The 113,690-nt window shown below is 72.7% G+C and carries 98 protein-coding genes and 2 pseudogenes (1 of these 100 running past the window's edge); 42 read left to right on the top strand and 58 right to left on the bottom strand.

What is annotated here, in order from left to right:
• Positions 1-282: 282 nt before the first annotated feature.
• The 4 genes from ACFZB9_RS32155 (at position 283) to ACFZB9_RS32170 (ending at position 3,894) form a co-directional block, all read left to right on the top strand.
• Positions 283-759 (top strand): hypothetical protein, encoded by a 477-nt coding sequence (locus tag ACFZB9_RS32155; RefSeq protein ID WP_391453103.1) that lies wholly within the window; start codon positions 283-285, stop codon positions 757-759.
• Between the two features lie 274 nt (positions 760-1,033).
• Positions 1,034-2,380 (top strand): glycoside hydrolase family 18 protein, encoded by a 1,347-nt coding sequence (locus ACFZB9_RS32160; protein ID WP_391453104.1) that lies wholly within the window; start codon positions 1,034-1,036, stop codon positions 2,378-2,380.
• 173 nt (positions 2,381-2,553) lie between these two features.
• A complete protein-coding gene (locus ACFZB9_RS32165; RefSeq protein WP_391453106.1) occupies positions 2,554-2,964 on the top strand; it encodes a nuclear transport factor 2 family protein in 411 nt (136 codons plus the stop codon).
• Between the two features lie 123 nt (positions 2,965-3,087).
• Entirely contained in the window at positions 3,088-3,894 is an 807-nt protein-coding gene (locus ACFZB9_RS32170; protein ID WP_391453108.1) for an alpha/beta fold hydrolase, read from the top strand.
• Between the two features lie 60 nt (positions 3,895-3,954).
• On the opposite strand, the gene ACFZB9_RS32175 is transcribed toward ACFZB9_RS32170, so the two are convergent.
• From ACFZB9_RS32175 to ACFZB9_RS32280, 22 genes are all read right to left on the bottom strand, one after another.
• The gene (locus ACFZB9_RS32175; RefSeq protein ID WP_391453110.1) at positions 3,955-4,803 is read right to left on the bottom strand and encodes a hypothetical protein; all 849 of its coding nucleotides are present in this window, start codon (positions 4,801-4,803) and stop codon (positions 3,955-3,957) included.
• A 99-nt stretch (positions 4,804-4,902) separates the two neighbouring features.
• Entirely contained in the window at positions 4,903-5,631 is a 729-nt protein-coding gene (locus ACFZB9_RS32180) for a hypothetical protein (RefSeq protein ID WP_391453111.1), read from the bottom strand.
• Between the two features lie 1,056 nt (positions 5,632-6,687).
• Positions 6,688-7,758, bottom strand: coding sequence for a hydrogenase expression/formation protein HypE (gene hypE, locus ACFZB9_RS32185; protein ID WP_391453112.1), 1,071 nt, complete (start codon positions 7,756-7,758; stop codon positions 6,688-6,690).
• Positions 7,751-8,899, bottom strand: a complete 1,149-nt coding sequence (gene hypD / locus ACFZB9_RS32190; RefSeq protein WP_391453113.1) for a hydrogenase formation protein HypD — start codon at positions 8,897-8,899, stop codon at positions 7,751-7,753. The genes hypE and hypD overlap by 8 nt, the downstream gene beginning before the upstream one ends.
• Positions 8,896-9,189 carry a HypC/HybG/HupF family hydrogenase formation chaperone gene (locus tag ACFZB9_RS32195; RefSeq protein WP_391453115.1) on the bottom strand — a complete coding sequence of 98 codons (294 nt, stop codon included), beginning with the start codon at positions 9,187-9,189 and terminating at the stop codon, positions 8,896-8,898. Before ACFZB9_RS32195 ends, hypD begins: the two co-directional genes overlap by 4 nt.
• Positions 9,190-9,203: 14 nt before the next feature.
• The gene (hypF, locus tag ACFZB9_RS32200; RefSeq protein WP_391453116.1) at positions 9,204-11,525 is read right to left on the bottom strand and encodes a carbamoyltransferase HypF; all 2,322 of its coding nucleotides are present in this window, start codon (positions 11,523-11,525) and stop codon (positions 9,204-9,206) included.
• A complete protein-coding gene (hypB, locus tag ACFZB9_RS32205; protein ID WP_391453118.1) occupies positions 11,522-12,250 on the bottom strand; it encodes a hydrogenase nickel incorporation protein HypB in 729 nt (242 codons plus the stop codon). The genes hypF and hypB overlap by 4 nt, the downstream gene beginning before the upstream one ends.
• Positions 12,251-12,255: 5 nt before the next feature.
• Entirely contained in the window at positions 12,256-12,636 is a 381-nt protein-coding gene (gene hypA / locus ACFZB9_RS32210) for a hydrogenase maturation nickel metallochaperone HypA (RefSeq protein ID WP_391453119.1), read from the bottom strand.
• A gap of 189 nt (positions 12,637-12,825) precedes the next feature.
• A complete protein-coding gene (locus tag ACFZB9_RS32215; RefSeq protein WP_391453120.1) occupies positions 12,826-12,930 on the bottom strand; it encodes a DUF6893 family small protein in 105 nt (34 codons plus the stop codon).
• 46 nt (positions 12,931-12,976) lie between these two features.
• Entirely contained in the window at positions 12,977-13,510 is a 534-nt protein-coding gene (locus tag ACFZB9_RS32220; protein ID WP_391453121.1) for a hydrogenase maturation protease, read from the bottom strand.
• The gene (locus ACFZB9_RS32225) at positions 13,507-14,877 is read right to left on the bottom strand and encodes a hypothetical protein (protein ID WP_391453123.1); all 1,371 of its coding nucleotides are present in this window, start codon (positions 14,875-14,877) and stop codon (positions 13,507-13,509) included. The genes ACFZB9_RS32220 and ACFZB9_RS32225 overlap by 4 nt, the downstream gene beginning before the upstream one ends.
• The gene (locus tag ACFZB9_RS32230) at positions 14,874-15,536 is read right to left on the bottom strand and encodes a DUF6084 family protein (RefSeq protein WP_391453124.1); all 663 of its coding nucleotides are present in this window, start codon (positions 15,534-15,536) and stop codon (positions 14,874-14,876) included. The genes ACFZB9_RS32225 and ACFZB9_RS32230 overlap by 4 nt, the downstream gene beginning before the upstream one ends.
• Positions 15,533-16,228: a DUF5947 family protein gene (locus ACFZB9_RS32235; RefSeq protein WP_391453261.1), complete on the bottom strand. Its 696-nt coding sequence runs from the start codon at positions 16,226-16,228 to the stop codon at positions 15,533-15,535. Before ACFZB9_RS32235 ends, ACFZB9_RS32230 begins: the two co-directional genes overlap by 4 nt.
• Before the next feature lie 2 nt (positions 16,229-16,230).
• A complete protein-coding gene (locus tag ACFZB9_RS32240; RefSeq protein WP_391453126.1) occupies positions 16,231-16,701 on the bottom strand; it encodes a hypothetical protein in 471 nt (156 codons plus the stop codon).
• Positions 16,698-18,482 carry a nickel-dependent hydrogenase large subunit gene (locus ACFZB9_RS32245; RefSeq protein WP_391453127.1) on the bottom strand — a complete coding sequence of 595 codons (1,785 nt, stop codon included), beginning with the start codon at positions 18,480-18,482 and terminating at the stop codon, positions 16,698-16,700. The genes ACFZB9_RS32240 and ACFZB9_RS32245 overlap by 4 nt, the downstream gene beginning before the upstream one ends.
• 131 nt (positions 18,483-18,613) lie before the next feature.
• Positions 18,614-19,699 (bottom strand): hydrogenase expression protein HypE, encoded by a 1,086-nt coding sequence (locus ACFZB9_RS32250; RefSeq protein WP_391453128.1) that lies wholly within the window; start codon positions 19,697-19,699, stop codon positions 18,614-18,616.
• A gap of 249 nt (positions 19,700-19,948) precedes the next feature.
• Positions 19,949-20,173: a hypothetical protein gene (locus ACFZB9_RS32255; protein WP_327069914.1), complete on the bottom strand. Its 225-nt coding sequence runs from the start codon at positions 20,171-20,173 to the stop codon at positions 19,949-19,951.
• A gap of 141 nt (positions 20,174-20,314) precedes the next feature.
• Positions 20,315-21,583, bottom strand: coding sequence for an MBL fold metallo-hydrolase (locus ACFZB9_RS32260; RefSeq protein ID WP_391453130.1), 1,269 nt, complete (start codon positions 21,581-21,583; stop codon positions 20,315-20,317).
• A 9-nt stretch (positions 21,584-21,592) separates the two neighbouring features.
• Positions 21,593-22,291: an HAD family hydrolase gene (locus tag ACFZB9_RS32265; RefSeq protein WP_391453131.1), complete on the bottom strand. Its 699-nt coding sequence runs from the start codon at positions 22,289-22,291 to the stop codon at positions 21,593-21,595.
• Positions 22,292-22,307: 16 nt separating this feature from the next.
• Entirely contained in the window at positions 22,308-23,168 is an 861-nt protein-coding gene (locus ACFZB9_RS32270) for a carbohydrate ABC transporter permease (RefSeq protein ID WP_391453133.1), read from the bottom strand.
• The gene (locus ACFZB9_RS32275) at positions 23,165-24,475 is read right to left on the bottom strand and encodes an extracellular solute-binding protein (RefSeq protein WP_391453135.1); all 1,311 of its coding nucleotides are present in this window, start codon (positions 24,473-24,475) and stop codon (positions 23,165-23,167) included. Before ACFZB9_RS32275 ends, ACFZB9_RS32270 begins: the two co-directional genes overlap by 4 nt.
• A 61-nt stretch (positions 24,476-24,536) precedes the next feature.
• Entirely contained in the window at positions 24,537-25,451 is a 915-nt protein-coding gene (locus tag ACFZB9_RS32280; protein ID WP_391453137.1) for a carbohydrate ABC transporter permease, read from the bottom strand.
• 356 nt (positions 25,452-25,807) lie between these two features.
• Between ACFZB9_RS32280 and ACFZB9_RS32285 the strand changes: the two genes are divergently transcribed.
• Genes ACFZB9_RS32285 through ACFZB9_RS32295 form a run of 3 tightly spaced genes read left to right on the top strand, consistent with a single transcriptional unit; the run spans position 25,808 to position 31,893 of the window.
• The gene (locus ACFZB9_RS32285) at positions 25,808-27,115 is read left to right on the top strand and encodes an amidohydrolase family protein (RefSeq protein ID WP_391453139.1); all 1,308 of its coding nucleotides are present in this window, start codon (positions 25,808-25,810) and stop codon (positions 27,113-27,115) included.
• Positions 27,115-28,623 carry a DHA2 family efflux MFS transporter permease subunit gene (locus ACFZB9_RS32290; protein ID WP_391453141.1) on the top strand — a complete coding sequence of 503 codons (1,509 nt, stop codon included), beginning with the start codon at positions 27,115-27,117 and terminating at the stop codon, positions 28,621-28,623. The genes ACFZB9_RS32285 and ACFZB9_RS32290 overlap by 1 nt, the downstream gene beginning before the upstream one ends.
• 6 nt (positions 28,624-28,629) lie before the next feature.
• Positions 28,630-31,893, top strand: a complete 3,264-nt coding sequence (locus ACFZB9_RS32295) for a LuxR C-terminal-related transcriptional regulator (RefSeq protein ID WP_391453143.1) — start codon at positions 28,630-28,632, stop codon at positions 31,891-31,893.
• A gap of 10 nt (positions 31,894-31,903) precedes the next feature.
• On the opposite strand, the gene ACFZB9_RS32300 is transcribed toward ACFZB9_RS32295, so the two are convergent.
• From ACFZB9_RS32300 to ACFZB9_RS32315, 4 genes are read right to left on the bottom strand one after another with little or no spacing between them, the layout of a single operon-like run.
• Positions 31,904-33,121: a cytochrome P450 gene (locus ACFZB9_RS32300; protein WP_391453144.1), complete on the bottom strand. Its 1,218-nt coding sequence runs from the start codon at positions 33,119-33,121 to the stop codon at positions 31,904-31,906.
• Entirely contained in the window at positions 33,118-34,788 is a 1,671-nt protein-coding gene (locus ACFZB9_RS32305) for an FAD-dependent monooxygenase (RefSeq protein ID WP_391453146.1), read from the bottom strand. Before ACFZB9_RS32305 ends, ACFZB9_RS32300 begins: the two co-directional genes overlap by 4 nt.
• An 11-nt stretch (positions 34,789-34,799) precedes the next feature.
• Entirely contained in the window at positions 34,800-38,063 is a 3,264-nt protein-coding gene (locus ACFZB9_RS32310) for a ferritin-like domain-containing protein (RefSeq protein WP_391453148.1), read from the bottom strand.
• 22 nt (positions 38,064-38,085) lie between these two features.
• Positions 38,086-39,612 carry a flavin monoamine oxidase family protein gene (locus ACFZB9_RS32315; RefSeq protein WP_391453150.1) on the bottom strand — a complete coding sequence of 509 codons (1,527 nt, stop codon included), beginning with the start codon at positions 39,610-39,612 and terminating at the stop codon, positions 38,086-38,088.
• A 388-nt stretch (positions 39,613-40,000) separates the two neighbouring features.
• Between ACFZB9_RS32315 and ACFZB9_RS32320 the strand changes: the two genes are divergently transcribed.
• The 3 genes from ACFZB9_RS32320 (at position 40,001) to ACFZB9_RS32330 (ending at position 42,771) form a co-directional block, all read left to right on the top strand.
• Positions 40,001-41,035 carry a methyltransferase gene (locus ACFZB9_RS32320; protein WP_391453152.1) on the top strand — a complete coding sequence of 345 codons (1,035 nt, stop codon included), beginning with the start codon at positions 40,001-40,003 and terminating at the stop codon, positions 41,033-41,035.
• 3 nt (positions 41,036-41,038) lie between these two features.
• A complete protein-coding gene (locus ACFZB9_RS32325; RefSeq protein WP_391453154.1) occupies positions 41,039-42,265 on the top strand; it encodes a tryptophan 2,3-dioxygenase family protein in 1,227 nt (408 codons plus the stop codon).
• A 92-nt stretch (positions 42,266-42,357) separates the two neighbouring features.
• On the top strand, positions 42,358-42,771 hold the full coding sequence (locus tag ACFZB9_RS32330) for a heme-binding protein (protein WP_391453156.1): 414 nt from the start codon (positions 42,358-42,360) through the stop codon (positions 42,769-42,771).
• A gap of 176 nt (positions 42,772-42,947) precedes the next feature.
• Here the strand turns inward: ACFZB9_RS32330 and ACFZB9_RS32335 are convergent, their stop codons facing one another.
• Together ACFZB9_RS32335 and ACFZB9_RS32340 are read right to left on the bottom strand one after the other, a co-directional pair.
• Positions 42,948-43,325: a VOC family protein gene (locus ACFZB9_RS32335; RefSeq protein ID WP_391453158.1), complete on the bottom strand. Its 378-nt coding sequence runs from the start codon at positions 43,323-43,325 to the stop codon at positions 42,948-42,950.
• A 13-nt stretch (positions 43,326-43,338) separates the two neighbouring features.
• Positions 43,339-43,611: pseudogene (locus ACFZB9_RS32340) on the bottom strand (hypothetical protein); the annotation flags it as partial.
• Between ACFZB9_RS32340 and ACFZB9_RS32345 the strand changes: the two are divergent.
• From ACFZB9_RS32345 to ACFZB9_RS32355, 3 genes and pseudogenes are all read left to right on the top strand, one after another.
• Positions 43,606-43,830: pseudogene (locus tag ACFZB9_RS32345) on the top strand (UTRA domain-containing protein); the annotation flags it as partial. The pseudogenes ACFZB9_RS32340 and ACFZB9_RS32345 overlap by 6 nt on opposite strands.
• Positions 43,831-44,128: 298 nt before the next feature.
• Positions 44,129-44,647: a terpene synthase family protein gene (locus ACFZB9_RS32350; RefSeq protein ID WP_391453263.1), complete on the top strand. Its 519-nt coding sequence runs from the start codon at positions 44,129-44,131 to the stop codon at positions 44,645-44,647.
• Between the two features lie 145 nt (positions 44,648-44,792).
• The gene (locus ACFZB9_RS32355; protein WP_391453160.1) at positions 44,793-45,542 is read left to right on the top strand and encodes a ricin-type beta-trefoil lectin domain protein; all 750 of its coding nucleotides are present in this window, start codon (positions 44,793-44,795) and stop codon (positions 45,540-45,542) included.
• Between the two features lie 50 nt (positions 45,543-45,592).
• On the opposite strand, the gene ACFZB9_RS32360 is transcribed toward ACFZB9_RS32355, so the two are convergent.
• Complete coding sequence (locus tag ACFZB9_RS32360; RefSeq protein ID WP_391453161.1) at positions 45,593-45,943, bottom strand: alpha/beta fold hydrolase; 351 nt, start codon at positions 45,941-45,943, stop codon at positions 45,593-45,595.
• A gap of 137 nt (positions 45,944-46,080) precedes the next feature.
• A complete protein-coding gene (locus ACFZB9_RS32365) occupies positions 46,081-46,356 on the bottom strand; it encodes a helix-turn-helix domain-containing protein (RefSeq protein ID WP_391453162.1) in 276 nt (91 codons plus the stop codon).
• A 108-nt stretch (positions 46,357-46,464) separates the two neighbouring features.
• On the opposite strand from ACFZB9_RS32365, the gene map reads away from it, so the two are divergent.
• Together map and ACFZB9_RS32375 are read left to right on the top strand one after the other, a co-directional pair.
• A complete protein-coding gene (map, locus tag ACFZB9_RS32370; protein ID WP_391453164.1) occupies positions 46,465-47,232 on the top strand; it encodes a type I methionyl aminopeptidase in 768 nt (255 codons plus the stop codon).
• A gap of 97 nt (positions 47,233-47,329) precedes the next feature.
• Positions 47,330-48,202, top strand: coding sequence for a methyltransferase domain-containing protein (locus ACFZB9_RS32375; protein WP_391453166.1), 873 nt, complete (start codon positions 47,330-47,332; stop codon positions 48,200-48,202).
• 79 nt (positions 48,203-48,281) lie between these two features.
• Here ACFZB9_RS32375 and ACFZB9_RS32380 read toward each other — a convergent pair whose 3' ends face one another.
• Positions 48,282-49,355: a DUF6879 family protein gene (locus ACFZB9_RS32380; RefSeq protein ID WP_391453167.1), complete on the bottom strand. Its 1,074-nt coding sequence runs from the start codon at positions 49,353-49,355 to the stop codon at positions 48,282-48,284.
• 201 nt (positions 49,356-49,556) lie between these two features.
• Here ACFZB9_RS32380 and ACFZB9_RS32385 point away from each other — a divergent pair, with 201 nt between their 5' ends.
• Positions 49,557-49,739: a hypothetical protein gene (locus tag ACFZB9_RS32385; protein ID WP_391453168.1), complete on the top strand. Its 183-nt coding sequence runs from the start codon at positions 49,557-49,559 to the stop codon at positions 49,737-49,739.
• A 337-nt stretch (positions 49,740-50,076) separates the two neighbouring features.
• Here the strand turns inward: ACFZB9_RS32385 and ACFZB9_RS32390 are convergent, their stop codons facing one another.
• Positions 50,077-51,129 carry an NAD(P)-dependent alcohol dehydrogenase gene (locus ACFZB9_RS32390; RefSeq protein WP_391453170.1) on the bottom strand — a complete coding sequence of 351 codons (1,053 nt, stop codon included), beginning with the start codon at positions 51,127-51,129 and terminating at the stop codon, positions 50,077-50,079.
• Positions 51,130-51,228: 99 nt separating this feature from the next.
• On the opposite strand from ACFZB9_RS32390, the gene ACFZB9_RS32395 reads away from it, so the two are divergent.
• Complete coding sequence (locus ACFZB9_RS32395) at positions 51,229-52,071, top strand: helix-turn-helix domain-containing protein (RefSeq protein WP_391453171.1); 843 nt, start codon at positions 51,229-51,231, stop codon at positions 52,069-52,071.
• A 62-nt stretch (positions 52,072-52,133) separates the two neighbouring features.
• On the opposite strand, the gene ACFZB9_RS32400 is transcribed toward ACFZB9_RS32395, so the two are convergent.
• Positions 52,134-53,156, bottom strand: a complete 1,023-nt coding sequence (locus ACFZB9_RS32400; RefSeq protein WP_391453172.1) for an NADPH:quinone reductase — start codon at positions 53,154-53,156, stop codon at positions 52,134-52,136.
• 138 nt (positions 53,157-53,294) lie between these two features.
• Entirely contained in the window at positions 53,295-53,558 is a 264-nt protein-coding gene (locus tag ACFZB9_RS32405; RefSeq protein ID WP_184934674.1) for a dsRBD fold-containing protein, read from the bottom strand.
• A gap of 237 nt (positions 53,559-53,795) precedes the next feature.
• Here ACFZB9_RS32405 and ACFZB9_RS32410 point away from each other — a divergent pair, with 237 nt between their 5' ends.
• From ACFZB9_RS32410 to ACFZB9_RS32420, 3 genes are all read left to right on the top strand, one after another.
• Positions 53,796-54,068 (top strand): hypothetical protein, encoded by a 273-nt coding sequence (locus ACFZB9_RS32410; RefSeq protein ID WP_391453174.1) that lies wholly within the window; start codon positions 53,796-53,798, stop codon positions 54,066-54,068.
• A 157-nt stretch (positions 54,069-54,225) separates the two neighbouring features.
• Positions 54,226-55,521, top strand: a complete 1,296-nt coding sequence (locus ACFZB9_RS32415; RefSeq protein WP_391453175.1) for a serine hydrolase domain-containing protein — start codon at positions 54,226-54,228, stop codon at positions 55,519-55,521.
• Positions 55,522-55,771: 250 nt separating this feature from the next.
• Positions 55,772-56,326 (top strand): GNAT family N-acetyltransferase, encoded by a 555-nt coding sequence (locus tag ACFZB9_RS32420; RefSeq protein WP_391453177.1) that lies wholly within the window; start codon positions 55,772-55,774, stop codon positions 56,324-56,326.
• A gap of 50 nt (positions 56,327-56,376) precedes the next feature.
• Here the strand turns inward: ACFZB9_RS32420 and ACFZB9_RS32425 are convergent, their stop codons facing one another.
• The 3 genes from ACFZB9_RS32425 to ACFZB9_RS32435 all read right to left on the bottom strand — a co-directional run bounded on the left by ACFZB9_RS32425 (position 56,377) and on the right by ACFZB9_RS32435 (position 58,721).
• Positions 56,377-57,657 (bottom strand): MAB_1171c family putative transporter, encoded by a 1,281-nt coding sequence (locus ACFZB9_RS32425; protein WP_391453179.1) that lies wholly within the window; start codon positions 57,655-57,657, stop codon positions 56,377-56,379.
• The gene (locus ACFZB9_RS32430; RefSeq protein WP_391453180.1) at positions 57,650-58,192 is read right to left on the bottom strand and encodes a ParH-like protein; all 543 of its coding nucleotides are present in this window, start codon (positions 58,190-58,192) and stop codon (positions 57,650-57,652) included. The genes ACFZB9_RS32425 and ACFZB9_RS32430 overlap by 8 nt, the downstream gene beginning before the upstream one ends.
• An 85-nt stretch (positions 58,193-58,277) precedes the next feature.
• Positions 58,278-58,721 carry an XRE family transcriptional regulator gene (locus ACFZB9_RS32435; RefSeq protein WP_391453182.1) on the bottom strand — a complete coding sequence of 148 codons (444 nt, stop codon included), beginning with the start codon at positions 58,719-58,721 and terminating at the stop codon, positions 58,278-58,280.
• 293 nt (positions 58,722-59,014) lie between these two features.
• Here ACFZB9_RS32435 and ACFZB9_RS32440 point away from each other — a divergent pair, with 293 nt between their 5' ends.
• Positions 59,015-59,266 (top strand): hypothetical protein, encoded by a 252-nt coding sequence (locus ACFZB9_RS32440; RefSeq protein WP_391453184.1) that lies wholly within the window; start codon positions 59,015-59,017, stop codon positions 59,264-59,266.
• A gap of 105 nt (positions 59,267-59,371) precedes the next feature.
• Here ACFZB9_RS32440 and ACFZB9_RS32445 read toward each other — a convergent pair whose 3' ends face one another.
• Both ACFZB9_RS32445 and ACFZB9_RS32450 read right to left on the bottom strand, forming a co-directional pair.
• A complete protein-coding gene (locus ACFZB9_RS32445; RefSeq protein WP_391453186.1) occupies positions 59,372-60,451 on the bottom strand; it encodes a hypothetical protein in 1,080 nt (359 codons plus the stop codon).
• A 147-nt stretch (positions 60,452-60,598) separates the two neighbouring features.
• The gene (locus ACFZB9_RS32450) at positions 60,599-61,054 is read right to left on the bottom strand and encodes a universal stress protein (protein WP_391453187.1); all 456 of its coding nucleotides are present in this window, start codon (positions 61,052-61,054) and stop codon (positions 60,599-60,601) included.
• Positions 61,055-61,227: 173 nt separating this feature from the next.
• On the opposite strand from ACFZB9_RS32450, the gene ACFZB9_RS32455 reads away from it, so the two are divergent.
• The 5 genes from ACFZB9_RS32455 (at position 61,228) to ACFZB9_RS32475 (ending at position 71,430) form a co-directional block, all read left to right on the top strand.
• Entirely contained in the window at positions 61,228-64,326 is a 3,099-nt protein-coding gene (locus ACFZB9_RS32455; RefSeq protein WP_391453189.1) for a SpoIIE family protein phosphatase, read from the top strand.
• A gap of 461 nt (positions 64,327-64,787) precedes the next feature.
• Positions 64,788-68,285 carry a peptidase gene (locus ACFZB9_RS32460; RefSeq protein ID WP_391453191.1) on the top strand — a complete coding sequence of 1,166 codons (3,498 nt, stop codon included), beginning with the start codon at positions 64,788-64,790 and terminating at the stop codon, positions 68,283-68,285.
• Positions 68,286-68,407: 122 nt separating this feature from the next.
• Positions 68,408-69,394, top strand: a complete 987-nt coding sequence (locus ACFZB9_RS32465) for a deoxyribonuclease IV (RefSeq protein WP_391453193.1) — start codon at positions 68,408-68,410, stop codon at positions 69,392-69,394.
• 225 nt (positions 69,395-69,619) lie between these two features.
• Positions 69,620-70,831: a hypothetical protein gene (locus ACFZB9_RS32470; RefSeq protein ID WP_391453195.1), complete on the top strand. Its 1,212-nt coding sequence runs from the start codon at positions 69,620-69,622 to the stop codon at positions 70,829-70,831.
• Entirely contained in the window at positions 70,831-71,430 is a 600-nt protein-coding gene (locus tag ACFZB9_RS32475) for a hypothetical protein (protein WP_391453196.1), read from the top strand. Before ACFZB9_RS32470 ends, ACFZB9_RS32475 begins: the two co-directional genes overlap by 1 nt.
• Here the strand turns inward: ACFZB9_RS32475 and ACFZB9_RS32480 are convergent.
• Positions 71,322-73,517 (bottom strand): tetratricopeptide repeat protein, encoded by a 2,196-nt coding sequence (locus ACFZB9_RS32480; RefSeq protein ID WP_391453197.1) that lies wholly within the window; start codon positions 73,515-73,517, stop codon positions 71,322-71,324. The two genes, ACFZB9_RS32475 and ACFZB9_RS32480, sit on opposite strands and share 109 nt — an antisense overlap.
• Positions 73,518-73,884: 367 nt before the next feature.
• Between ACFZB9_RS32480 and ACFZB9_RS32485 the strand changes: the two genes are divergently transcribed.
• Positions 73,885-76,764, top strand: coding sequence for a BTAD domain-containing putative transcriptional regulator (locus ACFZB9_RS32485; RefSeq protein WP_391453199.1), 2,880 nt, complete (start codon positions 73,885-73,887; stop codon positions 76,762-76,764).
• A gap of 493 nt (positions 76,765-77,257) precedes the next feature.
• Here ACFZB9_RS32485 and ACFZB9_RS32490 read toward each other — a convergent pair whose 3' ends face one another.
• The gene (locus tag ACFZB9_RS32490; RefSeq protein ID WP_391453200.1) at positions 77,258-77,812 is read right to left on the bottom strand and encodes a hypothetical protein; all 555 of its coding nucleotides are present in this window, start codon (positions 77,810-77,812) and stop codon (positions 77,258-77,260) included.
• Between the two features lie 218 nt (positions 77,813-78,030).
• Here ACFZB9_RS32490 and ACFZB9_RS32495 point away from each other — a divergent pair, with 218 nt between their 5' ends.
• Both ACFZB9_RS32495 and ACFZB9_RS32500 read left to right on the top strand, forming a co-directional pair.
• Positions 78,031-78,621: a class I SAM-dependent methyltransferase gene (locus ACFZB9_RS32495; RefSeq protein WP_391453265.1), complete on the top strand. Its 591-nt coding sequence runs from the start codon at positions 78,031-78,033 to the stop codon at positions 78,619-78,621.
• A 65-nt stretch (positions 78,622-78,686) separates the two neighbouring features.
• Positions 78,687-79,169 carry a VOC family protein gene (locus ACFZB9_RS32500; RefSeq protein WP_391453201.1) on the top strand — a complete coding sequence of 161 codons (483 nt, stop codon included), beginning with the start codon at positions 78,687-78,689 and terminating at the stop codon, positions 79,167-79,169.
• Here the strand turns inward: ACFZB9_RS32500 and ACFZB9_RS32505 are convergent.
• A complete protein-coding gene (locus ACFZB9_RS32505) occupies positions 79,154-80,443 on the bottom strand; it encodes a nucleobase:cation symporter-2 family protein (RefSeq protein ID WP_391453267.1) in 1,290 nt (429 codons plus the stop codon). The genes ACFZB9_RS32500 and ACFZB9_RS32505 overlap by 16 nt on opposite strands.
• A gap of 511 nt (positions 80,444-80,954) precedes the next feature.
• Between ACFZB9_RS32505 and ACFZB9_RS32510 the strand changes: the two genes are divergently transcribed.
• Complete coding sequence (locus tag ACFZB9_RS32510; RefSeq protein WP_391453203.1) at positions 80,955-83,261, top strand: NAD(P)-dependent oxidoreductase; 2,307 nt, start codon at positions 80,955-80,957, stop codon at positions 83,259-83,261.
• Between the two features lie 37 nt (positions 83,262-83,298).
• Here the strand turns inward: ACFZB9_RS32510 and ACFZB9_RS32515 are convergent, their stop codons facing one another.
• Together ACFZB9_RS32515 and trpS are read right to left on the bottom strand one after the other, a co-directional pair.
• Positions 83,299-85,464: a tetratricopeptide repeat protein gene (locus ACFZB9_RS32515; protein ID WP_391453205.1), complete on the bottom strand. Its 2,166-nt coding sequence runs from the start codon at positions 85,462-85,464 to the stop codon at positions 83,299-83,301.
• Positions 85,465-85,525: 61 nt separating this feature from the next.
• A complete protein-coding gene (gene trpS, locus ACFZB9_RS32520) occupies positions 85,526-86,539 on the bottom strand; it encodes a tryptophan--tRNA ligase (RefSeq protein ID WP_391453207.1) in 1,014 nt (337 codons plus the stop codon).
• A 273-nt stretch (positions 86,540-86,812) separates the two neighbouring features.
• Between trpS and ACFZB9_RS32525 the strand changes: the two genes are divergently transcribed.
• From ACFZB9_RS32525 to ACFZB9_RS32545, 5 genes are all read left to right on the top strand, one after another.
• The gene (locus ACFZB9_RS32525; protein ID WP_391453208.1) at positions 86,813-88,495 is read left to right on the top strand and encodes a purple acid phosphatase family protein; all 1,683 of its coding nucleotides are present in this window, start codon (positions 86,813-86,815) and stop codon (positions 88,493-88,495) included.
• Positions 88,496-88,641: 146 nt separating this feature from the next.
• Complete coding sequence (locus ACFZB9_RS32530) at positions 88,642-89,640, top strand: phosphotransferase family protein (RefSeq protein ID WP_391453209.1); 999 nt, start codon at positions 88,642-88,644, stop codon at positions 89,638-89,640.
• Between the two features lie 5 nt (positions 89,641-89,645).
• Positions 89,646-90,824 (top strand): acyl-CoA dehydrogenase family protein, encoded by a 1,179-nt coding sequence (locus ACFZB9_RS32535; protein WP_391453210.1) that lies wholly within the window; start codon positions 89,646-89,648, stop codon positions 90,822-90,824.
• Positions 90,821-92,002 carry an acyl-CoA dehydrogenase family protein gene (locus ACFZB9_RS32540; protein WP_391453211.1) on the top strand — a complete coding sequence of 394 codons (1,182 nt, stop codon included), beginning with the start codon at positions 90,821-90,823 and terminating at the stop codon, positions 92,000-92,002. The genes ACFZB9_RS32535 and ACFZB9_RS32540 overlap by 4 nt, the downstream gene beginning before the upstream one ends.
• Complete coding sequence (locus tag ACFZB9_RS32545; protein WP_391453212.1) at positions 91,999-93,027, top strand: acyl-CoA dehydrogenase family protein; 1,029 nt, start codon at positions 91,999-92,001, stop codon at positions 93,025-93,027. Before ACFZB9_RS32540 ends, ACFZB9_RS32545 begins: the two co-directional genes overlap by 4 nt.
• Before the next feature lie 58 nt (positions 93,028-93,085).
• On the opposite strand, the gene ACFZB9_RS32550 is transcribed toward ACFZB9_RS32545, so the two are convergent.
• The 3 genes from ACFZB9_RS32550 to ACFZB9_RS32560 are packed head-to-tail and all read right to left on the bottom strand — an operon-like array spanning position 93,086 to position 95,585.
• On the bottom strand, positions 93,086-94,042 hold the full coding sequence (locus ACFZB9_RS32550; protein ID WP_391453214.1) for an NADPH:quinone oxidoreductase family protein: 957 nt from the start codon (positions 94,040-94,042) through the stop codon (positions 93,086-93,088).
• Positions 94,039-94,833, bottom strand: coding sequence for an SDR family oxidoreductase (locus ACFZB9_RS32555; protein WP_391453216.1), 795 nt, complete (start codon positions 94,831-94,833; stop codon positions 94,039-94,041). The genes ACFZB9_RS32550 and ACFZB9_RS32555 overlap by 4 nt, the downstream gene beginning before the upstream one ends.
• Positions 94,830-95,585 carry an SDR family oxidoreductase gene (locus ACFZB9_RS32560; RefSeq protein ID WP_391453217.1) on the bottom strand — a complete coding sequence of 252 codons (756 nt, stop codon included), beginning with the start codon at positions 95,583-95,585 and terminating at the stop codon, positions 94,830-94,832. The genes ACFZB9_RS32555 and ACFZB9_RS32560 overlap by 4 nt, the downstream gene beginning before the upstream one ends.
• Before the next feature lie 135 nt (positions 95,586-95,720).
• On the opposite strand from ACFZB9_RS32560, the gene ACFZB9_RS32565 reads away from it, so the two are divergent.
• Positions 95,721-96,338 (top strand): TetR/AcrR family transcriptional regulator, encoded by a 618-nt coding sequence (locus tag ACFZB9_RS32565; RefSeq protein WP_391453219.1) that lies wholly within the window; start codon positions 95,721-95,723, stop codon positions 96,336-96,338.
• A gap of 21 nt (positions 96,339-96,359) precedes the next feature.
• Here the strand turns inward: ACFZB9_RS32565 and ACFZB9_RS32570 are convergent, their stop codons facing one another.
• Positions 96,360-96,986, bottom strand: coding sequence for a LysE family translocator (locus ACFZB9_RS32570; protein ID WP_391453220.1), 627 nt, complete (start codon positions 96,984-96,986; stop codon positions 96,360-96,362).
• Between the two features lie 85 nt (positions 96,987-97,071).
• Between ACFZB9_RS32570 and ACFZB9_RS32575 the strand changes: the two genes are divergently transcribed.
• A complete protein-coding gene (locus ACFZB9_RS32575) occupies positions 97,072-97,530 on the top strand; it encodes an Lrp/AsnC family transcriptional regulator (protein ID WP_391453222.1) in 459 nt (152 codons plus the stop codon).
• An 11-nt stretch (positions 97,531-97,541) separates the two neighbouring features.
• Here the strand turns inward: ACFZB9_RS32575 and ACFZB9_RS32580 are convergent, their stop codons facing one another.
• The 8 genes from ACFZB9_RS32580 to ACFZB9_RS32615 all read right to left on the bottom strand — a co-directional run bounded on the left by ACFZB9_RS32580 (position 97,542) and on the right by ACFZB9_RS32615 (position 106,149).
• Positions 97,542-98,399: a serine protease gene (locus ACFZB9_RS32580; RefSeq protein ID WP_391453268.1), complete on the bottom strand. Its 858-nt coding sequence runs from the start codon at positions 98,397-98,399 to the stop codon at positions 97,542-97,544.
• 135 nt (positions 98,400-98,534) lie between these two features.
• Positions 98,535-100,640, bottom strand: coding sequence for a putative bifunctional diguanylate cyclase/phosphodiesterase (locus tag ACFZB9_RS32585; protein ID WP_391453224.1), 2,106 nt, complete (start codon positions 100,638-100,640; stop codon positions 98,535-98,537).
• Positions 100,637-101,443 (bottom strand): SAM-dependent methyltransferase, encoded by an 807-nt coding sequence (locus tag ACFZB9_RS32590; protein ID WP_391453226.1) that lies wholly within the window; start codon positions 101,441-101,443, stop codon positions 100,637-100,639. The genes ACFZB9_RS32585 and ACFZB9_RS32590 overlap by 4 nt, the downstream gene beginning before the upstream one ends.
• Positions 101,444-101,608: 165 nt before the next feature.
• On the bottom strand, positions 101,609-103,435 hold the full coding sequence (gene glmS, locus ACFZB9_RS32595; protein WP_391453228.1) for a glutamine--fructose-6-phosphate transaminase (isomerizing): 1,827 nt from the start codon (positions 103,433-103,435) through the stop codon (positions 101,609-101,611).
• A 99-nt stretch (positions 103,436-103,534) separates the two neighbouring features.
• On the bottom strand, positions 103,535-103,822 hold the full coding sequence (locus tag ACFZB9_RS32600; RefSeq protein WP_391453229.1) for a hypothetical protein: 288 nt from the start codon (positions 103,820-103,822) through the stop codon (positions 103,535-103,537).
• A gap of 127 nt (positions 103,823-103,949) precedes the next feature.
• The gene (locus ACFZB9_RS32605) at positions 103,950-104,537 is read right to left on the bottom strand and encodes a DUF6114 domain-containing protein (RefSeq protein WP_391453231.1); all 588 of its coding nucleotides are present in this window, start codon (positions 104,535-104,537) and stop codon (positions 103,950-103,952) included.
• Between the two features lies 1 nt (position 104,538).
• A complete protein-coding gene (locus tag ACFZB9_RS32610; RefSeq protein ID WP_391453233.1) occupies positions 104,539-105,192 on the bottom strand; it encodes a DUF6230 family protein in 654 nt (217 codons plus the stop codon).
• A 177-nt stretch (positions 105,193-105,369) separates the two neighbouring features.
• Positions 105,370-106,149 (bottom strand): TetR/AcrR family transcriptional regulator, encoded by a 780-nt coding sequence (locus tag ACFZB9_RS32615; protein ID WP_391453234.1) that lies wholly within the window; start codon positions 106,147-106,149, stop codon positions 105,370-105,372.
• 420 nt (positions 106,150-106,569) lie between these two features.
• Here ACFZB9_RS32615 and ACFZB9_RS32620 point away from each other — a divergent pair, with 420 nt between their 5' ends.
• Both ACFZB9_RS32620 and ACFZB9_RS32625 read left to right on the top strand, forming a co-directional pair.
• Positions 106,570-107,502, top strand: coding sequence for a hypothetical protein (locus tag ACFZB9_RS32620; protein ID WP_391453236.1), 933 nt, complete (start codon positions 106,570-106,572; stop codon positions 107,500-107,502).
• Positions 107,503-107,575: 73 nt separating this feature from the next.
• Positions 107,576-108,244, top strand: coding sequence for a Tat pathway signal sequence domain protein (locus ACFZB9_RS32625; RefSeq protein WP_391453238.1), 669 nt, complete (start codon positions 107,576-107,578; stop codon positions 108,242-108,244).
• A 117-nt stretch (positions 108,245-108,361) separates the two neighbouring features.
• On the opposite strand, the gene ACFZB9_RS32630 is transcribed toward ACFZB9_RS32625, so the two are convergent.
• Positions 108,362-109,783, bottom strand: a complete 1,422-nt coding sequence (locus tag ACFZB9_RS32630; RefSeq protein WP_391453240.1) for an FAD-dependent oxidoreductase — start codon at positions 109,781-109,783, stop codon at positions 108,362-108,364.
• A gap of 130 nt (positions 109,784-109,913) precedes the next feature.
• Here ACFZB9_RS32630 and ACFZB9_RS32635 point away from each other — a divergent pair, with 130 nt between their 5' ends.
• Positions 109,914-110,840, top strand: a complete 927-nt coding sequence (locus ACFZB9_RS32635) for a LysR substrate-binding domain-containing protein (protein ID WP_391453243.1) — start codon at positions 109,914-109,916, stop codon at positions 110,838-110,840.
• Between the two features lie 109 nt (positions 110,841-110,949).
• Positions 110,950-112,203, top strand: coding sequence for a glycosyl hydrolase family 8 (locus tag ACFZB9_RS32640; protein WP_391453245.1), 1,254 nt, complete (start codon positions 110,950-110,952; stop codon positions 112,201-112,203).
• Positions 112,204-112,282: 79 nt separating this feature from the next.
• On the opposite strand, the gene ACFZB9_RS32645 is transcribed toward ACFZB9_RS32640, so the two are convergent.
• Positions 112,283-112,792 carry a GNAT family N-acetyltransferase gene (locus ACFZB9_RS32645; protein WP_391453247.1) on the bottom strand — a complete coding sequence of 170 codons (510 nt, stop codon included), beginning with the start codon at positions 112,790-112,792 and terminating at the stop codon, positions 112,283-112,285.
• Between the two features lie 202 nt (positions 112,793-112,994).
• Between ACFZB9_RS32645 and ACFZB9_RS32650 the strand changes: the two genes are divergently transcribed.
• Positions 112,995-113,690, top strand: the 5' portion of a protein-coding gene (locus tag ACFZB9_RS32650; RefSeq protein WP_391453248.1) for a lactonase family protein. Its footprint extends 444 nt past the window's final position; the window shows 696 of its 1,140 coding nt (coding positions 1-696); the start codon lies at positions 112,995-112,997; its stop codon lies beyond the right edge, outside the window.

Raw genomic sequence — 113,690 nt, forward strand, 5'->3', positions numbered from 1 at the left:
CTCGCCACCCTCCTCCACGCCCTCAGCCGCACCGCCGAAGCCCTCGCCGAACAACACCTCGCCGACCGCACCGCCGAACCGTCCCGCTGACCCCCCCCCCCCCCCCCCCCCCCCCCCCCCCCCCCCCGGGGGGGGCCCCCCCCCCGCCCCCCCCCCCCCCCCCCCCCCCCCCCCCCACCGCTCGTTCCTGGCAACGGTTTTACTATCACCCGATCGAGCGATCGCCAACGGCCCTTCGGATTCAGCAGTATGGAGACGAATCATCACTGAGAGGACGTCACCATGCGGCTTCGTCAGGCCTTCTCCATGCTCGCCGGCACCGTGCTCGCCGTCGCGGCGACCACCGTGCCCGCCTCCGCCACCGTCGCCCCGCACAGCCTCCGGGCCCCGGGCGCGACCCTCTCCGGGGCGAACTTCAGCGTCCACCTCGACCACGACCAGAAGGACCGGGACACCCTGGTCACCGTCACCGTCCGGGACCTCAACGGCAACACCGCGGCCCGGATCTCCTCCACCTTCGGCCTCTGGGACCAGTACAGCGACCAGGGCCCCTTCCAGCTGACGGTGCTCAACCACACGCCCTGGGAGCTGCTGAAGGGCTCCCAGACCACGCTGCGGATCGATCCGCACGGCAACAACCACATCGAGCCGAACCTCTACGTCGACCTCGTCTTCAGCGACGGCACCCATCTCTCCTCCGACTGCCCCGCGCTCGACCTCGACCAGGAGTCCCGCCAGATCGCCTGCGGCATCTCCTGACCTCCCGCGAGACCCGCGGACCCCACCCGCAGACCCCGCCCGCGAGTCCGACCCGCGGGCGGGGTCTGCCCTTGCGGACGGCGGCCGGCGTGAGGTCCAGCGGGAGCGGGCCATTGACCCGGCGGGCGGCGGACTATACCTTCCCTCTCATTGGTCTATGCCAATGCCGATTCCCGCTGCCCGCACCCGGCACCACCGCATGGCCAGCGCACCCTTGGCATCGCCAATTCCCCCACCGTCGCTCCTGCTTGAGGCATCCCGCCGAGGAGAGTCCATGTCAGCGCCCCGCCGCTCCGCCGTCCGCCCGTCCGCGATCCGCCGAGTCACCGTCAGCGCCGCGGCCGCGGCCTGCGCCGTCGCCCTGCTGGGCGCCGCCCCCGCCAGTGCCACCGCGGCCGGCCGGGCGAGCGAGCACCACCGCGGTGGCGACCAGAAGGCACTGACCGGCTACTTCACCCAGTGGGGCATCTACTCGGGCTTCTTCGAGAAGAACCTGATCACCAGCGGTGACGTCAAGCACCTCACCGAGCTGGACTACGCATTCAGTGACATATCGTCAGACGGCCAGTGCGCCAGTGCCGATACCTGGGCCGACTACCAACGCCCCTTCACGGCCGATGAGTCGGTCGACGGCCAGGCCGACCAGCCGGATCAGGCACTGAAGGGCAACCTCAACCAGCTGCGCGAACTCAAGGCCGCCTACCCGAAGCTGAAGATCGTGATGTCGATCGGCGGCTGGTCCTGGTCGGGTCGGTTCTCCGCGCTCGCCGCCACCGCGGCCGGCCGGCAGACGTTCGTCTCCTCCTGCGTGGACCAGTACCTCAAGGGCAACATCCCGGGCCTGCCGGCGGGCGCCGCGGCCGGCATCTTCGACGGCTTCGCGGTCGACTGGGAGTACCCGGGTGAGCCCGGCAACGGCAACCCGTACGGTCCGCAGGACACCCCCGACTACACCGCGCTGATGACGGAGTTCCGCCACCAGCTGTCCGCGCTGAGCCGGCAGACCGGCGCCGGGCACTACCTGCTCACCGCGAACACCTCCGCCAACCCCGCCTTCGCCGCCAAGCTGGAGCTGCGCAAGGTGGCCAAGGTGGTCGACTGGTTCAACGTGATGACCTTCGACTACCACGGCAGCTGGGAGAACACCGGCCCGACCGACTTCTCCTCCGCGCTCCACCAGGACCCGGCGGACCCGAACCCGGCGAACAACCGGTTCACCGTGGACCAGGCGGTCACGTACTACGAGAGCCAGGGCGTGCGGGCCGGCCAGATCGGCCTGGCGATCCCGTACTACGCCCACGAGTGGACCGGCGTCACCCCCGGCCCCAACGGCGACGGCCTGTTCCAGCCCGCCAAGGCGGGGGTGGCCACGACGCCGAACTACAGCCAGGTGCTCACCGCGCCGGGCCGGACCTACTGGGACCCGGCGGCGGCCGAGCCCTACAAGTACGACCCGGCCACCGGCACCTTCGCCAGCTACGACGACCCGGCCTCGGTCCGGATCAAGGGCCAGTACATCCGCCGGCAGGGCCTGCGCGGCACCTTCGTCTGGTCGCTGGACGGCGACACCGCGGACGGCAGCCTGACCGCCGCCCTCGGCGAGAGCCTCAACGGCCACTGACCCTCAACCGGACCGACCTTCAACCGGCGAGCGCGGACCACGGCACCATCGTGGTCCGCGCTCGCCGGTTCGTCCCCCGACAGAAAAAGCGTGCGCAGCGCACGCACTATGCGCTACAGTTCAGGAGAAGCGTGCGCAGCGCACGCAAAATCCCTGATCCCCTGGAGCCCGCCATGACCCGCACCGACATCACGCACACCGACATCACCAGCGCCCTGACCGACCTGCTCCTCAACCCGGAGATCACGCTGGACGAGGCCGCCGACCGCCACTTCGCCCCGGAGTACCGCCAGCGCACCGACGGCAGCTGGGCCGACCGCGCCGAGTTCCTGGAGCACATCGCCCACCTGCGCGCGGTGGTCGACCACGGCTCGGTCGAGGTGCACGAGGAGCTGACCGGCGGCGAGCTGTACGCCGACCGGCACACGGTGACCGTCACCAAGAAGGACGGCTCCACGGTCCGCATGGAGGTCTACCTGTTCGGCGAGTTCGCGCCCGACGGCCGGTTCGTCCGGATCGAGGAGACCACCCTGATGCTGACCGGCAGCGAGGCCGACCGGAACCTCGGCAGCGCCCGGGCCTGAGACCGCGCGCAGCGCCCGGTCGGCGGAGGCCGGTCACCCCGGCCGGGCACTGATTTTCAGACTATTGACACGGATTCTCACAAGTCAGTGACTAGCGGGTAACTTAGGCCTATCCTCACGCCCATGGACCTCGTACACGAGCGCCGGGGCGACGGCCCGCCCCTGCTTCTGCTGCACGGCATCGGACACCGCTGGCAGGGCTGGAAGCCCGTGCTCGACCTGCTCGCCGCCGAACGCGAGGTGATCGCCGTCGACCTGCCCGGCTTCGGCGCCTCGCCCACCCTGCCCGCCGGGATGCCCTACACCATCGACAGCGCGATCACGGTGCTGACCGATTTCCTGGGCAAGATCGGCATCGAACGGCCGCACGTGGCCGGGAACTCGCTGGGCGGCCTGTTCGCCCTGCACGCCGCCCGGCACTCGCTGGCCTCCTCGGTCACCGCGCTCTCCCCCGCCGGCTTCTACCGAAGGCCCGGCTTCCTCTACGCGGCCGGCATGCTCAGCCTGCACCGCTTCGCCGCCCGCACCCCCGAGTCGGTCCGTGCCTCGCTGGCCCAGCGCCCCCAGGCCCGCAAGCTGATGTTCGGGGTGATCTACGGCCGCCCCGAGCAGCTCGACCCCGACGAACTGATGCTGGACACCCGGGCGATGCTGGAGGCCCGCGGCTTCCATCAGACCCTGCGCGCCGGACTCGGCGAGCACGTCGCGCACTTCCCCACCGGCATCCCCGCCGACATCCCGCTGACCATCGCCTGGGGCACCCAGGACCGCCTGCTGCTGAACGCCCAGGGCCGCCGGGCCCGCCAACTCCTGCCCGCCGCGCGGTTCATCCCGCTGCCCGGCTGCGGCCATGTGCCGATGGGCGACAACCCCGCCCTGGTGGCCCGGGTGATCCTGGAGGGCAGCAGCTCCCCCCTGCTCACCCGCTGAAACCACCGGTCCCGGGGCCGGGCGGCCGTGCGACCGGCCGCCCGGCCCGGGACCGCCGGATCAGCCCTTCACCATGGCGATGCCGAGCTTTTCCAGCCACTGTCGGCATTGCTCGCAAGCGCCGCACGGGCCCCACGTGGCGAGAGGTTGCCCCTTGGCGCTGACGGTGGCGATGATCGCCCTGCTGCCCTCGAGGGCCTTCGTCACGGCATCCTTGTCAGCCAACGTCCTGGCCTTCACGAAGGCGTCCAGGGCGTGCACTTCGGCGCAGTTGGGGATGGACCACTTCTCCCCCTTGTCGGCCAGTCGACGGACCAGCTCGGCAGTAACGAGCCCTACCTCGCCGCCCGCGTTCTTCCCCCGGTACACCTTGCCACCGACGACCAGAATGGCCGTGACATGCCGGAACCCGTCCCCCGGCGCGTTGGCGTGGAGCTGCCTCCCGAGCTCGGCGGCGAGAATCTCCTCGTTGGTCGGTGGCTCGGTCTTCGGAGCCGCCGCCCGCCCGGCCTCCTGCTGGTCGAGCGCGAGCAGGCGCTCCTTCAGCTGGGCGCACAGTTTCACGAACGCCGGCCCGGCGGACGCGTCGGCCTGGAACCAGGCCATGAGAGCAGCTCGCCCCGCCGCTCCGGCAGGTGGACCGCCCAGACGGATGATCTCTGTGCTCAGCCGCCTGAGTTCGTTGCCCAGCTCAGCGGGGTCATCGCCCCGGGCCAGCACGACGCGCGTCTGTCCGGCGATCCCCGCGATGTTCGCGATCTCCAGGCCGCTCTGCTGGTCGCCGACCGGAGCGGGGGCACCGGCACGGGCCCCCCGCAGGTACACCTTCTGTTCGGCGGTCAGGGTCCGGAGCACCTGGTCCAGGGGGTCGGCGGCTTGCTTGAACCGCGGGTTCGACTGATCTGACATGGCTGTTCTTCCCTCCGGTACAACGTGGGAGCTTGCCGGCGGGCGGTCCGGCCGGGCGTTGTTCCCCGGCCGCGACCGCGTCCGCGCGTCGCCCTCCACTCACTCGTCCGCCCTCAACTCCTGGATCCGCTCGGCGGCGAACGCGGGCCGGTGGCCGTCGTCGCGCAGCTGGACCATCTCCTCGTGGAACTTGATGTAGATCTGCGCGGCCCGGTCGAGGGCCTTCTCGATGTTGGTGCGATCCATGTGCATCGCGTTCAACTGACCCCGGTACAGGTAGAGGAAGGTGTTGAAGCCGATCTTGCTGAGGTCGACCGCCGACTTCACCATGACGAACGCGCTGACCTTCTCCGCCCTCTTGCGGAGCCCGGTCGCCTCGACACTGCGCTGCCACGCCCGCAGGTCGAGCCGGACGATCGAGTACTCCTCGGTCAGGACCACGTACCGGTGCAGCGACTCCTCACCGCCCTCGGCCCCGCCGAGGAAGTCCTGGAGGACCTCGGTGACCAGTCCGGCGACGCCGTCGATGATCTCGTCCGCGGAGCCCCGGCAGAACGACTTGAGCGCAGCGGCGATCGGCTTGCCGATGTCCTTCACCTGGCTGGACACCATGGCGTGGGTCTGGGAGATGCTCTCCAGCACCGCCTCGATGGGGATCCGTCGGTCCTGGTCGCTGCCGGCCGTGATGAGTGACCTCTCGATCTCCATCTGGAAGTACTCCGCCTTGGTCTGGGCGAGTGCCGCCAGGGCATCGAGCGCCTCCTTCGCCTCCTCCATCTGCTTCGACGACGGATCGAGTCCTTCGAGGACATTGGCAATCGCACCCATGGTCTCCTCCTGGGGTTGCGGGGTGTGCGCGTTCTGCGCGTGAGCGGCTGAGCCGGCTGCGTCCCAGGGCCGGGACGGGACGGGACGGGACGGACCAGCGCTGGGGCGAGCCGGGCCGAGTGGGGCCGACGGCGCGCAGGCTCAGCGGGGGCCGAGGGGCCGCGGGGGCCGAGCGGGGTGACGGGCCAACTGGCCGTGGCGGCAGGGGAACCGGCTCGCAGTGCTGCGCCCCTTTGGACGCCGCGGTCCGGTCGGCCGCACCCTCACCAGTACCCACCCCGGCCGGCCGCTACGCAACCGCGGCAGCGCGGAGCGCGGCACCGCGCCGAGGAACGCCCGTTCGGCCGCCGCCGACTTGCGCCGAGCGGCACGGCGCGCAGACTTGCCACCGCACCAGCTGAGCACCGGGAGTGAAAGCATCTCAGCTGTTGCCGCTACCCGTCCGAACCGCCCCGCGCCGCCACCCGACCCGTCCGGAGCGCCAAACGCGAGCGGATTCACCGGAGTTGTGGCGCCCGAGATGCGAGGTCGCCGGATGCGGCCCAACCTGGAGCCAAGGGCCTTGTGGCCAGCGGGAGTTTCGACCGCATCGAGCCACCGACAGGCCGGGCGAAGCCGTCTCCGGCGAGAAAGGCCCCGGATGGGAGAAGCAGCCATGTGTGCGATGCCGGCAGCAAACCCGTGGAACCCACAGGACTTCCGGACCCCGGCACTCCTGGTCACGACCGGGTTCCGGTGGGACAACCTCGCAGCCCCCGAGCGGTACCGATGCACCTGGGACGGGGACCCCACGACGCGCGTTATTCTGACCGGGGCTCAGATCCAGCAGGCTGGCGTCTACGACCTCTGGGTGCGGGTCGGCGCCCCGCCGGACTGGGAGCGGCAGCTCAGCAGAGTCTCACAAGTGGGCATTGAGCCCATCACCGTGGGAGGTCAGAACTTCTACTACCTTGCTTAGGGTCTTCCGGCCGATCGTGCCAGTAGGGGGACGTCCGGACCGAGAACGGTCGGCGGGACGGTCACCCGCCCCGCCGGCCCGGACCGCAGCCCGGATTCCTAACAGATCCGCGGCAGTTGCTCACCGAGCGGCAGGTCGACCACCCGGGTGCCGCCGAGCGCGGTGCGGGCCACCACCATCCCCGGGTGCTCCGCCACGCACTCGCCGATCACCGCCGCCCGCGCGCCCAGCGGGTGGGCCCGCATCGCGGCCAGCACGGCCTCGGCGTGCTCGCGCGGCACGAAGGCCACCAGCTTGCCCTCGTTGGCCACGTACATCGGGTCCAGCCCGAGGATCGCGCAGGCGTTGGCGACCTCGGCCGGCACCGGGATCGAGCGCTCGGTCAGCACCACGCCCACCGCGGCCGCCGCCGCGATCTCGTTGACTGCGGCGGCCACCCCGCCCCGGGTCGGGTCGCGCAGCACGTGCAGGTCGGGGGTGACGGCGAGCATCGCCGCCACCAGGCCGCCCAGCGCGGCGCAGTCGCTGCTGATCTCGACGCCGAACTCCAGTCCCTCCCGGACGCTCATGATCGCCACGCCGTGCAGCCCGATCTCGCCGCTGACGATCACCACGTCGCCCGGCGCGGCGCGCTGCGGGCGCAGGTCCACGCCGGCCGGGATCAGGCCGATGCCGGCGGTGTTGAGGTAGATGCCGTCACCGTGCCCGGCCTCCACCACCTTGGTGTCGCCGGTGACCACCTCGACCCCGGCCGCCCGGGCGGCGGCGCCCATCGCCTGCGCCACCCGGCCCACCAGGGCCATCTCGACGCCCTCCTCCAGGATCACCCCGCAGGACAGGTAAGCCGCGGCGGCCCCGCTCATGGCCAGGTCGTTGACGGTCCCGTTGACCGCCAGGTCGCCGATGCTGCCGCCGGGGAAGAAGAGCGGCCGCACCACGAACGAGTCGGTGGAGAAGGCGAGTCGGGCCCCGTCCAAGGTGAGCTCGGCCGAATCGCGCAGCGCTGCCTGGGCGCCGCCGAAGGCCGGGGCGAAGATGTTCTCCACCAACTCGGCCGACATCGCCCCGCCGCCGCCGTGCCCCATCACCACCCGCGGGTGGTCGCGCAGCGGCAGCGGGCAGCTCCAGCCGGCGAAGTCCGGCGCGGCCAGGGTCCGGGTCTCAGCCAACGGGGCTCGCCTCCAGGGCGGTCGGGGCGGTGGGCGCGGTCGGGGCGGTGGGCGCGGACAGCCGCCGGTAGAGGTAGTACGCGGCGCAGGCGCCCTCGGTGGAGACCATGGTGGCGCCCAGCGGGTTGCGCGGCGTGCAGGCGGTGCCGAAGGCCTCGCACTGATGCGGCTTGATCAGCCCCTGCAACACCTCGCCGCTGCGGCAGAGTTCGGATTCGCGGGTGGTGATCCCCGCGACGTCGAACCGGTGCTCGGCGTCGAACTCGCGGTAGCGCTCGCTCAGCCGCCAGCCGCTGCGCGGGATCACCCCGATGCCGCGCCAGCCGCGGTCGGCGACCTCGAAGACGTCCTGGAGCATCGCGCGGGCCGCCGGGTTGCCCTCGGGCCGCACCGCACGCTGGTAGGCGTTCTCCACGGTGTGCTCGCCGCGCTCCAACTGCCGTACCGTGCGCCGGATCCCCTCCAGGATGTCGAGCGGTTCGAAGCCGGTCACCACGATCGGCACCCGGTGCCGCTCGGCCAGCTGCGGGTACTCCCCGGTGCCCATCACGCTGCACACGTGGCCCGCCGCCAGGAAGCCCTGCACCCGGCAGTCCGGCGAGGTCATGATCGCCTCGATGGCCGGCGGCACCAGGACGTGCGAGACCAGCATGCTGAAGTTGCCGATGCCCAGCTTGCGCGCCTGGTGCACGGTCATCGCGTTGGGTGGCGCGGTGGTCTCGAAGCCGATGCCGAAGAAGACCACCTCGCGGTGCGGGTTCTCCCGGGCGATCCGCAGCGCGTCCAGCGGCGAGTAGACCACCCGCACGTCACCGCCCTCGCCGCGGACCCGGAACAGGTCGCGGTCGGTGCCCGGCACCCGCAGCATGTCGCCGAAGGAGCAGAAGATCACCTCCGGCCGCCCGGCGATCTCCAGCGCCTTGTCGATCATCTCCAGCGGGGTGACACAGACCGGGCACCCCGGCCCGTGGATCAACTCGATCTCGTCCGGCAGCAGTTGGTCGATGCCGTGGCGGATGATGCTGTGCGTCTGGCCGCCGCAGACCTCCATCACCGCCCAGGGCCTGGTCACCGTCGCCCTGATGTCCTCCAGCAGGACGCGGGCCAGCTCCGGGTCCTGGAACTCCTCCAGATACTTCACCGCTGCACCTCCGCACTCGCCGCGGCGCCTGCCGCCGCCTCCCAGGGGTCACCGAACTCCTCCTGCAGCAAGCCGAGTTCGGCGAACAGTTCCAGGGTGCGGCGGGCCGACTCCTCGTCCAGGCGCTGCAACGCGAACCCGACGTGCACGATGGCGTACTCGCCGACCCGCAGGTCGGGCAGGTACTCCAGGCAGACGTCCTTCACCACACCGCCGAAATCCACCACGGCCATCTTCGCGCCGTCGCGTTCCTCGATCTCCAGCACTCTGCCGGGCACCGCAAGACACATGGGATCCTCTCCTCTCAACCGGCGGCTCGCGCCGCGATGATCAGCTGGCCGAGCGCCAACCCGCCGTCGTTCGGCGGCACCCGGTGGTGCCGCAGCACCGTGAACCCGTCCTCGCGCAGGCCGCGCGCGCACGCCGAGGAGAGCACCGCGTTGGCGAACACCCCGCCGGTCAGCGCCACCCGGTCCACCCCGTGCCGCTCGCGGACCGCCGCGCAGAGCGTCCGCACCAGGGCGGCCACCCCCGCGTGGAAGCGCGCGGCGATCAGCCCGGCCGAGCCGCCGGCGCGCAGGTCGGCCAGCACGGCGGCCAGGACCGGCGCCGGCTCGGCCACCAGCAGCACCTCCGACGCCCCCTCGCCCGAGCGCAGGCCGAAGGCGTAGGGCTGCGCCGGGCCGTGCGCCACCGCCGCGGCCTCCAGCTCCAGGGCCGCCTGGGCCTCGTAGCCGGCCCGCTGGCAGACGCCCGCGAGCGCGGCCACCGCATCGAAGAGCCGCCCCATGCTGGAGGTCGGCACGCAGTTCAGCGAGCGCGCCAACTGCTGCTCCAGTACCCGCCGTTCCTCCGCGGAGCAGGCCTGCACGCAGGGCAGGTCCGGGTCCCAGGGCAGGCCGGCGGCGTGCAGCTGGGCCAGCGCCGAGCGGTACGGGCGGGCCACCGCCGCATCGCCGCCGGGCAGCGGCACGTACCCCAGGTGCGCCAGCCGCCGGAAGCCGTCGTAGTCGGCCAGCAGCACCTCGCCGCCCCAGATCGCACCGTCCTCGCCGTAGCCGGTCCCGTCGAAGGCGACGCCGATCACCGGCTCGCCGCCGTCCAGGCCGTGCTCGGCCATCGCGGCCGCGACATGGGCGTGGTGGTGCTGCACCCGCACCAGCGGCCGCCCGCGCGCGAGGCGCCCCGCCTGCCGCACCGAGCGGTAGCCCGGGTGCCGGTCGGCGGCCAGCAGCTCGGGCACCACCCCGGTGACCGCCGTCAGGTGCGCGACCGCGCGGTCGAAGGCCCGCAGGGTGGCCAGGTCGTCCATGTCGCCGACGTGGGCGGAGAGCCAGGCCGACTCGCCCCGGGCCAGCGCGAAGGTGTTCTTCAGGTCGCCGCCGACCGCGAGCACCGGCCGCACCGCGACCGGCAGCGGCACCGGCAGCGGGGCCCAGCCGCGCGAGCGGCGCACCGGCAGCACCTCACCGTCCACCACCCGCAGCACCGAGTCGTCGCAGGGCACCTGGATCGGCCGGTCGTGCGTCACCCAGCCGTCCACCAGCGGGGCCAGCCGGGTCAGGGCCTCCCGGTCGTCGGTGACGATGGGCTCCCCGGCCAGGTTCGCGCTGGTCAGCACGAGCAGCCCGGGGCCCGGCGGGTCACCGGGCAGGCCGAGCAGCAGCTGGTGCAGCGGGGCGTAGGGCAGCAGCACGCCCAGGTCGGCCGAGCGCGGCGCGACGGCCTCGGCGAGCGCTCCCGCCCCGGGGCGGCGCCGCAGCAGCACGATCGGACGCTGCGGCCCGGTGAGCAACTCCCGCTCCACCGCGTCGAGTCCGACCAGCGGTTCGAGCTCGGCCAGGGAGCGGGCCAGCACCGCGAACGGCTTGTCGCCGCGGTTCTTGCGCCGCCGCAGCCGGGCGACGGCCTCGGCGTCGGCCGCGTCGCAGGCCAGGTGGTAGCCGCCGATGCCCTTGACCGCCAGGATCGCCCCGGCCGCCAGCAGCCCACGGGCCCGCTCGACCACGTCGGCTCCGGTGTGCGGCGCCCGTCCCGGCCGCCGCAGGGTCAGCCGCGGCCCGCAGTCGTGGCAGGAGATCGGCTGGGCGTGGAAGCGCCGGTCGCCGGGGTCGGTGTACTCGGCGGCGCAGCGCGGGCACATCGGGAAGCCGGCCATCGTGGTGGCGGCCCGGTCGTAGGGCAGGCCGGTGATGATGGTGAACCGCGGGCCGCAGTTGGTGCAGGTGATGAACGGATGGCGGTAGCGGCGGTCGGCCGGGTCGGCGAGTTCGGCCAGGCAGTCCGCGCAGGTCGCGGTGTCCGGCGGGATCAGCGTGCGGACCCCGCCGGTGACCTGCGAGGGCACGATGGCGAAGCCGGTGCCACCGGTGACCGCCATGCTCTCCTGCGCCACCGCGGCCACCTGGGCCAGCGGCGGCGCGTCGGCCCCGATCCGGTGGCAGAACGCCTCCAGGGCCGCCGGCAGCCCCTCCACCTCGGCGAGCACGCCCTCGCCGGTGTTGGTCACCTGCCCGCTGAGGCCCAGCTCGGTGGCCAGCCCGTAGACGAACGGCCGGAACCCCACGCCCTGCACGATCCCCCGCACCAGGACCCGCCGCCGCTCCGAGAACTGATCGACCGTCAAGAGTGGTCCAGCAGCGGCACCTGGTGGCTGTGTCCGGCCGGGCGGCCCATCACCGGGCGGTGCACCGGCCCACCGGCCAGCACCGCCAACGCCCGCTCCAGCAGGGTGCCCACCCCCTGCCCGGTCCGCGCGGAGGTGAGCACCACCTCCACGCCGGGGTTGACCCGCCGGACGTTGGCCAGGAAGGCGGCCTCGTCGAATCCGACCGCCTGCGCCAGGTCGGTCTTGGTGACCAGCACCAGGTGGGCGAGCCCGAAGGCCGTCGGGTACTTGAGCGGCTTGTCCTCGCCCTCGGTGACGGAGGCCAGCGCCACCCGCAGCGACTCGCCGAGGTCGTAGGAGGCCGGGCAGACCAGGTTGCCGACGTTCTCCACGAAGAGCAGCCGGGTGGCCTCGGGCAGCCAGCCGTCCAGGTGGCCGCGGAGCATCACCGCCTCCAGGTGGCAGAGCCCGTCGGTCAGCACCTGCTTGACCGGCACGCCCGAACGGCCCAGCCGCAGTGCGTCGTTCTCGGTGGCCAGGTCGGCGGTGAGCGCCGCGACCGGCACGCCCCGCTCCCGGGCCAGTCCCAGCTCGCGCTCCAGCAGCTCGGTCTTGCCGCTGCCGGGACTGGAGAGCAGATTGACCGCGATCGTGCCGCGGGCGGCCAGCGAGGTGCGCAACTCCTGGGCGCTGTCGTCGTTTCGGGCGAGGACCGCCTGCTGGAGGTCAACCGTACGGCACATCGGGTTCAGCCTTCCTGGTCGGCTCGGGCGAGCACCGGGTCCGCGGCCCAGCGCACCCGAAGGATCCGCAGCTCCCGCCCGGCCAACAGCTCGGTGTGGGCGCCCCCGCAGCCGGGGCAGCCCAGGTCGGGCGGCATCCCCACCGCCCACTCGCGCCCGCAGTCGGCGCACCGGGCGCGGGCCGCGACCGGCTCGACGGTCAGCGTCGAGCCCGCCAGGACGGTGTCGGCACAGGCGAGTTCGTAGCAGAAGTCGAGTGCCTGCGGCACCACGCCGGCCAGTTGGCCGACCTGGAGCAGGACCTCCTCGACGGCCCGCGCGCCGTGCTCGGCGGCCGCCCGCTCCACCTGCTCGATGACGGCCAGCGCGATGGACATCTCGTGCATCGACCCTCTCCCCCGTTGCTCGGTAAGGCGGTTGGCAAGGCGGCCCGTGAACTGACCGGCGCGACAGCGGGCGGCGGGCGGCGGGCGGCTCCATTACAGAGCGCGGTGGCGGCAACGGCTCGAAGCCGCGCCGCCACCGCGCCCGGGAGGTACGCCATTCGCAGCAGTACCGGCAGGCGGGACCGCGCCTCACATGCGCAGCATCCGCAGATAACGCTTGAGGTCGGGCAGGTTCTGCCAGACCAGGGCGCCGAGCGCGGCCAGCAGAGCACCGCGGAACAGGACCTTCAGCATGGGTGACGCCTCTCTATCTCGCTCTCGACAACTCTTCACCACCGGCTCACCGGCCCACCGGCGCCTGACCGGTTCCGACCGTCGCCAGCAGGTCCCTGACCACCGCCACCGCCTCGTCCACCGCGGCCGCCACCGGCGCGCTCAGCCCGATGCCCTCCTCCAGCGAGGCGGGCTCGCAGCCGACCACCAGCACCCGCGCGGGCGGCGTGCCGCCGGTGCCGGCGCTGAGGGTGGCCAGCAGGGCGAGCACCGCGTCCGGCCCCATCCGGTGGCCGTCCAGCAGGGCGGGCCCGGCCGGCTCCAGCGGCTCTTCGTCGCCGGCCTCGATCAGATAGACCGTGCCCGGCGCCCCGCCCCGCGCGGTTGCGTCCAGCAGCACCAGCATCCGGTAGCCGTCCAGGAGTTGGTAGGCGAGGTGGACCCCGCGCACCCCGAAGTCGACCAGTTCGACCCCGGCGGGCAGCGGGTGCTCCCCCAGCCGGCGCACGGCCTCGACACCGAACCCGTCGTCGCCGAGGAAGATGTTGCCCACCCCGGCGACCAGCACCCGTTCCGAGGAGTCGACCTGACGCTGCGTCATGACTCCTCCAGCGGGGCGACCTCGTCCGGCTGGAAGTACCGGAACCGCCCCTGGGCCCGCCACAGGTCGGCCCCCGGATCGCCCTCGACGGTCACCGCGAGGTGCACCGAGCCGTCCACGTCGTGCAGCACCGCCTCCACCAGCGCGGTGCGCCCGTGCAGGAACAGGTCCTGGGCGTCGGTGCGCCGCCGCCCCGGCTTGAGCAGCACCCGGCTGCCCGCGCCCACCGAGCGGCCGTCCACCACCACCTGATCCCGGTCCGGGTCGACCTCGCTGTCGTTGCCCGGATCCCACCAGGGCTGCTCCGGCCCGGCGGTGGGCGCCGTGACCTCGCGCAGCGCGCGCACCGCGCCGTGCAGCCGCTCCAGCACCTCGGGAGGCATCGAGTCGGCGAGGTCGATCACCGCGCCGGCCCGCTCGTCGGTGCCCCGCGCCTCGCGCTTCTCCCGGTCGGTGAGGGCGGCCGTGCGCAGGGCGAGGATCTCGTCGATCTCGGTGGCGTCGTAGAGCGCGCCCGGGCTCTCGGGGGCCACCTGCGGGTGGTCCTCCAGGATGATCGGCGAGGAGAGCACCACGTCCTCGCGCCCCGCGCCGCCGACCAGCACCGGCCAGGTGTGCTCGTTGCGGCACTCGGCCACCGCCGCCCGGGCCCACTGCGGCGGGTCGGTGGCGGACAGGAAGGCGCCCCGGTCCAGGCCGAGCAGCAGGTGCGCGGAGACCAGCGAGTAGGGCAGCGCCTCCTCCCGCCGCCCGTCGGCCGGCGGCAGCCAGGGCGAGGTGTTGGCCACCTCCGCGGTCAGCCGCACCGCCCGGTAGGGGCCCGGGATCTCCTCGGTGCGCAACCGCAGGACGCCGTCCAGCTGTTCGCGCCGGCGCAGCAGCCGCCCGACGAGCGCGCCGTCCTCGTGCAGCGGCTCCTGCTCCTCCCCGGCCGCCAGCCGGAACGGGTGCAGCACCCCCTCCTCGGCCAACTGCTCGATGGGCACCAGAAGTTCGATCCGCTCCTCGATCCCCTCGTGCCACGGCTGGAGCACCCGGTCGGCCAGCTCCAGCTCCGGCACGGTTTCGAACCGGCCGTCCGGCAGGGCGCGTTGGACGGTGCGCTGCTGGGCCCGCAGGAACCGCAGCTGCACCGCGAGCGCGGCCCCGCGCTTCGGCTCCATCACGCACTCGGTGCGCTGTCCGCTGTGCTCGGCGCTGTCCTGCCCGTAGCCGGGCGGGACCAGGACGCCGAACTGCCAGCGCAGCCGGTTCTTGGCCGCCGAGGCCCGGTAGGGGTAGAGCACATAGCCCTCGAAGAGCACCGCGTCGGCGATCTGCCGGGCCACCGCGAACCGCGCGTCGACCTCCGCCGGCAGCGTGGTCACAGCACCACCTCCTCGATCAGGTCCGGCGCCACCGCCGGTGCCAGGCTGAGCAGTTCGCGCATCGTGGCCTCCCAGGACGGCAGCGCCCGCCGGGAGCGGTAGGCGAGCAGTGCGTCGATCAGCTCACCGGGCAGCCGCAGCCAGCCGCAGCCCGGGAAGTGCTGCTCGATCGCCTCCTGCCAGACCCGCACCGGCATCCGCACCACCGCCTCCTTGTCCCAGGGCACCGGGGAGACCTGGAACCCGCCGGGTCCGGCGAAGGCGGTGCCGGAGAAGAGCAGCAGCAGCGGCACCTCGCCGCCTTCGAGGGCCCGCAGGTAGCGGCCGGCGGCCACCTCCAGGTCATAGCTGCACGGCACCACCAGATCCGTCTCGGTCTCGCCCTCGAAACCGGGGACCATCAGCGAGACCTGGGCGAACTGGATCGGGTTGAGCGTGGTTCCCCAGCGCGAGCGTTCGCCGAACAGGTCGGCGAGCTTGACGCCCTCGGCCTCGCCGTAGGGTCGGCGGGCCGGTTCGATGCGCAGCTGGCAACGCAGCGCGAGCGCGTGCACCCGCACCCCCGGGGCGGCGGTGATCCGCAGCCGGAAGACCAGCGTCGGCATGGCCGCGTACGCATCGGCCCGCACGCCCGTGCAGGCGAAGCCGAGTTCGGTCATGACAGGGCCTCCGCCGACACCGATGCCGCCGACGATGCCGCCGCCGCCGACACTGATGCCGCCGCCGACACCGACGCCGACGTGCGTTCGGCCAGCCTGGCGAAGAACCCGTCGAGCTCGGCCCGGGCCTGCGAGCCGCCGTCGAAGCCGTGCCAGCACAGCCGCAGCCGCCCGACCAGCTCGTAGCAGACGTCGATCGGGACCAGGTAGCAGTGGATCCCGTCCGCCGTGCGGCGCAGCAGCAGTGCCTCGGTGTCCGGTACCAGCTCGGCGGCCAGGCGGCTGCCGTCCAGCAGCGCCCGGGAGGCGGCCTCGTCGAGTTCGCTCTCGGCGGCCCCGGCCGGGCTCGGGTAGAGGGTGACCAGCCGGTCCAGCGCGGTGTCCTTGAACAGGAAGGCGCAGCTGACCGGGATCCGCAGCGCCTGCCAGTCCTGCTCGGTCAACCGGTGCTCCGGGTCGGCGAGATAGCGCTCGGACAGGCCGCGGTAGCGGCCCTCGGCCGCGCCCGGCTGCCGCAGCAGCAGCGCGCAGGCCGTGCAGACGCAGACCAGCGAGCGCTCGTCGCGATCGGCCAGGTGCCGGTGTTCGCCCGGCAGCCGGACGTCGCAGAACTCGCACCGCTCGGGCTGCGGGGGCGCCGGCTCGCGCAGCCGGCGCAGCAGCGCGGTGCCGGGACCGACGAGCTGACGCATGCTCACCGGGCCTCCACCGTGGGACGCGGGCCGATCTGCAACAGGACCGGCTGCTTGGCCAGTTCGACCGTGCCGACCTCCGGGGCGAAGCAGGCCAGCGCCTGCTCGATCCGCTCCTCGTCCTGGGCGGCGCCGCAGCCGCACCCACCGCCGGCGTCGTCCTCGCTCCGGCGCAGCGTCAGCACGCCGGCGGTGGCGTCGAAGTCGCGCACCGCCCAGCCGGGCGCCGCCGCCAGCGCCCGCCCGATCCGGGTCGGCACGTCCTCCGGGTGCAGGTCGTGCAGCACCAGCAGCCCGGCCGCCAGCTCGTCGCCGAGCGCCTCGGCGGGCAGCAGCGCCGCCATCCGGGCCAGCCCGGCGCCGTAGAACTCCATCAGGGTGCGCACCAGTTCCTCGGCCGCCTCGCCCTGCCCGGCCTCGGCCAGCCTGTCCAGCACCTGCTGGACCCGCAGGCCCACCTGCTCGGCGGTCATCCGCCCAGCCCGCTCAGTCCGGTGGGCACGTGCATGGTCTGCACGGTCTTGCCGCCGCCGACGTACATGTGCACCCCGCAGGGCAGACAGGGGTCGAAGCTGCGCACCGCCCGCATGATGTCGATGCCCTTGAAGTTCTCCGGGGAGTTCTCCTCGAAGATCGGGGTGTTCTGCACCGCGTCCTCGTAGGGCCCGGGCGTGCCGTAGCTGTCCCGGACGCTGGCGTTCCACGGAGTGGGCGGGTACGGGTGGTAGTTGGCGATCTTGCCGTCCCGGATCACCATGTGGTGCGAGAGCACCCCGCGCACCGCCTCGGTGAAGCCGCAGCCGAGGCCCTCGTCGGGCACCTCGAACTTCTCCCAGGTCTGGGTCTTGCCCGCGCGCACCTCGGCGAGGGCCTTCTCCGCGAAGTGCAAGGCGGCGGCGGCCGCGTAGGCCTGGAAGTAGGTGCGGGCGCGGTTGCGCTCGATCGCGTTGCTCCACTGCGGGATCTTCCACTCGAAGGTGGTCTCCGGCTTGGTCATCGAGCGCGGCAGGTTGATCACCACGCTGTGCCCGGTGGCCTTGATGTAGCCGATGTCGACCAGTCCGGAGAGCGCGGTGGACCAGAGCCGGGCGATCGGGCCGCCGCCGGTGTCCAGCGCCAGGTGCTCCTTGCCGTCGAACCAGCGCGGCGACATCACCCAGCTGTACTTGTCGTCGAAGTTGCGCTTCTGCGGCTGCGGGATGGTGTGCTGGTTCCACGGGTGCCGCGGGTCGACCGGGTTGCCGAGCGGGTCGTGGGTGACGAACAGCTCCTGGCCCTGCCAGTCCTCGTAGTACGAGCTGCCGAGCAGGATCCGGATGCCGAGGTTGATCTCGGTCAGGTCGTTGGTGACCAGCTTGCCGTCCACCACCACGCCCGGGGTGACGAACATCCGCCGGCCCCAGTCGGTCATGTTCCGGTAGGTGAAGTCGCAGTGGTCGGGGTCGTTGAGGCTGCCCCAGCAGCCGAGCAGCACCCGGCGGCGGCCGACCTCCTCGTAGCCGGGCAGCGCCTGGTAGAAGAAGTCGAAGAGGTCGTCGTGCAGCGGCACGACCTTCTTCATGAACTCCACGTAGCGCATCAGCCGGGTCAGGTAGTCGGTGAAGAGCTGGACGGTGGCCACCGTGCCGACACCGCCCGGGTAGAGCGTGGAGGGGTGCACATGGCGGCCCTCCATCAGGCAGAACATCTCCCGGGTGTAGCGGCTGACCTGGAGCGCCTCGCGGTAGAACTCGCCCTCGATCGGGTTGAGCGAGCGCATGATGTCGGCGATCGTCTTGTAGCCGTGGTCGCCCGCGTGCGGTGCCTCGGTGCGCTCGGCCAGCTCCAGCACGCCGGGGTTGGTCTCGCGGACCATCTTCTCGCAGTAGTCGACCCCGACCAGGTTCTCCTGGAAGATGTTGTGGTCGAACATGTACTCGGCCGCCTCGCCGAGGTTGATGATCCACTCACCCAGGTGCGGCGGCTTCACCCCGTAGGCCATGTTCTGGGCGTAGACCGAACAGGTGGCGTGGTTGTCGCCGCAGATGCCGCAGATCCGGCTGGTGATGAAGTGCGCGTCACGCGGGTCCTTGCCGCGCATGAAGACGCTGTAGCCGCGGAAGACCGAGGAGGTGCTGTAGCACTCCGCGACCCGCTTCTGCTTGAAGTCGATCTTCGTGTGGATGCCGAGACTGCCCACGATCCGGGTGATCGGATCCCAGGACATCTCCACCAGGCCGCTGCCGTCGCCGGCCGCTTTCGTCGTCGGTGCCATCGTCTTTGTCGCTGCCCTTCTGCGCACTGGGGTCGAGTGGGTCTTCCAAAAAGCAGTGGTGTCAGTTCCAAGGGGGCGGGTGCGCAGGTAGGCCGCACGCGCACGGCGTGCGGCCTACCTGGTACCCCGCATCACCAGGGCGGGCGGTAGCCGGTCGTCAGCTTGCGACCGGTCTGGCGCCACTTGGGCTCCTTGTCCAGCGTCTTCGCGGTGATCGAGCGCAGCCGACGGATCACCTGGCCGTAGGCCGAGCTGGCGTTGCTGGAGACGTGCGAGCCGGGCGGCGGGTCCATGAACGGCATGAACTTGTCCGGGAAGCCCGGCATCGTGCAGGCGATGCAGATGCCGCCGACGTTGGGGCAGCCGCCGACGCCGTTGATCCAGCCGCGCTTGGGGACGTTGCACTTGACCACCGGTCCCCAGCAGCCGAGCCGCACCAGGCACTCGGGGCGGCCGTACTCGGTGGCGAACTGGCCCTGCTCGTAGTAGCCGCCGCGGTCACAGCCCTCGTGCACGGTGGCGCCGAAGAGCCAGCTGGGGCGCAGCTTGTCGTCCAGCGGGATCATCGGTGCCGAGCCGGCCAGCTGGTAGAGCAGGTAGGTCAGCGTCTCGGCGAAGTTGTCCGGCTGGATCGGGCAGCCGGGCACACAGACGATCGGCAGGCCCGCCTTGGACTTCCAGTCCCAGCCGAGGTAGTCCGGCACGCCCATCGCGCCGGTCGGGTTGCCCGCCATCGCGTGGATACCGCCATACGTGGCACAGGTGCCGATGGCGACCACGGCAGTGGCCTTGGGCGCCAGCCGGTCGAGCCACTCACTGGTGGTGATCGGCTGACCGGTGGCCGGATCGTCGCCGAAGCCGCACCAGTAGCCCTCCTGCTTGATCGCCTCGTTGGGGATCGAGCCCTCGATGACCAGCACGAAGGGCTCCAGCTCGCCGCGGTCGGCCTTGAAGAACCACTCGACGAAGTTGTCCGCGCCCTGCACCGGACCGCACTCGAAGTCGATCAGGGGCCAGTGGACCGCGATCTTCGGCAGTCCGGGCAGCGCGCCGGTGACGATCTCCTCGATGCTCGGCTGCATCGCGGCGGTCAGCGCCACCGAGTCGCCGTCACAGCTGAGGCCGGCGTTGATCCAGAGAATGTGCACCGGCGGCTGCTCGGCGCCCTGGGGGTCGCCGCGGCCGCTCTGGGCCGCGGTGGTTGCTGTCGCACCCATGAGGATGCCTCCTCAAAAACGGGACGAGGCCGACAAAACGGTCTCGCTCCCCTTCTTAGCAGCCCCCCGAGCTCTTCGTACGGGTGAACGGCCGCGGCGGTACCCCGAACAGCGGCAGCCACACTGGGCCGACCGGGTGGGTGCCCCGCGCGTCGCCGGACGCACGACGGGCCGGTGGCGACCCGTTCGGTCGCCACCGGCCCGTCGGCCGATCAACGGGGCCTGCGACCCCGTCCCGCAAGATCAGTCCTAGAAGAACGAGTCGCGCTCGATGATCTCCTCGCGCTCGACGATCTCCTCACCGCCGAAGAAGCCGCCCAGGAAACCGGGGCGCTCGACGATGGTCTCGCGCTCGATGATCTCCTCCCGGCCGAAGGCGCCCCGACGCACGATCTCCTCGCGCTCGATGATCTCCTCGCCCCCGAAGAACCCGTCGCGCTCGATGATTTCCTCGCGCTCGTAGTACTCCCGCACGGTGTCTCCCCTGCCCAGTTTCGTGTTGCTGACGTGCCGACAGGCGTGAACGATAACGCATCCGGCTGAGCGTTCCCGGAACAGCTCTGTCACACCCGGGTACTGATGCCGTCACAGCGCCTGACGGGGAGAGTGCGCAGGTCAGATCGGGTCGCCCCCGAAGGAGTAGGAGCTCCCGTAGGCCGCGAGCACCCGGCGCACCCCGCGCGGCGGGTGCAGCCGGGTGGGCGAGGTGGTGTGGATCGGGAACACCGTGCCGGGGCGCAGCCGCTCCAGCATCTGGTGCAGGTCGTCCTGGAGCGCGTGGCCGGAGCAGCCGATCTGGCGCAGCGGGATGCCGAGCGCCGAGAGCCAGTCGGTGAACGGCGCCCAGCGCGGCTCGAAGGGGCCCAGCGGCTCGCCGTTGGCGTGCACCAGGCAGGCCGGCGGGTAGCCGTCGCCGACCGGCAGGTCGAGCAGCGAGGGCAGGTCGTTCGGGTCCGGCATCAGCACGTAGCGGCCCGGCTCGGCGTGCACCTCGGTCAGCGGCACCTCGACCGGCGAGAGCGCCTGCGGGACGCCGACCAGGCGCAGGAAGGCCGCGATCTGCTCGGTCCAGACGATCTGCCGCCCGGCCGCCTCGGCGATCGCCAGGAAGCCCCGCACCCGGTCGATGTCGCGCGGGTAGAGCGAGAGCAGCACCAGGCCCGGGGTGCGCTCCAGCACGGCGGCGAAGTCGCGGGCCACGTCCCGCTCGTCGCGCGGGCGCTCGGGGTTGTCCCAGCCGAGCGTGGTGCCCTCGGTGACCAGCACCGCGCTGCCGGCCGCCCGCTCGACGAAGTCCCAGGAGCGCTGCGGGTGGTGGCCGTGGAAGCGGTAGTCGCCGGTGAAGGCCAGGGTGCCGTCCGGGGTGTGCACCAGGTAGCCGCTGGCGCCGGGGACGTCGTGGTCGACCGGCACGCACTCCACCTCCAGCGGGCCCACGGTGACCTTCTGGCCGCCCGTCAGGCGCTGCCAGTCCGGCTCGGCGTGGGTCAGGCCCTGCCCGGTGGCGGCCAGCGCGGTGAGCACGTCGACCGCCTCGGTGTGCGCGTACACCGGGACCTCGGGGCGCACGAAGCCGGCCAGACCCACGTGGTCGATGTGCGGGTGGCTGACGAAGACCGCGGTCTCGCCGGTCGGGTCGGCCAGCGGGGAGCCCGGGCCCAGTGCCTCGGGCGCGAACAGGCCGGGCAGCGCGGGCGCGGCGCCCAACCGCAGCCGGTCGGCCAGTTCGCGGCCCGGGCGCCGGCGCACCGGGAGCCGGAACAGGTCGCCGCCGGAGGGGATGTCCACGCCGATGTCCAGCAGCACCCGGTGCCCGTCCTGCTGGATCAGTACCTTGCTGCCGCCGATGACGCCGACGCCGCCCCAGAATTCGATGGTGGCCATACGGGGGGATCAGTTCCTTTCGATCGGAGCCCGGGACGCGGCCCAGGTCCGGATGGAGTCGAGCAACCCCTCGACGGTGGGGGCGATCGCGTCGGCGGGGCCGTCGGCCCGGCCGAAGCGGTCGATGTAGGCGCTGTGCGCGCCGATCTCGCGGCCCGGCTCGATGTCGTTGCGCCAGTGGTCGCCGATCACGCACAGGCTCGCGGCCGCGGCGCTGCCCCGCTCCTCGCGCAGCAGCCGGCGCAGGCCCTCGGGCTTGCCGGTTCCGCAGACCACGGCGTCCAGCAGTGGCGGCAGGTCGAGCCGGTTCAGCAGTGCGTCGAGGCCCGCGGCCGGACTGTTGGTGGCGAGCACCACCCGCACCCCGGCGGCGCGCAGTTCGGTGATCAGCTCGGCGTAGCCGGTGGGGACTTCGAGCGGGCAGCGGACGACGTCCAGCATCAGCTCACGGGTCGCGGTGAAGGCCCCATTGAGCTCCTCGCCGGTCAGCCCGGCCCGGCGGCCGAGCGCGGCCACGGCCTCCCAGCCGTCGATGGCCCCGGCCAGGGACCCTCCGGCGGCCTTGGCGCCGAGCTCCAGGAACTCCTCCACCCCGGCCAGCAGTTCGGCGCGGGCGGTGCTGTCCAGCGAGCGGGCGGCCTGCTCGGCATAGTGCCGGATCGGCGCGTCACCGCGATACAGGGTTCCGTCGAAGTCCGTGATCAGCACGGTGTTTGACGTTACGTCAGCCACGGACACCACCCGCCGTCGACATCGCACCGGTGACGAAGTGCCGTTGCAGCGCCAGGAAGAAGGCCAGCACCGGCACGGTGGTGAAGACCACCGCGGCGGCCAGGCCCGGGTAGTCGGTGCCCTCGCCGCCGGCGAAGGCCGCCAGGCCCACCTCGACCGGCTGCACGCTGGTGTCCTGGGTCATGATGAACGGCCACAGGAAGGAGTTCCAGCAGCCCAGGAAGACCTGCAGGGCGATGATCAGCATGGCCGGGCGCACCAGCGGCAGGCCCACCGACCAGAGCATCCGCAGCCGCCCGGCGCCGTCCAGTTCGGCGGCGTCGAACAGCTCGCCGGGCAGGCCCAGGAAGAACTGCCGGACCAGGAAGATCCCGAAGACGCTCGCACCCCAGGGCACGATCTGGATCCAGTACGTGTTCAGCCAGTTGATGTCACTGGCGATCACGTAGTCGGGGATGATCAGCACCGTGCTCGGCACCATCATCACCGCCATCACCAGGGTGAACAGCACGCCCCGGCCGCGGAACTTCATCACCCCGAAGGCGAAGCCGGCCAGCAGCGAGGTGGCCAGCGCCAGCACCACGGTGCAGGAGCCGATCAGCAGGGTGTTCAGGAACAGCCGGATCCAGGGCGCGGCGGCCCAGGCCCGGGAGTAGTTCTCCCAGTGCCAGTGCGGCAGCAGCAGGTCGGCGAGGCTGCTGGACTGCGAGGCCGAGTTCAGCGAGGTGGCCAGCACGTAGTAGAAGGGGAACAGGAAGCAGAGGCCGATCAGCACGGCGACGGTGCGGCGCAGCACACCGCGCGGCCCAAGGGGGCTCCGGCCGCGCGGTACGGCCGTGGACGGGACGGTCACTGGCTCGCCTTCTGGTCGGCGACGGCGGCCTGCTGGGCGGCGTTGGCCGCGGACTGCGGGTCGGCGCCCTGCTCCAGCACCTTCTGCAGCGCGACGACCTCCTCGCCCTCGGCCTTGGCGACCCACGGGTAGGCGGGCTGCGCGATGGCGTAGTCCAGCGCCGCGGCGGCGGTCTTCATGTAGGGGTTCTTCGCCAGGAAGTCGCCCATCTGGTCGAGCGCCTTCGGGGTGACCGGCAGGTAGCCCGTGGTGCTGGACCACTGCGCCTGGCTGCTCGCGGAGGCCAGGAACTGCATGTACTTCCAGGCCGCCGCCTGCTGGGCCTTGCTCGCCGAGGCGAACATCGCGATGTTGGTGCCGGAGATGATGTTGCTCGGCTTGCCGGTGGAGCCGGCCGGCAGCACCTCGGTGCCCAGGGTGAACTTGCCGCCCACGGCCTGGTTCTCGAAGTAGTAGCCCGCCGCGCTGGACAGGTCGAAGGCGCCCTTCTTGGCGCCGAGCGCGGTCTCGCCCGGGTAGTTGGTGCCCACCGCCAGCGCGCCCGACTTCTTCAGGTCCGCCAGGTAGCTCAGCGCCTGCACGGCGGCGGGACTGTTGAGCTGCGGGGTGCCGTCGGGGGCGAAGTCCGGGGTGCCGTTGGCCGCGCAGAGCGCCTGGAACATGTTGGTGCCGCCGCCGGGCGAGGCGGTGGTGCCCGGGTCGACACTGATCCCGGTCACGCCGTCGGTGCTCACCGCCTTGGCGGCGGTGGCGAACTGGTCCCAGGTGGTGGGCGCGCTCTGACCCTTGGCCTGCAGCATGTCCTGGTTGTAGAAGAGCACCTGGACACTCTTGTTGAACGGCCACATCCACAGCTTGCCGTCCGGCAGCCGCAGGTCCTTCTGCACGCCCTGGTAGAAGTCGGTGAGCCCGGCCGGGTTGTCGCTGCCCGCGTACTGGGTGACCGGCAGGATCACCTGGCTCTTGGCGAAGTCGGCGGCCCAGCTCTCGTAGACCTGACCGATGGTGGGCGGGTTGTGGGCGGCGACGCCGGCCGTCTCCTTGGCGTGCAGGGTGCCGTAGTCGGGCTGGAACTCCAGGTTGACCTTGATGTTCGGGTTGGCCTGCTGGAAGGCGTTGGTCAGCGAGGTGAGGGTGCTCTTCTGGGTGCCGCTGATCATGATCTGCATGAAGGAGATCGTGGTGGTACCACCCGAACCCGCGTCGGAGCTCTTGGAGCCGGAGGAGCAGGCGCTCAGCGCGCCGAGCACGGTGGCGGCGGCGAGCACACTGGCGGCGGTCCGACGCAGTCTGGGGCTGGAGGGCATCACGGGGGTTTCCTTACTCACGAGAGGGGACGGGACGTGCGGGGTAGCAGGACGTGCGGGTTCAGAGGTCCGCGGCCAGGCGGCCGCCGAGGCGGCGCTGCAGCACCGTGAAGGCGGCGGTCACGATGAAGAGCACCACCGCGAGGGCGGCGCCGTAACCGGTGTCGAACAGGACGAACGCCTCCTGGTAGAGGAGGTAGCTGAGGGTGGTGGTGGCGTAGGCCGGGCCGCCGTGGCTCATCTCGTAGAACTGGGTGAACGCCTGCAGCGAGCTGATGCTGGTGATCACGATCGAGAAGAGCGTCACCGGGCGCAGCTGCGGCCAGGTGACGTACCAGAACTCCTGGCGGGCGCTCGCGCCGTCCGTCCGGGCCGCCTCGCTGAGTTCGGAGGAGACCACGGCCAGGCCGCCGAGGAAGAGCACCACGGTGAAGCCGACCTCGTGCCAGAGGCTGTAGAGGATCACCGAGGGCATCGCCCAGGTGCTGGAGTAGAGGAACTGCGGGGCCGGCAGGTGGAGGTCCTTGAGGACCATGTCCAGCAGGCCGAACTGCGGGTTGAAGAGCCAGACCCAGGCGAGCGAGGTGGCCACGATCGGCGTCGCGTGCGGCGCGAAGATCGCGACCCGGGAGGCGGTCAGGGCCCGCCCGCCACGCTGCAGCAGCAGGGCCAGGGCCAGGGATATCGCGGTGCCGCCGATCACCATCGCACCGCAGTAGTACAGCGAGTTCCAGGCGCTGGTCAGGAAGCTGGGCGAGGTGGACTGGAAGAGCTGGCGGTAGTTGTCCGTCCCGATGAAGGTCGACATCGACGGGTTGAGGGTGTTCCAGTGGAAGGTACTGATGTACAGCGTGTAGGCGGTCGGTCCGATGATGAAGACCGAGAAGATCAACAGCGCCGGCGCCGTGTACAACCAGCCGGCCCACCCCTCACGCGGCCGGTTGATCCGGCGGGACCGCTTGCTCAACTGCGCCATCGCACCTTCTCTTTGCGTTCGTTCCTGCTCAACGGCCAAGAGTGAAACGCGCGTAGACATACCCCGGATGTCCATGTCATGAACACTCGAAGAAGCAGTATCGGATAGCTGATGGCCCATGAGAGCCTGAAAGGCTGGGCACTTTCCAGCCTTCCGCCGGGCGCCGGCCGCGACCCCCCGGGGGCCTCCGACCCCCTCGCCGCCTCCCTTCACGGCCTCTCTTCCCGCACATTCGAACGACCTTGACATGCCGTCAGAGGGCGTCCTAATCTCGTTTGTGGCCGATCAATTGGGAATACCAGAGCCTGCGTTCTTCATATTTAACGTTCGGCTTTGTGATCAGCAGGGGGCCCTCGTTGAACCACCGGCAGACGGCATCCGACACCGCCACATCACCGCAGGTCATCGCCCTGATCGGCGGCCGCCTGGTGGACGGCACGGGCGCGCCGCCCAGCGCCGGCGGCGTCATTCTGATCGAACACGGCGTCCTCACCAGGCTGACGACCGACGGCGCCACCGAAATCCCGCCCGGCGCCGAGCTCGTGCACTGCGAGGGGCAGACCATCCTGCCGGGATTGATCGATTCCCACACCCATGTCGAACGCGACATTCCCGCCGTCCTGGGCGCCTTCCTGCGCGACGGGGTCACCAGCGTCGGCAACACGGGCAGCGGTCCGCAGCTGGTCCCGCAGCTGCGGGCCGCCGGCCGCCAACCGGGCGCCGCCCGGACCTTCCTGGCCGGGCCCGCGATCACCGCGCCCGGCGGCTACCCGGTGATCCGCGGCGACGGCTCGGCCGCGCGCGCCGTCGACTCGCTCCCGCAGGCCATCGCCGCGGTGGACGAACTGGCCGCACTGGGCGTGGACTTCATCAAGATCACCCAGGAGCCGTTCGACTTCGACTTCCGCCACCCCGGCCATCTCCCGGTGCTGGAGCCCGAGTTGATCAAGGCGGTGGCCCGGCGGGCCACCGAGCACGGCCTGCCGGTCCGCTCGCACGTGCACCACGCCGACCAGTTGGAGGTGGCACTGGCCGTCGGGGTGACCAGCATCGAGCACCTGCTCTTCCCGCTGCCGCCGGACGTCGGCCATGTCGAACTCCAGCGCGCCGGCGCCCTGCACCTGGGCGCACTGCCCGATCTCGCGCGGCAGCTGGACGCGATGGTCGAGCAGGGCATCCACCTGGTGCCGACCATCGGCAACGAACTGGCCAACATCAGGGCGGGGTTGCCGGAGCTGGGCGAGGCCGCACTGCGTGAGATCGAGGCGTTCATGGTCGCGGTGCTCGGCCGCTTCGTCGCCGCCGGCGGCACCGTGGCGCTCGGCAGCGACTGGGTCGGCCGGCCCGGATTCCCACCCGGACTGCCCCGCGGCGAGCTGAACTACCTGCTGGCCGCCGGTCTGACCCCGCTCCAGGTGATCGAGTCCGCCACCCGGCACGCCGCCGCGGTCTGCGGTCAGCGCGACACCCTCGGCGTGCTGGCCCCCGGGCGGCAGGCCGACCTGCTCGTGGTCGGCGGCGATCCGAGCACCGACCTCGCGGCGCTGGACGACCTGCGGCTGATCGTCAAGGACGGCCGCATCGTCCACCGCGCCACCGCCCCCGAGGTGCCGCTCCAGGCCGCGTCCGCCGACCACGCCGCCCCCGTCCGGCCGGCCGGCTGATGAGCTCCCCCGCCGTGCCCGGCACCCCCGAGCGCCCCGCCGGCGGCTCACCGTGGCGAACGCTGGTCGCGGTCTCGGTGGGCTCCTTCATGACCATCCTGGACACCACGGTGGTCAACGTCGCCGTCCACGCGCTCCAGGACACCTACGCGGCGCCGACCGCCGAGGTGCAGTGGGTGGTCAGCGGCTACGCGCTCGCGCTCGGCATCGCCACCCCACTGGCCGGCGAGCTGGGCGAGCGCTTCGGCACCAAACGGGTCTTCCTCGCCTCGCTGTTCGCCTTCGCCTTCGCCTCACTGCTCTGCGGGCTGGCGCCGAGCCTGGGCCTGCTGATCGCGGCCCGGGTGCTGCAGGGCCTGGCCGGCGGCTTCGCCCTGCCGCTCGGCTCGGCCCGGCTCTTCACCGCCTTCCCGCCCGAGCGGCGCGGCGTCGCCTTCGGCGCCTTCGGACTGGTGCTGGTCTTCGCCCCGATGATCGGTCCGCTGGTCGGCGGCGTCTTCGTGGACGCCGGGCTGATCAGCTGGATCTTCTTCATCAACGTGCCGATCGGCCTGCTCGGCGTCCTGCTCGGCAGCCGGTTCCTGGCCCCGGACGAGCCGCGCCCCGACAGCCGGCCGCGGGTGGACTGGGCGAGCGTGGCCGCCGTCTGCCCGGGATTCGGCGGGCTGCTGCTGGGCGCCTCGCTGCTCGGCTCGGGCAACGGGAGCGGCGCGCTGATCGCCTTCGGCGTGGGCGCACTGGCGCTCTGCTTCCTGGTGGTGCACCAGCTACGCCGGTCCGGGCCTGGCCCCGGCCTGTTCGACTTCCGGCTCTACCGGGTGCGCACCTACGGGATCGGCAGCGCGATCAACGCGCTCGGCCAAGTGCCGTTCTTCGGTACCCAGTTCCTGCTCCCACTGAGCATCCAGGTGGTGCACGGGTCGAGCGCGCTGGACGCCGGGCTGGCCCTGCTGCCGCTGGCGATCAGCTCCGGTGTCACCGGCCTGCTCGGCGGCCGGATCCGCGACCGGCTCGGGCCCCGGCTGCCGATGACGGTCGGCTTCCTGCTGCTGGCCGGCGGCATCGCGCTGCTGCGCACCCACGCCGCCGATCCCGATCCCGCCGCGCTGATCGGGCCGCTGCTGCTGGCCGGGGCCGGGGCCGGGGTGATCCCGCCGCTGACCCAGGTCACCGCGCTGAGTGAGGTCCCGCGCCCGGCCGTCGGCCGCGGGACCTCACTGCTCCAGGCCACCCAGCGGGTCTGCCAGGCACTCAGCGTGGCGGTGCTGGCCACCATCGTGGCCCGCGAGGCGAGCGGCCTGGGCGGTGCCCGGGCGGACAGCCCCGGCTACCGTGCGCACTTCGCCACCGGAGTGGCCGACGGCTACACGCTGGCCCTGGTGCTGGCGCTCTGCTGCGCGGCGCTGGCCACCCTGCTGCCCGGCTGGCCGGCCCGCACCGCCGCCGAAGCGGGGGCCGCCGACGGGCAGGACACGGACCTGGACCGGGTGCCGAGCGTGGGCGGCTGAGGCTCGGTGTGCGGCTGCGCGGCCCGGGGGGCCGGGGTACCGGAGCAGGGCCGGGGAGCGGCCACGGCGCACCGCGACCACGCACGCGCGGACGGCGCCGAGCAGCCGGGGCAGCCCGGGCAGCGGCAGGATGAGCGGGCCGGGCAGCGGCAGGATGAGCGGGCCGAGCCGCCGCTGCGTGGGCGGGCCGAGGAACTCGCCCTGCTCGAAGGGCTGGTGGAGCGCACCCTGGGCAGCCGGCGCGCCGCCGGCGCGCTGATCAGCGGGCCCGGCGGGGCGGGCAAGTCCCGGTTGCTGCGCGAGGCCGAGCAGCTGGCCGCTGCCCGCGGCTTCCGGATCGCCCGGCTGGCCGCGCCGGATCCCCTGCCCATCGCGGCACTCGCGCCGCCGGGGGCATTCGGGGCGTCCGGGGCGTCCGGGGCATCCCGGACGTCCGGGCGGGTGCAGCCGGCCTGGCGGCCGGCCCTGACCGGCGTCCCCGGGCCGTTGGCAGCGCTGGTGCCCCCGCTCGCCCGGGCGCTGGAGGTCCGAGTACCCTCGGGCGCCGAGGAGTTGGACGATCCGCAGGCCGGCCGGGTGCTGCTCGGGCTGCTGGACGGCCGACTCCAGCAGGCCCCGCTGCTGCTCAGCTGCGACGGCGAGGCCGGCTGGCCGGCTCTGCTCGGGCAGTTGGCGGCGGCTCGGCGCGGCGCCGCCCTGCTGCTGCTGACCACCGAGCGTGCGGGGCCGGGACCCTGGCCGGGACAGGGACAAGGGCCGGGACAGGGGCCGGATGATGCGCAGTTCCTGCGGCTGGCGCTCGGCCCGCTGTCGGCGGCGGCCGTCGGGCAGCTCTGCGCCGACCGGCTCGGCGCGCCGCCGGACGACGGCCTGGCGGCGCTGCTCGGCCTGGCCCGGGGCCGGCCGGGAGCGGTGATCGAGCTGCTCGGCGCCTTGGAGCAGGACGCCGCGCTGCGGCTGGGCGCGGGCCGGCTCCAACTGGCCGGCCCCACGGCGGGAGAACCGGGCGTGACCGGTGCGGCCGGTGCGGCCGGTGCGGCTGGCATGGCCGGCGGGGACGGCGGGGACGGCGTGACCGGCGGCGTCCCGGGCCGCCTCGGCGAGCTGATCGCCCGGCGGCTCTGCGCCGCGCCGGCCCGCACCCGGCTGCTGCTGGAGGCCGCCGCCGTGCTCGGTCCGGCGAGCCTGCCGGACGAGGTGGCGCAGATGCTGAACGAGCCGGTGAGCGCGCTGGTCCCGGTCTTCCGGGAGGCCGCCCGGACCGGCCTGGCCCACTGCGAGAGCGAGCATTTGACCTTCCGCCACGAGCTGGTGCGCAGCGCCCTGCTGGCCGGGCTGCCGCCGGCGGTACGGGCCGCCATGCACCGTCAGGCGCTGGGCATCCAGCTGGCCGGCGGGCGTTCGGCCGCCGCCGTCGCCCCCCACCTGCTGCGCGGGGCGTACCGCGGCGACCCGGTCACCGGCCCGCTGCTGCGGCTGGCGGCGGCCCAGTCGCTGGCCCGCTCCCCGGCGACGGCGGCCGAGTTGGCGCTGCGCGGCCTGGACGTGCTCGGGGTGGACGAGGGGCTGGGCACGGAAGCGGGTGCGGCGGCCGGCGGGACGGGTGCGGCGGCAAGCGGGACGGGCGCGGCGGACGACGGCCACGAGGCGGGCCCGGCGGGCGAAACAGGCCCGGCAGGCGAAACAGCACAGACTGCCGCCGAACTGACCGCGCTCGCCGCCGAGGCCTGCGTGCGCTCCGGCGCACTGGCCCGGGGCCGTTCGCTGGCCGAGGCGGCGCTGGCCCGCCCCGCGGTGCCGGTGGGCGCGGCCGCGCGGCTGCGGATCGCGCTGGCCGGCTCGCTCCTGCTGCTCGACCGGCCCACCGAGGCGCTGGCGCTGATGGAACGGGCGGCCGGCGAACGCGGCATCCCGTCAGCGGTCCGCCAGGAGGCGCTGCTCGTCCAGGCCGCGGCGCTCGCCCAGGGGCCGGGCGAGCCGCACCAGGAGCTGGCCCGGCTGCTGCGCCGGGCGCACACCCATGGGCTCGACCTGCGGGCGGCGGCCCGGCTCGCCGACGGGGTCTTCGCCTGGCGGGCGGGGCGGCCCGAGGTGGCGCTGAGGCTCAGCCAGGAGGCGGTGGCGCTGGCCGCGCAGGGCTCCGCGACCGCCTGGCACACCCCGGCCGAGCCGATCCGGGCGCTGCTGCTGGTCCAGGCGGGATACCCGGACGAGGCGGCGGCGGCCATCGAAGCGGCGGCAGCGGTCGGCCCGCCGGGCGACGGCCCGTTCGTCCCGGAGCTGATCCGGCGGATCGTGCTGGCCCGGCTGGCGCTGGCCGAGGGCGCCCTGCAGCGGGCGGACACCGAGGCGGACGCCGCGCTGCGGCTGGCCGAACGGGCGGACACCCCGGGCTGCGCGGCGATGGCCCGCCGGGTGCTGGCCACGGTGGCGATCCACTGCGGCGACCACCCGGCCGCCGCCGAGCACGCCGCCGAGCTGCGCGCCGCGGCGGTGGGCCTGCCCGTCCCACCGGAGACGCCCGCCCCGGGGCTCGGCGCCGACCCCGCGATCGCGGCGGCCTGGTTCGAGGCGCAGCTGCTGGCGGCCGACGGCGACCACGGCCCGGTCGGCCATGCGCTCAAGGAGCTGGCCGCCGACGAGGCCGCGCTCGGCCGGCTGACCCTGGACGAACCGGCCTGCGCGCCCTGGCTGGTGCGCGCGGCGCTGGCCGCGGGCGAGCCGGAGCGGGCCGCCGCGGTGGTGGCCGCGGTGCGGCGGCTGACCCGGGCCAACCCGGCGGTGCCGGCTCTGGGGCCCGGCGCGGAGCACGCGCGCGGGCTGCTGGAGCGCGACCCGCGGGCGCTGGCGGTGGCCGCCCGCGACCACCGGGACGCCTGGGCGTGTGCCTCGGCGGCCGAGGACCTCGGCGTCCTGCTCGGCCCGGCGGACCGCACCCGAGCCGTGCGCGGCCTGAGCCAGGCGCTGGAGGCCTACCAGCGGCTGGGCGCCGAACGGGACGCGGCCCGGGCCCGGCGGCGGTTGCGCGCCCTCGGCGTGCGACGGCGGCACTGGACCCGGGCCGAGCCGAGCCCGGCCACCGGGTGGGCGAGCCTGACCAGGACGGAGCGCACGGTGGCGGGGCATGCGGCCGCCGGGCTGACGAACCGGCAGATCGCGGCCCGGATGTTCCTCTCGCCGCACACCGTCGCCTTCCATCTGCGGCAGATCTTCCGCAAGCTGGACATCCACTCCCGGCTGGAGCTGGCCCTGCGCGCCCCTGCTGAGTAGGAGGCTCGTCTCACCAGCGCAGCAGCAGCCGCTCCGGCCCGTGGAAGAGCAGGTCCTGGGCGTAGCGCACCGGCTGCTCCAGCAGCTGTGCCCCGGCGAGCCGCCCCAGCAGCTCGGCCAGCGCCAGCTCCACCTCCGCGCGGGCCAGCGCCGCGCCCAGGCAGTAGTGGATGCCCAGGCCGAAGGCGAGTTGCGGTCCGCTCTGGCGGCGGTGGAGCCGGGGCGTGTCCGGGTCGGCGAACTGGCCCGGGTCGCGGTTGGCGGCGCCGAGCAGCACGGTGACCCGGGAGCCGCGTGGCACCAGGTGGTCCCCGAGCCGCTCGTCGCGCTGCGCCCAGCGGGTGACGGCCTGCACCGGCGGGTCGTAGCGGGCCAGTTCCTCCACCGCCTCCGGCAGCAGTGCGGGGTCCGCGCGCAGCTGGGCCAGCAGGTCCGGGTGGCGCAGCAGCGCCAGCACCGCCTTGCTGATCAGATGGGTGGTGGTCTCGTGGCCGGCGGTCAGCAGGTGGACGCAGGTGGCGGCGATCTCCGCCTCGGTCAGCCCGTCGTTGCCGACCAGCAGGCTGATCAGATCGCGGCCGGGCCGGGCCCGCCGCGCGCCGATCTGCTCGCGGAAGTACCAGGTCAACTCCCGCGCGGCGGCGTCGGCCTGGACCGCCGCGTCGGGGGTCTGCCCGGCCCGGGAGCTGCTGCCCTGCTGGAGCCGGAGCGAGGCGGAGCGCAGCCAGCCGCCGTCCCCGGCGGGCAGTCCGAGCAGTTCGGATATCACCAGCACCGGGAAAGGTGCGGCGAAGTCCTCCACCAGATCGAGTTCCTGACGGTTGATCAGCAGATGGCGGGCGATCGCCGCCAGCCTGGGACGCAGGCCGGCGACCATCCGCGGGGTGAACTCCCGGCTGAGGATGGCACGCAGCCTGGTGTGGCGGGGCGGGTCGAGGAAGACCAGCCAGTCCTCCACCATCGTCCGCACGGCGGTGTCCGCGATCGCCCGGTGGGTGAGCGGGGTGTTGCCGCCGCGGATCCGGCGGCCCAGCCGGGGGCTGCTCAGGGCACGGGCGGCTGGGGCGTACCCGAAGACGTAGTAGCCGGGCGGGCCGCTCGCCTCCCCCGGCACCCGGTGCACGGTGGCCGCCTCGCGGTAGCTGCGGTAGAGCGGGTAGGGGTCGGCGATCCGTTCGGCGGGCCAGCCGGCCAGCGTGAAGGGGGGCAGCGCCGCGGGGGCCGTCATCGGGCACCCCGGACGGTGTCCACGAGGGCTCCCGGGTCGAGCGGCGCGTCGTCGTCGCGCCAGGCCACGTGGCCGTCGGGACGGACCAGCACGAAGCGGCGCCGGTAGAGCGCGGCCACCTCCTTGTCGGCGCACCCGGCGACCGTCAGCGGGACCCGGCGCTCGGCGAACGCCCGTACCAGACCGTCCAGTTGCCCCGTCTCACGGCCGGCCCGCGGGGTGAAGTCGAGCAGCTGGAAGCCCTTGCCGAACAGGTCCAGGGTGGAGTGCCCGGGGGCCAGCCAGGCGTGCGGCGCGCGGGAGCCCGGGCGGCTGTTGGGCCGGTCCAGCGGCTCGTCCGGATCGGCCGGCACCCGGTCGGGCAGCACGATCGCCGACTCGTACCGGTAGCCCATGTGGATCATCGGTGCGTCGAACTCCCGGCGCACTCCGCTCTCTTCGAGCCGCCGGGCCAGCTCGGCGCGGGCCTGCTCGCCGCTCGGCCCGTCCTCGTGCAGGTCGGCGGGCAGCTCGCGGCCCATGGTGCGGGTCAGGTTGCGGTTGGCCTCCTCGACCGCCTCGACGGCCACCGGCCGGCGCTCCTCGCGGTAGCTGTCCAGCAGCCCGGGGCCGGCCCAGCCGGCCAGCGCGGCCGCCACCTTCCAGCCCAGGTTGGCGGCGGCGGCGATCCCGGCGTTCAGCCCGAAGCCGCCGGAGGGCGAGAGGGTGTGGGCGCTGTCGCCGACCAGCAGCACCCGGCCGTGCCGGAAGTCCTCGGCCACCCGGTGGGTGAGGTGCCACTCGTGGTCGGAGAGCACCTCGACCGGCGTGTCCAGGGCGATCGCCCGGCGCACCAGCTCGATCGCGGGGGCCGCCGCCTGCGGGCCGCCGTCGACCCGCACCGAGAGCCGGAACAGCGCGTCCCCGTCCATCGCGCGCATCGGGAAGCGCAGCGTGTCGGAGAGCAGCAGGAAGTAGAAGAGCGCGTTGCGCTCGCCGAGCCGGGCGCGCAGTTCGGGGGCCCGGAACAGGATGTTGCGGAACACCTGGGTGGGGAAGCGGGCGGGCGAGGGGATCGCGCAGGCCTTGCGGATCGGGGAGGCCGCGCCGTCGCAGGCGATCAGGTAGCGGGCCCGCACGGTGCCGGTGCGCTGCTGGGCCAGGTCGGTGACAGTGGCGGTGACGCCGTCCTGGTCCTGGGTGAAGCCGTCCAGTCGGCAGCGCAGCCGCAGTGGCCCCGAAGGGTGGTGGCCGACCGCGTCGGCGAGCAGCGGCGAGAGCCAGTGCTGCGGGCAGATCGCGTCCGGCTCCGGGGTGTGCCGGAACGGCGGGCGGGTCAGCGCGCTGCCGAACCGCAGCCGGTAGACCTCGTGGCCGCCGACCCGGGTGACCCAGGCGCTGTCCAGGGTGTGCCCGGGCGGCCAGCCGGCCGCCCTGATCCGGTCCGCCAGGCCCCAGCGCCGGTAGTACTCCATGGAGCGCGGGCCGATGTTGCTGACCTTGGGGTGGCCGACCGAGCCGTCGCCCGCTTCGAGCACCACGCAGGACACGCCGTGCGCGCGCAGGTCCAGGGCCATGGTCAGGCCGACCGGGCCGCCACCGACGATCAGGACCTCGGTCTCCTCCACCGGCGGCCCCGGCACAGTCTGCGTGTCGGGGGTCGCTTCGTTGATGGGTGCGTGGCTCATGGGTGCGTGGCTCATGGGTGTGTCATGTCCTTCCGGAACAGCTCGACCAGGTAGGCCAGGGTCCCGAGGACCTGGTCGGGGACGAGCGGGCAGCTGCGGGCCGCGTGCGCCAACCGCTCCAGCCGGGCGCCCAGTTCGCGCCGGGTGGCGGTCGGCGGCCCGGCTAACGGGTGCGGCGCGCCGGCCAGCTCGAAGGGCGGTCCGGCGGTCCGGCCCGGCACCCCGGCGGGCAGGTTGACCAGCAGTTCGGCGAGCGGGCGCACCAGTGCGTTCATCACCTCGATCGAGGCGTTCATCAGCGGCGAGCGGCGCAGGCTGGCGGCGGGCCGCTCGGCGAAGTGCTGGACCATCAGCTGGGCCATCAGCGCGTAGGCCTCGTTGCCCAGTTCGGCCACCTGCCGGGCCAGCGGATCGGTGATCAGCTGCTGGGCCGCGTTGCCGGGCCGCAGCGTGGGGTTGCGCAGCACCGGGTAGGCCAGGCGCGGCGCCGGGCCGGGCGGCTCGGCCCCGTGGTCCGGGTCGAGGGTGGTGAGCAGGCCGGCGAGCCGGCGGAAGGAGTCGTGGTGCGACTCCTCCCCCGGCGGGCGGTCCGGCGCCAGCACGCCGCCCTCGCCCTGCTCGGTGACGAAGTCGACGGCGAACAGCGCGCTGGCCAGGTCGTCGACCTGGAGCTGGTAGTCGGGGTGGCGGGCGTTGACCGAGCGGCGCAGGAAGACGTGGTGCTCGCCGCCGGCGGGCCCGGCCTTCGCCGGGAAGAGGTCGGGGATGCTCCGCAGGCCGTGCCGGATCGCGGCGTAGAGCTCGCTGATCGAGTGGTAGGTCGCGGAGTGCCCGGTGGCGGCGCGGTGCGGCTGGTCACCGTGGCGGGAGTCGCCGTAGCAGGGGTCGGTCAGCAGCCGGTCCGGCTGCTCCAGCTCGATGAAGCGGTGCACGGCGGCGGGGCCGAGCCCCTCCAGGGCGAAGTCGAGCGGGATCGGCAGCCGGTGGTTGAGCGTGCCGAAGTCGATCGCCGGGAACGCGAAGGGCTCGCCCAGCGCGGTCAGCAGGTTGTTGACGACCAGGAAGTGGGTCATCTCCTCGCGGGCCACCCGCAGCAGGGTGCTGCGGATCGAGTCCTCCAGCGTCTCGCCGCCGTCGCCGCAGACCAGGGCGAGCCGCTGCGCGCTCCACTGGCCGCGCCGCAGGTAGGCCAGGCCCGCGCCGTGGGTGGGCAGCGAGTAGGCGGCGTACAGGTACTGCAGGGTGACGGCCAGTTCGATCGTGACGGCGTCGCGCACCGCGGCGACCAGGTCCTCCCGGCGGGTCAGCTCGGGCCCGGCCCGGCGCGGTCCGGGTGTCGCGACGCGGGTCAGCAGCCGGCCCGGGGCGCTGCGGGCCCGCAGATAGCCGAGCAGCAGGCGGGCCCTGGGCGCGGAGAGGTCGCGGGTGGGCGGCATGTAGTAGGTCCTGGACTTGTTGCCCGGGTCGGACATCTGCCAGCAGAGCCGGGCGTAGGTCTCCACCCGGGCCCGGTCGGCCAGGCTGAAGACCTCCTCCTTCATGAAGGTGGAGGTCAGCTCGTAGTAGGCGAGGACCTCGCGGTGCAGCAGCTCGAAGGTGATCCGCTCGGGCGGCAGCTCGTCCAGGTGCCAGTCGTCCGGCAGCACCCGCAGCGCGAGTGCGCCGGCGCCGGACCAGTAGCGCAGCGCGTCGGCGTCGTCGTAGTGGCCGCCGGTGCGATCCAGCTGGCCATCGGCGGGCGGCAGTTCCTCCGGCAGCGGCTCGCCCGGAGGCGCGAGGAGCAGGCGCGCGCAGCCGGCCCTGCCACCGCGCACCACGAGGTGGCCCACGCCGTCGGGGCCGGTGTCGAGCAGGCAGTCGGCCGCCCACGCGTCCTCCTCCTTCTCCCCCGCCGTGCCGTCCTCCCCGGGGGCCCCGGCGTGCAGCCGCGCGATCCGCAGCCCGGCCAGCTCGGCGGGCCCGAGCAGCGGCAGCGCGGCCGGGTTGGCGTACTGGCGGACCCGGATGCCCGTCACCGGTGCCGGGCGGCCGCGGACCAGCGAGCGGACGGTGACGGTCAGATCCTGCTCGCCGTCCTGGGCGTGCCGGGGGTGTTCGGCGATCAGCGCGGCCTGGTCGGCCTGGACCGTGGTCTCCCGCTCGCACAGCACCGTGGTCCGCGCACCGCCGGCCGGCGCCCAGTCCAGGCGCAGGGCCCGGTCCTCGGCCGCCGGGCCGCCCTGCCGCGCGACGGTGAGCAGCCGACCGTCCGGCGCGCCCAGCCCGCCCGGCAGCACGGCCACCAGCTGCTCCCCGTCCGCGGTGCGCAACTCCCAGCGGCCATCCGGTGGGACCTGGTCCGCCAGGGCGTGCGGGTCGGCGCCGATCAGGTTGACGCCGACCAGCCGCTCGCCCAGCTGCACGGTGAGCTGGCGGGGCAGCGGGGCGGGCGGGTCGGGCCGCCCCGGCGGTGTGCTCAGCAGCCGGCCCGCCGGGTGACTGCGCGGCTCGCCGTGGCGCCAGGGCGCGATGGTGCCGGTCAGCGTCCACTCGACGGGGCGTCCGGTCGGCAGCGGTCCGGGCGGCGCGGCGAGCGCGAACTGGACGACGAGCCCCGCCGTGCCGGGCTCGGCGAGCGCCGCGCGCAGGTCGTCCACCAGCGGCGAGCGGTGCCCGGGCGCGGCCGGTGGCCACTGCAGTGCCGCGCTGTCGACGGTGAACTGATGGACCGTCTGCCGGGGCAGCCGCGGCCGGGCGCCGCCCCGGCAGCCGGGCCGGGGCTCCGGCTCGAAGCGGTGCCAGCGCGGCGGCTGGAAACCCTCGACCTCGCCGGTGCAGAGGTAGCCGACCTCGTGCGAGCGCCCGCTGCGGCCGAAGCAGAGCCGGCCCACCATCAGCGTGGTGGTCCACGAGGAGGCCGGATCGACGTCGAAGACCCGGGCGCGGTTCATCGTGGTGGCGAAGTACTCGTTGTAGTGGCCCCACAGGTCCACGCTGCGGCCGAGCACCGGGTCGGCCGCGACCGGGTCGCCCGGGGTGCGCTCGGCGCCGACCACGGTGGCGGTGACGACGAAGTGGCCGTTGCCGGCCAGGTGCGCGCCGGGCAGGTCCAGCAGCCCGAGCCCGGCCAGCTCGCGGTGGTACTCCGCGGCCGGGCGGGTCACCGGGAACGGCCGGTGCTCCCCGGTGAGCGCGGTGTTGTCGGCCAGGTCGACCAGGCCGCTGCGCGCGCCGGTCGGCAGCTGGGTGGTGGCCGTGCCGGCGAAGTGCAGACGCGGCAGGTCGAACACGCTCATCGGCCGCTCGCCGGACGCCGCGTCATGCCGGCTCCTCGACCGCCGTGGCGCAGGAGCCCTCGGCGGCCGCCTCGCCCTGCTGGTGGCCGTCGATCAGCCGCACCGCGTGCTGGGCCGACTCGATCGCCCCCTCGATCCAGGCGGGGTGGCTGGAGCAGTGCTCGCCGGCGAAGAAGAGCCGCCCCTGCGGTCGGGCCACCACCTCGCGCTCGGCCTCGCAGGAGTCGGCGTCCTTGCCCCAGCGGACCGCGGCCGCGCCCAGCGAGGAGGGCTCGGTGCCCCAGACCTGGTCGGCCACGCCCAGCACCATGCCCGGGCGGCGCAGCTCCGGGTGCACGGCGGCGACCTCGTCCAGCACCGCCGCGAGCCGGGCCCGGCGGCCCAGCCGGCAGAGCCGGTCGGCGTCCTGGCCGATGGTGTAGCTGGCCAGCAGCGCGGCGCCGAGCTTCGGGTCGCCCTCCACCGGCGGATAGTAGGTCTGCCGGCTCAGCCCGCCGGTGAAGGAGGCGCCGCCGGTGATGCCGTCGCGCTCCCAGAACGCCTCCCGGCAGTGGAAGGCCACCTTGGTGGCCGCCCAGTAGCGCTGGCCGTGGATCGCGGCCAGCTTCTCCTCGTCCAGCCCGGCCAGCTCCAGGCCGCGCAGCACCGAGAACGGGATGGTGCACAGCACGTAGTCGCAGAGCCGGCCGACCGACCCGAAGCCGTGCCTGGTGCGCACCTGGACCCCGTGCTCGGCCACCGCGAGGCCGGTGACCTCCTTGCCGCACCGCACCGGGCCGCTGATCCGCTCGCGCAGCCGGTGGACCAGCTGGTCCATGCCGCCGCTGAGCCGCATCAGGGTGGAGCTGGTCTCGTTGACGATGTCGTCCACGAAGCGGTAGAGCCGGCCGCGGCAGCCGGCCCTGATCCCCGGGTGGTCCGCGAACAGGCCGCGCAGGTCTATCAGTTCGCCGCCGGCCCCGGGCGCCCGCACGTAGTCGGTCAGATCGATCCCGGCGACCAGGCCCATCAGCTCGCCGTCCAGGCCGCGCCGGATGCTGTCGCGGAAGTCGCTGGGGGCCAGGGCGTTGACCCGCACCGCCATCCAGGCGCCGAAGAGCAGGGTCTGCGCGTCGTACTCCTCGAACCGGCCCTCGGGCAGCCGGCCGCGCAGCTCCTCGACCAGGATGTCGGAGGCCTCGCGGATCCGCCGGTGGCCCTGACCGGTCTGGACGTAGGCCGCGTCGTCCTGGAAGAGCGTGGTGAACTCGCGCAGCTGGTCGGCGAGTCCGAGCTTGCGCAGGTAGCGCATGGTGCGCCGGTGGGTGGTCGGCACCCGCATCGCACCGAGCTCCACCAGCGGGCCCTCGCGGCCCGGCACGAAGCGGTGGGTGCGGACCCGGCCGCCGACCTGGAGGTGTCCCTCCAGGACCTCGACGCTGTGGCCGAGCCGCTCCAGCTCATAGGCCGCCACCAGACCGGCCACGCCCGCGCCGATGATGGTGACGCGCTTGCGCGGCTGCCACGGTCCGGGCGGCCGCACCTGCTGGGCCGGAGATTCAGGCGACATGCTCTTCCCCCTACCTTGAGCGGACAGGCCCTAGTGTCGGGACTGCCGGGGCACGGCCACATCCCCGAGACTGACGGCGGGTTGACGGCATCCGAGGTGCGGACGGGCGGTCCTGGGGCGTCTGACGGGTCGCCACCCCACACGAACGGATGGTTTTTGGCCGCCCGTACCCGAACCACCCCGCCCGCACGGCCATGCTGGAGGCCGTGGAAGGGAGTTCGCGATGGAACGCACGGCGGCCGACGCTCACGTTCCCGACGCCCGGCTGTCAGGCGCCGAGGTTCCGGGTGCTCAGGTTCCGGGTGCTCAGGTTCCCGGTGCCCAGGTTCCGGGTGCTCAGGTTCCCGGCGCCCAGGTTCCCGAGGGCGGGCCGGGCGGCTCGGGGCTCATGCCCGGCCCGCTGGAGCGCGCGGTCTACGGCCTGTTCGTCACCAGCGCGCTGGATCTGGCGGCCCGGCACGGCGTGCTCGCCCACCTCGCCGAACACGGCCCGCGCGGTGCCGCCGAGCTGGCCCGCGCCCTCGGCCTGGACGAGGACACGCTGGGCCGGCTGCTCACCGTGCTGCGCGCCTTCGGCGTGCTGACCGCCGATCCGGGCGGCCGCTACACCGTGCCCACCGCCTCACTCCCCTTCCTGGACCCGCGCGAGTCGCGCTATCTGGGCGGCTTCCTGCGTCACCTGATGGAGAGCACCACCGAGCGGCTGCGCCGGCTGGACGCCTGCCTGACGCTCGGCAAGGCCGGCGCCGAGGCGGCACTGGCCGAGCCACTGGACGAGCCCTTCGCCGAGCTCTACCGGGACGCCGAGTCCACCGGCCGGTTCCTGGACGCCATGTGGCAGCTGAGCTTCGACGTCTCGGCCGAGCTGGTGGAGCTGGCCCGGCTCGACGGCACCCGCCACCTGGTCGACGTCGGCGGCGCCGGCGGCCCGTTCGCGGTCGCCGCACTGCTGCGCCACCCCGGGCTACGGGCCACCGTCTTCGACCTGCCGCAGGTCGGGCCCAAGCTGGCCGAATCCCGGCAGGCCTACCGGCTGGGCGGTCGACTGGCCTTCTCCGCCGGGGACTTCCACCGTGCCGAGCTGCCGGCGGGCGACTGCCTGGCGTTCGGCTACATCCTCTCGGACTGGGCCGACGACACCTGTCTCGATCTGCTGCGCAAGGCCTACCGGGCCTGCGCGCCCGGTGGCGTGGTGCTGGTGATGGACCGCCTCTTCGACGAGAGCGGCTACCTGCCACCGGCGACGGCCGCGATGAACCTGGCCATGCACGTGGAGACCCAGGGGCGCCACCGCACCGCGGCGCACTACCTCGAACTGCTCCGGGCGGCCGGCTTCACCGGGTGCGAGGTGCGCCACGCCAGCCGGGAGAAACACCTGGTGCTGGGGCGGCGGGCGGCCGACCCCGGCGGAGCGGAGCGGTGAGCCATGGACTGCCAGAACTTCGGCCCGGGCGTCGCGCCGGGCCGCCCCGGCCGGGTGGCGGAGATCGTCCACCTGCAACAGGCCCACGGCCGCGCGGCCCTGACCGCCGGCGAGCGGGCGCTGCTGGCCGACTGGTACGAGCAGGCTTGCCCGGCGGGCAAGACGGCGGAGCGCGGCCCGGCGGGCGAGCGCTCGGCGGGCGAGGAGGACGAGCGCGCCGTGATCGCGCTGCTCACCCGCCCGTTCAGCCGCGAGGAGATCCCCGAGTACTACCGGTACACCAGCCTGCACGTCTACGACTGGTTCCTGCGGCCCTACCAGGCCGATCCGCTGCCGGCCGGCATCACCGCGCTGCGGGCCACCCTGCTCGATCTCGCGGCCAAGGAGGCCGAGCCACCCGCGGCACTGCCCAGCTTCGGGGTGCCCGAGTCGACCGAGCGGCGCTCGCGGCTGGCCGCGCTGATCGGCGAGTTGGACGAGCTGTTGGCGCAGACCGCGGCTCGGGCCGTGGCGCGGGGCGAGGCGCCCTGGCCCGGCTCGCCGACACCGGGGCTGCGGCGCCGGCTGAGCGTGCTGACCAGCTGCACCGGGTTCCCGCAGTCCCAGGAGCACCACGAGCACCTCTTCCTGCGCTCGGTCCACGCCTGCGAGGTGGTCTTCTACCTGGCCAGGTGGACGGCCTGCCAGGCGATAACCGCGGTCCTCGCAGACGATCTCGACCGGGCGATACTGCACACCCGGCAGACGGCGTCCTGCGCGGAGCTGCTGAACGGCATCCTGCACGTGCTGCGCACGCTCTCGCCCGAGCAGTTCATGACCTTCCGCGAGGCCACCGGTGCGGCCAGCGCCGTCCAGTCGCTCAACTACCACCTGGTGGAGCTGGCGGTGTACGGGTACGACCCGCGCAAGGCGGAGGTCTTCCTCGGCATCGCCCACCTGCACGAGCTCAACAGCCGCCCCTACCGGGACCTGTGGCCGCTGCGCTCAGCCGTGCGCGCCGCCGACGCGCCGGAGCTGACGGCCGCCTTCGAGGCGGTCGAGCGCGCCCTGCTGACCTGGCGCGGCCGCCACTACGGCTTCGGCGCCCGCTACCTGCCCCGCCAGTTGAAGGGCTCGGGCGGCACCGAGGGCGCCGGCTACCTCAAGCGGATCGTCGACAAGGACCCGTGCCTACCCGGGCCCGTCGGCGGCCCGCCACCCGAGGCGATGTTCCGATTCGCACTGCGCTGAACCGCGCCCCCTCGGCGCGCCTTCCCAGACCTCATCCCCCCACCCCCGCAAGCTATATGACACATCGTCACCTACCTCAGGAGCATGGACAGATGACCACCGCACCGATCATCTCCGCCGCGCAGGCCCGCAAGATCCTGGACGCCGCGCTGACCGAGGCGGCCGCCCTCAAGGTGGCCGTCGCGGTCGTCGTGGTGGATGCCGGCGGCAACCAGCAGACCCTGGCCCGGATGGACAGCGCGACCTTCTGGGCCACCACCGTGGCCACCCACAAGGCGGTCACCGCCGCCGGACTCGGCGTCCCCACCGCGGACTTCGGCAAGGTCGCCGGCGGCGACCCGGTCCTGCTCGCCACCATGGCCGCCCAGCCCGGCTTCGCCCTGCTCCCCGGCGGCATCCCGATCTACGTCAACGGCGCCATCGCCGGCGCCATCGGCGTCGCGGGCGGCACCCGCGGCGAGGACCAGCCCATCGCCGAAGCGGGCGCCGCAGCCGCCGCGAGCTGACCGCACCCCTCCGCCCCCGCCTCGGCCCCAGCCGAAGCGGGGGCGCCGTGCCGGACCGGGGGACACCTGCGCGTACGAGGCACCCGGACACGCGCCGGAGTGCAGCGAGCGCTATACGGCCGTCGCCGGACCAGGTGAGGCACCCCGCAGAATCGGCACGCCCAAGCGGCGCAAGATCAGGCGTCGTTCCGCTCGGCCGCGCTGCGTTCCACGCAGAACTCATTGCCCTCGGGATCGTGCAGCGTTACCCATCCGGTTCCATCGGGCCTTCGGTGGTCGGCCTGAAGCGTGGCCCCGAGCGAGAGAAGCCGATCGACCTCCTCGTCCCGGGTCCGGTCCCTGGGCTGGAGGTCGAGATGCACACGGTTCTTGACCGCCTTGCCTTCATCGACCCTGATGAACAACAGGGTGGCTCCGCCCGCTGTGACCACGGCTTCCGGATCCCCGGGAAAGTCGTCATCAGCAAGCGAGCCATCCAGAGCCTGGGCCCAAAATCCCGCAAGTACATAGGGGTTGGCGGAATCCACGGTGACATGGCGAATCAGAGAACTCACGCCCGCAATTCGATCACGGCACCTTCCTGCCGTCCACAGAGCGCTGAAGCGAGTCGATGAGCGCCCGCCCGTCATGCGTCCGAACGCACGGCGCCGTCTCATCTCCCAGGGCATCAAGCAGGCGCACGGCGTAGACCTCGCTCATCCGCTCGGCCACCTCCTCGCGGGTCAGCCACGCGACCGCCGTCGACTCCTCCGACAGCTGCTCGCGCCCACCCTCGGGCCGACAGCGGAACACCAGCGCGACCACGCCCCGACTCACGTTCTTGTACACGCCCACCGACTGGAGGAACACGGGCACGTTCTCGCCGAGTTCACCGAGACCGTGCGGGCCCGGCTCGCCACCAAAGCCGAAAGTGCGGCGCTCGCACTGAGCCCTGGATCACCAGTGATCCACCTCGTCCGGAACGCCATCACCGAGACGGGCAAGGTCGTGGAGGTCTGTGACACCGTGATGGCCGCTGACCAATTCGTCCTGGACTACCGCTTTGCTGCGAAGGACTGACAGCAACTCAGTTCAGCCAACCCGTCGAGAGATTCATCCTCGCGGCGGGTTGACTCATGTACAGAAGTCGAGCACTCTTCCGAGCGCGTGCGGCGCTGCACGCCGTGTCAGCAGCAGAGCCACGCCCGGCGCGAAATGACCACCGTCACCGACGCCCGCCACACCAACCTGTGCGTCAGCGCGGCCACGTTCCTCACCGAGTACGGTCCGCACCCCGACCCCGCTGCCTACCTCGCGCACGGGTACGTGGACCTGTGCCTGTCCGCCTGGCCGACCGCGTGCGGCGCCGAAGCGGTATCTGACGCACCTGGAGGAGTGGGTCCACGCGGCCTCCGCCAAGCTGCTCGACTTCGTCCAGCCGCACCGCACGCCCACCCTGCGCGAGTACCTGACGATCCGTCCGACCGACGGCGGGATGCTCCTCGCCGCCATGTGGTGCGAACTGGCCGAGCGGTGCGTCACACCCGACTGGAACGACGCCCTCGTGCAGTCCCTCCTGCGCAGCTTCTCCACCGTCGGCTGCCTGATCAACGACCTCGCCGCCGGCAGCGCCGACGCCTTCACGGCCGTCGACGCCCTGCGCACCAGCCGAGGCCTGCTCCCGACCCAGGCCCACCAGCAGGTGCGGGCGCTTCTGGACGCCGAAGAGCGCCGGTTCCGGTGGCTGCAAACGGCAGTCCGCGACGACGAACTCCACATCGCCACCCGCCGGTTCGCGCGCTCACCCGACCACTTCCGCCACGCCCTCGCCGACTGGACCCAGGTCAGCTCGCGCTACACCGCGGCGGCCACCGATCTGACCAGCGAGCTGAAATGAATGACAACATCTTGTCGACCCATATCCGTTGACGCCCTCTCCATGGCACTGCGATGCTCTGGGCAGCACCTGTGAACCGCCTGTGAACGCGTCACCCAGTCGTCACGGAAAGGGCTCAATCTCCATGCGCCGTACCGCTGCTGTCATGATGACCACGCTGCTGGCCTCCGCCGCGGCCCTCACCCTCCCCGCTGCCGCCCAGGCGGCGGCCCCCACGACCAGCAAGGCGGCGCCGGCCGCCGCCCAGGACGGCGGGTGCAACGCCTTCAACAACGGTGTCGGCTCGGCCATCGGGATCTGTACGGGCATCAACCCCCTGCAGTCCTGGCACGTGCAGGCGACCTGCACCTGGTACGTCAACGGCACGGGCCCGTACGTGATCATCGCCCAGGGCGCCAACATCGTCGGCACCGGCCAGAGCATCGCGTTCTGCGGCATCGACAAGACGATCTCGTTCCCGCAGGTGATCTTCACCGGAGTCGTGACCCCGCCGCCCCCGCCGGTGGCCGGGCCGCAGGGCCAGATCACCGGCTACGTGGGCAAGTGCATCGACGACGCGGGCGCGAAGACCAACAACGGCAACCCGATCCAGATCTACGACTGCAACGGCACCAACGCCCAGCACTGGACGGTCGGGGTGGACGGGACGCTGCGCGTCCTCGGCAAGTGCATGGACGTGACGGGCGGCGGCACCGCGAACCACACCATGATCCAGCTCTACGACTGCAACGGCACCGGTTCCCAGCAGTGGAAGCCGCAGCCCAACGGCTCGCTGCTCAACCCGCAGTCCGGCCGCTGCCTGGACGACCTGGGCTTCGGCACCAACAACGGCAACCAGCTCGGCATCTGGGACTGCAACGGCGCCGCCAACCAGAACTGGGCACTGCCCCACTGAGCCACCTCCCGCACCCCCGCACCTCCCGCACGGCCTGACGGCCCCGGCCGTCAGGCCTTCAGCGCGCCCAGGGGCATGAACTTCGACACCTGCGCCTCGGCCAGGAAGTCCAGCAGCAGCCGGTTGACCAGCGCCGGCTTCTCCAGCGGCGGCACATGCGAGGTGCCGGGGACCATCGCGAGCTGGGCGTCCGGCAGTGCGGTGGCGACCGCCGCGCTGTGCTCCACCCATACGCCGTCGTCGTCGCCGCCCCGCATCACCAGCACGGGCATCGACAGCCCGGCCAGCCGCTCGAAGCCGAAGTCCGGCTCCTCGCGCCACCTGTGCAGCCACTTCTCGAAGACGACCGGGAGGTGCTCGGGCCCGTCCGGCGAGAGCGGCTCGTACCGCGGACGGAACATCGAGTCGAGCAGCGGGACGGCAGCCTCGCGCTGATCATCGGCGGCCTGCGGGCCGAACTCGCCGCAGGCGCCTGAACCGCAGGGCCCAGGACTCAGGAGGGCTCAGAGCTCAGGGCCCAGCGCTCAGCGCCCAGCACTCACGCGGAGAGCAGTGCCTGCACCTCCGGCTCCGCGATGACGCAGTGCGCGGCGACCTCGTCCAGCCGCAGGCCCACCGCCGCGGCCAGCGCGACCACCGTGAAGAACGCCGGGGTCGGCGCCCGGCCGGTCTCGATCTTGCGCAGCGTCTCGGACGACAGCCCGGCCTGCGCCGCGACCTCGACCATGCTGCGGTCGCCCCGGGCCTGCCGTAGCAGAGCGCCGAGCCGTTCGCCGCGTTCACGTTCCTGCGGAGTGAGAGGAGTGCGCACCATGGCCGTTATTCTAATGCCGTGATACAAATACCGGTATAAGAATTGGCAGGGCCGGTGCCGCAACATGCTCGCACCCGGCCCGACCTGGCCCGATGGAGGCAACCGGAGATGGTGGAGATCAAGTCGGACGCGTCACTGGACGCGATGCGCATCGCCGGCCGAGTCGTGGGCGACGCACTGGCAGCCGTGCGCCGAGCCGCGGACGTCCGGGTCTCGCTCAAGGAGCTGGACGAGGTGGCGCGCGGCGTCCTGCGCGAGGCGGGCGCCGACTCGCCGTTCCTGAACTACCGCCCGAGCTTCGCCGACACCCCGTTTCCGGCGGTGATCTGCGCCTCCGTCAACGACGCGATCGTGCACGGCATCCCGACCGACTACCGGCTGCGGGACGGCGACCTGGTCAGCATCGACTGCGGCGCCCTGCTCGGCGGCTGGGCGGGCGACGCGGCCACCAGTTTCATCGTCGGCACCCCGCGCCCGGCCGACCTGGCCCTGATCGAGACCACCGAGCGCGCACTGGCCGCGGGCATCGCCGCCGCGGTGGTCGGCGCCCGGATCGGCGACATCTCGCACGCGATCGGCAGCGTCGGCCGGGCCGCCGGCTACGGCATCCCGGCGGATTTCGGCGGCCACGGCATCGGCCGCAGCATGCACGAGGACCCGCACCTGCCCAACGACGGCCGCCCCGGGCGCGGAATGCGACTGCGGCACGGCATGGTGCTGGCGATCGAGCCGATGTTCCTCGCCGGGGGCCACGGCGACTACGACACCGCGCCGGACGGCTGGACCCTGGTCACCGCCGACGGCACCCGTGCCGCCCACGCCGAGCACACGGTCGCCATCACCGACGACGGCCCGCGCATCCTGACGCTGCCGTGACACGCCGACCGGCCCTAGGTCTCTTGACATCAAGATAAATCAGGGAGCAAGCTCTCCCTTGTAGATATCTTGATATCGAGATACCCAGGAGCCCGCCATGTCCAGCACCGCCACGCCCGCCGACTCCTCGGCCGACTCCTCGGCCGACTCCTCCTCCGCCACCACCTCCGCCGCCTCCGCCGCCGCCCCCGCCTGGGACCCCCAGCAGTACCTCCGGTTCGCCGACGAGCGCACCCGCCCGCTGCGCGAACTGCTCGCCCGGGTGCCGGACCTGCCCGCCGGGCCGGTCGCGCTCGACATCGGCTGCGGACCGGGCAACTCGACCGCGGGCATCCGCCACCGGTGGCCGGACGCGAAGATCACCGGCATCGACAACTCCGCCGAGATGCTCGCCACCGCCCGCACCGCGCAGGGCGAGCCGACCGCCGACTACCTGCTCGCCGACGCCGGGACCTACGACCCCGCACCGGCGGCGCCCGACCTGATCGTCTCCAACGCCACGCTGCAGTGGGTCGACGGCCACCTCGACCTGCTGCCCCGCTGGGCCGCCGCGCTCAAGCCGGGTGGCGTGCTCGCCTTCCAGGTCCCGGGCAACTTCGACGCCCCCAGCCACGTCCTGCTGGGCGAGCTGCGCCGCAGCCCGCGCTGGCGCGAGCGGCTCGGCACCGAGGCCACCCGCGCCGGGGTGCACGAGCCCGGCACCTACCTGGAGGCGCTGCTCGCCGCCGGCTGCGCACCCGACGTCTGGGAGACCACCTACAGCACGCTGCTGACCGGGCCCGACCCGGTCCTCGAATGGACCAAGGGCACCGCGCTGCGCCCGGTCCTCGCCCGGCTCACCGACCCGGCCGAGCGCGCCGCCTTCCTGGCCGAGTACGCCGCCCTGCTGCGCGAGGCCTACCCGGCCGGTCCGCACGGCACGGTCTTCCCGTTCCGCCGGATCTTCGCGGTGGCCGTGCGCACTGCCTGATCAGCCCCGCGCTACCGGCTCTCGCCCGCCCGATCAGCCTCGCGCCTACCGGCTCCCGCCCGCCTGACCAGCCCCGCGCCTACTGACCCTCGCCCGCGCGCTCCGGCTCGGTCAGCCCGCTGCGCTCGGCCAGTACGCCGCCCTGGAACCGGCTCTCCGCGCCCAGGGTGAGCAGCACGTCGGCGATGTGCCGCCGACAGGTGCGCAGCGACATGCCGAGCCGGCGCGCGATCACCTCGTCCTTGAGCCCCTCGGCGAGCATCCCCACCAGCGCGCGGCGCAGGCTGTCGCCGACCTCGCGGTAGGCGGCCTCGCTGGTGCCGTGGAACGGCGTGGCGGTGGCCCAGAGCTGGTCGAAGACCCGGCACAGGTAGCCGACGATGTCCGGGTCGCGGACCAGCACCGCCCCCTCGCCCGAGCCGCCCTCGGCGCGGGCCGGCAGGAAGGCCACCGAACGGTCGAAGACCACCGCCCGGTCGGGCAGCTCGGGCGCGGTGCGGTACTGGGCACCGGAGGCGGTCAGGGTCTCCACGTAGCTCTGGGTGGCGAGGTTGGCGCGGGCCGAGTGCTGGTAGAGGGTCCGCATCCGCACCCCGCGCCCGAGCATCGCGAGGTCGCGGCTGACGGCCTCCGCCAGTCGGCCGGGCTGCCGGCCGCCGCCGGGCTGGATGGTGAACACCTCCTCGCGGCAGCGGGCGGACTCCTCGGTGAGCATCGCGGAGACGGTGCGCAGGTCCGGCAGCCGGTCGGTGCCGACCTGGCGGCCGCGCTCGCGCAGCGAGGAGCGGTAACGCGGCATCAGCGCGTGCAGTTCGTCACGGATGGCCTGCGCATGCGAGCTGGCCTCGGCGATCCGCGCCTCCAACGGGCCGAGCGCCTCGGCGGCGGCGGCCTCGGGGCTGGTGGGGATGAGCAGGTCGGGACGGCCCGGCGCCGGGCGGAGCAGGCGCAGCGCGACCAGCGTGTGCTGGGCATGGCGGACCTGCTCGGAGGTCAGACCGGCCGGCCACGCCGTCGTCCCGTCCTCGGTGTCCCGGCCCGGACTCCCGAGGGGGCCCAGGTCGAGGCCACCGTGGGCCAGTACGTGGTCGAACAGCGCGAGGGCCGTCATGTCGAGCTCCGGCAACTGCTCGAACTCTGTACCGTTTTGCACGATTCACCCCTGTTTGCGACCCCCGAAACTCTCTGCCATGCACGCTATTGCCATCCTGCCCAGCTGGAAAAGCGCCCCCCCGGCAGGGTGGACTGGCCTCCCGGGACCGGGACAATGCTCCCCTCACTCGGAATCCAACGCTCGGCCGGCCAGCTGTGCCACCGACGCGACCCTGACGACCCGACTCACAGGAGCTGGCCCGTGGCCTCGATCCTCCGCCGCTGCGGCACCCTGGTGCTGCTCGCCGCCGCCGTTCTGATCCCCGTCGGCGCCGCCGCCCACCTCGGCCTGCCGGCCAAGGCGTCGACCAGCCACAGCTCGACCGTCGCCCTCCCCGACACCAGCTGGGGCGATCAGTACCCGCCGAAGCCCGTCCTGTACTGATACCGACCGGCTCACCCGGCCTGTCCGCGTACCACTCTCAAGGAGTATCCCGGTGACCCTCGTCCCCTCGTCGAGCGCCGCCCTCAGGCTGTCCCGTCCCACCCCGCGTCCCTGGGCGGACGACAACGGCTGGCTGACCGACCCCGCAGGCTGAGCAGCAGCCTGCCGGGCACCTGCCCCAAACCCGCCCGGCCCAACCTGCCCGGCCCAACCTGCGCGGCCGAACCTGCCCGGGCGGATCCGCCCGGCCCGGCGGTGGCTGCACACCGCCGCACATGACGGTACCCCTGCCCGGACGGGCAGGGGTACCGTCATGTGGTCACAGGCGGACCAGCCGTCAGATGGTGGCCGCGTCGATCACGAAGCGGTAGCGCACGTCGCTCTTCTGCACCCGCTCGTAGGCCTCGTTGATCTGCGTCGCCGCGATCACCTCGATCTCCGAGCCGATGCCGTGCTGCGCGCAGAAGTCCAGCATCTCCTGGGTCTCGCGGATGCCGCCGATCATCGAGCCGGAGAGCGACTTGCGCCCGGGGATCAGCGCGAACGGCGCCACCTCCATCGGGTGCTCGGGGCCGCCGATCTGCACCAGGGTGCCGCCGGTGCGCAGCAGGCTCAGGTAGGCGTTGAGGTCGAGGTTGGCGGAGACGGTGTTGAGGATCAGGTCGAAGCTGCCCGCCAGCTGCTCGAAGGTGGCCGGGTCGCTGGTCGCGTAGTAGTGGTCCGCGCCCAGTCGCAGGCCGTCCTCGCGCTTGCTCAGGGTCTGGCTGAGCACGGTGACCTCGGCGCCGAGCGCGTGGGCGATCTTGACACCCATGTGCCCGAGGCCGCCCAGGCCGATGACGGCGAGCTTGGTGCCCGGACCGGCGTTCCAGTGCGCGAGCGGCGAGTAGAGGGTGATGCCGGCGCACAGCAGCGGGGCCGCCGCGTCCAGCTCGATGCCCTCGGGGATCCGCAGCACGTAGTTCTCGTCCACCACGATGTGCGTCGAGTAGCCGCCGTAGGTGGGCTCGCCGTCGCGGCCACGGCTGTTGTAGGTGCTGAACTGCCCGCCGGCACCGGTGCAGTACTGCTCCTCACCGGCCTTGCAGTTCTCGCACTCGCGGCAGGAGTCGATGAAGCAGCCGACGCCCACCCGGTCGCCCAGCGCGTACTTGCCGACCGCCGAGCCGACCTCGGTGACCACACCGGCGATCTCGTGACCCGGCACCATCGGGTAGGTGCCCACGCCCCAGTCGGCGTTGACCTGGTGGATGTCGGAGTGGCAGATGCCGGCGAACTTGATCTCGATCAGGACGTCGTGCTCGCCCAGCGCGCGGCGCGGGATGGTGGTCTTGGCGAGCGGGGCCTTCGGGGCGGGGGAGGCATAAGCGGCGACAGTGGTGTGGGTCATGACCGCAAGTCTGCCAACCGGTGGCACCCCGAACCAGGCCGCGGTCTACCTACGACCTCTGTTCGTACCACTGGCAGTATCACCCTCATACTTGACGTCATGGACCAGCGCACCGAACTGAGTGAGTTCCTCCGTTCCCGCCGGGCCCGGCTTCGCCCCGAGGACGTCGGACTCGCCCACTACGGCGGCCGCCGCCGGGTGCCCGGGCTGCGCCGCGAGGAGCTGGCCCAGCTGGCCGGGGTGAGCGTGGCCTACTACACCCGCCTCGAACAGGGCCACGGCGAGAACGTCTCGACCGCCGTGCTGGACGCCATCTCGGGCGCGCTGCGGCTGGGCGAGGCCGAACGCGAGCACCTGGCCCGGCTGGTCCGCCCGGTGCGCCGGCGCGGCTACACCGCCACCAAGCCACAGGTGCTGCGGCCCGAACTGCAGCACCTGATGGACGCGATGGAGACCGTGCCGGCCTACGTGGTCGGCCGCTGGCTGGACGTGCTCGGCTGGAACCGGGCGGCGACCGCGCTGATCGGCGACTTCGGCGCGATGCCGGCCGAGCAGCGCAACCTGGCCTGGCAGACCTTCCGCAACCCGGCGCTGCGGGAGGTCTTCGTCGACTGGCCGGGCAAGGCCGCCGACATCGTCGCCGCGCTGCGGCTGAGCGCCGGGCGCTACCCGAACGACCCGCGCCTCGGCGCGCTCTACGAGGAACTCTGCGCGACGAGCGAGGACTTCCGGCGGCTGTGGGACACCCACAACGTGTCCGAGAAGGGGCACTGCGCCAAGGACATGCGGCACCCGGTGGTCGGCCCGCTGACCCTGAACCACGAGGCGTTCCGGCTGCCGAGCGACCCCGACCAGACGCTCTGCACCTACCACGCCGAGCCCGGTTCGGCCTCGGCCGAGGCGCTGCGACTGCTCACCACGGGGGCGCTCCAGTCGGCCTGACGTGCCGTCAGATCAACCGGAGGCCCTGGCGCCGCGTCAGAATGCCGGAACCCTGCGCCGCGTCAGTCCTCCGGGAGGACGGCCACCAGGACCTTCCCCACCGCCGCGCTCTCCACCGCCGCGTGCGCGTCGGCGGTCTTCTCCAGCGGGAAGCGGTGCAGCGGCAGTCCGGCCGCCTCGCCGACCCGCAGCGCGCCGTCGGCCAGCGCGGCCGAGACCGCCGCCACGGCGTGCTCCTTGGCCTCCACCGGCATCGTGTAGACCAGCACGCCCTGCCAGCGCAGGTTGGTGTCCATGATCCCGCGGATCGGGATCCGCACCTCGTCGCCCGGGTTCGCCGCGTAGCAGGCGATCACGGCGTTCGGTGCGGCCACCGCGTGGTCGAGCACGGCGTTCTGCTCGGCCGAGACCTCCACGATGACGTCCACCCCGCCGGGCGCCAGCGCGCGGATCGCGGTTGCGGCGTCCTCGGCCCGGTAGTCGATCACCTGGTGCGCGCCCGCCGCGCGGGCCAGCGCGGCCTTGGCCGGGCTGCTCACGGTGGTCAGCACGGTGGCCCCGGCCCAGCGGGCCAGCTGGATCGCCGCATTGCCCACCGCCCCAGCCCCGCCCGCCACCAGCACGGTGCGGCCCGCCAGAGCGCCGGGCGACAGCCGCTCGGGGCCCCGGTCGGCCACCGTCAGCGCCCGGTGCGCGGTCATCGCCGGGATGCCGAGCGCGGCGCCCAGGTCGAAGGAGGCCGCCGCCGGCAGCGCCACGGCCTGCTGCCGCGGGACCACGGTGTACTCCTGTGCGGTACCGTCGGCGCGCAGCCGGGCCGCCTCCCAGATCCACACCCGCTCGCCGACCCGGCCCGGCGCCACCCCGGCCCCGACCGCGTCGATCACCCCCGCGCCGTCCTGGTTGGGCACCTGCGCGGTGATCCCGGGGGCCAGGCCCGCGGTGCGGCTCTTCCAGTCGGTCGGGTTGACCCCGGAGACGTGCACCCTGACCCGGACCTGCCCCGGGCCGGGCTCCGGCAGCGGCCGCTCGACGAGGGTGAGGACCTCGGGTCCGCCGCCGGTGGTGTAGACGATCGCCTTCATCTCGGGTCAACTCCGGTGCTCGGGTGCGGGCATGGGGAACCAACCCGCGTGGGGGCGCTCCCCGCGTGCACGCTACCCGATCACCGCGGCGCGACACCGGCGCCCGGCCGGGGGCGCCCGCGCTGCCGGACCTGCCGGTCAGTACACCAGGTAGGCGGGCCGTCGGCCCTCGTCGTCGATCTCGCCGGCCGCCTGGGACCGCAGCTTGTGTGCCAGGTCGTCCAGCGCCCGCCAGGCGGCCACCTCCTCACCGATCCTGGCCAGCGGCCGGTCCACCGAACTGCGGACCGCCTCACCGTGGCCGGCCAGCCCCGGGGCCCGGCTCCCGACCAGCCTGGCGTCACACCTCGTGTTCACGCCGTCTTCCTCGAAGCTCAGCTCGACATCCCAGTGATTTCGCATGACGCGCCTCCTGCTCCCTACCAGCCTGAACCCGTCGCCCCACCCCCGGCAAGCGCCCACCGCGCCCGCCGCCGGCCACGACCGGCCACGACTCCGCCGGCCCCGCCCCGGCCGGCCTCGCCCCGGCCGGCAACGGTTCCGGCCGGGGAACCCGCGTCCCGTCCCCCTTGCCCGTTCCCGGCCCGGCTGCGGATGATCTGACGGTACGTCCGCTCCGGACGTCCCCGAGGAGCTGCCATGCCGATCCTGCCCGAACCGCCCTCCCTACCCGAACCCCCCGACCTGCCGGAGCCGCCGGACCTGCCGGAGCCCCCCGACCTGCCGGAGCTCGGTGACCTGCCGGATCCGCCCTCCCTGCCCGAACCCCCCACCCTTCCCGAACCCCCCGCCTTGCCCGAGCCACCGGACCTGCCCGAGCCCCCCGACCTGCCGGAGCCACCGAACCTGCCCGGGCCACCGAACCTGCCCGGGCCACCGCGGCTGCCGAAGCCGCCGCGACTGCCCGAGTAGGGCTACTGTCCTACCGTCAACTTCCGTCCCAGGGAGGAGATACATCCGTTCTTCTCCATCCGGGGATCGATGCGGCCGGGACGGCGGGGCTGTGATGCTGGGTGGGCGCCGGGGGGCTCCGGTGCCCATCGAGGGGTGCCCACCGAGGGGGAGCAGCATGCCGTACCGCCCGCCGACCACGAAACGCCGCCGCCGTTGCCTGCCCCTGGCCGCCGGGCTGCTCGCGGCCGCCACCGTCTTCGCGTTCGCCCCGGCGGCCGACGCCACCGCGCCACCGGCCGCCACGCTCTCCCTCGCACCGGCCCCAGGCCGCCCTGACAGCCGTCCCGACAGCGCCGCGCTCCAGCAGGAGCTGAACGCGATCCTCGCCCAGGGCGGCGCGACCAGCGCGATCGCCGAGATCCGGGAGGACGGCCGGGTCGCCTGGCGCGGCACGGCCGGGGTCGCCCGGCTCGGCAGCAGCGCGCCCGCACCCCTGGACGGGCGGTTCCGGGTCGGCAGCGTGACCAAGACCTTCCTGGCCACCGTGGTGCTCCAGCTCTCCGCCGAGGGCGGGGTGGGCCTGGACGACCCGATCGAGCGCTACCTGCCCGGTACGGTCCCGGACGGCGCCGCGATCACCGTGCGCGAGGTGCTCAACCACACCGCCGGGATCTTCGACTACACGGAGGACCCCCGGTTCGCCGAGGACACCGAGGCCGAGCAGGAGCAACTGGCCGGCCCCGGCCGCTGGCAGACCTACACCCCGCAGCAGCTGATCGCCGTCGCCACGAGCCACCCGCCCTACTTCGCCCCCGGCCAGGGCTGGCACTACTCCAACACCGACTACCAGCTGATCGGCGAGCTGATCGGCAAGGTCACCGGCCACTCCTGGCGCACCGAGGTCCAGCAGCGGATCCTGCGCCCACTCGGCCTGCACCACACCTACCTGCCTGGCACCACCGCCTCGATCCCCGGCCCGCACGCCCACGGCTACCTCCCGCTGACCCCCGGCCCCGCCGACATCACCGAGCTCAACCCCTCGGTGGCAGGGTCCGCCGGCGAGATCATCTCCACCACCGACGACCTGACCCGGTTCAACGCCGCCCTGCTCGGCGGCCGCCTGCTCGCCCCGGCCCAGCTCGCCGAGATGACCACCGTCATCACGACCGGCCAGAGCCTCGACTACGGTCTGGGCCTGATGCGCGGCACGCTGCCCTGCGGCGAGGTCTGGGGCCACACCGGGTCGATCTACGGCTACCTCACCTACGTGGTCGGCGACCGCAGCGGCACCCGCCAGATCGCGCTCTCGGTGACCCCGAACGACCCGGCCAAGGCCGCCGGGATGACCCAGGCCATCGGCGCCCTGCTCGGCCAGACCTTCTGCGCCGACCCCGCCGCCACCACCGCCCCGGCCGCCCTGGCGCCGGGCGGCCGGAACATCGGGCCGGAACTGAGCCTCTCCCACCCGTGAGCCCATCCGTGAGCCGACCTGTGAGCGCACCTCTGAGTCCATCCGTGAGCCGACCTGTGAGCGCACCTCTGAGTCCATCCGTGAGCCGATCCCTGAGCCGACCGGCGGGCGGAGCCGAAAACCGGTTGGCAACCACCCGGGGTCCCGCCAGGATCGCTGCCATGGAACACACCGTGCGCGTGGCCGACGGCGAGACGGTCCTGGCCGGACCGGCCGGCTGGGCCCGGAGCCTGAGCCCGGACTCCGCGTCATGACCGAACTCCTCACCCCGCGCCTGCGGTTGCGCTCCTGGCAGCCCACCGACCTGGCCCCACTCGCCGAACTCAACGCCGATCCGGGGGTGATGCGCTACATCGCCGACGGCTCGGTCCTCACCCGGGAGCAGAGCGAGCAGCAGCTGCTGCGCTTCCAGCGATTCTGGGACGAGCGGGGATTCGGGCTCCACCCGGTGGAGCTGCGGGAGAGCGGGGAGTTCCTGGGCTGGGTCGGGCTGGCCGCCCCCGTGTTCCTGCCGGAGATCATGCCCGCCGTGGAGATCGGCTGGCGGCTGGCCCCGCGCGCCTGGGGCCACGGCTACGCGACCGAGGCCGCTCGGGTCGTGCTCGCCCATGCCTTCGGGGAGCTGGGGCTGGAGCGGATCGTGAGCATCTGCCACGTGGACAACCACGCCTCGGCCCGGGTGATGACCAAGCTCGGCCTGACCCTCGACCGCCGCACCACCGTGCCGAGCCACGGCAGGCCGGTCAAGGTGCTGGCGCTGACCGCCGCGGACTACCGCGCGGCCACCGCAACTCCCAGGCCCTGACCCGAGCCCGGAGCCCCGAGCCCCGAGAGCCCCGGGCCCTGGCCGTCCGCTCAGTCGCGGCCGGCCAGCTCCGCCACCGCCCGTCGGCGGACCTCGGCCACCGCGGCGGCGCCCCCGAAGGCCTCGGTCACCTGGATCAGCCAGTCCGCCTCGGCGTCCACCGTGCCCGGACCTGGCACTGGCTGGGTCACGCACGCGACGGCCGCCGTGGTGTCACAGGCCCGGCGGCCGGCCCGGCCGGCCTCCAGCGCCGCCGCCAGGGTGGCCGCCTCCACCAGCGCGCCGTGCGGCGGGCCGCCGTAGCGCGCACCGCACGGCGGGCCGCCGACCGCCTGGGTCACCCAGTCCGCCACCTCGGCGTGGACGTAGGGCCGCAGCGCCAGCTGCCCGTCGCGGATCTCGATGATCCGCCGGTAGAGCGCGAACTCCGCGTCCCGCAGCGCCGGTCGCCGCCCGGCGCCGGCCCCCTCGCCCAGCGCGATGCCGGGCACCGCCGAGTGCAGCGCCGACCAGAGCGGCTCCAGCGCGGTGTAGCGGCGGCGCGCGCGCAGCCAGCGGGCGGGGGCGGTGATCCTCGCCCCCCAGCGGGTGCCGCCCCAGACGGTGGCGGTGGCGCCGCTGACGGTCAGTCCCGTGCAGAGCGCGCCGAGGATGTTGGAGAGGGTGTCCTCGCTGTCGCTCTGGCTGCTGTGGGCGATCAGCCGCACCGCGTCGTCCAGCGCCCACGCGCTCCACAGCGCGCCGACCAGCGCCGCCAGCGTCATCAGCCGCAGGCCGGTGCGCAGCAGGTTGCCGGCCGCCAGCCGGGTCTGGTGGGTCAGCACGCCGACGAGCACGACCAGACAGCTCACCGAGTAGCCCGCGAACAGCAGGTTGTAGCCGACGAGGAACCAGCGGCCGTCGCCGCGCACCATCAACTCGCCGCCCTGGTGGGTGGCATGGGCGCCGCAGAAGAGCAGCACGAGGCAGAGCGGCACCACCGTCGCCGGCACCGACCAGCGGCGCAGCCGGGCCCGCACCACCAGCGGGTCGCTGCCGCGGGCCTGGAGCAGCAGTGCGACCAGCACCAGCAGGCTCACCGCGCCGATCTTCATCACGTCGCCGACCAGCAGGAGCAGCCCGGAGGCGATCCCGGTGGGGCCGGTGGCGGCGACCAGGCCGGGCGCCCGGGTCACCAGCGCCACGCCCATGCAGAACGCGAAGCCGCAGGCGTAGCGCTGCACCAGGTCGCCGCGGTTGGCGCGGACGGCGGCCAGCCGCTGGCCGGCGAAGCCGAGCAGCAGCGCGGCGGCGCTGTACGCGGCCAGGTCGGCCACCCCCAGCTCAACCACGTCCCGCCCCCGGTCCGGGCTGCCGGCCGGGCACCGGACCCGGACCGCCCGCGCCGAAGACGGAGTCCGACCAGGAGCCGGGCGTGCCGCCGGCGTCCAGCACCGCCCGGTGCAGGATCAGCGAGGCCACCAACTCCGCCTCCCGCTCCTGCGGTTCGGAGTAGACCGTGCGCCCCAGCACCCGCTGCACCAGGCTGCCGGTCAGGTGCGGCAGCAGGGTCTGGGTGGCGGGCGCGCTCTCGTGGTGACGGCAGATCAGGTGCGCGGCCTCGTGCAGCAGGATGTGCTGCTGGTGCAGTGGCGTGGTGTCGGCGGCATAGAGGATGCAGTCGGCCTCGTCGGTGGTGACCAGCAGGCCGCAGGGCAGGTTCGGCCGCCCGCTGACCGGGATCAGCTCGATCGGCCGCCCGCGCTGCTCGGCCAGCCCGGCGATGAACCGGACGGCGTCGAAGGGGGTGGGTAACTCCAGTGCGTCGACCGTCTGCTGACATCGCTGCCAGGTCCTGCCACGCCGCACCCGCCACCCGATCCGCACCGCGCATCCTCTCTTGGAGCCGCCGGACCCGCGCAGGCCCGTGCAGGTCCGGTCCCCCCGGCGCGGTCGGCCGACGGGGACCGTCTCAACCTCTCCCGTTGCCCTCGCGCCGGGCGATCACGTCGATCAGGTCGTTGATCGTGCCCACGCCCTCCGGCGAGAGGTTGACCGCCCGCAGCGCCATGCTGCGGACCCCGGCGTCGCGCAGCGCTCCGAGCAGTTCGAGCTCCTGGGCGATCGCCGCGCCCTGGTCGTCGTCGAAGAAGTAGGCCACCGGGACCTGGAAGAACTGGGCCAGCGCCTCCAGGTGGCGCTTGGTCGGGTTGTCCCGGCGCCCGGTGCGCAACTGCCAGAGATAGGTGGCCGAGAAGCTCTCGCCGGTCGCCTCCCGACAGGCCTTGGCGACCTCCTCGTGGCTGTACTGCTCGCGGTTGGACCGGCGGACGACGCGGAAGAGGCCGTCGATCTTGTCGGCCAACGTCGTAGTCCCGATCACGGCACCCGGTGCCGCACCCTCGGCTTCCGTCATCCCACACCTCCCGGTCCGCCCGGCACGCGCGGACCCGACATCAGTGGCGTTCATCCTAGTTCACGCCGTGACCCGCTGTCAGCGCACCGCTTCGCATCCGATCCAGGGCGCCGTCTGCCGGCCCGGCCTCGGCACGGAGAAGTTGATCGGTCATCCACCCAGGTCGGGGGCGGCCCGGGCCGATCGCCCGCCACCCTTGCCAGCGGCCATCGAAGGGAGTTGGATTGACCGGTATGGGGTCAGTTGCGCCGATTGCTCCGACCGGCGCCCGCCCCGGCCCTAGGAGTGTCGCCATGATTACCGAACTTGCTGTGGAGCATGTCGAGTTCACCTGCGGACACTGCTGGCACCGGTGGACCGCCGACTACGACGTCCAGCACTACCGCGACGAGAGCGGGGCCGACTGGGAGAACTTCTCCCGCTCCGGCATCCCGACTGCCTCCCCCTACTCGACCGACGGCGCGCCCGCCTGCCCCGAGTGCCACCGGCACTGGCTCGGACACCTGACCGGACGGCACCTGCTCCCGCTGCCCACCGCACAGTAGTCACGCGACAGCGGAACGTCCGCACCCGGCGTCCGGCCGCCGGGTACGGACGCGGCGTGTGCGGATGCAGCCCGCTCGGGCGCCGACCGCTCGGGCGCAGCACGCTCAGACGCCGACCGCCGCCTCCTCCTCTTCCTCGATCTCCTCCGCGACCGCGGCCGAGGCGACCGCCGCCGCGGAGGCCGGCCCCGCGGAGGCCGGCACCGCCGCCGGGTGCCGCCGCTCGAAGCGGGCCGCGCCGGCCAGCGCGAGCAATCCGGCCGCCAGCCAGAGCACCAGCGAGAGCACCCGGCCGCCCAGACCAGCGCCACCGTCGAAGTAGAGGACGCTGCGCACCCCCTCCACGAAGCCGGCGCCGTTCCAGAAGTGGTGCAGCACGCCGAACATCCCGGGCTGCAGGTCGGGGCGGAAGATGCCGCCGGAGCTGGTGAAGTTGAGCATCACGAAGAGCACCATCAGGGTCAACGTGGTCCAGCGCCGCAGGAAGGTGTGCAGGCCGATCCCGAGCAGCACGATGCCCGACGCGTAGAGCCAGGCCAGCGCCCAGACGGCTGCGTAGTCGTGGTCCACCACGTGGAAGACCGGACCGGCGGTGACGATCCCGATCACGCTGACCACCAGCGCGGTGACCACACCCACCGCCGCCCGCAGCCGGACGCTCAGCGCGGCCCCGGCCGCCCCGATCACCGCCACGCTGCCGTAGGAGCCGATGCTCAGCGCCACCAGCAGGAAGAAGACACCTTGCCCGGTCGGGTCGCCCGGCGCGGTGGGCACCAGATCGGTGACCTGGAGCGCGCTCCCCTGGGCAGCCGCGACCTGCCGGAACACCTGCTCGGCCGCGGTGGCGGAGGTGTCCGAGCCGGCGGTGGCGACGAGCAGCTCGGGGCTCTTCGGGTCCGGCAGGAAGGCGCCGACCAGGTCCCGGTCGCGCAGCTGCTGCTCGGCCGCGGCCCGGCCGGGCACGGTGCTGACGTCCAGCGCCGGGCCCGCCTTGACCTGGATGCCCTGGGCCAGCGCGTTCGCCTGCGGCGTCCGGCCGACCACCGCGACCTTGAGGTGGTGCGGGGTGGGCTGGTGGAAGGCGCCCTGGTAGGCGAGCGCCATGCCCAGGCACATCAGCAGCGGGGTGAGCAGGTGGATGGCGAGGTGCCGGAGCGTGTGCCGCAGGTCCGGTGTGCTGGTCATGGCGGTGAGCGACCCTTCTGGCGAGCAAGCTAGGTGGTAAACGCAACTGAGAGTCCGAATGAGCCGTTGCTTTTTACAACTCATCTTGATGCACTTTACAACCAAGCACCCGACAGGCCTATTCCGAGGCCGCGCCGCACCCCGGGGCTACGGAACCACCGTGACCGGCCAGCGTCCGGCCCGCACCAGCCGCACCGCCAGCGACCCGATCAGCCGGTGCCCGAGGTGCTCGGAGGCCCCCACCACCAGCGCGTCCGCCCGCACCTCGTCCGCGAACCGGGTGATCTCGGTGTACGGGTCCCCGTTGCGGGTGCAGAACCGGATCGCCACCCCGCGCTCCCGGGCCGCCTGGTCGGCCAGCTCCTGCAGCAGCTTCGCGGTCTCCTCGGCGCCCTGCCGCAGCGCCAGCGCGGCCTCCGCGCTGGTCCCGGCGAGCATGCCGACCACCGGGACGTAGATCGCCAGCAGCTGGGCGCGCTGGCGCCGGGCCAGCCCGGCCGCATAGGCGCAGGCACGCAACGAGGTCACCGAGCCGTCCACTGCCGCCACGATGGTGGACGGGCCGTCGGTGCCGATTTCGAAGAGGTTCTCAGGCGCGGACATGGCCTCAGTATGACCCGCCCGCATCCCCCGCCCGCCGGGCGCGCCCTCACCCCGCCCGCCGGGCCCGCCCGGCCGTGCCCGAGGCCGGGCCGGGCACAACCGAGGCCGGGCTGGGCGCGGCCGGGGGTGCGAAAATGGCCAGGCGGGCAGCGCCGCGGAGCGGATGGGCGACCATGGGCGAAGTCGGGCACGGCAGTGGGCAGGGCCGGCACACCGGCCCCGGGGGTGCTGCCTCCGCCCGCCCCGAGGGCCAGGGCCTGCTGATGCTCCCGATCGCCACCGCCCTGGTGCAGCAGGACGGCCGGATCCTGCACTGGAGCCACGACGCCGAGGAGCTGCTCGGCTACTCCGCCGATGAGGCGGTCGGCACCCCCGCCGCCCAGTTGCTGGTACCCGAGGACCTGCGCCCCCGGGTGCTCGCGCTCTTCGCCCGCATCCTCGCCGGGCACGACTGGTCCGGGGTCTCCCCGGTGCGCCACCGCGACGGCCATCTGATCACCCTGGAGTTCCGCACCCACCTGCTGACCGCCCCCGACGGCCAGCCGCTGGTGCTGGCCCTGGCCGCGGACGTCACCTCGCTGCGCCGGATCCAGTCCGATCTCGCCATCCTGAACGGCTTCTTCACCCAGTCCCCGGTGGGCATGGCGGTCTACGACGACCAGTTGCGCTTCGTGCGGCTCAACCAGGCGCTGGCCGCGGCCAACGGCCTGCCGGTGGCCGACCACCTGGGCCGGCGGATCACCGAGCTGCTGCCCGGGCTCAACGCCGACGAGATCGAGGGGGTGATGCGCCACGTGCTGGCCACCGGCGAGCCGGTGCTGGACGCCCGCTCGCACGGCAGCACGCCGGGCGATCCCGGGCACGAACACGCCTGGTCCGGCTCGTACTTCCGGCTGGAGGGCCCGCCCGGGGAGGTGCTCGGGGTCAGCTCGACCGTGGTCGACGTCACCGGGCGCTACCTCGCCGAGTCGCGCGCCGCCATGGCGCAGGAGCGGCTGACCCTGCTGGTGGACGCGACCGCCTCGATCGGCACCACGCTGGACCTGCGCCGCACCGCCCGGGAGCTCGCCGAGGCGATGGTGCCCCGGGTGGCCGACCTGAGCGGGGTCTTCGTGCTGGAGCACCTGGTCAGCGGCGCGGCCGACGACGAGGAGCAGGACGCCACCCGGGTGCGCCGCCTGGCCATCGCCAGCGCCGACCCCTCCTACCCGATCGAGATCCTGCCGGTCGACGCGGTCTACACGATCGCCCCCGACTCCCCCTACGCCCGGGCGATGAACGACGGGCGCACCGTGGTGGTGCCGTCCTGGGACCTGCCGCCGCTCACCACCCAGCTGCGCGGCGACTCGCTGCGGGCCTTCCTGGGCCGCCGCTCCCGTTCGGTGCGGATCACCCCGCTGACCGCCCGCGGCACGGTGGTCGGCATGGTCGTCTACTCCCGGCGCGGCGAGCGCGAGTCGTTCGCCGAGGCGGACATCACGCTCGGCGACGAGCTGGCCTCGCGGGCGGCGGTGGCGATTGACAACGCCCGGCTGTTCACCCGCGAGCGCGAGGCCGCCGAGGACCGCCGCCGGGCGCTGGACGAGGTGCGCAGCGCCACCCAGCGCCTGGCGCTGCTCAACGAGGCCAGTTCGCGGATCGGGACCACGCTCGATCTGCCGCGCACCGCCGAGGAGTTGGTGGAGGTGGTGATCCCCCGGTTCGCCGACTTCGTCACGGTGGACCTGCTGGACGCGGTGCTGACCGGCGACGAGATGCCGACCGTGCCGGCCTCCGGCTCGGCCACCATGCGGGCGGTGGCGGTCGGCGAGCTGGGCCCCGACGGCCTGCTGACCGGCGCGGCCGACCCGGTCGGCGGCACCTCCGAGTCGGCCAAGCTGTATGCGCAGAGCCTGCGCACCGGGCGCTCGATCCTGGTGGCGGAAGTGAACGAGGAGAACCTGGCGCTGATCGTGGCCTCCCCCGACCGGATCCAGCCGGCCCTGGACTCGGGCCTGCACTCCTATGTGATGGTCCCGCTGCTGGCCCGCGGCCGGGTGCTGGGCGGTGCGGAGTTCATGCGGCTGCGCAACCCCGAGCCGTTCACCCCCGCGGACGTGGCGCTGGCCGAGGAGCTGGCCGCGCGGGCGGCGGTCTGCATCGACAACGCGCGGCTCTACCGGCGGGAGCGGGACACCGCGCTGACCCTGCAGCGCAGCCTGCTGCCCCAGCGGGTGCACAACCCGCCGGGCCTGGAGATCGCCTACCGCTATCTGCCGGCCAGCCAGCTCAACGAGGTGGGCGGCGACTGGTTCGACGTGGTGCCGCTGTCCTGCGGGCGGGTGGCCCTGGTGGTCGGCGACGTCACCGGTCACGGGCTGCGGGCCGCGGCCACCATGGGGCAGCTGCGCACGGTGGCCCGCACGCTGATCACCCTGGACATGGACCCGGCCCGGGTGTTGCGGCGCCTGGACGAGGCGGCGGCCGCGGCCGGCGCCGGGTCGGACGAGGGCCAGTACGCGACCTGCGTCTGCGTGGTGCTCGACCCGGTGGACCGGGCCTGCACGGCCGCCTGCGCGGGCCACGTCCCACCGCTGGTGACGGCGGCCGACGGCTCGCTGCGGGTGCTCGACCTGCCCACCGGGGCACCGCTGGGGGTGGGCGGGGTGCCGTTCGAGAGCGTCGAGTTCGAACTGCCCGCGCAGGGCCTGGTGGTGCTCTGCACCGACGGGCTGATCGAGCGGCGGGACCGCGACCTGGACGAGGGCATCGAGCTGCTGCGCGCCACGGTGGCCGCGCAGCACGGCGACCTGGAGCGGTCCTGCGACGCGGTGCTGGCCTCGCTGGTCACCGGATCCCGGGAGGACGACATCGCGGTGATCATGGCCCGCTCGCACCCGATCGGCCCGGACCAGCTCGCCATCCTGTCGCTGACCGGGGACCGCGCGATGGTCGGGCTGGCCCGGCGGTTCGCCCGGCGCACGCTCGCCGACTGGGGGCTGTCCGCGCTCACCGACCAGACCGAGCTGCTGGCCAGTGAGCTGATCACCAACGCCCTGGTGCATGCCGGGGCACCGACCCAGCTGCGGCTCTTCCGCGACCACGTGCTCACCGTGGAGGTCTCCGACGTGGACAGCCACGCGCCCCGGCTGCGCCCGGCTCACGAGGACGACGAGGGCGGGCGCGGGATGCACCTGGTCAACGAGCTGGCGCACCGCTGGGGCAGCCGCAGCACCCGGTTCGGCAAGGCGGTCTGGTTCGAGCTGGAGCTGCCGATCGGCGCCGCCGACTGACCCGTCGGCCCTGAGCGTGTGTCACCGCGCCCTCGGATCCGTGTGTCCAGCTCGCCGCAGCGCGTCGGGGACGGCACGTCGATGAGTGGGATCCATGCCGCTGGGTATATCCCGGCGAGCTGTGCGTGACGCGACGTCAGATGGTCCTTTACCATTGCTTGACCTGACGTTCGGCCGCTGTACCGCGAGGTTCAAACATCACAATCTTGTGATCTTCATAAAAGACTCACGGCGTGTTGAGCCGTGACAGGGCCTCCCATCTGCGATTGTCCGTCTATCGGACACTCAACTCCGTTTTCCGGAAGCCGTCGTGCATGTCAACCCCTTGTCGTGGCGGGCTTCGACACGATGAAATGCGTGAGCTTGTCGGGACGGGCGTTCCAGAAGCACGCGTGCGTCCGACCCCGGTACGCGCGGTCTGGCCACGCCCCCTTGACGTCTTATCAGACGAAGGGATGTTCATGATCGGCTGGCGCAAGTCGCAGCTCGCAGCCGTCACGCTCACCGCCGCCTCCGTGGTCCTCGCATTCGGGACCAACGCCATGGGCGCTCCGGCCGTTCCCACCCCGAACGCCCAAGCGGCTTCGGAGAGCGGCGCGCCGGCTCCGGTGATCGTGATTTTGAAGGACCAGCTCTCCAGTGACCCGGCCGACAGCGGCCACCTGGACGCACGCAAGAAGGACGCCGCCAAGGCCCAGGCCCCGCTGCTGGACCAGGTGAAGAAGGCCGGCGGCACCAACGTCAAGAGCTTCGTGGTCGGCAACGCCTTCTCGGCGACCGTCAGCCCCGCCCTCCGGGCGCAGCTGGCCGCCAACCCCGCGGTCGCCTCGGTCGTCGACGACCAGACCGTCAAGGTCACCCCGCCGGCGCCGACCAAGCCCGGTGCGGACAACGACACCGCCGCCAGCACCGTCCCGACCGGTGGTGCCAAGTCGGACGCGAAGGTCGCCGCCCCGGACACCAAGGGCGACTCGTACGACCCCAACGCGATCTGCCCGAGCGACCCCAGCAAGCCGCTGCTGGAGCCCGAGGCGCTGTACTCGACGCACACCGAGAGCACCCCCGGGCACCCCGGTGCGCACGAGATCGCCGACGGCAAGGGCGTCAAGGTCGCCTACATCGCCGGTGGTCTGGACCCGAACAACCCGGACTTCATCCGCCCCGACGGCTCGCACGCCGTGGTGGACTACAAGGACTTCTCGGGCTCCGGCTTCTTCAGCCAGTCCGGTGGTGGCGAGGCCTTCGGTGACGCCTCGGCGATGATCGCCCAGGGTCGGCAGACCTACGACCTGTCGAAGTTCGTCAACCCGAGCCACCCGCTGCCGGCCGGCTGCAACATCCGGATCGAGGGCATCTCGCCGGGCGCCTCCCTCGTGGCGCTCCAGGCCGGTGCCGAGATGATGCCGAACTCCGCGATCCTGCAGTCGATCGACTACGCGGTCTCGGTCGCGCACGTCGACGTGCTCAACGAGTCCTTCGGCAGCAATGTCACCCCGGACAGCAGCGCGCACGACACCATCTCGCTCTTCAACGACATGGCCGTCGCCGCAGGCGTGACCGTGGCCGTCTCCAGCGGTGACGCCGGTATCAACGGCACCGTCGGCACCCCGGCGACCGACCCGAACGTCATCTCGGCCGGCGCCTCGACGGACAACCAGAACTACGCGCAGACCGGCTACGCGGCCTTCCAGTTCTCCAACGGGACTTGGGCCAACAACCGGATCTCGGCGCTCTCCTCGGGTGGCGTCACCCAGGCCGGGCGGACCGTGGACCTGGTCGCCCCGGGTGAGTCGGACTGGGCGCTCTGCTCGACCAACCTGTCGCTCTACAGCGACTGCACCGGCTTCAACGGCCAGCCCAGCGGCATCCAGCCCTTCGGTGGCACCAGCCAGGCCGCCCCGCTGACCGCCGGCGCCGCCGCCGACGTCATCCAGGCCTACCGCGACAGCCACAACGGCGCCTCCCCGACGCCCGCGCTGGTCAAGCAGTTCCTCACCGGCACCGCCGCGGACCTCGGCCTGCCGGCCGAGGAGCAGGGCGCCGGTCTGCTGAACGTGCGCGCCGCCGTCGAGGCCGCCCGCGGCTACCAGAGCCCGGCCGGTGCCAAGGACAGCAGCACCGTCGCGGTCACCAGCGGCCAGGTCACCGTGACCGGCCAGGCCGGCTCGGACCACACCACCGACGTCACCGTGGTGAACACCAGCTCCAAGCCGCAGACCGTCACCGCCTCCACCCGCGTCTTCGCTCCGCAGAGCGACGCGAAGCAGACGGTGCAGATCAACTCCTCGACCGACCCGCAGTTCCCGTACGCCACCAACGGCGCTCCCTGGGTCGCGCACAAGGTCACGTTCAACGTGCCCGCCGGCGCCGACCGCCTGGGTGCCTCAATAGCGTGGCAGGGCGCGGCGCAGAAGTCCGGCGCCAACACGGTGACCCCCGTGGTCCGCCTGACGCTGCTGGACCCGTCCGGCCGCTTCGAGACCAACACCCGTCCGCAGGGCGGCGCCTACTCGCCGAACTACGGCTTCGTGGACGTCCCGAACCCCACCGCGGGCACCTGGACCGGCATCCTCTACACCCCGGTCGGCACCAACGGCTTCACCGGCCCGGTCCAGCTGGACACCTTCACCCAGCGCGCCGTCCCGGCCGGCTCGGTCAGCCCGCAGGTCACCGACCTCAAGCCCGGTGAGACCAAGAAGCTGCACGTGCAGGTGACCACCCCGGCCACCGGCGGCGACACCACCGAGAACATCGTGGTCGCCAGCTCCAACGGCAGCACCACCAGCGTTCCGCTCGTGCTGCGCAGCCTGGTTCCGATGAACGGCAACACCGGCACCTTCAGCGGCACCATCACCGGTGGCAACGCCCGTGAGTTCTCCCCCGCGCAGTCCAACGCCTGGGCCTTCGACGTCCCGGCGGGCAAGAAGGACCTGCGGGTCGGCGTGACCGTCGCCAAGGACCCGAACCTGGTCCTGCAGGGCGTGCTGATCAGCCCCAACGGCACCCCGATCGACGCCGAGAGCAACGCGGCCTTCGACGCCAACGGCAACATCACCTCCAACGCGGCCGGCGTCTCGGCCACCACCGTCAACCCGGCCCCCGGCCGCTGGCGGTTCGTGCTCAACGTGCTCAACCCGGTCAGCGGTGCCGAGCTCGGCCAGGCCTTCAACGGCACGGTCGGCTTCGACCAGGACCAGGCCACCGCGGCCGGCCTGCCGAACGACACCCACACCAAGCTGGCGGCCGGCAAGCCGGTCACCGTCAACGTGCAGTTCACCAACAACACCGCCGCCGTGCAGCAGCTGCAGGCCGACGGTCGGCTGAACAACCGCGTCAACCTGCCGCTGCTGCCGATCGGTGCCTCGGGCACCATCACCCTGCCGCAGACCACCAGCACGGTCACCCCGGCCTTCATGGTTCCGCCGGGCACCGACTCGGTGACCGCGGTGGCGGCCTCCACCACCCCGGCGCAGCTCGAGTTCAGCGGCCCGACCTCGTCGCCCGACCTGTTCGGCGACCTGAAGAAGGCCCAGGACGGCTCGACCATCTCGGTGGTCCAGGACAAGGGCAGCGCCTCGCAGCCCGTCGTCCCCGGTCTGTGGGGCACCTACTCCCAGCAGATCGGCCCGTTCCCGGACAGCGGCGCCCCGGCCGGCACCACCACGGTGACCGCTTCGGCGCACACCCTGGCGTTCGACCCGGCGCTGACCTCCAGCACCGGTGACCCGTTCGCCGCCGCCTACAACGCCAGTGCCCCGGCCGTCACCCCCGTGGTGGTCCAGCCCGGTGCGACCGGCAGCCTGCAGGTGACCGTGACGCCCAAGGGCGCCAAGGGCACCCAGGTCCACGGCGTGCTGTACCTGGTCACGGCTCCGGCCTCCAACCCGGTCTCGAACAGCGCGCTCGGCCTGACCGGTTCGGTGCTGGCCCAGATCCCCTACAGCTACACCATCAACTGATGCCGGGCGTCGATGACGTCTGACCGTCGATGACGCCTGATCGGTAGAGGCCGAGGCCGTCCCCGCTGCTGCGGGGGCGGCCTCGGTCGTTGCGCTGCGGGCGGGTGTGGCACCCTCGGGGGGTGAATTCCGCAGCTCAGAGCAGTGTCCAGGCGAGTGCCCCGGCGGGCGTCCAGGCGGGTGCCCCGGCGGGTGTCCAGGCCGCTCTCCGCAACCCGATCGGCGCCCATGTGCCGGTGGCCGGGCGCGGGCTGGTCGGCACCGGGCTCGCGTATCTGGAGCAGATCGGCGGCGAGGCCGTGCAGGTCTTCGTCGCCAACCCGCGCGGCTGGGCCACCCCGGCCGGCGACCCCGCGCAGGACGAGGCCTTCCGGACGGCCTGCGCCGAGCGCGGTATCCCCGCCTATGTGCACGCCCCCTACCTGATCAACTTCGGCTCCGACAGCCCCGCCACCCGCGAGCGCTCCACCGCCTCGCTGCGCCACTCGCTGCTGCGCGGCCGGGCGATCGGCGCGCTCGGCGTGGTGGTGCACACCGGCTCGGCGGTCGGTACCGCCGCCGACGGCTCCTCGCGGCGGGCCGAGGCGATGGCGCAGGTCCGCGCCGACCTGCGCCCGCTGCTGGCCGAGCTGGACCGGCTCGGCGAGGACGCGCCCTGGCTGCTGCTGGAGCCCACCGCCGGCCAGGGCCGCTCGCTCTGCTCCCGGCTGGAGGAGCTGGCCGAGTACGCCGCGGCGCTGGACCACCACCCCAGGGTCGGGGTCTGCCTGGACACCTGCCACGCCTTCGCCGCCGGACACGACCTGGCCGCCCCCGGCGGTGTCGGGCAGGCGCTGGACGCGCTGACCGCCGCGATCGGCCCCGGGCGGCTGCGGCTGATCCACGCCAACGACTCCAAGGACGTGGTCGGCGCCCGCAAGGACCGGCACGCCAACATCGGCGACGGACACATCGGCACAGGCGCCTTCCGTGAGCTGCTCGCCCACCCCGACACCGCCGGGGTGCCGCTGATCCTGGAGACCCCCGACCGCAGCGCCGCCCCCGGCTTCGGGCACGTCGCGGACGTCGCCCGGCTCAAGGAGCTGCGCATGCAAGCTTCTTCGCACTGACGGTACGTCACCTCCGGTCCGGTCGTGCGCCGTCCGCCGCCGCACACCACCCGGCACTCCCCCGTGCCGCGCGGCACGCCCCCGCGCACTGGTTCGCGCCCGCACCGCACCTGCGGTGCAAGGATTTCGCCAGGGTCCGGCAAGGCTTTCACCAGCCCACCCAGGCATACCCCCTTCGGCCGCCGCACAGCGGCTGAACTTCCAGGCTTCAAGGGGGAATTGACCATGTCGTCGGCTCAGACGCCGTCCCGTCCGGTGCACCGCGACCCCGGCCAGTGGGCGACCGTACCCGACTGCAAGAAGGTCCTGGTCGTCATCCACACCCTGGTCTACGGGAAGCGGATCAAAGACCTGCTCGTACTCTTCCGCGCCGACCTGCGGGTCAGCGTGGTCTTCACCGTCGCCCCGCACGCCTTCAACGACGGCACCGAACGGGTGCTCGCCGAACTGGGCGGCACCGTGCTCCCCTGGGAGCGCGCCGTGGCGACCGACTTCGACCTGATCCTCGCCGCCGGCTCCCAGGGCATGGAGCAGCTGCGCGGACCATTGGTCCGGCTGCCGCACGGTGCGGGGAACATCAAGATGTCCCGGCGCGGCGACGCTCCCGAGGGCAGCATCGGCGGCATCGGCCGCGGCTACCTGACCTGGGACGGCAAGGTGGTGCCCCGGGCCTTCGCCGTGGCGCACCGCGAGGACCTGGACACCCTGGCGCGCTCCTGCCCCGAAGCACTGCCGATCACCGAGGTGGTGGGCGACGCCAGTTACGACCGGCTGGCCGCCGGCCTGCCGCACCGGGCCGCCTACCGGCGGGCGCTCGGGCTGGGCGAGGACGAGCGGTTCGTCCTGGTCTGCTCCACCTGGGGCCTGGGCTCGGCCTTCCACCGGCTCGACTCGCTGCTGCCCCGACTGCTCACCGAACTGCCCGAGAACTGCCGGGCAGCGCTGCTGGTCCACCCCAACGTCTGGTCCGGCCACGGTGGTTGGCAGGTCAGGTCATGGCTGGCCGACGGCGCGGGCGGGCGCCTGCCGCTGCTGGCACCGGAGTCCGACTGGCGACCGCTGCTGATCGCGGCCGACTACATCCTGGGGGACCACGGCTCGGTCACGCTCTACGGGACGATGACCGGCGCGCCGATCCTGATCTCGCAGTACCCGTTCCGCACCGTCAACCAGAGCTCCCCCGGTGCCCAACTCGCGCGCACCGCGCCGTCGCTGTCACCGACCCGGCCGCTGGCCGAGCAACTGGCCTACGCCGCCGAGCAGTACCGCCCCGAGGAGTACGCGGCGATCGCGGCCCGAATCTCCTCCGAACCCGGCGCTTTCAATCCCAACATGCGCCGACTGCTGTACCGGATCCTGGAGTTGGGCGAACCAGCGCACCGGCCGGAGACCGAACCGCTGGAGCCGCCCAAGAGGCTCGATTCGAAGGAGGCCTGATGAACGGCCTGATGGATGGTCAGGTGAGAGTGGCCCTCGCCGCTGCCGGTCCGGACCGCAGCGGCTTGCTGGCCCAGCTGGAACCGCCCGCGGGGGCCGACGCGGCACCGCTGCTGGCCCAGCTGACCGGCGCGGCGCCGTACCGGGGCCCCGGGGTGGTCGACGAGCACCTCAGCGTCGACCTCGCCGGGCCCGGCGGCCAGGAGGTGGCCGACGTGCTGCACGGCGGCCCCGGCTTCGCCGGCTGCGAGGCGGAGCTGCTGGCCGCCCACCCCGGCTGCCTGGTGGTGGCCGTCGGCCGGACGGACGGGTCGGTGCGCACCCGGCTGGCCGGGGCCGACCTGTGCTGGCGGCCCCTGCTCCACGAGCGCCCGCTGCCCGCCGCGCTGCTCGGCTCCCTGCTGCACGCCTGGCTGGTCGCCGGGCTGGCTCCGGCGGCGCTGCACTCGGTGGCACTGCTCGTCCCCGGGGGCGCGCTGCGGCTGACCGCTCAGTCGGGCTCGGGGGCAGGTTCGGGGGCGGGCTCGGGGACCGCCGCGCGCAGGCGGTCGAGCTTCGCCGTCAGGCGCTGGACGTCGGGGGCGCCCAGCTCCTGGTAGCGCGCCAGGGACGCTTCGTAGCAGCCCAGGGCCTGCTGCGGAGCGTCCCGCGCCTCGGCCAACTCGCCCTGCAGCTCCAGCGTCCTGGCCTCCCAGGTCGGCGATCCGGTGCTGCAGAACAGCTCGGCGGCCCGGTCCAGCACCCGCTCGGCGGCCTGGTGGTCGCCGAGCGCGGTGTGTGCCCGGCCCAGGTGGGCCAGTGCGCGGGCGGCCTCGTAGGGCTCGTTGATCTCCATCAACGCCTGGTACGCGGCTGTCAGTTCGGGAAGCGCGAGGTCGGGCTGGTGCTGGGCGAGCGCGACATCGCCGAGCACCACCCGGGTCAGCGCGGCGCCGCGGGCGTAGCCGACGGACTCGCGCAGCTCCAGGTCCCGGCGGAAGCACCGGGTCGCCTCGGGGAGCCGCCCGGCGAGCAGGTGCGACCGTCCGATCCCGTGCAGCGCCTGGGCTTCGGCCTTTCGATCGCCGTCCACCTGGGCCAGTTCCAGTGCCTGCTGGTACAAGCCGATCGCTTCCTCGGACCGATTGAGGTTGCGCAGTCGGGCGCCTCCGTCGGTCAGCATCCGCGCCAGCGCCGCCGCGTCCGCCACGCTGCGGGCCGCCGCCAGGCCCAATCGGTTTGCCTCGTCCTGGAGTTCGAAGGCCCGCAGGCGATGGAAGAGCGGGTACATCGCGTCGACCAGCTGCCAGCCGAGCGCGTCCCAGCCGAGCGCCACCGCCGTCCGGACGGCCTCCAGCAGGTGGCCGCGTTCCTGGTCCAGCCAGCGCAGTGCGGCCGGGGAGTCATCCGGCTCGAAGGGCGGGGCGGCGGGCGGGTGGGTGTAATCGCGGCTCAGGGTGGCGTGGTTGGGCGTCAGGATCCGCTCCGCCGCGGTGGCGGTGGCGAGATACCACTCCAGCACCCGTCGCAGGGCCACGTCCCGCTCGTCCTTCGGCAGTTGCGTTTGTGCTTGGTCCCGTGCGTGCAGCCGGACCAGGTCATGGAAGCGGAAGCGGCCGGTCCCCAGGTCCTCGATCAGGTTCGCCTCGGCCAGTTCGTCGAGCAGGGCGTCCGCGTCCGCGAAGGCGGCCCCGGTGAGGGCGGCCGCGTCGTCGGCGGTGAAGGCGGTGAACGGGAGCAGGCCGAGCAGGTGGTAGAGCCGGCGGACCCCGGGTAAAAGGCCGTCGCAGGAGGCGTCCAGGGCGCTGCGCACCGCGGGTTCCCCTTCCACTCGTAGGGCGGTCAACCGCTCACTGTCGCTCGCGAGCGAGGCGGCGGTGGCCGCCAGGGTCAGCCGGGGCCGGGCAGCCACCCGGGCGGCGACCAGGGAGACCGCGAGCGCCAGTCCCCCGCAGCGCGCCGCCACCGCGCGCACCGCCTCCGGCTCGCGCCCGGCCCGCGCCGCACCGATCCGGCGGGTGAGGATCTCGGCGGCGGCCGACTCGTCCAGCAGCCCCAGCGGCTGGAACACCGCGCCGTCGACGCCCAGCCCGGAGAGCCGGTTACGACTGGCGACCACCACCAGCGCGCTCTGCGAGCCGGGCAGCAGGTGGCGCACCTGGGCGGCGGTGAGCGCGTTGTCGAGGACGACGGCGATCCGGCGACCGGAACTGACGGACCGCCAGAGCGCGACGGCCTCGGCCGGCGCCCCGGGCACCCGCTCCACGCCGAACGCGCGCAGGAACGCCCCGAGCGTCTCCCCGGCGGGCGCGGGGCCGCCGGGTGCGTGGCCGCGCAGGTCGGCGTAGAGGAGGCCGTCCGGATAGTCGGCGGCCAGCGAGCGCAGCCATTCGAGGACCAGCGCGGTCTTGCCGACCCCGGCCGGGCCGTTCACCACGATCAGGCGGCGGGAGTCGGTGGGCTCGCCACGCAGCAGTTCGAGGGAGGCCAGTTCATTGCGCCGTCCCACGAACGGGCCGGTGGGCGGTGGTAGTTGCTGCGGCACCGGCGGCTGCTGCGGTCCGGCGGCGGGTCCCGCGCCGTGCAGGTGGACGGTGCCGTGGATGGCACCCGCCTGGACCACCCCACCGGTGAGGTGGGCGGCGCCGGTGATGATGTTCGGCGGCCGTTGCTGCTCCCGATCGAATTCCTCGTGCTGTTCTCCCACGGACGCTCCCCCTTGTCCGGCCATTTGTTACTTGACTTCTACCCGGCAAGATCTCCTCTCGATCGCTTTGCGCTCAATACTGGTCATAACAAGGATTAAGTGATGCAGTGTCTCCATCCCGCAATCACTCGTGGTACCTCACCCACCCTCCACTCTGTCAAGGGGGAGAACGTTGGTAGAACTGCGGCTTTTGGGCACTGTCGAACTGGTGGTCGCCGGCCAGAGCACCCGGATCAGGCTGGAGAAGGTCCGCTGTCTGCTGGCAGTGCTGGCCCTGGAAGCCGGGCACGCGGTGTCACTGGAGACCCTGGCCGACCGGCTCTGGGACGGCAACCTGCCCGCCGAACCGGCCAACAGCCTGCACTCGTTGGCCTCCAAGCTGCGCAAAGCACTTCGGACCGCTGCCGAGGACGAGGGCGACGGGCCACCGCCCCCGATCATCGCGCACGGCCACGCCTACACCCTCGATGCGGATCCGGGCATCGTCGACTATCACCGCTTCCGCCGCCTGACCCAGCGCGCCCGCACCGCTGCCGAACAGGGCGACGACACCCAGGCTTTGGCCCAGCTCACGCAGGCCGATGCCCTGTGGACCGGTGAGCCGTTGGCCGGCCTGCGCGGCGACTGGGCCGACGGAGCCCGGGCCACGCTGAGCGGCGAGCGGTTGGCGGCGACGCTGACCGGCATCGAAGTCGACCTGCGCATGGGCCACTTCACCGACCTCGTGCCGGTCCTCTCCCAACTGGTTTCCGCCCATCCCACCGATCAGACCCTGGTCTCCCGCCTCATGCTCGCCCTGCACGGCGCCGGCCGCCAGGACGACGCACTCGCCCGCTACCGGGCCACCCGCCGCACCCTCGACCAGCATCTGGGCACCACCCCCGGGCGTGAGCTGACCGAGCTGCACGCGCGAATCCTGGCCGGGACACCGGCGGAGCGGCTGGTGCCGAGGGCACGGAACCCGGCCGCGAAGGCGCCTGAGCCGGTGCCCGCACCGTCGCAGTTGCCGCCACTGGTCGGACGGGAAGTGGACCTGGCGGACCTGGTGCGCGCGGTCACGAGCTCCGGTCACGCGCGAGCCGTCGCCATCACGGGTACCGGCGGGGTCGGGAAGTCCCTACTGGCCCGGCATCTCGCCGAACGGCTGCGCGACCGGTTCCCCGAGGGGCAGTTCCTGGTCTCGCTGCACGGGTTCTCCGTGGCCCGGCAGCCGCTGACCGCCGAGAGCGCGCTGCTGGAACTGCTGCGGGCCATCGGAGTGCCGCTGACGCGGTTGCCCGTCGCATTCGGCCAGCGCGTCGAGCTCTGGCTGCGGATGCTGACAGAACACCGCTATGTGATCGTGCTGGACGACGTCGCCCAGGCTGAGCAGGTACGGCAGTTGATTCCGGTGACCTCGAACTCGCTGCTGATCCTGACCAGCCGGGTGAACCTGAGTGACCTCCCGACAGTTCACCAGCACGGCGTGGGTCTGCTGAGCATGACGAGCGCGGTCGAGCTCTTCCAACAGCTGGTGGGAGAAAGGGCAGCACATCAGGACGTCGTCCGGGACATCATCGCCCGCACCGACTGCCTTCCCCTGGCGGTCGAAATCCTGGCGATGCGCTTCCGGTCACGGGCGTCTTGGACCCTCCAGCATCTTGCGCAACGCCTGTCCACCGCCACCTCGCTGATCGATGAATTCCACTACAAGGAGAATGCCCTGACGGTCCATCTGGACCTCTCCTACCGGACTCTCAGCACCGACCACCAGCGCGCCTTCCGACTCCTCGGGCTCCATCCCGGGCCTCGGTTCGACCAGTTCGCCGCGGCAGCCCTGCTGGGCGCCCCGCTTCGGCAGTCCGAGCGCGCGCTCGAAGCGCTGCTCGACGCCCACCTGATCCAGGAGCCCAATGTCGAGACCTTCTCCTTTCACGACCTGTTGGGTTCCTTCGCCGCCGACCTGGCCGAGTCGGAGAGCTCGATGGAGGAGCGGACTGCGGCCGCGAACCGGCTCACCAGGTTCGCCCTGTGCGCGACGGATCACGCCGACCGACTGCTCTACCCACACCGGCTACGGCTCCCCTTCGCCGACCTGCCGCCTGGCCCGCCGGCCGGTCTGTCGTGGAACTCGCCTGCGCAGGCCCGCCGCTGGCTGATCAACGAACAGGCCGGCCTGCTGGCGATCCAGCAGCGGGCGATCGCCGACGGCAACCGCATCGATGCCTTCCGCCTGCTCCATCTGCTGGCCGGCTTCCTCGACGCCGAGTGCTTCTGGGCCGACGCCGTGCCCCTGCACCAGAGTGCCGCCGAGTTCTGGCACACGACGGACCAGCCGCAGGCCGAGGTGCGGGCGCTGCTCGATCTGGGCTACGCCCACCAGCGTGGCACGCAGTACCTCCAGGCGGACGCGAGCACGACGAGAGCCCTGAGACTCGCGAGAGCGGCGGAGGATGTGGAGGGAGTGGCCGAGGCGCTGAACCAACGGGGGATGCGGCACGCCCGGGAGGGCGACCAGATGGTCGCCCTGGCGCTCCTGGAGGAGGCGCTGGCCGCCAACCAGGACACCGGAAATCAACGGCAACACGACCGGATCGTCAACAACATCGGCATCTCCCTCATGCACATGGGCCAGCAGGATCGGGCGATCACCGCTCTCGACGACGCGCTGGCCGGATTCAACGCAGCCGGGAACTCACGACTTTCCGCACAGCTGCTCACCAACCTTGGCTATGCCCAGTCGAAATCCGGAGACACCGCGACAGCACATGCGACATTCAAGCGTTCCTTGTCGACCGGCACCGGGGTGCTTTCCGAGCTGGAGATCGCCATGATCCAGAACAACCTGGTGGCAACCACCCGATTACCCGCTGAGCTTGATCAAGCGCGCATGCTTCAGGAGTCGACTCTGACGACCTTTCGAAGCGCGGGTGACCGCTGGAACCAGGCTGAAGGACTGATCACCCTCGGCAACCTCCACCAGCGAGCCGAACGCCCCCACGAGGCCGCGACACTGCACCGCGAAGCGTTGGCCCTGGCCACCCGCATCGGCGCCGACCACAAGCAGGTGGCCGCACTCCTGGGCCTCGGACTCGCCGAGGCCCAGCTGGGCCACGATGAATCCGCGCGTCGGCACCTCCTGGCGGCCTGCGATCTGGCCGCGCGGATCAAGGCACCGGTGGAGGGGGTCCAGGCCCGCACCGCGTTGGCCGAGCTCCTTGACCACCGCAACGGGACTCGCAAGGCCGAGCATCGCCGGGCACCCTGAGCACACCGACCTAAATAGCTTTGTATTACTTTCCCAGTGGGCTCATCCAGAGCACGCTTCACCATGGCCTCGTTTGCCCCGTGGGGCACCAGCTCTGTACGTTAATCCCAACGTTCTGACGATCAGTCAAAACGATGAGATGGACACGTGCGTACGGAGCAAACCAGTTGAGACTCTTTGTCAGCACTGCCCTCACGCTCGGGGTAGTGGCTGTGGGCACCATCAGCACCGCACCACTGGCAGCAGCGGGCACCGTCACGCACCCCACGGCGATCGCCCTCGTACATCAGTCGCCAACGGCCGGCCCGCCTGCAGTCGCTGACGCGATAGGAATGCGCACCCAGGAAACGGTGTTCTGGATGTCATGCCCAGAAGACGCGTTCCAGATGTGACGTGAAACGGGCTCCTCCCGCACCCCGCGCGGGAGGAGCCCGTGAGCCAATACCCGAAGTTCCGCGTCCGGGCGAGTGAGGTAGTAGCCGAACCAGCCGACCTACAGCGGTGTGATGGTGATGACGTCGGCGTAGTCGAGGCTTGTGACGCCGGCGGGGGTCAGGCAGGCGGCGAAGGCGAGGTTGAGGGCGGTGAACGTCTCGACCACGTGGTCGCCGGAGAACTCGCCGGCCGTGACCGTGCCGGTCTCGGTGATGACGGTGTTGGACAGGCCGCGCAGCACGGAGGCCGTGAAGGGGAACGAGGTGGACCGGCCGTCGTTCCAGGCGACCGTCTCCGTCCCGGTCTCGGTGATCAGCTGGGTGCAGCTCAGGTCGATCAGGGCCGTCACATCCCGGCTGCCGGCCGTAGCGGCGGAGCCGACGGCGAGGCAACTGCCCGTCGGGCTGTGGTCGGTGATGATGTTGAGGTTGCCCTCGTCGACCACCGTGGTGGGCTGGACGGTGTCGGTCAGGCCCGGGGTGTAGGTGGTGTAGGTCCAACCGGTGCAGGTGATGCCGGGCGTGGGGTCGGCCTGCGCCGGGGCGGAGGTCGCGAGGAAGCCGGTGGTGGCGAGGACCGGGGTCAGGACGAGGGCGAGCTTGCGAGTGAGCACGCTGCCTCCCTTTCTGGTTCGACGGGAGGCATCGTCCTCCGGATCGGCTGCCGCGGCCAGGGGCGTACGGGAGCACGACGGGTGGCCTAACCTCGGGGGTGGACAGGCCAGTTCGCCTCAAGCAGGAGCCGCCCGATGCCCCGTGACCCGCAGTCCTTCGATCACGTCGCCGAGGAGTACGAGCGGCTGCACGAGCTGGTCGGCGATCCGGTGGGCGACTGGTTGCCGCAGGTGCTGCGGCCGGCGAAGGGCGGGCGGGCGTTGGATCTCGGGTGCGGGGGTGGGCGGCATGCGGGGTACTCGCAAAGCGGTACGCGGACGTCGACGCCATCGACGTTTCGGTACCGATGATCGAGCTGGCCCGCCGCAAGCGGCCACGTGACAATGTGCGCTACCGGGCTGCCGACCTGCTGGAGATGACCGGCCCGTACGACTTCGTGCTCAGCGCCGCGACGCTGCACCACGTCCCCGACCTCGGCGCGGCGCTGCGGCACATCCGATCGTTGGTCGCGCCGGGCGGGCGGGCCGTGCTGATCGACACCGTCTCGCGGCGGCCGGCCACGCCGCGCTGGTGGCTGTACTGCGGCTCGGTGCGCAAGCTCGCGCAGAACGTGGTGGGGCGCGGGCCGGCGACGGCGTGGGAGATCTTCCGGCTCTCCACCGGCGACTGGCTGGAGCACCGGGCCGGCGACCGCTACCTCAGCCGGGAGGGCTTCGAGCGGGCGTACGGCGCGGTCTTCCCCGAGGCGCGCTTCCAGCCGGTCGGGCGCGCCCAGGGGATGGTCTGGGACGCGCCGGCGCAGGAGTGACGCGGTCGCGGCGTCCGTCCGTGCGCGCGAGGATGGTGGGGATGCCCGGGTAGGAGGAGGTAGGCATGGCTACCGGCGGATTCACCACGTGCCTGTGGTTCGACGGACAGGCCGAGGAGGCGGCGAACTACTACGTCTCGATCTTCAAGGGCGGGAAGCTGGGCCGGATCGGCCGGTACACCGAGGCGGGTCCCGGGCCGGCCGGCAGCGTGCTGGCCGTCGAGTTCGAGATCAACGGCCAGCGCTTCGTGGGCCTCAACGGCGGGCCGCAGTTCACCTTCAGCGAGGCCATCTCGTTCCAGATCGGCTGCGCGGACCAGGCGGAGGTGGACTACTACTGGACCGAACTCAGCGAGAACGGCGGCCAGGAGGGTCCCTGCGGCTGGCTGAAGGACAGGTTCGGCGTCTCCTGGCAGGTGGTGCCGACCCTGCTGCTTGAGCTGGTCAGCGACCCCGATCCGGTGAAGGCCGTGCGGACCACCGAGGCGATGTACAAGATGGGCAAGCTGGACATCGCCGCCCTGCAGAAGGCCTATGACGGCGCCTGAACGGAGCTGCGGGAGAGCCCGCGCCCCAGGTGGTTGAAGAGCAGGTTCAGCGTGATCGCCGCCAGGCAGCCCGCCGAGATGCCCGAACTCAGGATCGTCGCGAGCTGCTGCGGGAAGGCGTGGTAGAAGTCCGGGTACGCGATCGGGAAGATACCGAGCGCCAGACTCACCGCCACGATCAGCGCGTTGGACCCGGCCGACAGGTCGGCCTTGCCCAGCGTCCGCAGCCCGGCCACCGCCACCGAGCCGAAGAGCACCACCCCGGCGCCGCCCAGCACCGGCTGCGGGACCAGCGAGACCAGGCCGCCGACCATCGGCATCAGGCCCATCACGATCAGGAAGGCGCCGCCGAGCGCCACCACGAACCGGCTGCGGATCTTCGTCAGCGCCACCAGGCCGATGTTCTGCGCGAAGGCCGAGCAGATGAAGCCGTTGAACACCCCGCCGAGCGCGGTGGCCAGCCCGTCCGCACGCAGTCCCGCCGCGATCGTGCGGTCGTCGGCGGGACGCTCCACCACCTCGCCGAGCGCGATCATGTCGGCGGTGGACTCGGTCATCGCGACCAGCATCACCACCAGCATCGAGACGATCGAGGCGGTCTCGAAGCGCGGCGCACCGAAGGCGAAGGGGTGCGGCAGCTCGAAGACCGGCAGCGAGGCGAGCGCGTGCAGGTTCACCTTCCCGAACGGGACCGCCACCAGCGTGCCGACCAGCAGGCCGCACAGGATCGCGATCCGCTGCAGGAAGCCCCGCAGGAAGCGGTTGAACAGCAGCACGGCGAGCAGCGTGACCCCCGCGAGCGCGAGGTTGCCCGGCGAGCCGTAGCCCCGCGCGTGCGCGTCGCCGCCCTGTGCCCAGTTGCCGGCCACCGGTAGCAGCGAGACGCCGATCAAGGTGATCACGGTGCCGCTGACCACCGGCGGGAAGAAGCGGACCAGCCGGCAGAGCACCGGCGCCAGCAGGAAGCAGGCCACCCCCGCGATCAGCGTGGAGCCGAAGATCAACGGCAGCGCGGCCCCTTGCTTCGCCGCCACCACGGCCAGCACCGGCGAGACGGTGGCGAACGAGACGCCGTTGACGAACGGCAGCCGCGAGCCGATCCGCCACACCCCGAGCGTCTGCAGCAGGGTCGCGACCCCGGCGAGGAAGAGGTTCGCGGCCAGCAGCGTGGTCAGTTGGGACGCCGTCAGACCGACCGCGCCGCCGATGATCAGCGGCGGCGCGGCGACGCCCGCATACATGCTGGCCACGTGTTGGAGCGCGCCCGCCGACATCCGCCCCAGCGGCAGCAGGTCGTCCACCGGGTGGCCGGCGGCCGGCTCCCCCACGGGCTCGGCGATCTCCGGTGCGGCGCTCTCCGGTGCGGCGATGTCCGGTACGGCGATGGCGGTGTCCGGTTGCGACACCAGATCCTGACGGCCCATGACTGTGGTCCCTCCACATCTGACCGGTGGTGGCTTCGGGTCCGGGAACGACGACCGAAGTGCGGGACGGAGCACGGTGACGCTGGGACGACCCTGGCGGACGGCGGGACGGCCGTCCACCCACCGGTACCTGCGGCGAACAGGTCCGGCCCAGGCGAGCAGAAACAGAAAGCACCAATTCCACGATGTGGAAGGCAACTTCCGCGATGCAGTGAATCTAGGAAGCGGTGCCCGCCTCGTCAATAGCTCCCGCAGGATCAACCCCGACCACGCGGACTCTTGGACCTTTCTCCAAGCGCGTGCGCACAAGCCCCGAGGCCCGCGCGTCAGGCCCGCACGAGCCTGGTGCATGCTGGCAGGCGTGATCGGTCCGAGTCTCGCCCCACCCAGCACCGCGCCCGGCGGTCCGCGCCCGCCGGTCGGTACCCGCCGGTTCCGGGTGCTGGTGATCGACGCCGCCCCCGACGAGTTGCTGTACCGCGAGATCGACCACCTCCTCTCGCTCGGCCCGGACATCACCCTGAACCTGCGGCGGGTCGCCGATCGGGTCGCCGTGCGGCGGGCCTATCAGGAGCGCGTGACCTTCACCGACCTCGACGGCTTCGACCGGGACGGGCTGCTGGACGAGATCACCCGCGACGGCCTCGGCTTCGACGCCCTCAAGACCCGGTTGGCCGTGCCACTGGGCGAGGCCCTGTTCCGGGCGGGAACCGCTCCCCGGCAGCGGCATCCGCTGCGCGTCATCGCCCAGGCCGGCCCCGACACCGCCCACATCGACGTGCCCGCGGCCATCCGCCACGGCATCCGGGTCGGCCATACGCCCGGGGGCGACGCGGATGCCGTCGCGGAGTTCGCGCTCACCCAACTGCTGTCCCTCAACCGCGGCCTGGCGGTTCCGCGGCCTCGCCAGTTGACGAGTCTGACCCTCGGGATCGTCGGGTTCGGTCACGCCGGCCGGGCATTGAGTGGCCGGGCCACGGCGCTGGGCATGCCGGTGGTCGTCTACTGCCCCCGCTCGAACGCAGCGGACGCCCCGGCCGGAGTACAGCGAGCGGAGTCACTCGACGAACTCCTGGCGCTGTGCGACGTGGTCTCACTGCACGGACCGCGGACCGAGCAGGCCCAAAGGCTGATCGGACACCGCGAACTCGCGTTGATGCGCCCAGGATCCGTACTGATCAACGCGGCGCGCGAGTCGGTGGTCGACCAGCATGCACTGGCAGTCGCCCTGAGCGACCCGGACCACCCGGTCACCGGTGCCGCCCTGGACAGCTTCGCCGATGAGCAGGAAATCCGCGCATCCCCGCTGTTCGGCCTCGACTCGGCCTTTCTCTCGCCGCGGCTGGCCGGAGCGACCCATGAGGCGCTGACCACCGCCGCCCTGCGCAGTAGCGAGCAGCTCGTTGCCCTGCTGACCGAGGCAGCCCTGCCGCCCCTGACGCCGGCCGTCCCCACGGTGACGGCCGGCCGGTCGGACCCGATCGCCGGGCAGTGGACGACCCTGCCCGGTTGCAAGCAGGTCCTGGTGGTGGTCCATACCCTGGTGTACGGGCAGCGGCTGCGGGATCTGCTCCCACTGTTCCGGGCCGACCTGCGGACCCAACTCGTGTTCACGGTGGGCCCGCACCCGTTCAACAGCGGTGTCGAGGGCTTCCTCCAGCGGCTGGGCGGCAGGGTGCTGCCCTGGGAGGTGGCCGTCCGCACGAATTTCGATCTGATCCTGGCCGCCGGTGCCCGGGGCACCGAGCAACTGCGCGGGCCGCTGGTCCACCTGCCGCACGGGGTCGGATACCTGAAGCTGTCCCGGCCCGATGACGGCCCGGACCGGACCGTCGCCGGACTCGGTCGGCGCTACCTCACCTGGGACGGCAGGGTGGTACCTGCCGCACTCGCGCTCGCGCACCGGAACGACGCGGCGGAGCTGGCGCGTTGCTGCCCGGAAGCGCTGCCCATCGCCTCCGTGGTCGGTGACGCCTCGTACGACCGCATCGCCGCAGAGCTGCCGCGCCGCGCGGTCCACCGCCGAGCACTCGGGCTGCGCGAGGACGAGCGGTTGCTCCTGGTCTGCTCCACCTGGGGCAGCGGATCGCTGTTCCAGCGGATCGGCTCGCTGCTCCCCCGGCTGCGCACCGAGCTTCCTGCCGAGCGCTACCGCATCGCGCTGCTGCTGCACCCCAATGTGTGGGCAGGGCACGGAGGCTGGCAGATCAGATCATGGCTCGGGAACGACCCGAACGGCCACCCCTTCCTGATCGAGCCGGAGTTGGACTGGAGGCCGCTGCTGATCGCCGCGGACTTCATCATCGGTGACCACGGCTCTCTCACGCTGTACGGAGCAATGACCAGTGCCCCCATCCTGATCAGTCACGATCCGCAGCAGGACGTCAATCCGCGCTCCCCCGGCGCGCGACTCGCCCGTACGGGCCCCTGGCTCTCGGCACGACAACCGCTCGACGAGCAGCTCGAACGTGCGGCAACGGAATACCGCCGCGAGAGGTACCGGCCGATCGCCGAGCAGATCTCCTCGGAACCGGGCCGGTTCAACCGGAACATGCGCGGTCTTCTCTACCGGTTGCTGCTGCTCGACGAGCCGAACGGCGAACCCCCGACCGAACCACTCGAACTCCCCGTCCCCCTGGCCGAGCAGAGCCACCGGCGGTCCTGGTGACCGGACCACGCACGCCGGCCCGGTCGCGTCGGCCCGGTCACCCCGGCCCGGTCGCGTCGGCCGACCGGGCCTCCACCATGCGGATCCGCTGACGCAGCCGCTGCTGGTCGGGCTGATAGAGCTCCTGGTCGCCGCCGGCCTCGGCGAAGTAGTCGAGTGACTGTCGGTAGCGGAGCAGCGCCTCCGACAACCGCCCCCGCGCCTGCACGGCCTGACCCAGCTCTTCCAGGATCGACGCCTGCCAGTGACGCGAACCGGTCTCCCGGAAGTAGTCGAGTGCCCGGAGGAGCGTCTCCTCGGCCTCCGCCGGCAGGTCGCTCTCGCGCTGGGCCCGGCCCAGGTGGCCCAGTGCCCGGGCCGCCTCGTACTGGTCGTCGAGTTCGATGAAGGCATCGTGCGCGGCGAGCAGACCGGGCACCGCCTCTGCGGGTCGCCCCTTGGCCAGCAGGAGTTCGGCCAGAGAGAGCCTGGTCAGCGCGGCTCCGCGGGCGTAGCCGATGGAGAGACGAAGCCGCAGGGCCTGATGGAAGCAGCGCTCCGCCTCGGCCAGTCGGCCCGCGATCCGGTGGGACTGTCCAAGGCCGTGCCAGGCCTGAGCCTCATCCCGCCGATCAGCGCGCGCACGGGCCAGCTCAAGCGCCTGCGTGAAGCGGTTCGTCGCTTCACCCACCCGGCCCACGCTGTACAGGCCCACACCGGCCGAGGTCAGCATCCGGGCCTCCGCCGCCTGATCCCCCTGGCGCCGCGCGGCGGCGAGACCGAGCTCATGAGCGGCGATCCACAGGTCATACGGGCGCAGTCGCAGGAAGAGCGGCCACATCGCGTCGACCAGCTGCCAGGCGACAGTGTCATGGCCGGTCGCTGCCGCGACCTCGACCAGCCTCATCAGGTGATGGCGCTCTCGATCCAGCCAGTCCAATGCACCGTGTGGATCCGCCTGGTCGAAGGGCGGCTGCGGTACCGGTGCCACGTAGTCGCGCCGCAGGTTGCGGTGGGTCGGGGTGAGAAGGGCCTCCGCCGCGCTGGCGGTGGCCAGGTACCAGTCCAGCAGTCGACACAGGGCTTCGTACTGGACCCCCGGAGTCTCCTTTTCATCGACGCAGGCCCGGGCGTGCAGGCGAACCAGTGCGGAGCAGCGGTAGCGCCCGGCACCGAGCTCCTCGGCCAGGCCGGCTTCGAGCAGTTCCTCCAGGACCGCGGGGAGCCTCTCGGCGGCGATCAGCGAAACCGCGTGGGCGTCATCGCCGGTGAAGTCGGCGAACGGCAGCAGCCCGAGCATCCGGTAGAGCCCGGCCGCCTCCGGCGACAACAGCCGGCAGGAGTCGTCCAGTGCTCGGCGCAGCACGTGCCCGCTCATCCGGTCGAACGCGGCGAGCCGCCCGCCGCGCTGCTCCAACTCCCGTGTCGCGGTGGCGATCACCAGTCCGGGCCGCCCCTCGACGCGGGCTGCGACGGCGCCGGCGAGCAGCGGCACGCCCGCGCACCAGCCGACGATGTGGTGCACGGCCTGCGGCTCCGCCGATACCCGGCTCGGACCGATTCGGGCAGCAAGGATGGCGGTCAACGCTTCTCTCGACAGCGGACCGAGCGGGCGGCGGGCCGCACCGGCGGCACCGAGGCCGGTCAACCGCCGTCTGCTGGTGACAATCACCAGAGAACCACCCGATCCGGGCAGCAGCGGAGTGATCTGATCCGCTGTCAGCACATCCTCCAGAAGCAGCAGAAGTCGCCGTTCCGCGGCCAGGGACCGCCACAGCGCCGCGCCTTCGGCGAGGTCCGCCGGTACCGCCGTGACACCGAACGCCCGCAGGAACGCGGCGAGCGGCTGGGCCGGGTCCACCGGCCCATCGGCGCGCAGCCGAAGGTCCGCGTACAACTGCCCGTCCGGGAAAGCCGATGCGCGGCGGTGGGACCAGCACAGGGCCAGCGCGGACTTGCCGACGCCGACCGGCCCGGTCAACGCCACCAGCGGTACGGCTGCCTCGAACAGGGTGTCGAGATCGGCCAGCTCGGACTCTCTCCCGAGCACCGGCAAAGGCACAGCGGGGAGTTGGCGCGGCACCGGCAGCGTCTCACGACTGAGCGCGCCGTTCAGGTTGACCGTGCCGTGCACATCGCGGGCCTGCAGGCTGCCACCGATCCAGGCCTGTCCGGCGACCGTGTTGCCGTACCGACCAACCGTGCCATCAGGCCCCCCGTCCACCGGACGAGGGTACCGCGCCGACCGCCCACCGGGCCCCGCCACGCGGGCGATTCGCGCCCGCTCAGTACCGCATCCCCATCGCCTCGGTGACTTCGGACAGGGTGGCCTCGGCGACCTCGTTGGCGCGGGTGTTGCCGCGGGAGAGGACTTTGCGGAGGTGGGCGCGGTCGGCTTCGAGGTCGGCGCGGCGGGCGCGGATGGGGCGCAGGTGTTCGTTGACCGCTTCGGTGACCAGGGTCTTGAGGGCGCTCGCGCCGCCGTCGCCGATCTGCTCCGCCACCGAGTGCGGGTCGCGGCCCTGGCAGAGGGCGGCCAGGCGCAGCAGGCTGGCCACTTCGGGGCGGCGCTGCGGGTCGTAGGTGATGCGGCGGTCGGTGTCGGTCTTCGCGCCGCGCAGCAGGCGGGCCGTCTCGTCGGCGCTCGCGCCCAGGGCGATCGCGTTGCCGCGGCTCTTGCTCATCTTGCCGCCGTCGGTGCCGAGCAGCAGCGGGAGTTCCGAGAGCAGCGCCTGTGGCTCCGGGAAGAGCGGCGAACCCGCGTGCGGATAGCGGGCGTTGAAGCGGCGGGCGACGGTGCGGGCGACCTCCAGGTGGGGCAGCTGGTCCTGGCCGACCGGCACGAGTGCGGCCTTGCAGAAGAGGATGTCGGCGGCCTGGTGCACCGGATAGGTCAGCATCAGGCCGCTGACCTGGGACTGGCGCGAGTGCGCGATCTCGTCCTTGACCGTGGGGTTGCGGTGCAGTTCGGCGGCGCTGATCAGGGAGAGGAAGGGCAGCAGCAGCTGGTTGAGGGCGGGCACCGAGCTGTGCGTGAAGATCACCGCGCGCTCGGCGTCGATCCCCACCGCCAGGTAGTCGAGCAGCAACTCCTCGACGTACTCGGCGAGTCGGTCGGCCACATCGCGGTCGGTGAGCACCTGGTAGTCGGGGATCACCACGAACAGCTCGGCGCCCTCGGCCTGCAGGCGGACCCGGTTCTGCAAGGAGCCGAAGTAATGGCCCAGGTGGAGTCGGCCGGTGGGACGGTCGCCGGTCAGCACGCGGGGGCGGGTCTGGGGGAGGGTTCGGGTGGTCATCTGCTTCTCCTGTGGGGGTGGCACGGGGTGGCCGTCCGGCGTGGGCCCGTGCGATGGAGAAAGCAGAAGGGCCGTCCGTCCGGACGGCCCAGGGCATGGGATATGCGCGGCCGTCCTAGGACGGCCACCAGCTGATCGGGAGCATCGGTGTGCGCATGGTGACCACTGTAACCCCTGTCAGCGTTCAGTGGGGCGCCGAATTCCGTTCACCGGACCGGGGTAGGCGGCCGCTAGCGTGAGCGGCCGTCAACGACCCCCAGACGAGGAGTTCCCGTGGAGCAGTCCCATGACGCCCCCGAGCAGAGCAGCGGTGGCAGCAGCGTGAGCCGGCGGGCCGCGCTGCGGCTGACGGCCGGGGTGGGCGGTGCCGCGCTGGCCGCCGGGCCGCTGCTCGGCGCGACCAGGGCGGCTGCTGACGACGGGTCGGGCAGCGGGTCGGACAGTGAGTCGGGCAGTGAGTCGGGCGACGGGTCGACGGCCGATCAGGGCCAGGGCTCCCCGCTGCTGCTCACCCGCCCCGAGTCGCTCGGCGCCCCGGCGGTGGAGGGGCTGCACCTGACCTTCGGCACCGACCCGACCCGCCAGATGAGCGTCTCCTGGACCACCGACGGGCAGGTGCGCAACCCCCGGGTGCGCTTCGGCACCCTGGAGGGCGGCTTCGGGCACACCGTGGCCGCCGACACCCGGACCTACACCGACGGCGTCAGCAACCGGATCGTCCACACCCACCACGCCCGGCTGACCAACCTGAAGCCCGGCACCTACTACACCTACGCCGCGCTGCACGACGGCGGCCGCCCGGACGCCGGCACCTTCCGCACCGCCGCGCGCGGCCGGCAGGCGTTCACCTTCACCAGCTTCGGGGACCAGGCGGTGCCGAACACCACCTGGCAGCCGGACGGCAAGGGCGGCTACACCTCGGTGCCCAGCGGCATAGCCTCGCCCGCCTCGGCGGACATCGTGGCCGGCATCGAGCAGGTCGACCCGCTCTTCCACCTGCTCAACGGCGACCTCTGCTACGCCAACATCTCGCCGGACCGGCTGCGCACCTGGCAGGGCTTCTTCGCCAACAACACCCGCTCGGCGCGCTACCGCCCGTGGATGCCGGCGGCCGGCAACCACGAGAACGAGAAGTCCAACGGGCCGATCGGCTTCACCGCCTTCCAGACCCGCTTCGACCTGCCGGACAACGGCGGCGACGACGAGACCAAGGGTCTGTGGTACTCCTTCACGGTCGGCTCGGTGCACGTGGTGGTGCTGCAGAACGACGACGTGGCCTACCAGGACGCCGGCGACGCCTACGTGCACGGCTACAGCGGTGGCGCCCAGCGCGCCTGGCTGGAGAAGGACCTGGCCAAGGCCCGGGCCGACCACTCGATCGACTGGGTGGTGGTCTGCATGCATCAAGTCGTGATCAGCTCCTCGGACGCCAACGGCGCCGACCGCGGGGTGCGCGAGCAGTGGGGACCGCTCTTCGACCGCTACCAGGTGGACCTGGTGGTCTGCGGCCACGAGCACGACTACGAGCGCTCGCTGCCGGTGCGCGGCACGATCTCCGGCTCGGAGACGCTGACCCCGAACCCGGTCTCCACCGCCACCGATGTGATGGACACCTCGCAGGGCACCGTGCACATGGTGCTGGGCGGTGGCGGCACCTCCTCGCCGACCAACAGCCAGTTCTTCAAGCCCGCCCAGGCCAAGGTGATCACCGGGGTCGGCGCGGTGGGGGCGAACGGCAAGCGCACGCCGGTGTACGTGCACGAGGACGCGCCGTGGGTGGGCGTGCGGGACCTGGACCACTCCTACGGCTTCGCCGCCTTCACGGTGGACCCGGGCACCAAGCCGGGCGGCACCACCAGCATCCATGTCACCTACTACCGGGTGGCCCAGCCGGACGGATCGATCAGCCCGATGGAGAGCTTCGTGCTGCACCGCCGACGCTCCGACCACCACTGAGCAGTCCAGCGAAGCCACGGGCCGCGTCCACCACCGGGTGGGCGCGGCCCCGCCGCTTCCGTTGACATGCCCAGCCGTTGACATCCCCTGCCAGGAGCGAGAGGCTAAGCAAGCGCTTAGTCAGTCCCACTCTCGCCGAGGATGCCATGACCGACAATCCCCCCGGACTCGACCTCGCCGCCCTCCAGGCCCATCTGGGCACCGGAGCGCTGAGCGCCGAGCTGATCGAGGGCGGCCGTTCCAACCTGACCTACCGGCTGACCGACGGCGAGCAGCGCTGGGTGCTGCGCCGCCCGCCGCTGGGGCACGTGCTGGCCACCGCACACGACATGGCCCGCGAGTACCGGGTGATCGGCGCGCTCGCCGGTTCGCCCGTCCCGGTGCCGCGCACGGTGCGGCTGACCGAGGACCCGGCGGTGATCGGCGCACCGTTCTACCTGATGGAGTTCGTGGACGGCACCGCGCACCGCGACAGCGCCGCGCTGGCCGCGCTCGGGCCGGCCCGGGTGCGCGCGCTGGCGGATCACCTGGTGGACACGCTGGTCGCGCTGCACGCTGTCGACCCGCAGGAAGTCGGCCTGGCCGACTTCGGGCGCCCTGAGGGTTTCCTGGCCCGGCAGGTGCAGCGCTGGGGCAAGCAGCTCGCGGCCTCCCGCAGCCGCGAGGTGGCCGGGATCGACGAACTGGCCGCCAAGCTGGCCACCACCCTGCCGCCCTCCCCCGCGCCCACCCTGCTGCACGGTGACTACCGGCTGGACAACGTGCTGGTCGGCCCGGACGACCGGATCACCGCCGTGCTCGACTGGGAGATGTCCACCCTCGGCGACCCGCTCACCGACCTCGGGCTGCTGGTGATGTACACCGAACTGGCCGCGGAGTTCGCCGGGGTGATCCCGGGGGTCGCACTGGCGCCCGGCTTCCCGTCCGGCGCCGAGCTGATCGACCGCTACGCCGACCGCTCCGGGCGGGACGTGGCCGCCGTCGACTGGTACGTGGCCTTCGCCTCGTTCAAGCTCGCCGTGGTGCTGGAGGGCATCCACTACCGCTACGGCCAGGGCCGCACGGTCGGGGCCGGCTTCGACCGGGTCGGCGACCTCGTCCCGCTCTTCGTCGCGCACGGCCTGACCGCACTCAAGGAGCGCTGAACCGCATGGACTTCGCCTTCGACTCCCGCACCGAGGAGCTGCGCGAACAGCTCTCGGCCTTCCTCACCGAACACGTCTACCCCGCCGAGTCGCGCCTGGTCGTCAACGAGGACTGGTCGACGCCGGCCGTCATCCGCGAACTCCAGCGCGAGGCCCGGGCGCAGGGCCTGTGGAACCTCTTCTGCGAGCTGCCCAATCTGCAGTACGCGCCGCTCGCCGAACTGACCGGGCGCAGCATCCTGTTGGCGCCGGCCGCGGTCAACTGTGCGGCCCCCGACACCGGGAACATGGAGCTGCTGGCGCAGTTCGGCGACGAGGCGCAGCGCAAGCAGTGGCTGGAGCCACTGCTCAACGGCGAGATCCGCTCCGCGTTCGCGATGACCGAGCCCGAGGTGGCCTCCTCGGACGCCGGCAACATCGAGACCCGGATCGAGCGGCACGGCGACGACTACGTGGTCAACGGCCGCAAGTGGTACATCACCGGGGCGATGAACCCCGACTGCAGGATCTTCATCGTGATGGGCAAGACCGACCCGCACGGCGACCCGCGCCGCCAGCAGTCGATGATCCTGGTGCCGCGCGACACCCCGGGCGTCACGGTCAAGCGGGCGATGACGGTCTTCGGCTACGAGGACCGTGACCACGGCGGCCACGCCGAGGTGCTCTTCGAGGACGTCCGGGTGCCGGCCGCCAACCTGATCGGCGAGCCCGGCTCGGGCTTCGCGATCGCCCAGGCCCGGCTCGGCCCCGGGCGGATCCACCACTGCATGCGGGCGATCGGGCTCGCCGAGCGGGCACTTGAGCTGATGTGCCGCCGGGTCACCGAGCGGGTCGCCTTCGGCAAGCCGCTGGCCGCGCAGGGCGTGGTGCAGGACTGGATCGCCGAGTCCCGGGTGCGGATCGAGCAGGCCAGGCTGCTGGTGCTCAAGACGGCCTGGCTGATGGACACCGTGGGCAACAAGGGCGCGCACACCGAGATCCAGGCGATCAAGATCGCGGTCCCGCAGACCGTCGAGTGGATCCTGGACAAGGCCGTGCAGGCGCACGGCGCGGCGGGGGTCAGCCAGGACACCCCGCTGGCCCAGCTCTGGGCGGGCAACCGCACGCTGCGGCTGGCCGACGGTCCGGACGAGGTGCACCGGCGCTCGCTGGCGCGCCGCGAGCTGCGGAGGTACCAGGGGTGAGCGAGGACGATCTCCGGGCACGGACACAGGAGTTGCTGGCCGCCTACCCGCCCTCGGAAGTCGATCGGCTCGACTTCCTGCGCGCCCGCTTCGACGCCGGTCTCGCCTGGGTCCACTTCCCGCTCGGGCTCGGCGGCCTCGGCGCGCCGCGCGCACTGCAGGCCGTGGTGGACGCCGAGCTGGCCGACGCCGGCGCGCCGGACAACGACCCGCGCCGGATCGGCATCGGCCTGGGCATGGCGGCGCCCACCATCCTGCGCTACGGCACCGCCGAGCAGCAGCAGCGCTGGCTGCGCCCGCTGTGGACCGGCGAGGAGGTCTGGTGCCAGCTGTTCAGCGAGCCCGGCGCCGGCTCCGACCTGGCGGCGCTGGCCACCCGCGCGGTGCCGGACGCCGAGGGCAGCTGGCTGGTCAACGGCCAGAAGGTGTGGACCTCCTCCGCGCACACCGCGCGCTGGGCGATCCTGATCGCCCGCACCGATCCGGCGGTGCCCAAGCACCAGGGCATCACCTACTTCGTCTGCGACATGACCGACCCCGGCGTGGAGGTCCGCCCACTGCGGCAGATCACCGGCGAGGCGGAGTTCAACGAGGTCTTCCTGACCGACGTGCGGATCCCCGACACCGACCGGCTCGGCGCCGTCGGCGAGGGCTGGCGAGTGGCCCAGACCACGCTGAACAACGAACGAGTGGCGATCGGCGGCCAGCGCACCCCGCGGGAGGGCGGCCTGATCGGCATCGTCGCCGAAACCTGGCGCGAGCGGCCCGAGTTGCGCACCGCCGAGCTGCACCAGCGGCTGCTCCAGCACTGGGTGGACGCCGAGGTGCTCCGGCTGACCGGCGAGCGGCTGCGCCAGCAGCTGGCGGCCGGCCAGCCCGGCCCCGAGGGCGCCGGCGGCAAGCTCGGCTTCGCCCGGCTGGCCCAGCAGTTGACCGGCTTCGAGGTCGAACTGCTCGGCGAGGAGGGCCTGGGCTACGACGACTGGACGCCGCGCCGCCCCGAACTCGTGGACTTCAACGGCCGCGAGGCCGGCTACCGCTACCTGCGGGCCAAGGGCAACTCGATCGAGGGCGGGACCAGCGAGATCCTGCGCACCATCATCGCGGAGCGGGTGCTCGGCCTGCCGCCCGAGCCTCGCACCGACAAGGACGTCCCGTGGAAGGAGCTGTCCCGGTGAACCTGCTGTACTCCGAGATCGAGGAGGAGCTGCGGGCCAGCGTGCGCGATCTGCTGCACGACCGCAGCCCGGCCGAGGCGGTGCTGGCCCGGATCACCGCCGGCCAGGGCTACGACCCGGCGCTGTGGCGGGCGCTCGCGGTGGAGCTGGGCGCGGCCGGGCTGCAGGATCCGGCCTCCGGAGGTTCGCTGCGCGAAGTCGCGGTGGTGATGGAGGAGTTGGGCCGCTCGTTGGCGCCCACCCCGTTCCTGGGCAGCGCGGTGCTGGCGACGGTGGCGCTCGGCCCGGCCGACCAGCGGTTGGCCTCGGGCGAGCGGACCGGGACCCTGGTCATGCCGTTCTCGGGCGGAGCGCCGACCGTGCGGGTGGCGGGCGGCCGGCTGACCGGGTGGGTCAGTTCGGTGGCCGACGCACTGACGGCCGACCTGCTGGTGGTACCGGTGGTGGGCGGGGCGCTGTGGGTGGTGGAGCGCGGCTTCACCGTTCCACCGCGCACCTCGCTGGACCAGACCCGCCCGCTGGCGGACGTCGTACTCGATGACGCCCCGGGCGAGTTGGTGACCGAGGACCCGGCGGTGCTGGAGCACGCGCTGCTCACCGGCGCCGGGATGCTCGCCTCCGAGCAGCTGGGGATCGCCGAGTGGTGCCTGGCGACCACCGTCGAATACCTGCGCGAGCGGCGGCAGTTCAACCGGCAGCTGGGCTCCTTCCAGGCGCTCAAGCACCGCCTGGCGGACCTGTGGCTGGAGGTGGTCGGTGCCCGGGCCGCCGCCCGGGCCGCGGCCGACGCGCTGGCGGGCGCGGCGGCGGACGCGCCGCTGCTGGTCGCGGTGGCCGCCTCGCACTGCGGCACGGTGGCGGTGCGGGCCGCCGAGGAGTGCATCCAGCTGCACGGCGGGATCGGGATGACCTGGGAGCACCCGGCCCACCTCTACCTCAAGCGGGCCAAGGCCGACCAGCTGGCCCTCGGCACTCCGGGCCACCACCGCGCCAAGCTCGCCGAGTTGGCGAACCTGCCGGCCTGAGAGGCACGCCCTGACACGTCGATGCCCCGGGGAGCCGCTCCCCGGGGCATCGACGGCTTCAGGTCAGGATCACCACGCGCCCGGTGGTCTTCCCCTCGGCGACCCGCTGCACGCCGTCCGCGGCCTGCTCGAAGGCCAGCCGCTCGCTCACCAGCGGGCGCACCAGGCCGGCCTCGGCCAGCTTGGTGAGCTCCTGGTGGGCGGCCCGCACCGCCGCCGGGTCCTTGGTGTTGTAGAGCCCCCAGTGCAGGCCGAGCACCGAGTAGTTCTTCACCAGCGGGTGCCCGAGCGCGGGCGTCGGGATGCTGCCGCTGGCGAAGCCGACCACCACGATCCGGCCCTCGAAGGCGATGCACCTGGTCGACCCGGTGTAGGCATCGCCGCCCACCGGGTCGAAGACCACGTCCGCGCCGCGTCCGCCGGTGGCCTCCTTGACGGCGGCCACGAAGTCCTCGCCGGTGCGGTCGACGACCACGTCGCAGCCCAACTCCTGGGCCACCGCGGCCTTCTCGGCGCCGCCGACGACGCCGATCACCCGGGCGCCGGCCGCCTTGCCCAGTTGTACGGCCGCGCTGCCGACGCCGCCCGCCGCCGCGTGCACCAGCAGGGTCTCCCCCGCCCGCAGTGCGGCCCGGCGGTGCAGCGCGAACCAGGCGGTCTGGTACCCGATGTGCAGCGCGGCGCACTGCGCCTCGTCCAGCGCCGCCGGCGCCGGGAAGAGCGCCCGCCCGTCCAGCAGCGCGTACTCGGCGAACGCCCCGGTGCCGGCCACCGGATTGCCGATCACCAGCTCACCGGAGGGCAGTTCGCCGCAGAGCTCGACGCCCGGGGTGAACGGCAGCGGCGGCTTCACCTGGTACATCCCCAGGCACATCAGCGCGTCCGGGAAATTGACCGCCGCCGCCCGCACCTTCACCAGCACCTGGTGCTCGCCGGGGACGGGCACCGGGGCGTCCTCGACCAGCCGCATCACCTCGCGCGGCAGCCCCAACTCGCCTACCTGCCAAGCCCTCACGCCTGTCCCTCCACGATCTTGCGCTGCAGGTGGTTCATCGCACCGAGCCAGCCGTCCGGGTCGGTGGCCCGGTTCGCGTAGTAGCCGGCCACCTCGGGGTGCGGCAGGATCAGGAACCGCTCCTCGGCGATCGCCCGCAGCACCTCGCGCGCCACCTGCGCGGGCTCCAGGGCGGTGGCGCCCATCAGCGCCTCGCCCACCCGTCCCGCGTCCTGAAGGATCTTGGTGCGCACGCCCTGCGGGCACAGCGCGTGCACCCGCACGCCCCGGTGCCGGTAGGTGGCGGAGAGCCACTCGGCGAAGGCGAGCGCGGCGTGCTTGCTGACCGAGTAGGGGGCCGAGCCGAGCATGGTGAGCAGTCCGGCGGCCGAGACGGTGGCGACGAACCGGCCCTCGCCGCGCTCCAGCCACTCGGGCAGCAGCAGTTCGGCGGCCCGGACGTGGCCCATCACGTTCACCTCCCAGGCGGCGCTCCACGCGGACTCGGGCGCGTCCGCGCCGCCGCTGGTGCCGACCCCGGCGTTGGCGCAGTACACGTCGATGCCGCCCAGCTCGGCCCGGGCCGCTTCGATCAGCGCCGCGACGCCCTCGCGGCTCGCGGCGTCGCCCGGCACGGCCACCGCGCCCAGCCGGGCGGCGGTCGCGGCGGCCGCCCCGGCGTCCAGGTCGTTGACCACCACCTGGGCGCCCTCGGCCACGAAGGCCTCGGCCAGCGCCGCGCCGATCCCGCGCCCGGCGCCGGTCACCACGCAGCGCCGGCCGCTCAGCGGGCCGCCCGAGGGGGCCGTCACAGCCCACCGCCCAGGGTCACGCCGCCGTCCAGCACCAGGGTCTGCCCGGTGATCCAGGCCGCGTCCTCGGAGAGCAGGAAGGCCACCGCACCGGCCACGTCCTGCGGCACGCCGAGCCGCTTGAGCGGGTAGGGCGCGGCCGCCTCCTCCTCGCGCCCGCTGAACAGCGCCTCGGCGAACTTGGTCTTGACCACGGCGGGGGCCACCGCGTTGACCCGGATGTCCGGCCCGAGTTCGCCGGCCAGCTCCATGGTGAGCCGGGAGAGCGCGGCCTTGCTGACCCCGTACATGCCGATGCCCGGCGAGGTGCGCACACCCGCGATGGAGGAGACGTTGACCACCGCGCCGCCGTGCTCGCCCATCCAGGCCCGGTGGGCGAGCCTGGTCCAGGCGAGCGGCGCGAGCACGTTGACGGCCAGGATCTTGGCCGCGGCCGTCAGGTCGGTCTCCAGCACCGGGCCGAAGATCGGATTGATCCCGGTGTTGTTGACCAGCAGGTCGAGCCGGCCGAAGGCCGCCATCACCTGGTCCACCGCATCCTGCTGGTGCGCGGGGTCGTCGGCCTTGCCGGCCACCGCGATGGCGTGCTCGGGGCCGCCGAGGTCCCGCACCGCCTCGGCGAGCGGCTCGGGGTTGCGGGCGGTGATGCAGACCCGGGCCCCGTGGGCGACGAGCTCGCGGGCGATCGCCAGGCCGATGCCCCGGCTCGCCCCGGTGACCACGGCCACCTGTCCCTTGAACGAAAGCGTCATGGCCGTCCTCGTGGTAGTAACTAAGCGCTTGCTTAGCATCTTGGGCTCAGGGCACACTGTCAACAGTCCGGCGCCCGATGGGGGTCCCCGGCCGCAGGCCGAGGGAGGCGCACCACCCGTGCGAGGATGTCGCCCATGACCACCGCGCAGCACCTGGCCGAGGAGTGGCCCGGGGAGCGCCCCGAGGCCGCGCGCCGACTGCTGCTCGCCGCCGTCGACTCCTTCGCCTCCCGCGGCTTCCACGCCACCACCACCCGCGACATCGCCACCGCCGCCGGGATGAGCCCCGCCGCGCTCTACATCCACTACCCCTCCAAGGCCGCGCTGCTCGCCGAGATCAGCCGGCACGGGCACGCCACCACCCTCGCCCTGGTCGAGCAGGCGGCGGCGGGCGAGGGGGACCCGCGGGCCCGGATGCGGCAGCTGGTCGAGCAGTTCACCGCCTGGCACGCACGCGGCCACACCGTGGGCCGGATCGTCAACTACGAGCTGCGCGCGCTGCCCGAGGCGGACTTCGCCGAGGTCGCCGAGCTGCGCCGGCGGATCGAGGAGGCGGTCAAGCAGCTGATCGAGGAGGGCGTGGCGGCCGGCCACTTCAGCGTCGCCGAGACCCGCACCGCGGCCCGCGCGGTCACCTCGCTCGGCATCGACGTGGCCCGCTGGTACAACGAGCGCAGCAGCGAGAGCCCCGAGGAGCTCGGCGCCCGCTACGGCGACCTGGTGCTGCGGATGCTGGGCACCACAGCGGACTGACGAGCTCGGGTGACCGGGTTGCTACGCGGTGGCGGTGACGGCGGCCACGGCGAGGAGGAGGACGGCCGAGGCGGTGGAGACGCGGCGGGCGCCCTGTTCGGAGTTGGTCAGTGAACCTCCGGCGCGGCCGGCGAGGAGTGCGACCGCGCCGTATATCCCGGCGCAGGCCAGGACGTTGAGGGCGCCGAGCACGGCCACCTGGCCGCCGATCGGGAGGGCGGCGTGCGGGGCGATGAACTGGGGGATCAGCGAGAGGTAGAGCAGCAGGCCCTTGGGGTTGAGCAGCGCGGTCAGCAGGCTCTGGCGCAGCACGGCGGCGGTCGAGCGGCCGGCGGCGGAGGCGGCCAGCGCGGGGGTGCCGCGGCGGGCGGCGCGCAGCATGTTGACCGCGATCAGCACCAGGTAGGCGGCGCCGACGTAGCGCAGCGCTGGCAGTGCCGCGGGTATCGCGCGCAGCGCGGCGGCCAGGCCGGCGGCCGCGAGCAGGGTGTGCACGGCGTAGCCGGCGCAGATGCCGGCCACCGCGGTCAGACCGGTGCGGCGGCCCTGGCCGAGGCTGCGGGCGACCACGTAGAGCCAGTCGGGTCCGGGGGTGCAGACCAGCAGCAGGTCGACGCCGAGGAAGAGCAGGAGCAGGTGCGTGTCCATGATGAGGCGACGCTAGCGAAGGAGCGCTAGCAGCCGATGGCCAGTTCGGGCGACTCTCCCGGCGATCATGGCAGGATAGTGCGCCATGGACCGCATTGACCGCAGAATCTTGCGCGAACTCCAGCAGGATGGTCGCCTCAGCAACGCCGACCTGGCCGATCGGGTCGGCCTGACCCCCTCGCCCTGCCTGCGCCGGGTGCGCCAGCTGGAGCAGGACGGGGTGATCCGCGGCTACCGCGCCCTGCTGGACGGGGCGGCGCTCGGCCTCGGCTTCCAGGCGTTCGTGACCGTGGTGATGCGCCAGGAGGACAAGGCGACGGTCACCGAGTTCGAGCGGCAGGTGGCGGCGCTGCCCGAGGTGGTGGAGGCGCACCGGCTGTTCGGCGACCCGGACTACCTGCTCCGGGTCGCCGTGGCCGATCTGGCCGCCTACGAGCGCTTCCACACCGACGTGCTCTGCGGGCTGCCGGGGATCGCCCAGGTCAACTCGCACCTGCCGCTCAAGCTGGTCCGCCCGGACGAGGGCATCCCGACCGGGGCCTGAGCCACGGCGGACTACTGCGGCTGGGGCAGCGTGCAGTTGGGCAGGTTGAGGTCGAGCTGGTTGCCGGGGTCGAAGCAGGCGTCCAGCAGGTAGGTCTCCTCGGCGTAGTTGGTTCCCTGATGGACCGTCACATTGCCGTTCTGGTCGACCTCGCAGGGATTGTCGACGGTGCAGGTCTCGCCGTTCTCGTTGCCGGTGTTGTTGACCGCGACCAGCAGGCCGGTGCTGGTGTCGATCACCGGCGAACCCGAGGTGCCGCCGATGGTGTTGCAGGTGGGGGTGTAGCGGACCGAGTCCTTCCAGACCCAGTCACCCTCGTGGAGTTCGTAGACGAAACCGTCGATCGAGCAGGAGTAGGTGGCCTGCCAGTAGCCGGAGACCACCTCGATCGAGCTGCCGGCCACCGGGTGGTCCGGGGATATCGTCAACGGGCTGATGCCGTACTGCTGCTGGATGTCGGCGTAGCTGTTCGGCAGCTGATAGAGCGTCACATCCGTGTTGGTCATGGTGGAGTAGACGACCTTGCTCGCGGTCAGCGTGCCGATACCGTTGCCCGAGGCGTCCAGCAGCGTGAAGCTGCGACTGGACGGCTGGTTCACGATCACCTGACCGGGGTCCGGCATGCCGCTCTCCAGGCAGTGGCCGTTGGTGAGCACCAGCGCGGGGTCGCCGGACTGGGAGTTCGGCAGCCGCACCACCGAGCCGGAGCAGTCGTCCAGCGCGACGGTGCCGGCGAAGTTCACCGTCACCGCGGGGGCATGGGCGGGGGTCGCGGCGCCGGCGGGCGCCGCGCCGGCCAGCGCGCTCGCACCGCCGAGCAGGACGGCGACCGCCGCGGCGGCCAAGGGTTTGGGGAGGGCGCGGGAGATCTGCACGGCGGGACTCCTCAGCTGTGGGGGTCCCGCAAATTTGGCCTGGACATGACCATATGTCAAGGGATCCGGCACCGCACCGCGCCCCGGAATCCCTTGGGGGCAGGTGAGTTGAGGCAGGCGGGTCGGCCCTCAGCCCGGGCCGAGGATCCGGCGCTCGACCTCCTCGGGCCGCATCGGCCGCCCGAAGTGCCAGCCCTGCGCCCGGTCGCAGCCCATCGAGCGCAGCCGCTCCGCGTGGTCGGCGTTCTCCACGCCTTCGGCGGTGACCGACAGCCCCAGCGTGTGCGCCAGCGAGACCAGCCCGCCCACGATCCGCCAGCCCAGCACCTGCTCGCGCCCGGACTCCTTGAGGTCCTGGACGAAGGAGCCGGCGATCTTCAGCCCGGAGACCGGCAGGTCACGCAGGTAGGCGAGGTTGGACCAGCCGGTGCCGAAGTCGTCCACCGCCAACGAGACGCCCATGTCCACCAGCGAGTGCAGCGCCCGCAGCGAATCGTCCTCCGGGCCGACCACGGCGCTCTCGGTGATCTCCAGTTGCAGCTGCTTGGGGTCCAGTCCGGTGTCCCGCAGGATCCGGTCGATGTCGGTGACCAGCCCGGCGTTGCGCACCTGGCGCACCGCCAGGTTGACGTTGACCTGCGGCGCCCGGTCACCGAACCGCCGCACCCAGTCGGCCCCTTGGCCACAGGCCTGCTCCAGCACCCAGCGGCCCAGCGGCATGATCAGGCCGGTCTCCTCCGCGGTGCCGATGAACTCGTCCGGGCCGAGCACGCCCAGCTGCGGGTGGCGCCAGCGCACCAGCGCCTCGACCGCCGAGAGCGAACCGTCGGCCAGCAGGCACAGCGGCTGGTAGTCGATGAAGAACTCACCGCGGTCCAGCGCGACCGGCATCCGCACCGAGACCGCGTAGCGGCTCACCGCGCGGGCGTTGCGCTGCGGGTCGAAGAGCGTCCAGCGCCCGCGACCCTCCTCCTTGGCCCGGTAGAGGGTCAGGTCGGCGGCCCGCACCGCGGCCAGCGGCGTGGTGGCCGCCACCGGCCGCTCCAGCACGCCGACGCTGGCGCCGATCGCCAGCCGGTGTCCGTCGATGGGCACCGGCTTGGCGAGCGCGGCCAGCACCGTCTTGGCGGCGGCCACCGCCTCCTGCTCGCCCCGGCAGTCCTCCAGCAGCACCACGAACTCGTCGCCGCCCAGGCGCGCCACCAGGTGGCCCAGCGGGCGCAGCGCCGCCTCCAGGCGCAGCGCCACCGCGGCCAGCAGCTGGTCGCCCATCTCGTGGCCGAGCGAGTCGTTGACCACCTTGAAGCCGTCCAGGTCGACGTAGCACAGGCCGAACCTGGCGCCGGGCTCGGGCGTCTCGAAGAGCGCCTCCAGCCGCTCGAAGAAGGCCGAGCGGTTGGGCAGGCCGGTCAGCGGGTCGTGGGTGGCCTGGTGGCGCAGCCGCTCCTGCAGGCGGTAGCGGTCGGTGATGTCCTCCAGCATCGCCACCTGGTAGACCGGGGTGCCGTCGTCGTCGCGGATCAGCGAGACGGTCAGGTGGGTCCAGATCACCTCGCCGTCCTGGCGGTAGTACGGCTTGTCGATCGAGAAGTGCTCGATCTTGCCGCTGACCAGCTCCTCGTAGGCCTCCCAGACCCCCGGGGTGTCCTCCGGGTGCACCAGGTCGTTGACCCGCCGGCCCTGGATGTCCTCGGGGCGGGCGCCGAAGAGATTCTGCAGTGCCTTGTTGGCCGCCAGGATGGTGCCCTCGACGTCGCCGATGCCGATGCCGATCGCCGCGCTCTCGAAGAGCGCCCGGAACCGGGCCTCCGACTCGCGCAGCGCCCGCTCGGCCTCCCGGCGGGCGGTGTCGGCGGCCAGCCGGATCGCCTCCTGCTCGTGCAGGGTGCGCTCGCGCAGCGCCGCGGCCCAGCCCGCCGCGAAGGCCCCGGAGAGTTCGGCGCCGCGATCGTGCTGCTGGCCGTCGGCCAGCAGCACGATCGCCTTGGCCAGCAGCTCGGGGTCGGTGAAGTGCGACTCCACCAGCAGCGCCCCGGCCTCGGCGGCCGGGCCCGCGTCCAGCGGATCGGCGCGCTGGGCGTCCAGCAGCAGGTCGATCAGCCTGGCGACCAGCCGGCTCAGCGCGCCCGGGTGCATCGCCGCGCCCTGGCTGCTGTTGAGCAGACGTGCCCACTGCTCCGGGTCGGTGGTCCCGGCAGCGGCTGCTCTGTCGCCCTCCGGCGGCGGCGCGGTCACCGCAAGAGCCCCACGCCCGCCAGGCCGACCATCCGCTCCGGGTGCTCGCCGACCGCCGTCGGCTCGTCCGGGTGCCACTGCGGCAGGTAGACCACGCCGGGGTCGAGCAGCTCGAAGCCGTCGAAGAAGCCGGTGATCCGGTCCAGCGAGCGCATGGTCAGCGGGGTGGGCGTGCGGTTGTAGAGGTCCTGGTGGGTGGCGGCCTGGTCCTGCGCGCCCTCCAGCGAGGCGTGGCAGATGGCCAGCGCGCTGCCCGGCGGCAGTGCGGCGCGCAGGGTGCGCAGGATGCCCTCGGGGTCCTGTTCGTCGGTGACGAAGTGCAGCACCGCGACCAGCAGCAGGGCGACCGGTTCGCCCGCGCCCAGCAGCTCGGCCACCTCGGGGCGCGCGAGCAGGTCGGCGGGGTTGGTGAGGTCGGCGTCGACCACGGTGCTCAGCGGGTCGTCCTGGAGCAGCAGGCGGCTGTGCGCGACGGCCACCGGGTCCTTGTCGACGTAGACCACCCGGCTGTCCGGCTGGATCTCCCGGGCCACCTCGTGCACCGCGCCGAAGGTCGGGATGCCGGAGCCGATGTCCAGGAACCGGGTGAAGCCGCGTTCGGCCAGAAACGTGACGGAGCGGCGCAGAAAGGCCCGGTTGGCGCGCATGATCAGCGGCAGGTCCGGCCACATGGTGATCGCCTTGCGGGCCATCTCCCGGTCCGCCGCGAAGTTGTGCGAGCCGCCCAAGTAGTAGTCGTAGACGCGGGCCGCGGCCGGCCGGTCAAGATCCATGTCCTCGGGCACCCACGGTGGTCGCCGCATCAGGGACCCCTTTCGACACAGAAATAGACAAGAGGCACAAAGATCATCCTATGAACCCAGGGCCTACCGCAACCGTACGGGTTTCTCTCCGGGGCCCCGGAACAGGGCAGCGGGCCCCCGCCGTCGGTGGACGGCGGGGGCCCGGTGTGCTCTCGGTCAGCGCTCCTACTCGACGGTGACCGACTTGGCCAGGTTGCGCGGCTTGTCGACGTCACGCTCCAGGGCCACGGCCGCGTGGTAGGCGAGCAGCTGGAGCGGGATGTTGAGCAGCAGCGGGTCCAGCTCGGGCTCGTTCTTGGGGACCAGCACGGTGTGGTTGGCGAACTTGGCGTCCGGCGTGCGGTGCGCGACGGCCAGCACCCGCCCGGCCCGGGCCCGGATCTCGCCCAGCGTGGTGAGGTTCTTGTCGAGCAGCTCGTCGTCCGGAAGCAGTGCCACGGTGGGCAGTTCGGGGCTGATCAGGGCCAGCGGGCCGTGCTTGAGCTCGGAGGCCGGGTAGGCCTCGGCGTGCACGTAGCTGATCTCCTTGAGCTTCTGCGCACCCTCGCGGGCCACCGGGTAGCCGCGCACCCGGCCGATGAACATCATGCCCTGGCAGTCGGCGTACTCGGCCGCCAGGTCGGCGATCTCCTTCTCCCGCTGGAGGATCTCGCGGATCTGCTCCGGCAGCGCCTTGAGGCCCTCGACGATCCGGCGCCCGTCGGCCGGCGAGAGGTCGTTGATCCGGCCGAAGTGCAGGGCCAGCAGCGCGAAGGCGATCACCGTGGAGGTGAAGGCCTTGGTGGAGGCCACCGAGATCTCCGGGCCCGCGTGCAGGTAGATGCCGCCGTCGCAGGCGCGGGCGATCGCGCTGCCCACGGTGTTGACCACACCGAGCACCCGGCCGCCCTTGCGCTTGACCTCCTGAACGGCGGCCAGCGTGTCGTAGGTCTCGCCGGACTGGCTGACCGCGACGTAGAGGGTGTCGGCCTCGATCACCGGGTTGCGGTAGCGGAACTCGGAGGCCGGCTCGCTGTCGGCGGGGATCCGGGCCAGCTCCTCGATCAGCTGGGCGCCCATCTGCCCCGCGTAGTAGGCGGAGCCGCAGCCGATGATCTTCACCCGGCGGATGTCGCGCAGCTCACGGGCGTCCATGTTGAGGCCGCCCAGGTGCGCGGTGGCGAAGCGCTCGTTCAGCCGGCCGCTGAGGGTGCGCTCGACGGCGGCGGGCTGCTCGTGGATCTCCTTGATCAGGAAGTGCGAGTGCCCGGCGGTGTCGTAGGAGTCGATCTCCCAGTCCACGGTGGAGGGCTGACGGTTCGTCGGGCGCGCGTCCTCGGTGAAGGTGCGGAAGCCGTCGGCGCGGATCACCGCCAGCTCGCCGTCCTCCAGGTGCACCACCTGACGGGTGTAGCGGACCAGGGCGGAGACGTCGGAGGCGACGAACATCTCCTTCTCGCCGATGCCCAGCACGATCGGGCTGCCGTTGCGCGCCACCACGATCCGGTCGGGCTGCTCGGCGTCGACCACCGCGATGCCGTAGGTGCCGACCACCAGGGCGAGCGCGGCGCGCACCGCCTCCTCCAGCTCGGCCCCCGAGGCGGCGTGCGCGGCGATCAGGTGGACCAGCACCTCGGTGTCGGTCTCCGAGGCGAAGACCGCGCCGTCGGCGATCAGCTTCTCGCGCAGCTGGTCGGCGTTCTCGATGATGCCGTTGTGCACCACGGCGATCCGGCCGGCGTTGTCCAGGTGCGGGTGGGCGTTGGCGTCGCTCGGCTCGCCGTGGGTGGCCCAGCGGGTGTGGCCGATGCCGGTGCCGCCCTTGAACCGGGCCGGCACGGCGGCGGCGAGGTCGGCGACCCGGCCCTTGGTCTTGCGGATCTTCAGGCCGCCGCCCTTGCCGGTGACGGCGACACCGGCCGAGTCGTAACCGCGGTACTCCAGGCGCTGCAGGCCTTCGAGCAGGAACGGGGTGGCGTCTTTGGGGCCGATGTAGGCAACGATTCCGCACATGGGTGACTTGGCTCCTGAGGGTGGAGGGACTACGGGTCGGGCGGCGGCGAGGCGGTGGCCGGGCTGTGGCGGGAGGGTCCGCGGGCCGGCGCCTGCCGGTCAGCCGTAGACGATGCGGCGCAGCTGGCGGGCCGAGAGCTCCGGGGCGACCACCCGGCGGGCGGCCAGCTCCTCGGCGATCCGGGCGAAGCTCTGGTCGTTGGTCAGCCCACGGCCCTGCAGCTCTGCGTGACGGCGCTGGACGAACTCGGGCGTGGTCTCGGAGAAGTACGCCAGCACCTCCGCGACCACCCGCCCGGCCTCGGCCGGGCCCAGCACGCTGGTCCTGGTGAGGTGCGCCAGCAGGTCGGCGAAGAGCGGCTGGGTTGGCTGCGGTGAAGTGGGCACGGAGCGTGAGCTTAGGTGGGCAGACTGAAAAAACAAAGAATCCTGCCCGCAATCGGGCAGGATTCTCAGTTTTCCGGCCGAAACCTGGGTGTCAGCCGGGTGAGCGGCGGCCAGGGCGCGGGTGGGGTCAGGCGGAGACCGAGTGGTCTCGGCGGAACAGCTTGCGGCGGGCCGGCTGCTCGGGCGCCCAGCCGAAGGCCAGGCTGCTGCCGATCAGGCCCAGCAGCATGCCGATGAGGAAGCCGCCCAGGTTGGAGGTGACCCAGGTGGCCAGGGTGGCCAGGATCGCCAGGATCGAGTAGAAGAGCCGCTGGCCCGGGCTGAAGAGCAGCAGCAGCCCGCAGAGCGCGAGGACGGTCGGGACCAGGTAGGCCGCCAGCCCCATCATGCCGACGTGCAGGACGACCGGCAGCGGCGCCTTCTCGGTGACCAGGATCTCGGCACCGGCCAGCGTGGTCAGCAGCCCGCCCCAGAACGGGCGGCGGCCACGCCATGCCTTGAAGGAGCGGCGCGGGCGCGGCGGCGCGGCAGCGGGCGGGGCGGCGGCGGGCGGCGGTGCGGCCTCGGCGGCGGCCAGGGGCAGCTCGGCGGTCGGCGGCTCGGCGGTCGGCGGCTCGGCGTCCAGCGGTCTCTCCGGTGCGGTCTGCGACGGTCGCCGCGGGTGCGGAACCGCCGGCGGGGGCGTCGAGGCCCCCGCCGGAAGGTCGTCCGTCATCTCAGCAGCCCTGCGAGCTGAAGCTCAGGTGCAGGTTGGGCAGGGTGAACGAGCCTGCCGTGGTGGCATAGTTGTGCTGCCGCAGGTTGTTGATGGTCACGTGGGTCGCCTGCTGGCCGAAGGAGTACATCGGGCCCTTGACGCCCGCGTCGTTGAAGGTGCTGGCGTCGCCGCCGACCTCGATGTTCGTGAAGTTGGCGTCACCGCTCATCGTGTCGGAGTCGGTGGTCAGGTGCTCGGCCGAGACCGGGGTGCCGTTGTCACCGGCCGTGATCTTCAGGTTGGTGCCGCCCAGGTTGACGCTCTGGCACAGGTTGGTCAGCTTCCCGTCCTGGATCACGGAGACCGCCACCACCTGCTGGCCGCCGTTCTTCGCGCCGGCCGGATTGCCCTTGAGCATGGTGTCCAGGCCGCCGAACTGCTCGAAGCCGTTGCCGTCCAGCGAGGTGGCGGTGACGGTGAAGGCCATACCGGAGATCTGGAACTGGGCAGCCAGCACGCCCTGGGCGGTCAGTGCCATCAGGACGCCACCGGCCACGCAGGCCGGTATCGCCATCAGCGCCGCACGGCGCAGCCGGACCCGGCCGCGCGGGGCGGGTGTCGCGGCGGCGGCAGCGCCGGACGCCTCGTCGGGTAGCTCTGCGGACGGGACCATGAATACTCCAGGGAGGTAGTGGGAGAACCTGTGATCACTTCACGCGGCGTCCTGGCGCGGACGGCTCCCACGGCGACCTGCCTGACAGCTGATCAGTTTCCGTCCCTGGCAGAGGATTTGGTGATCTTGGCCGGTGACGTGGTAGTGCCTGGAAGTTACCTCGGGGTAAGCAGAGGGTCAAGACTTCGCGCGCGTCCCGGCCGAACCGCTCACCAGCCCGACACGAATTGATCCTCCCGGGTCGTCGAGCACGCACGGCAGGACGGGTTTTCTCCAGCTCGCCCCGGCCGCCTCGGCCCGCGCCACCCGCAGTGCCGCCTCGCCGGGGCCGACGAAGGCCCCGATCGCGAAGTGCGCCAGGGTGGGGAGCAGGCCCGGGAGTTCGGCGTGCCGGCCGGCGGCGATGTAGCGGTAGATGTTGGCGTAGATCCCGCCCACCACACTGTCCACCAGCAGCTCACCGGAGACCGGTGCCGGCGGCGTGGGGCACCCGACGAACAACCGCCGCAACCGCACCCGCAGTTGCTCGCGCACCAGGCGTCCCGCCGGCCCCACCGCGTCCACCTCCACCACGGCCAGGGTCGCGAAGGCCGGCACCTCGGCGAGGATCGCCAGCACCACCCGCAGTGCCGCGTACACCCCCTCGCACCAGTCGCCGCACGCCCCCACGGCCTCCTCCATCCGCCGGATCACCACGGCGGTGCCATGCCGGTGGGCGGCCAGGAACGCCTCCTCCTTGCCGCTGAACTGCTCGTAGAAGACGGGCCTGGTCACCCCGGCGGCCTGGCAGATGTCGCTCACCCGGGCACCGGTGTAGCCGCAGGCCGCCACCGTGTGCACCACGCCGTCCAGCAGGCGTTCGCGCTGGGTGGCCGCCACCACCTCCGGCGGCACCCGACTGGGGCCGCGCCGGATGGACCGGGCCGGGTCACGACCACTGCGGGTGCCGGGGAGCACGGCGTCTTCCGGAACGTCACCTGCTTCAAGATTTATCTGCAACTTACGCACCATCCCTTGACGTTGGCCTGAGCCGGGGTTAGAACCTTCCCAGGTTTTCAATGTTGCGGCGCTGTTGCGATCCGCTCGCGGCGACGCCGGCGAGCGGCCGTGCCACGGATCCTCGGGCCCCGCTCGCGACGCTCCTGACCGAGTGTCAATGACGATGCGCGGCCCGAGATCTGGAGACCGGCGGTGGCAGCCGCCGGCCAGGTCGTACCGGGCTCGGTCACCGAACCGCCGAACTCGCTCGTGGCGCCGAGCGGTTCGGCGGACAGAGCCTGCCCGACAGCTGTCCGCGCGGATCCGCCGGGACAGAAACCCGGCCCCATGGCCGCGTCCGCACTCCCGTCCACCCGCCGTGTCACGAGGAGTCCCGCCATGCTTCGAACTGCCCTGTCCGCCAAGCGACTCCTGCCCGCCCTGGCAGCAGTGGCGAGCGCCGTGCTGCTGGCCACCGCCGCCCCCGCGCAGGCGGCACCGGCCACCGCCCCCGGCGGACCGTACACCGGGATGGGCAACTGCCCGGTCGGCTCACCCGGGTTGAGCGACCCCACCAACCTCCAGGTGGGCTGCGTGGTGTCGGTCACCAACACCGGAAGCTTCACCATCGGCTCCACGACCGTGCCGCTCACCTCCCCGATCACGCTGCAGTTCGGGGTCTACTGGGGCAAGTCCGCCCCGGTTGTCACCTTCCCCGACGGCAGCAAGGCCAACCAGTACGCGACCGTCGCCCCCACCGGCACCCAGCTGCTCACCGCCCAGCCGGCCCAGATCACCATTCCCGGGATCATCAACTTCCTGCCCGGCGTGACCAGTGTCTTCGCACAGGTCGAACTCGCCGGTCCGGTCACCGACTTCACCCCGCTGGCCGCCGGTGAGAACTACCCGGTCTTCAAGCTGCCGGTCAAGCTCCACCTCTTCAACGCCTTCTTCGGCGACGACTGCTACATCGGCTCGGACAGCTCGCCGATCGTGCTGCGGCCGACCACCGGCACCACCGCCCCGCCCGCACCCGCCCAGCCGATGACCGGCAGCCCGGGCACCATCGCGCTGAAGGGGGACCCGAACGGCCACCACGCGCTGATCGCCTCGTTCACCGGCGCCAAGCTGGTCGACAACACCTTCAGCGTCCCCGGCGCCTCGGGCTGCGGCCTCGGCGGCATCCTGGACCCGATCATCGACTGGACCATGGGCATCCCCTCCGGCGCCGGGCAGGGCTCAGTGAGCTTCCAGCAGACCAACACCTCGCTCGCCCTGGACGGCAGCCTGAGCGACCTCACCGGCGCGCTGAACGCCTCGGCCGGCCAGTAGCAGCACCCCTCAAGACCCGTGCACGGTGCGTCATCCGGGCACGTCCACCCACCGGAAAGACAGAGGATCCCTCATGCGCAAAAGCCTCTACCTCGGCGCGGCGCTGGCCGCCGCCGGGCTCGCCCTCCTGCCCGCCCTGCCCGCCTCGGCCAGCGGCAACGTGCTGACCTACGGCAGCGCCGGCGGCAGCGCGGTCGCCACCGGCGACGTGCTCACCGCCTCGCTGCCCAGCGGCGGCGCCGCCAACTTCTACTCCGACGCCACCGGCGGCACCGGCGTGAGCTGTGCGTCCTCCTCGTTCAGCGCGACGGTGGTCAGCAACCCGGCCGCCCCCGGCACCGCCGTGGAGACGCTCAACAGCCAGACCTTCGGCAACTGCAGCGCGCTCAACATCCCCGGTGTCCTCGATGTGAACAGCATCAGCGTGGACAACCTGAGCTACACCAACAACGTCGGTGACAGCTCCGGCAACCCGGTCACCCTGTCGCCGAACTCCGGTCCGATCCAGACCACCATCGTGCTGGACACCTTCCTGGGGCAGGTGAACTGCACCTACCAGGCGTCCCCGACCAGCCTGAGTGGCACCACCAGCAACGCTTCGCAGTCCATCAGCTTCACCAACCAGCACTTCACACTGAGCAGCGGCGCCGGGGTCTGCTTCTCGGACGGCTACTTCACCGCCGCCTACGGCCCGGTGCAGGACACCAGCCAGAGCGGCAGCCCGGCGGTGTACACGAACTGACGTGACGTCAGTCGACAGGATCGATTGACCCGTCCGTGCTGGGCGACGAGCAGTGGCCCGGCACGGACGGCACCGACGGCACCGACGGCACCGACGGCCCGGCCGGCCCCAGCTGAGTCAGACCTCGGCGGCCGCCTTCCGGGCGGCCACCAGGACCGGGTCCCAGACCGGTGAGAACGGCGGGGCGTAGGCCAGGTCCTGGAAGATCAGCTCCTGCACCGTCAGCCGACTGCCCAGCGCCATCGCGGCGATGTCGATCCGCTTCGCCGCGCCGGCGCCGCCGACGATCTGCAGGCCGAGCAGCCGACCACTGCCCCGCTCGGCCAGCAGCTTGACGGTCATCCACGCCGCGCCGGGCAGGTAGCCCGCCTGCGCGGTCGACTCGACGACGACGGCGGTCCAGTCGAGGCCCGCCGCCGTCGCCTCGCGCTCGTTCAGTCCCGTCCTGGCGATCTCCAGGTCGCAGATCCGGGTGATCGCCGTGCCCACCACGCCGGGGAAGGCCGCCTCGCCGCCGCCCAGGTTGGTACCCATCACCAGGCCGTGCTTGTTGGCGTGGGTGCCGAGCGCGACGTGCTGGTGGTGCCCGGAGACCAGGTGGCGCACCTCCACGCAGTCGCCGCCCGCCCAGAGCCCGGGCAGCGGCGTGCCCGCGGCGTCCACCACCCGCATCCGCTCGTCGGTGCGCAACCCGCCGTGCACGCCCAGCGGCAGACCGGCGGCGCGGGCCAGCGCGGTGCGCGGGCGGACCCCGAGGCCGAGCACCACCAGGTCGGCCGGGTGCTCGCCCACCGTGCTGCGCACCGCGCGCGGGCGACCGTCCGGGCCGAGCAGCACCTCGGTGGCCTCGGCCTCCGGCACCATCTCGACCCCCAGCTTCGCCATCCCGCGCCGCACCAGCGCGCCCATCTGCGGATCGAGTCCGGGCATCGGCTCGGGCGTGCGGTGCACCAGGGTGACCTGGTGGCCGTGCCGTAGCATCGCCTCCGCCATCTCGATGCCGATGTAGCCGCCGCCGATCACCACCGCCCGGCGCGGCCTCCCGGCTTCGGCACCGTCCGGTTCGCCGAGGCTGCCGGGCGCGCGGAGCCCGGCGAGGGTGTCGAGCAGGGCCCGGCCGTCCGGCAGCGTGTGCGCGGTGTGCACCCCGGGCGCGTCGAAGCCCGGCAGTGCGGGGCGCACCGGCTCGGCTCCGGTGGCGATGACCAGGTGGTCGTAGGCCGTCCACTCCTCCGCGCCCGTGTCCAGGTCGCGGCTGCGCACCCGGCGGCGATCCGGGTCGAGGGCGGTCACCTCGGTGCGCAGCCGCAGGTCGATGCCGCGGGCGCGGTGCTGTTCCGGGGTGCGGGCGATCAGTTCGTCGGCCTCGGCGACCTCGCCGCCGACCCAGTACGGGATCCCGCAGGCCGAGTACGAGGTGACCGAGCCGCGCTCGAAGGCGGTGATCCGCAGCTCCTCGGGGCCGCGCCGGCGCCTGGCCTGGGAGGCGGCCGACATGCCCGCCGCGTCCGCGCCGATGACCACCAGATGCTCCGTCATGCCCGCTCCCGTTCCGTCCGTCTGCCGGTGCCTGCCCGGTTCTGTCCGGACCTGCCCGTACACCGATACCCGCACCCGCCAGTGCCGCTCACGCTCGCGGGCGCGCGCGGACCCTCCTTAGACTTTCACGATGATCACTTCGCGTCAGCTCGAGTATGTCCGCGCCGTGGCCCGGGAGCTGCACTTCACCCGCGCGGCGCAGGTGCTCGGCATCGCTCAGCCCGCGCTCTCCCAGCAGATCCGCAAGCTGGAGCGCCAGTTGGGCGTGGTGCTGTTCGAGCGGAGCAACCACCGGGTCGAACTGACGGCCGCCGGGGCGGCGCTGCTGGCCGGCGCGGAGCGGATCCTGGCCGATCTCGCCACCGTCGAACAGGAGTTGCGCGGCTGGGCGGACGGCACGCTGGGGCGGATCCGGCTGGGCTGTCTGCCGGGGCTGACCAGCAGACTTGCCCGGGTACTGCGCGAGTTCGGCGCGGCCTGCCCGGGGGTGGAGGTGGAGCTGCGCGAGCTGACCACCGCCGAGATGACGCTGGCGCTGCGGGCGGGGCAGCTGGACGCGGCCATCGTGGCGCGCCGCACGGACACGACCGAGACCGACGGGGACGGACTGGTCTACCGGTCGCTGGGCATCGAACCGCTGGTGCTGATCAGCGCGGCCGCGGAGACGGGGCCGCGCACCGGGGCCGCGCCGGGCGAGCCGCCGGTGCCGCTGGGGACGCTGCACGGCACCGATCTGGTGGGCTACCCGGTCGGCTCGACCGTGCGGGAGATCGTGCTCTCGGCGCTCACGCTGGCCGGCGCCACGCCCCGGTTCCGCTTCGAGACCCGCGATCCGGCGGCCGCACGGGCCCTGGCCGCCTTCGGCGTGGCCGCGGCGATCGTGCCGCGCGCGGTGGCCGAGGGGCCGGGCCACCCCGTCCGGATCCGCCGGCTGACCCCCGAGCCGCACTGGATGCTCACCCTGGCCTGGTCGGCGGAGCGGCGCCCCGGCTCGGCGCTGGCCACCTTCCTCGACTTCGCGGGCGGCCACCCCGCGCTACTGATGCCCGCTTCGTGATCGGCGGGCGAGCTGGTGCAAAACTCTTGACATGGCCTTGATTAATTAAGAAACTTTCCTAACTTTCGGAGGCCAACCCAGCTCACTTCTCACTCCCCAAGGAGAAATGATGCCCCGTCGGATCGCCGCGCCCCCGGCCCGGTCCCTGCTCGCCGCCACCACCGCACTGGCCACCGCCGCCCTCGGCCTCGGCCTGGCCGGCGCCGCCCCGGCGGTCGCGGCCAGTCACACCGCACACGCCTTCCCCACCCACACCACCTACCAGGTGGGCGTGATGCCCTCCGCCTCGCAGTCCAGCCGCGACGCGGCGGTGGAGAAGCAGTACGACTCCTGGAAGTCCACCTACCTGCACCACGGTTGCGCGAGCAACGAGTACTACGTCTCCAGCAAGGGCGACGACGACGCCCCCAACAACGGCCCGGTCTCCGAGGGCCAGGGCTACGGCATGAACATCGTGCCGCTGATGGCCGGCTACGACGCCAACGCCCAGACCGAGTTCAACGGCCTGTGGCAACTGGTCAAGGACCACGAGGACCAGTACGGCCTGATGCAGTGGAAGCTGGACGGCAAGACCTGCAAGTACGCCGACAAGGGCACCCCCGACGGCGCCACCGACGGCGACCTCGACGTCGGCTACGGCCTGATCCTCGCCGACAAGCAGTGGGGCGGCTACAGCGCCGACGCCAAGGCCTGGCTGGCCGCCTTCTATGCCCACGACGTGGCTCCCGACGGCCACCTCAAGTGCGAGGACGACGGGCCGAACACCGACACCCGGCCGTCCGACATGATGCTCGACCACCTGCGGGCCTTCGCCGCCTACGACACCTCGCACGACTGGAACAAGGTGATCCAGCGGACCGAGGCGGTGATCAGCTCGTTCACCAAGTCCTACTCCCCCAGCGGCGGACTGCTCTCCGACTTCGTGGTGAACGCCGACACCAGCAGCCCCAAGCCCGCGCCCGCCGACTACCAGGAGAGCCAGCCGGACAACATCGTCGGTTACAACTCCATCCGCGTCCCCTGGCACCTGGGCACCGACGCGCTGCTCTACGGCGGTAGCTCGGCGGCGGTCTCGCTGAGCACCGCCAAGCTCGAATCCGCCTGCCTGAAGAAGGAGTCGGGCGGCAACCCGCAGAATGTCTACCCGCACACCAAGCTCAACTGCACCCCGTACAGCACCAGTGACCAGGCCGAGGAGGCCGGCGACTCGGTCGGCCCGGCCGCGATGGCAGCCGGCGACCAGGCCTGGACCGACGCGATCTGGAAGCAGCTGAGCCAGAACCCGTTCGGCGACGGCTACTTCGGCGAGACCATCAAGACGCTGGTCTACCTGGTGATGGCCGGCGACTACTGGCGGCCGTGACACCCTCGCACCATGCCGCCCGGTGGGCCGACCTCATCGGCCCACCGGGCGGCGTCGTCGGTTCACTTCCCGACGCCCGTCAGCCCACCGGCCGCTCCCGCAGGTGCAGGTGGGCCTCGGTCGGATACGGCGGCCTGGGCGGCACCACCGCCGCCAGCCCGTAGCCCGTCTTCTGCGCCACCCGGCAGGACGCCGCGTTGTCCAGGCGGTGGAACAACTCCAGCCGATCCACCGGGAATTCGGCGAACGCCCAGTCGGTCAGCACGGCCAGCGCCCGCGGCGCGAGGCCGCGGCCACGGGCCGCCCCCGCCGTCCAGTAGCCCACCTCGGCGGTGGGCGCGGCCGGATCGGGCCGCTTGAGGACGCTCAGGCCGAGCACCTCGCCGCCCGCCAGGACCGCGAAGGTGAACCGGTCACCCCGCTCCCACCCCTGGCGCTGCACCACCAGCCACTGCTCCGCCTGCGCCCGGTCGGCCACCGGCAGCGTGTGGACCGAGGCGGCCGCCGCGAGCACGGCCGCCGCGTCCTGCTCCGCCCAGGGGCGCAGCAGCAGGCCGTCCGGGCCGGTCAGGGTCACGTTCGGTGTCATGTCTTCTCCCCCGTCTGTTCCGGCTCCATTGGATCACGGCAGCCGCTGGGGTGACGGCGCCGGGGAGTTCTTACGAACCGCGAACGTACCGCTCGGTGGCGGCAGATCACGACCCGCCGGCGGCTAGCGTGACGGAGTGCCGACGGCGCCCCGGTGAGGGCGGTCCCCGGTACCCATCACCCCTTTCCGAGGAGACTTCGCCATGCGCTCCACCCTGCGTACCACCAGCGTCCTGATCGCCGCCGGGGCCGCGCTCGCCGCCACCGTGCTGGGGATCGGCCCCGCCTCGGCCAGTGACCAGCACCTGAACCACGCCGCACCGGTCTTCGTGCAGAGCGACAACCCGGACGGCAACACGGTCGTCGCCTACACCCGGGCGGCGGACGGCACTCTGCACCAGGCCGGGGTGTACGCCACCGGCGGCCGCGGCGGAATACTCGACGGCTCGATGGCCGACCACCTCGCCTCGCAGGGCTCGCTGGCCTACGACGCGGCCCACCGCCTGCTCTACGCCGTCAACGCGGGCAGCGACACCGTCACCGTCTTCGCCGTGCACGGCGATCAGCTGACGCAGCGTCAGGTCCTGGCCAGCGGCGGCCGGTTCCCGGTCAGCGTCGCCGTCCACGGCGACCACGTCTACCTGCTCAACGCGATCGACGGCGGCTCGGTGCAGGGCTTCCGGCTGGACGGCTCGATGCTGCGGCCGGTCGCCGACCAGCACCGCGCGCTGGGCCTGGACCCGTCCGCCACACCGCAGTTCACCCACACCCCCGGACAGCTCGCGGTCACCCCGGACGGCCGTAACCTGGTGGTCACCACCAAGGCCGGCGGCCAGAGCATCGACGTCTTCCCGCTCGGTCGCGACGGCGCGCCGTCCGCCGCCCCGGTGGTCAACGCC

The sequence above is a fragment of the Kitasatospora sp. NPDC008050 genome (genome assembly GCF_042957465.1).
Classification (GTDB): Bacteria; Actinomycetota; Actinomycetes; order Streptomycetales; family Streptomycetaceae; genus Kitasatospora.

What these genes read in the sequence shown, in the direction of transcription:
- ACFZB9_RS32155 (WP_391453103.1), top strand. Translation starts at nt 283, where the DNA reads ATGCGGCTTCGTCAGGCCTTCTCCATGCTCGCCGGCACCGTGCTCGCC.
- ACFZB9_RS32160 (WP_391453104.1), top strand. Translation starts at nt 1,034, where the DNA reads ATGTCAGCGCCCCGCCGCTCCGCCGTCCGCCCGTCCGCGATCCGCCGA.
- ACFZB9_RS32165 (WP_391453106.1), top strand. Translation starts at nt 2,554, where the DNA reads ATGACCCGCACCGACATCACGCACACCGACATCACCAGCGCCCTGACC.
- ACFZB9_RS32170 (WP_391453108.1), top strand. Translation starts at nt 3,088, where the DNA reads ATGGACCTCGTACACGAGCGCCGGGGCGACGGCCCGCCCCTGCTTCTG.
- ACFZB9_RS32175 (WP_391453110.1), bottom strand. Translation starts at nt 4,803, where the DNA reads ATGTCAGATCAGTCGAACCCGCGGTTCAAGCAAGCCGCCGACCCCCTG.
- ACFZB9_RS32180 (WP_391453111.1), bottom strand. Translation starts at nt 5,631, where the DNA reads ATGGGTGCGATTGCCAATGTCCTCGAAGGACTCGATCCGTCGTCGAAG.
- ACFZB9_RS32195 (WP_391453115.1), bottom strand. Translation starts at nt 9,189, where the DNA reads ATGTGTCTTGCGGTGCCCGGCAGAGTGCTGGAGATCGAGGAACGCGAC.
- hypB (WP_391453118.1), bottom strand. Translation starts at nt 12,250, where the DNA reads ATGTGCCGTACGGTTGACCTCCAGCAGGCGGTCCTCGCCCGAAACGAC.
- hypA (WP_391453119.1), bottom strand. Translation starts at nt 12,636, where the DNA reads ATGCACGAGATGTCCATCGCGCTGGCCGTCATCGAGCAGGTGGAGCGG.
- ACFZB9_RS32215 (WP_391453120.1), bottom strand. Translation starts at nt 12,930, where the DNA reads ATGCTGAAGGTCCTGTTCCGCGGTGCTCTGCTGGCCGCGCTCGGCGCC.
- ACFZB9_RS32220 (WP_391453121.1), bottom strand. Translation starts at nt 13,510, where the DNA reads ATGACGCAGCGTCAGGTCGACTCCTCGGAACGGGTGCTGGTCGCCGGG.
- ACFZB9_RS32230 (WP_391453124.1), bottom strand. Translation starts at nt 15,536, where the DNA reads ATGACCGAACTCGGCTTCGCCTGCACGGGCGTGCGGGCCGATGCGTAC.
- ACFZB9_RS32235 (WP_391453261.1), bottom strand. Translation starts at nt 16,228, where the DNA reads ATGCGTCAGCTCGTCGGTCCCGGCACCGCGCTGCTGCGCCGGCTGCGC.
- ACFZB9_RS32240 (WP_391453126.1), bottom strand. Translation starts at nt 16,701, where the DNA reads ATGACCGCCGAGCAGGTGGGCCTGCGGGTCCAGCAGGTGCTGGACAGG.
- ACFZB9_RS32245 (WP_391453127.1), bottom strand. Translation starts at nt 18,482, where the DNA reads ATGGCACCGACGACGAAAGCGGCCGGCGACGGCAGCGGCCTGGTGGAG.
- ACFZB9_RS32250 (WP_391453128.1), bottom strand. Translation starts at nt 19,699, where the DNA reads ATGGGTGCGACAGCAACCACCGCGGCCCAGAGCGGCCGCGGCGACCCC.
- ACFZB9_RS32260 (WP_391453130.1), bottom strand. Translation starts at nt 21,583, where the DNA reads ATGGCCACCATCGAATTCTGGGGCGGCGTCGGCGTCATCGGCGGCAGC.
- ACFZB9_RS32275 (WP_391453135.1), bottom strand. Translation starts at nt 24,475, where the DNA reads ATGCCCTCCAGCCCCAGACTGCGTCGGACCGCCGCCAGTGTGCTCGCC.
- ACFZB9_RS32280 (WP_391453137.1), bottom strand. Translation starts at nt 25,451, where the DNA reads ATGGCGCAGTTGAGCAAGCGGTCCCGCCGGATCAACCGGCCGCGTGAG.
- ACFZB9_RS32290 (WP_391453141.1), top strand. Translation starts at nt 27,115, where the DNA reads ATGAGCTCCCCCGCCGTGCCCGGCACCCCCGAGCGCCCCGCCGGCGGC.
- ACFZB9_RS32300 (WP_391453144.1), bottom strand. Translation starts at nt 33,121, where the DNA reads ATGACGGCCCCCGCGGCGCTGCCCCCCTTCACGCTGGCCGGCTGGCCC.
- ACFZB9_RS32305 (WP_391453146.1), bottom strand. Translation starts at nt 34,788, where the DNA reads ATGAGCCACGCACCCATCAACGAAGCGACCCCCGACACGCAGACTGTG.
- ACFZB9_RS32310 (WP_391453148.1), bottom strand. Translation starts at nt 38,063, where the DNA reads ATGAGCGTGTTCGACCTGCCGCGTCTGCACTTCGCCGGCACGGCCACC.
- ACFZB9_RS32315 (WP_391453150.1), bottom strand. Translation starts at nt 39,612, where the DNA reads ATGTCGCCTGAATCTCCGGCCCAGCAGGTGCGGCCGCCCGGACCGTGG.
- ACFZB9_RS32320 (WP_391453152.1), top strand. Translation starts at nt 40,001, where the DNA reads ATGCCCGGCCCGCTGGAGCGCGCGGTCTACGGCCTGTTCGTCACCAGC.
- ACFZB9_RS32325 (WP_391453154.1), top strand. Translation starts at nt 41,039, where the DNA reads ATGGACTGCCAGAACTTCGGCCCGGGCGTCGCGCCGGGCCGCCCCGGC.
- ACFZB9_RS32330 (WP_391453156.1), top strand. Translation starts at nt 42,358, where the DNA reads ATGACCACCGCACCGATCATCTCCGCCGCGCAGGCCCGCAAGATCCTG.
- ACFZB9_RS32355 (WP_391453160.1), top strand. Translation starts at nt 44,793, where the DNA reads ATGATGACCACGCTGCTGGCCTCCGCCGCGGCCCTCACCCTCCCCGCT.
- ACFZB9_RS32360 (WP_391453161.1), bottom strand. Translation starts at nt 45,943, where the DNA reads ATGTTCCGTCCGCGGTACGAGCCGCTCTCGCCGGACGGGCCCGAGCAC.
- ACFZB9_RS32365 (WP_391453162.1), bottom strand. Translation starts at nt 46,356, where the DNA reads ATGGTGCGCACTCCTCTCACTCCGCAGGAACGTGAACGCGGCGAACGG.
- map (WP_391453164.1), top strand. Translation starts at nt 46,465, where the DNA reads ATGGTGGAGATCAAGTCGGACGCGTCACTGGACGCGATGCGCATCGCC.
- ACFZB9_RS32375 (WP_391453166.1), top strand. Translation starts at nt 47,330, where the DNA reads ATGTCCAGCACCGCCACGCCCGCCGACTCCTCGGCCGACTCCTCGGCC.
- ACFZB9_RS32390 (WP_391453170.1), bottom strand. Translation starts at nt 51,129, where the DNA reads ATGACCCACACCACTGTCGCCGCTTATGCCTCCCCCGCCCCGAAGGCC.
- ACFZB9_RS32395 (WP_391453171.1), top strand. Translation starts at nt 51,229, where the DNA reads ATGGACCAGCGCACCGAACTGAGTGAGTTCCTCCGTTCCCGCCGGGCC.
- ACFZB9_RS32400 (WP_391453172.1), bottom strand. Translation starts at nt 53,156, where the DNA reads ATGAAGGCGATCGTCTACACCACCGGCGGCGGACCCGAGGTCCTCACC.
- ACFZB9_RS32405 (WP_184934674.1), bottom strand. Translation starts at nt 53,558, where the DNA reads ATGCGAAATCACTGGGATGTCGAGCTGAGCTTCGAGGAAGACGGCGTG.
- ACFZB9_RS32410 (WP_391453174.1), top strand. Translation starts at nt 53,796, where the DNA reads ATGCCGATCCTGCCCGAACCGCCCTCCCTACCCGAACCCCCCGACCTG.
- ACFZB9_RS32415 (WP_391453175.1), top strand. Translation starts at nt 54,226, where the DNA reads ATGCCGTACCGCCCGCCGACCACGAAACGCCGCCGCCGTTGCCTGCCC.
- ACFZB9_RS32420 (WP_391453177.1), top strand. Translation starts at nt 55,772, where the DNA reads ATGACCGAACTCCTCACCCCGCGCCTGCGGTTGCGCTCCTGGCAGCCC.
- ACFZB9_RS32435 (WP_391453182.1), bottom strand. Translation starts at nt 58,721, where the DNA reads ATGACGGAAGCCGAGGGTGCGGCACCGGGTGCCGTGATCGGGACTACG.
- ACFZB9_RS32440 (WP_391453184.1), top strand. Translation starts at nt 59,015, where the DNA reads ATGATTACCGAACTTGCTGTGGAGCATGTCGAGTTCACCTGCGGACAC.
- ACFZB9_RS32445 (WP_391453186.1), bottom strand. Translation starts at nt 60,451, where the DNA reads ATGACCAGCACACCGGACCTGCGGCACACGCTCCGGCACCTCGCCATC.
- ACFZB9_RS32450 (WP_391453187.1), bottom strand. Translation starts at nt 61,054, where the DNA reads ATGTCCGCGCCTGAGAACCTCTTCGAAATCGGCACCGACGGCCCGTCC.
- ACFZB9_RS32455 (WP_391453189.1), top strand. Translation starts at nt 61,228, where the DNA reads ATGGGCGAAGTCGGGCACGGCAGTGGGCAGGGCCGGCACACCGGCCCC.
- ACFZB9_RS32460 (WP_391453191.1), top strand. Translation starts at nt 64,788, where the DNA reads ATGATCGGCTGGCGCAAGTCGCAGCTCGCAGCCGTCACGCTCACCGCC.
- ACFZB9_RS32470 (WP_391453195.1), top strand. Translation starts at nt 69,620, where the DNA reads ATGTCGTCGGCTCAGACGCCGTCCCGTCCGGTGCACCGCGACCCCGGC.
- ACFZB9_RS32475 (WP_391453196.1), top strand. Translation starts at nt 70,831, where the DNA reads ATGAACGGCCTGATGGATGGTCAGGTGAGAGTGGCCCTCGCCGCTGCC.
- ACFZB9_RS32500 (WP_391453201.1), top strand. Translation starts at nt 78,687, where the DNA reads ATGGCTACCGGCGGATTCACCACGTGCCTGTGGTTCGACGGACAGGCC.
- ACFZB9_RS32505 (WP_391453267.1), bottom strand. Translation starts at nt 80,443, where the DNA reads ATGTCGGCGGGCGCGCTCCAACACGTGGCCAGCATGTATGCGGGCGTC.
- trpS (WP_391453207.1), bottom strand. Translation starts at nt 86,539, where the DNA reads ATGACCACCCGAACCCTCCCCCAGACCCGCCCCCGCGTGCTGACCGGC.
- ACFZB9_RS32530 (WP_391453209.1), top strand. Translation starts at nt 88,642, where the DNA reads ATGACCGACAATCCCCCCGGACTCGACCTCGCCGCCCTCCAGGCCCAT.
- ACFZB9_RS32535 (WP_391453210.1), top strand. Translation starts at nt 89,646, where the DNA reads ATGGACTTCGCCTTCGACTCCCGCACCGAGGAGCTGCGCGAACAGCTC.
- ACFZB9_RS32560 (WP_391453217.1), bottom strand. Translation starts at nt 95,585, where the DNA reads ATGACGCTTTCGTTCAAGGGACAGGTGGCCGTGGTCACCGGGGCGAGC.
- ACFZB9_RS32565 (WP_391453219.1), top strand. Translation starts at nt 95,721, where the DNA reads ATGACCACCGCGCAGCACCTGGCCGAGGAGTGGCCCGGGGAGCGCCCC.
- ACFZB9_RS32570 (WP_391453220.1), bottom strand. Translation starts at nt 96,986, where the DNA reads ATGGACACGCACCTGCTCCTGCTCTTCCTCGGCGTCGACCTGCTGCTG.
- ACFZB9_RS32575 (WP_391453222.1), top strand. Translation starts at nt 97,072, where the DNA reads ATGGACCGCATTGACCGCAGAATCTTGCGCGAACTCCAGCAGGATGGT.
- ACFZB9_RS32590 (WP_391453226.1), bottom strand. Translation starts at nt 101,443, where the DNA reads ATGCGGCGACCACCGTGGGTGCCCGAGGACATGGATCTTGACCGGCCG.
- glmS (WP_391453228.1), bottom strand. Translation starts at nt 103,435, where the DNA reads ATGTGCGGAATCGTTGCCTACATCGGCCCCAAAGACGCCACCCCGTTC.
- ACFZB9_RS32605 (WP_391453231.1), bottom strand. Translation starts at nt 104,537, where the DNA reads ATGACGGACGACCTTCCGGCGGGGGCCTCGACGCCCCCGCCGGCGGTT.
- ACFZB9_RS32610 (WP_391453233.1), bottom strand. Translation starts at nt 105,192, where the DNA reads ATGGTCCCGTCCGCAGAGCTACCCGACGAGGCGTCCGGCGCTGCCGCC.
- ACFZB9_RS32620 (WP_391453236.1), top strand. Translation starts at nt 106,570, where the DNA reads ATGCTTCGAACTGCCCTGTCCGCCAAGCGACTCCTGCCCGCCCTGGCA.
- ACFZB9_RS32625 (WP_391453238.1), top strand. Translation starts at nt 107,576, where the DNA reads ATGCGCAAAAGCCTCTACCTCGGCGCGGCGCTGGCCGCCGCCGGGCTC.
- ACFZB9_RS32630 (WP_391453240.1), bottom strand. Translation starts at nt 109,783, where the DNA reads ATGACGGAGCATCTGGTGGTCATCGGCGCGGACGCGGCGGGCATGTCG.
- ACFZB9_RS32635 (WP_391453243.1), top strand. Translation starts at nt 109,914, where the DNA reads ATGATCACTTCGCGTCAGCTCGAGTATGTCCGCGCCGTGGCCCGGGAG.
- ACFZB9_RS32640 (WP_391453245.1), top strand. Translation starts at nt 110,950, where the DNA reads ATGCCCCGTCGGATCGCCGCGCCCCCGGCCCGGTCCCTGCTCGCCGCC.
- ACFZB9_RS32645 (WP_391453247.1), bottom strand. Translation starts at nt 112,792, where the DNA reads ATGACACCGAACGTGACCCTGACCGGCCCGGACGGCCTGCTGCTGCGC.